Raw genomic sequence first — 115,343 nt, 5'->3', positions numbered from 1 at the left:
TGGCTGCGCATTGCCTGAGTCTGCTTGTCGATAAGGTAAAATTCAATCTCCGGTGCGATCACCGGATACAAACCATGGTGATGGAACCGGCGAACAACATTTTCCAGAATCACCCTCGGCTCAAGCGCATACGGTGCGCCGCTGGCATCCTGCATGGATAGCAAAAGCTGGGCGTTCTCCTGGGTATCGTAAGCGGAGGGGCGCAATGTCCCTTTTACCGGCAGGCAAACCCGGTCGGGCTCATCCAGAACCTGCTGATCAGCTGTAGAGCAGACCACCTTACCTTCCCGATCCATTGAGTAAACAGATTGCGGGAAATAACACCCTTTTGCCGCAGAAAAGAGATCCCCGACGGCAATTCGCTTTCCTCTGAATGTTCCGTTGATATCGTTCAGATAGATATCAACGTGTTTTGTTGCCGGATAGTGTAAAAGATAGGTTTGCACTTCTTGTTGAAATTCGCGCTGGAATTCATTCTCAGCATTTCCTTTTTCTTTAGACACAACGTCAGCAATCTGGGACGTTTGTGATAATGTCAAAAGCGTGCGGATGTTCTGTAAAAGTGGAAACTTCAGCATTGTGTTCATTGTTATCTTTCAGCTAAGCCTGGCGGCGACAGCAGGAGTATAAAAAACGGCAATGCACATTGATATAAAAAACACATAAAGAATAAAATGGGTTAAGTAAAAAAAGTATAAATTTAAATGGCTGTGAAACTGTGTCAGTTAACGATGTTTTTTGGGGGGTAAATTATGTAACATTTTTAATGATGTGGTTTTATAACGGGTAAATTAGGCTGTTTTTTTAAAGGCTAATTTAGCAATGAAAAGTATGTGGTTGGGAATGACGAATAGAACCCTGGCTGGAGTTTTGTTATATTAAGCCCGGTCAAATAATGACTATTGCCTTTCATAAAGGGATTTTTCGATGCGAACACGTAAGGCATCACGACTACTGATTATCAACCCGGCCAGTCAGGTACTCCTGTTCCGTTTCGTGCACACGGATGATGCTTTAGCCGGTAGTGCATACTGGGCGACGCCTGGCGGTGGGGTTGAACAGAATGAGTCTTTTGCTCATGCAGCGTTAAGAGAACTTCGCGAAGAAACCGGGATTATCCGGGACGTTATTGGGGAAAGCGTGGCGGAACGAACGTTTGAAATGTTACTACCCAGTGGAGAGAACGTTCTGGCCATAGAGCAATTTTATTGGGTAAAGGTTGATGGCAGTGATATAAGCCGTGAGGGCTGGAGTCGTCATGAAAAAGCGGTTATGCATCAACATCGCTGGTGGAATGTAAACGAGCTTAGTGAAACAACGGAAACGGTATACCCGACTGATATTGCTAAAATAATCGAGAATGTTATACAACGTTAATCACTCTTACCTCATGCCGCCAGACCGGGAGCTGGCATCTTTACTGCCGGTTCTGCATCGTGTTGGTCTCAACATTCCCAAAGACTAAACGCTTTGCCTGATTATTTATTCTTTACTGAATTTATCCTCTGCATTTTAGCGCCTTATCAAAATAACGCTTTGATTTGTCATTTTTAAAGTCTCTATCCAAACCGCCGATAACACTAGCAAGTAGTGTTGATGTTGCATGATGTAGATGAAAAAGAACGGGCAAACGGATGATGATTTCGACTTTTCTGCCTGATGGAGTCATCAACATTCAGAAAGCGTGAAGCACGGGCAGAGGGCTGCCCGCAAGGTGTCAAAATTGATAAGAATTCTAAAAAAAAGAGTGTCTGTATCCATAATGACATTAGCGCTATCGTTGATCTTTTTTTATGGCATTGCGCAGATCATTTCCTATGCATACGTCCATGAAAAATTAGAAAAATATGCCGAATCGATACTTACACGAAGTAATAGTCTCATCTCGCAGGTGAAGGAAATTGATGCTCTGCGCAATGAATTCGCTGTCTACAGTCCGTGCAGCGATCAGTATTTGCATTCCCTCAGAAAACGCTTATGGCCATACCCGCTGATCAAAGATATCTCATACATCAAAGACGACAGGGTGATCTGCTCAGCGCTGTGGGGCAAGTTTACTGTTCCTCTTTCGCTGAACGTGTTCAGAAATAAAGTTGACCGGGCGGGTTATACCTGGATTTTTGATGCCATGATAGAGGAGGGTATTACTGCCGATATCCTTTATACTGATAATTTTGCCATTACCGTATCGCCTTTTGCTTTTCAGCGCTTCTGGGAAGATGCGGATAAGATGAATTTTAATGCTATTGTCGGCGATAATAATCATGAGTCTCATTTTTTCAGGATAGGAAAAGATATTAACAAGCTTGAAGCCATAGAACATGGAAGAGAACAAGCGTTATCTTTTATTTTGATAAGAGCCTGTAATTCAGTAAATGACATTTGTGTTATCGCTGGAACACAACTTCCTTTCTTTTTTTACGGTAATGTTTATGCATTGGTTTTCTTGTTAAGTATTTCACTGGTGATTGGCCTGCTTGTCAGTGCGCTTATTATTAATAATCTTGAGAAAAACCAGTCGTTGCTTTCCCGGCTGGAATATGCAATAGACCACAGAAAATTGCATTTTGTTTATCAACCTATTTATCGGGTGAAAAATAACAGCCTCATTGGCATTGAAGCGCTGATCCGTTGGAATGATGATAAAGTGGGGAATATCGGCCCTGATATCTTCATTCCTCTCGCAGAGCAAAATGGCTTAATAAATAAAATTGGATTGTATGTTGTTGAGAATTCAATAAAAGAGTGTGCGTCGATTTTACAGGAACATGCTATAACGCTCAGCATTAACGTCAGTTGCTCTGATATTTGCTCTGAATTGTTTCGTCAAACGCTGGTCAACACCATGCAGAAAGAGGGGATTTCCGGTGGTTCTCTCATGCTGGAAATCACCGAGAGACAAAGTGCGAGTATCGAAGAGATCAAGCAGTCTGTTGAATTTTATCAATCGCAGGGCATTCTCTTTGCCCTTGATGACTTCGGGACCGGCTATTCGAATCTGAGCTGGTTATCCTTACTTGATGTCGATGAAATAAAGATTGATAAATCGTTAACCGATTCTATCGGCACCGAATCAATCAATAAGCATATCCTTCCCGGCTTGATTGGTATGTTCAGGAATATGCCGCGAATAGTGGTGTTCGAAGGGGTTGAAAATGAACTGCAATACCAGTTCCTTAAAGAAAATTTGCCGGAGTGCTGTGCTCAGGGGTGGTACTTTTCCCGTGCGGTAGAGCTTACCGGGATAGAGGCAATACTGCGTGATGACAAGGCATGATGCGTAATTATCCTTTCATGCATGCGATCCCTCCTGTTCCCAACACGGCTGTCGCTCGCCAGTTTAAATCTGAGGTTGAATAAAGTGGAAAAACCTTCCACACGATAGCTGGTTTCGTAGGGAAGGCTTATTTCTGAACGCTACTCTGGTTGCCCGAATCGGTTACCGGTTATTCGCTGCATAGTGAAAGTAGTCAAAATCTGCATAGCGATGTTCGCCGGTAAAATCCTGGCAGCACATTCCTACAAACGCGCCAGTGAAACGCTCGATGCCTCTTTCTTTGAAATATTCATCGGAGAGTTTACTGTATTCCACATAGTTCCCTACCGGGATCCATGTCTCTTCATCCAGAGAATAGTAATAATTAGCCCGGTCGTCTTGTACGTTAACCCGAAGATAAACATAGCCTTCACGCGCTATTTTTATGCCTTCACCGGTTAGCATCGAGAACCTGTTGAGGTCATTGACCATCAAATTCACGGTTCGCTCTCCGCTCTCATCGCAGGAGAGATACAAATAAATGTAATTTGTGGTGTCGTAAAAACAGACTAAGCCGGCCATCTGTTGGAAAGAATGCGGGTTGAAATCAACACAGGTCTGCGCGGTGAACGCAAAATCCGTCTGTCTTCTGGCTACCAGACTTTGATAATGGTGTGAACTCAACGATTCATGGCCCCGTAAACGCAACCATCCTTTTCTCTCATCGAGCGTGCACATATCCTCGCTTAATGGGATGCGTAATGACTGATAGTGCAGCGGGAGCGTTGGTGAATCAAACTCATCCCGTACGGGGGGGGCAGGCCATGCACGCTCTTCCAGTTGTGTGTGCACCGTCATTTCTGGCGTTGTTTTACCATTCACCAACCGTAGCCAGCCATCATCACTCCAGTAAACCTGTTGAATAGCCGTTTCACGACCCATTGGGCTGCGTCCTTTTGATGGCAGCGGTCGGCCGCACAGATGCACGATAAACCATTCCCCAATGCTGTTTTCAAACAAATCCGCATGCCCGACTCTCTGCAATGGCAAACGACAGTCATAACGTGACGTCATCATCTGGCCGACAGGATCGGTTTCATAGGGCCCAAACAGATGACGTGAACGCGCTATCGTGACGCCATGATTGTAAAACGTCCCGCCTTCGGCGGTTAACAGATAAAACCAACCGTTGATTTCATAAATATGCGGGCCTTCAGTGATGCCTAACGCGCTACCCGCATAAATTTTGCGGCATTCGCCCACTAATTTTTTCGTCTGCTCGTCATATTGCTGAATTATTATACCGTTCCATTTCGGGAAGCCGGGTTCGCCGCCATCCATATGGCTCATCTCCATACTCACCAGCCATTTGGTGCCATCGCTATGATGAAACAGAGACGGGTCGATTCCGCGGCTGTGAAGATAAACAGGTTCAGACCATTCGCCTTCGATATCATCCGTGGTCACCATATAGTTATTGGTGTCCCAGAAACGCCCCGCGACATTTTTCACATCCGTAAAAATGAGATAAAAACGTCCACCATCATGACTCAGACAGGGCGCATATATGCCGCCAGAATCGGGATTGCCGATCATATTCAACTGACTTTTCCGATTAAGCGGATAGGCGATCCGTTGCCAGTTTTTTAAATCGTAGGATTTATAGAGACAGATACCAGGAAACCATTCAAATGTCGACGTGGCAACATAGTACGCGTCTCCGACTCTGATAATGGATGGGTCAGGATTAAAGCCAGGAATTACCGGGTTAGTAATTGTTGTCATAAATGACTCCCTACAAGGTAAATATGAATAAATTAGCGACTGTATTTTGTTCTTACACCATGGTTGTCGCCGGTTCGGTATACACAGGATCGTTTCGATAGTGGGTCATAATAAAAAACATCATGACAACACAGATAGCAGGGATAACCGTAAAGATCAGCCGGACGACCAGAACGGCCATATCCGTCTGTACGGCGGCACTTCCCACATAACCGCCAACGGTCAGTAACCAGCCGATAATCGCGCCGCCAACCGCAATACCAATTTTAATGGCAAAGAGATTGGTAGAGAAAACCAGGCCGCTAAGCGATATTCCCGATTTTTTCTCGACATTATCGATAATATCGCTCAGCAGACTCCATTGCAGCGGCGCTGAGCTCGCGTCGATGAAATGAATTACGCTGATGATAATGCAGATTGCTATAATGTATTCAGACGGAACCATAAACAGCGCTACCAGGACGACGGCCTGAAGAAGTAACGACGTTTTGTATGACACTAACCGATCAAATTTTCCATATAATGAAGTGGTGAACACCGCGCCAATAAACCGGGTGCCGAGAATGACTAATAAAATAGTGCTGGTTAAATCGGGGCGATTCAAATAATAGTGAACAAAGTACATGGCGCCGCCCGTTTTTAATATCCCGGCGATAAGACTCACGATGTTAAGTGCAAAGATGCATCGCCAGTTATGATCCTTAATAAGAACCGACAGTTCTTTATAAATGCCACTAAATTTCCGCGTTTTGTCGATCTCTTTACGGTGATGTTCTTTGGTCATGGAAAAACAAGCGAAGAACAGCACGGTACTCAGGCCTCCCATGATGATCATGGCCCAGAAGTAGCCTTTTTGCAGATCGCCATTGCCTAAAATTTTCGTTAAAGGCAGGGCTATAACGGAGACAATAATGCCGCCTAACGCCGCGAAAGCAAAACGGTATGCCTGAATTGACACCCTTTCTTTTGCATCCTGGGAAATATTATTGATTAATGCGCAGTATGGAACGTTTACCAGTGAGTAGAATATGGATAGAGTCGTATAAGAAATATAAGCATAGATAATTTTACCTGTTTCACCTAATTCGGGTGTGTAAAAGGTTAATGCGCCAAAAATACCAAAGGGTAACGAGAACCATAATAAATAAGGCCTGAACTGACCATGCCGGGTTTGAGTGTGATCGGCAATATAGCCGATATAAATATCGGCGAACGCATCAAATACCCTGACGAAAAGAAACATAGTGCCCATATGAAAAGCGCTAAGCCCATACACATCAGTATAAAAATAGGCCATGAATAGCATGATGGTTTGCCAGATAATATTCGATGCGCCATCGCCGATTCCATAGCCAATCTTTTCTTTGAATCCGATTCTATTCATAACTATACCTTTTCATAAGGAGTCTAAAATAGCGTTAACGCGAACAACTCTGTTACCTGATGAAAAGGTAATTCTGATTAATCATAAAAAATGTATCGACGAGGCTTTTTTATATAATTTTTTTGCGCCAGCATGGCCGTAACGATCACACTTAACGTAAAAACGTGAGAAAGAGGTATCAAACCGTTCATTAGCGGTTTTTGTGAAGTTGCACGCTGGTGAGGCTATGGTTCCTGAATTTTTTCGGGGTAACGCCAATGAGTTTTTTGAATTGAAAACAGTAATATGCCGCATCTGTAAATTCGCACTGATAAGCGATATCGGTAATGCTTAGCGCGGTATTGCGCAGCATATCGACGGAGCGGGCGATTTTCTTGCGTAACAGATACTCTTTAAAGCTGATATGCATGATTTTTTTGAACGTCCGGGAGAAATGGCATGAAGAGAGGCCTACAGTGTCGGCGGCTTCATGCAAACTGATATTCAAAGAGGTTCGTTTTTCCATTTCCTCCATAAAATTAATCATTTTTTCAAATAATGAGAGATTGTCTTTCTCCGGTGATATTGCCTGTGCGCTGGAGGCACACTGAAAAACAGTATTGAGTAAGAGGATCATTACCGGGTTGATGTCGTCTGTTGAAGGTTCGGTTTCATGCGCCTGTGCCAGCCACTTGAATAAAAACTGTACTCTCTCAGCGTACAATTCATTGGGTTGAGTTATGATTCCAATGTGTGGATTCATGGAGGGAATTGGATATTTTAATCTGTTGAGTACAGCCCGATCGTACTGAAAGAGAAAACGCTCATGATCGTCGGTGTATTCCAGCGCCATATCATGGAGTACCAATGGGCTAACATAAATTAACGTATTGTCTTTTATCGCGAATTTTTCACTGCCAATACTGTAACTGCCCTGCGCTTTATGGAACCACATAATTTCATGCTCCAGATGCATATGTGGTTTGATAGCTAATCCCTCTTCCGGGACGGCTTCTCCTGCGCGTAAAACGTAATCCAGTTCTGTCGACGTTTCTAAATTTTCAAAAAAATGATCTTCATTGATTAAGTTTCGCATAATGGCTGTCGTTAGCGTTAATGTCTCATCCTTGTGTGTCGCCATTATAGCCGTCACTCGTAGCGGATAATGTTAGCCGGATCGAGCGTCGCTGATGAACACCTCACTTCCAGTTTCCTGGCGGCTGCACTGAAAATATGAGCTCCCGAACTGGTGCGGGTAGCGTAAAGCAGGGCATAAAGCCATACCCTAAACAGCAGTCAATTCCGCCTGTTTACACAAAAAAAAGACCCCGGTGGGCCGGGGTCTTTGTATCGGGTGAAAATATGCCGCTACCCGCGTGCTTAGCTGCGGTTCTCTTCAATAAAGTGTGCGAGATCCGCCGGGGTTTTCAGCACGGTCGCCACTTCGGTAGGCGGGATCATGCAGCCATAAACATCCTGCACTTCCAGCACCATATCCACCGCCAGAATCGAGTCGAGGATATCGGACTCAATCAGCTCATCGTTAAAGCCCACTTTGCGGGATAAGATCTTTTCAAACAGCGCGAGAATTTCTTGTTCCATCTCTATTTCCTGAATCATCAGTTCGTGCGGGCATGAGTGTCCAGCAGCTTACGGTCAATTTTGCCGTTGGGATTGAGCGGCAAAGCGTCTTTGATAATGATTTGCGAAGGCACCATATAGGGCGGGATCACCTTCGAGAGCGATGTTTTTATCGCTTCCGGTGCCAGCTTCGTTACACAGAATGCTGCAATACGCAGCACACCGCCGCCGGATTTCATCAGCGGCAGAACCACCGCTTCACTGATACCGGACATTGCCAGCAGGCGGTTTTCGATCTCGTTGATCTCGATACGGTAACCATTCAATTTAATCTGGCTATCGTTACGCCCCTGGCAGTAAAGCAGCCCATCTTCGTAGCCCAGGTCGCCGGTTCTGTAGCCACGGAATGCTTCGCCCTCACGGTGCAGCAGCTTCTCGGCGTTCTCTTTTGGCAGCCCGAGATAACCGCGCATCACATTTTTACCCCAGATGATCAGCTCGCCTTCCGGGGTAATTTCCATTCTCGAGTCCGGCATCATCGTGCCAACCGGCAGTAGATCGTTCTCGCTGTTCAGGATCTCGTCGGTGATTTCAATCACCGTTGTGGCGATGGTCGCTTCCGTTGGGCCATAGGAGTTAAGAATTTTGGCCTGCGGAAAGCGGCGGCGTAACTGTTTGACCAACGCCTTGTTCAGCACCTCGCCAATAAACACGAACACGTTGAGGTCGGGCAGGTATTCGCTGTTGAACTGCGGCGAGAGCAGACGCTGGTAAGCAAAGGAAGGCGTGGATACCCACACGGAAACCTGATTGCTTTTCAGGCGATCGAGCCAGTTGTCAGCGGCAATATCCTCTTTCGCATTCAGTACAATATGCCCGCCAGTGGCCAGGTTCGCCAGCAGCGGAATCAAAGAGAGGTCGAAGCTGAACACCGCATGGTTCATCAGCACCGGCGTCGGCGGCAGTGAAAAGTCCTGGCGAACCCATTTCATAAAGTGCCACAGGCTTTCGCGCCCGATCTGCACACCTTTGGGTTTGCCGGTGCTGCCGGAGGTGAACATGATGTACGCCAGGTCCTGCTCTTCGAGTGGTTTGCCGGTTTCACCGATCGCCACGAACTGCCGGGTGGCAATGTCGTAGTACCACGGCGCGCTTGCCAGCGAGCATATCTCTTTCAGCCGTTCCTGCGGATAAATGCAATCCACCGGGATATACGGAATGTTATGCAGCAGACAGCTATAGATGGCCACAGCGAACTCCGCCTGCTGGTGGCCGTACAGCACCACTGGCGTACCGGCGGGTAACTGGCACTGCTGTAAGCGTTGTGACCAGTCTGTCACGGCGGTGGTAAGCTGTTGCCAGGTCAGGGCTTCATCGCTGCCGCTGATGGCCAACTGCTGTGGATTCGCGGGATCAAGTAATGCCGCACGCAGGAAATCCTGCAATTCCTGAAGCTCGGTGTGAAGGTTCATAGAGGTGACATTCCGCTAAAGATGTAAAGAGAAGCCGCAGCACTTGCCAGCGTTAAAATGCGGCCCAGGAAGATAACCACCGGGTTTTGTAACCCGGTGGTCAGCGCCGGGCTGCGTTTGGCTGACCACTGAAGCATGTTGTGCGCAACGGAAATAGCGCCAAACAGCGCGCCGCTGATAACATAGTGCCTTTCGAGCCCGTTCCATGCTCCCATACAAAACAGCGTGCAGAAGATACCTATGTTCTGCGCCAGCGTTTTGTTCTGACGGAAAAAGTCGAGCTTCATTAAGTTCATATAAATCGGCATAAAGACCACGTCTCTCAGCCATTCAGAGAGACTGATGTGGAAGCGTCGCCAGAAATCCTGCGGGTTTTTCGCCAGAATGGGCATATTGAAGTTCGCCGGAATATTCAGGCCAAACAAGCGCCCGGCACCAATCGCCATATTGCTGTAACCGGCAAAGTCGAACCACAAATAGGCGCTGTAAGCCAGCGACATCACCACCCCTACACTGAGGGTAAACGGACGATGGCTCCACGACTGGATCACCAGGTTGTCGATAAGCATTGCGAAGAGAAACTTCTGCACGATGCCGGTAAAAATTTGCTCCATTGCCGTTAAAAACTGCTCACGGGTCAGGCTAAATACCGGTTTATTAATGTCCGTCACCCAGGTCCGCCAGCGATACATGGGACCTGCCAGAATAATAAATGGCATAAACAGGTAGCAGAAATAGTGCAGAAAATGACGGCCATCTTTTTTGCTGCGGTACAGCAGAACATCAATGGCGCGGAAGGTCATAAACGATAAGCCGATCATGCCCCAGTGATTGTTAAGGTGTAGTTTCACCAACAGCAGCGGCAGCAGCGTCAGGGTGACTGCCTGCCAGGTTTTCAACCAGCCTTTCTCTTTTAAGGTGACAATGGCGTAAAAGCTGAAGAAGACCGCGACGGGAACCGCGTAATCTCCCTGGAAGATATAGCCCCAGGCGACCGCGGCCAGTACGGAAAATGCGGATAAATAGGTCAACCGGTAGTGCAATACGCGGTTAACCAGCGCGAAGATCAACGCCGATGAGAACAGGTATAAAAAAAACGTTCCGGAGCTGTACATCATTCATTCCTCAGAACTTTTGATATTCAAAATGCACTTTCAAACTCATGCTCTCATCCACCGAAGACCACGCGATGATGGTGACCGCCAGCAGGAGATAAAGGAAAAAAAGGCGAATAGCATTTTTCATCATTTAAAACTCTCCAGAATAAAGCGGTCCATCGGTACCCATGCCAGGTCGGTTGGGTGCAGGCGATCCCAGTTCCAGCCCTCCTGATAAGGCATGGAGTACATATCGAGGTAAGGGATCTGATTTGCCTGCAGAATTGCCGTTGCCTGAGTCACGGCGGGCTGCACCAGTTCCGGGTTCTGCACGGCCCGCCGGTTGATGGCATCAATAATGACCACGACCTGAACATGGCGCGATTTCAATAACTTGATAGTGGCTTCAAACGCCTGTATTTGTGCCGGAACGACAGGTGAGTCATCCCACACTTCCGGTTTTTCGCCCGGTTCATAAATGGATTTGTCCATCCACAGCGTGGCGGCGCTTTGCTGACGATATGCGTTCAGCTCGCGGGCATGAGCCAACTCTTTATCCCAGTCCGGTGTTACGACGGATGTGGGGTGTTGCGGCCACGGTTGAGTCTCTTCCGGCTCAATGTGTAGCATTGCCAGCCAGTCGTTTTTAATCAGTGTGCAGAAATTAGCAAACTGGAAACTCACTTCCTGCCAGATATTTTCCGCGTGCCAGCCATAAATTTTCATTTGCGAAAAGGTTAAATGGCTGATCTCTTTTTTATCAATATTGCGTAAGTAATTGACCAGGAAGGGGCGCGCTTGCTCATCCTGGATTAATGGATTAAACACGGGGGCCGGGAAATTATCTGCAAAAATAGCGGGCGGAACGCCGAATGAATAAAAACTGTCCGGTGAAAGTAACAACACCACTTTACTGTTTGCATTAAGGTCGTTTTTAAAACGTGAGAACAGTAAAAAATGTGTAACACTATCATCGAAGCTGTCACCAAATGCGACCACCGGACGGTGCAAATCATTATTAAAGTAATTATATACAGCGTAATGTTCATCTTCTGAGGTGGCGACTTCAGAAGCGCCGATGAAAAAAATCGCATTGCCCTGTAATGCATGAGAAATAGTGGCTATTTTTTCAGCTTGTTCTTTTTGTGTGCCTGCCATTGATTTAATCAACGGCTGAAATGTAAGCGGCGGATCAAAGCTGTTCACCAGCGGGTGAACACATAAAAACAGGATGGCAAGGGCCGCCATCGAGATATGTAGGCAGAGTGTATTTTTAAGTTTCATTATAATATTAAGAAAGCATAATATTTATTTGTTTAAAGTTTGTTGCTTTTTATCTTCACAGCAAACCGACCTCTATGTTCACGACACTATATACCAGACGCCTCACAGATGATGAGTGTTGCTGTGTAACGGTATGTACAGATTTGATCTGGCGTCATATTACGGGGTGAATCTTCATGCGGGCGGTGTGGACGTGGAGGGGAAACGGCTTGGCGTAGCTCTCGCGAATGAGAGTCATACGCGCTACGCCCATCCCAATGGCAAACAGCAATAAGGATCGGCTTAGCGTTCGCCCGGTTTCAGTGTTTGATTACCAGGCAAATTATTGATCTTCCCATCGCATTTTATACTCCGTCGGCGGGATGCGATTATGTTTGCGAAATATTTAAGTGAAATAGACCGGGTCGCCATAACCCACTGATTGAACAATTTTAAATATGGGTAATAACCTTGACGGGATAAGTCAACGCGCGCGGTTTATTCGTTGTTGTTCACGCCAGGCATAATGGTAACGCCGAAATCTTTTTTACGCAGATGCGCTAAGCGGGAAGGGGATTGAAACTCCATGCTGGTGAGTTTTCGACTTTCAATTCTTCATCAATGTGCCTGTGCTGCCGGCACCGTGACCCGGGTTGGTCTATGTCGGGAATACTTTTATCCCACTTTAGCCACTCCAGTCAGCAGGGACGCGGAGTAAAGTAAATCCACAGATGATCCCGTGTTCGCGATGTTCGTCGCACGATGCCACACATTATCGGAACCTGGATACAGGGGGGCCCGCAGCACATTCTCTTTTCAGTGAGGCCGTTGTCATAAAAAACGCGTTATCGATTAGTCACAATCGGCTATCCGCAGATGACTGTGAAAGGGGGACAGGTTCTACAGCGGGGAAGATAAAGCGCCTCAGACAAGAGGCGCTTTTTTACCTGTGCTCCTTACTGGTTGTCTGTCCGGGCGCGAACATGGCTCAGTCCGGTGTGATTGATACGATATGGCTGACCATTCACCGACGTGATCAGCTTCTTGCTCCTGAGTTTTTTAAACACCGCAAGCGTGCAATCGCTGAGCAGCAATCCTTCGCGGGTGTAGCATTCAACGGTGGTAATACGGCCTGATGCATCGCGGATATGCGCTATGCGTCCGCCTTTGGCGAGAACGTGTAAGGTACGTTGTTCCGGACGGGATAAATTCATACTGAAAACCTGTTCATCATCATGAGCAAAAACGAGCCAACACCCGCAGGTGTTCGCGTAAGGTTTAAGCGCAGCGATAATCAGTCCGGCCTGTGCAGGTCGGGACGCTGATTATCTGATGATGACATTCTCCAGCATCAAAGCCTCGGTGAGTGTGGACAGGAATAACGTGATGGATACTATCACAGCCCGTTGAGGGGGAAATCAATCCACCGCCGAAGTGTGACGGGATACGACAATTGGCGTTAGTAGAGCACACCACAGTGTCTCAATGTGGTGCAGTGGCGACAGAGAAAAGAATGGAATAAGGCCGTGCAATGAGGGGGATAATTGTTTTTTGGCTTTGGCACGGAATATGATGGGCATTCAAATAATAAAGTAAGAAGGTTATATGAAACGCACTCTTTTCATCGTTCCTCTGGTCTTTCTCTCTTTCACTTCACACGCCAAAACCGTGGCTGATTTTATTAATGGCTGGCCTGAACTGGCGACGAGTCCAACCATCAGGGCTGCTATTCAGCAGGGCGCGATTGGTAACGCGGGTCTGGATGCAATGAGCAACGGGGCAACAAGTACGACGCTTGGCGACGAGGCGCAGAAATTGCTGGCTGAAAATGGCTACGACTATGCGCAAGCCGCATTACGGGATTTAGCCACGACAGGCTGCGGCGAGAACGGTCTGGCAGAGGTTTATGGGCTGCGCGAAAAAGATTGTCAGGCGATCATTAAAGTGGATGCGCAAATAGAGTGATGCGCGGTAACGCCATCACAGCCCGGCAGGCGGCACGTCTACCGCCCGCCGGGAAACATCAATGATGTAGCATTTCCTCGACCACTTGCGCTTTGGTCATATTGTACGGGTAGTATGTCGGCCAGTTATCCATCTCTTTGAGCAGCGCTTCCTGTGAGACATTCCCCATGAAAATGTGGAAATGTTGTGACCGGCGCGGCGCGATAATATGGTCGCTGAACTGCACATATTTTGGCGCTTTTGACTGGCTGTCTGTGCATTCAAACAGGTAACGAACGCCTTTCTTACCAGAGGCATAGGTGAGGATTTTGTACCCGGCGTAATCATAACGGCAACGATTCACCGTATTGCCAGAGTGAAATTCGATTACGTTGTCTTCGATGCCGATCATCTCAACGTTTGTCGCGTAGCCTTTTTTATAATAAGCCCGGTACTCTTCAACGGTTTTGTCACCCTGTTTCGCTTTTTTCTCCAGCACCGGATCCAGATCGCCATTGAGCAGGTAAGGTTCCAGCGATTGCCAGATACCATCCCAGTCGCTCAGCGCTCTGTCTTTTACCTCTTTATTATCAAAAATGCCTTCGCTGGCTTTGCGTTCAACCTCCGACAGCGGTTTACCGTGATGGTGATCGTGGGCAACGCTTTGAGCGCTACCAAGCAACATGCCCATACCGAGTAAGAACGCGGATTTCTTCATGATCATCGTGTAGTCCCTGGTTATCCTTTGTGACAAAATGAAATGTTATAATATAACAATTGATTTTGCCGCCTATGTCAACACAGAGAAAATCGTTAGCGATTTTCCTTACGCTTACTGCACGTCCTGCGCTTGCCTGGAAAGTGAAAATCGTCAACAATGCGCGCTAAGGTGATGGCGTTCCACCTTACCCAACCGCTTCCCTGAGAAGCTGATGACGCCTGATATGACTCTTTAACGGAGGCATGTCGGGCGTTTTAAATTTTCCCCTCCCGGCATGTCTCCATCATTCGCACGATTAATGAGGAAAACATGCTGAAATCTTTATTTGCTGTGATGATCGGGGGTTCTGCGGGCTGCGTTATCCGCTGGTTGCTCTCCATTCGGTTGAATGTTCTGTTTCCCAATCTGCCACCCGGCACCTTACTGGTGAATCTGCTTGGCGGGTTAATCATAGGTGGCGCGCTGGCGTTCTTTACCCGGCAGCCGAATCTTGATCCCACTTGGCGACTGCTAATTACCACCGGTTTGTGCGGCGGCATGACGACCTTTTCAACATTTTCACTGGAGATCTTTGCATTGCTGCAAACAGGGGATTATCTGTGGGCAATGACCTCCGTGTTGGTGCATGTGGTAGGAGCGATTTTGATGACGGCTTTGGGATTTATGGTGGTTAACGCGTTGTTTTGATCGATGTGGCAGGGAGAATCGTGCGTTCTCCCTGCGTTCAGAATTACCGCTTCGGTAAATTCTGCGGAAATAAATAACATTTTTTGATTATTTCTTTAGAAGATATATCGACGTTTAACCCCTTTATAAATATAAGTTTTATTTTAAATGCAACATATGCATCTAAATGTAAAAATAAGCTGCGTAATTTTTATTATGATTAATTTTATGAATGCCGTTGACTAATTTTCATTAGCAACCAAACTTAAATCTCTAACGCGATCGATTAAAGTACTTAATGACTTTTTCGGTTACAAGTAAAGTACCCACTGGAGATATAATATGGCGGAACATAGAGGCGGTTCTGGAAATTTCGCAGAAGATCGTGAAAAGGCTTCTGAAGCAGGACGTAAAGGTGGACAGCACAGCGGGGGCAACTTTAAAAATGATCCCGAACGTGCATCCGAAGCCGGTAAGAAAGGCGGCAAAAACAGTCATGGTGGTGGCCGTAAATCTGAGTCCTGATAGTGACTTATGGTAGTCAGTCATCATTAAAATGGTATGTGAATAACAAGCGGGTCGGAAACGGCTCGTTTATCTCGTTATGTTGAATGTGATATTTCGTTAACTGATTCTTTATTGTGAAATTAATAGATGGCGACCTGCATAATATTATGTGACGGTAATCTTTTGCAAAGATTATTGCTCATTAGCACAAAGTGTACATTGCTGTGCTATGAAATAAATACCTGAGTAGAATGATGAGAGAAAATAAACAAGAAAACCCCAGTGAGATAATGCCCATCGAAGGGTGTGAGAATTTTCTGTATATCGACCCTAACAGAATGATATCAACGCTTATTTCTATTAATGAGGCAGCCGTATCCCTTCATCTTACCCCACGCCAAAAGCGTCTGGTTGACAAAATCGCTAACCGGATACAGACGCAGCAAGAAGATAATTCGCCATAACAGCGCGATATTCCTTTACGGAGAAATAGCGAAAAATCACCCTCAGGAGCAGGAAATCCGCTCTGTGTCTGAAGGTATGCAATTGCCTGGTTATTGCTCACAATGAGTCTGCTAATTATTTGCAAAATGTTTACAAGAATATCGTTATAAAACAACTTGTTGTAGTGAAATATAACGATCTTTGGGAATGATTTTTTTCATGGTGATTGCCTTGAAGTTATCCAAAAAATGTTTATATTTCATGCAGTTCTACAATTTACCAAACCCTGGTGTCGCACTTGCAACCGCTCAGTCTGAGCGGTTTTTTTTGTCTGCCGCCTGGCTTCTTTTCGCTGCGGGCATCTATAGTCAAAAGACGGAAGGCAACAAGGAGGATCCTGTGCTGAAAGTTGAAAAAGATGATCCACACAACGCACCCGAGTCCGGCGATAAGAAGCCGCAACCGGTGAAAAAGTAACAAAAAGGTCGCTACGGCGACCTTTTTGTTGCCCACGCAACAGGCTATTTTCTGCGTGTTAGCAAAGGAGGGAACTTCAACGGGCCTGAGACGCGAAGCGCTGTTTTGCGCCTTATCCCTCCCTACATGCTTTTCTCCACATGGCCCAGCGGTTTTTCCGGGAAGCAGTAGTCGCGTACGCGGCGTTTTAATTCTGCGGCATCGGGGAAACCGCTATCCTGCTTGCGATCCCAGATAACGTGACCGTCAATATCGATAACAAAAATCCCGCCGGTGCCCGGCTTCAGGGTGACCGCATTGAGATCGGTACTGAAGGTATGCAGTAATTCCTGCGCCATCCAGCTGGCGCGTAGCATCCAGTTACACTGGGAGCAATAATGCAGAGTGAGGGTGGGTTTGCTCATTTTATCGTCACCGTAAGCGCGTAGTAGACAACCATTGTAGGCAATGTATGGGGAGGAATGTGAGGAATAATTAAGTTATTGCAAGTGATAATTATTATCATTATTATCTGGCTCGATAAGATGAGAGTTGGCCATCAGTGTCGGGTGCAGACACGGCACAATTCCACGTACGACTGGAAGTAAGCAGTGAGCCTGATACTAATAACACCAGGGCTTACAAATACTATGTGTAAATCGCAATTTTCCCGGCCTCGCTTTAGCAAGCGCGTGCTGGTGACTTCACTACTCGCAGCGCTGTATCAGACCTCCGCCAGTGCGGCTGATACCCCCACAATTTCCGCCAACTCCCAGCAAGATACCGCTGAAGAGATGGTCGTCACAGCGCCTGCGCCGGTATTAAAAGCCGGGAGCGACCATTCGGTCAGCGCGCAGGATCTGCAAAATAAAGGCGCGAAAGATTTTGGCTCCATCATGCGCTATGAGCCGTTGATCAGCGCCACCGGCGCCAGCGGCGGTTCCGGCAACGGGAAAAGCGGCTTCGATCGCGGCGGTTACACCGGCTATAACATTCGTGGTCTGGAAAGCAACCGTGTCGGCATTGATGTTGACGGGATCCCTCAGCCCGATGCCACCGGCCGCAGCTATGTCAGTCGCGCAGGTCTGAACACTTTCGGCATTGGCCGCGATTACATCGATCCGTATATGTACGGTAGCGTTGATATTCAGTCCGGCGCGACATCAACGGATAACGCCAACACCTCGATTGGCGGCAACGTCTCCTTTAAACCGAAATCCGCCGACGACTATCTGCGTCAGGGGAAAGAGACCTACTTTGGTTATCAGAGCGATTACGACTCCGCAGACCGTAGCTGGCACAACGGCATAACCGGCGCGGCCGGGGACGACACTCTGCGCGGCATTTTTGTCTACAGCCGCCGCGACGGTCAGCAGACCCGCAACAACAGCGGCACTCTGGACGCTTATCCGGCGAACTGGCACTCCGATGCGATGATGGCCTCCGGGATCTGGCAGCCCAATGAGGCGCACAAACTGACGGCGACGCTGGATTATTACCACAAGACCAACCACACCCACTACGATAGCTGGAACAGCAGCGGCAGCACGATCCTCGGTGATGCGCAGCAAACCAGCCAGACCCGGCGCTGGGGCGTTAGCCTGAAAGATGACTGGACGCCAATGAACGACTGGCTCGATAGCATGTCCAGCAAAGTCTACTACCAGCACACCGAGGCGCATGACCGCACCTGGATGCCGGACAGCACCACCGGTACGATGGAGACGGTCTACTCCAACTATGATACCGACACCTGGGGCATTCAGAATGCGCTGGCGAAAACGCTCGGTCGTCATGATCTGAGCGCAGGCTTTAACGCCAGCACCAGCAAAACCGAGCGCCCGTTTAGTCAGTCGCCGGTACCGAGCGTCTACAGTGTGATCATGCAACCGGAAGCGAACAGCCGCAGCTACACCGTGGGCGCGTTCGTGCAGGATCAGATTAACTTCGATGCAGATGGCCACCACTTTGCCATCATTCCCGGCGCGCGCGTTGTGCATCAGTCCACCAAACCGGATAACCTCTCCAGCCTGACGACCAACAGCAGCGTGCTGACGGAGTCGTCCGTCTCGTCGTTGTACGGTAAAAATTCAGACACCCAGTTGCTGCCGTCGCTGACCTTCCAGTACGACCTCACGCCGCGCCTGATGACCTACCTGCAATATAAACGCGGGGCGGAGTTCCCGAACGCCAGCCAGTTGTACGGCTCCTGGAACCTGGGTTCAAGCTATGCCGGACGTGGGCAGTATGCGTTGATTGGCAACACCGATCTGAAAACCGAAACCAGCAACAACCTGGAATGGGGCATGAAGGGCGACGTCACCGACGGAGTAACGCTGCGTACGGCGCTGTTCTACAACAGCTATAAAAACTTTATCGCCTATACCCGCTACACCCGTTCAGGCAATCCGGATAAATTCACCAACGTTCCCTCCAATATTTACACCACTTATCAGGCGGAAAACCGCGACAAGGCCTTTATCTATGGCGGTGAAGTCAGCGCGAAATTCAACGTTGGCACCTGGTTCGAACAACTGAACGGCCTGAGCGCCACGCTGGCGTACGGCTATACCCAAGGGAAGTCCAAATCCAGCTACTCCGGCGACAAATACGTCGATCTCGACAGCGTCGCGCCAATGAAAGCCATCGTCGGCGTTGCCTGGGATGATCCGGCAAAACGCTACGGCACTGCGCTGACCGCCACCTTTGTCAAAGGCAAGCAGGCGACCGCCACCAACCGCCAGTCCTACACCAATACCGGCGGTGCATTGGGGGATTCCAGTGTCGAGTATATGCGCGTGCCGGGCTACGGTCTGCTGGACTGGACGGCGTACTGGCAGGTGGCGAAACACGTCAAGGTTAACGGCGGCGTTTACAACATCACCGATCGTAAGTACTGGGACTACCTGAACAGCCGTACTCAGGAAGAGTCCACCAACCAGAATGCCTACGATAAAGCGCTGGCGGTGATGCCGGGACGCACCTGGCAATTGGGCGTCAATGTCGACTTCTAAGACGATGTTATCGCTCGGGCAGCCCGGGCGAATAGGTCTCCACCGTTAACGTTTCTCCCCGGTATCGCTGCCGGGGTTTTTCACATCCTAAAGGACGCTATGTTTATGCCTGCATCTGCACACGACTTCGCCGCCATCTGGCGTCAGTATCAGACCATCAAAACGCAAGAACCGGCAAAATACGCCCGTGACATCGCCAGCGAGATGGCGATCAGTGAAGCGGAATTAACCCACTCCCGCGTCGGGCACGATGCGGTGCGCCTGACGGGCGACGTGCGCGACATCCTCGCGGCACTGGAACCGGTGGGCGAGATCAAATCGATCTGCCGCAATGACTATGCGGTACACGAGCAACTGGGCGAGTTTACCCATCAACATATCAGCGAACACGCCGGGCTGGTGCTCAACCCGCGTGCGCTCGATCTGCGTCTGTTCCTCGGTGAATGGGCCAGCGTGTTTCACCTCTGCGAACAAAGCCCGCGCGGCGAGCGCCAGAGCATTCAGTTTTTCGACCGCCAGGGCGATGCGCTGCTGAAGGTTTACACCACGGCGCGTACCGATATGGCGGCATGGGACGCAGTGCTCAGCCGTTTTCGCGCCACCTCTGCGCAGCCGTTGACGATCGTCGCCGCCAAAGCGACTCAGTATGCGCACGCCGTCGACGCCACCGCGCTGGATCAGGCGTGGCGGGCGATGACCGATGTCCACCAGTTTTTCGGGTTACTGAAAAAGTACAACCTCTCTCGTCAGCAGGCGTTCCGGCTGGTGGGCGACGATCTGGCCTGCCAGGTCAGCAATGACGCGCTGCCGACCCTGCTGGAGAGCGTATTGCAGGACGGCAATGAAATCATGATCTTCGTGGGGAATCGCGGCTGCGTACAGATTTTTACCGGCGTGCTGGAGAAGCTGACGCCGATGAAAGGGTGGATCAACATTTTCAACGAAACCTTCACCCTGCATCTACGCGACGCGGGGATCGCCGAATGCTGGGTCACCCGCAAGCCGACGGACGGCGGTCATGTCACCAGCCTTGAGCTCTTCGCCGACGATGGCGTGCAGATAGCGCAACTGTATGGTCAGCGCAGCGAAGGTCAGCCGGAACAAGCGCAGTGGCGGGCACAGATTGATGCCCTGATCGGCAAAGGAAAAGCAGCATGAAAACAGTACTGATGTTGTTGTTAGCGCTGCCGCTGGCGGTCAGCGCGGCGGCAGAGAAAATCGTCTCCCTTGGTGGCGACGTCACCGGCATTGTGTACGGGCTGGGCGCGCAGGCGCAACTGGTGGGGCGCGACAGCACCAGCACCTGGCCTGCGCAGGCGCAAACAGTGCCGGATGTGGGGTATCTGCGGCAGCTCAACGCGGAAGGCATTCTCTCGCTACGCCCGACCGTGGTGCTGGCAAGCGCCCAGGCGCAGCCGTCGCAGGTGCTGCAAAAAGTGCAGGAGAACCATGTCCGGGTGGTCTCTGTGCCGGGCGGCTACACGCTGGCGGATATCGATAAAAAAGTCGCGGTGATTGCGGCGGCCATCGGGCGCACCGCCGCAGGCGACGCGGTGCGTAAAACACTGGCGGCGGAGATTGCCGCACTGCCCGCGCAGCCGGTGAATAAGCGGGTGTTGTTTATTCTCAGTCATGGCGGCATGGGGGCGATGGTTGCCGGACAGGAGACGGCGGCGGACGGCGCTATCCGCGCGGCAGGTTTGCAGAATGCGATGCAGGGCTTTGCCCATTATCGCGCCCTGTCGCAGGAAGGGGTGATCGCCAGCAAACCGGACCTGGTGGTGATCTCCGCCGACGGGGTGAAAAGTATGGGCGGTGAAGCGAGCCTCTGGGCGCTGCCCGGTCTGGCGCAAACCCCCGCCGGGCGCAATAAACAGGCGCTGATCATTGATGATACGGCGTTGCTGGGGTTTGGCCTGAGTACGCCGCACGCGGTGCTGGAGTTGCGCCGTAAAGCGGAGCACACGCCAGAATGAGTCGCGCCGTGTCCCGCATACTCTGGGGACTGCTTCTGCTGCTGTTGGGGCTGACGATGCTGGCGACCACCCAGGGGGCGATGCACTTGCCGCTCGCAAGCTTGTGGTCTGCGGGGGATGAGGGGCTGCGTCAGATCTGGCTGACTATCCGCCTGCCGCGCGTGCTGCTGGCGTTGCTGGTCGGCGCGGCGCTGGCGCTCTCCGGCTGTGTGATGCAGGGACTGTTTCGTAACCCGCTTGCCGATCCGGGGTTGCTGGGCATCAGCGGCGGCGCGTCGCTGATGGTGGCGTGCTGGCTGGTGCTGCCGGTGTCGGTTCCGGTGCTGGTCGCGCTGTACGCACCGATGCTGGCAGCATTTATTGGCAGTCTGGCGGTGATGGTGGTGATTTATCTGCTCAGCAAAACAGCGGAGAGCGGGCTGTCGCGCCTGTTGCTGGTGGGGATTGCCATTAATGCGCTGTGTAACGCGGGCGTGGGCGTCCTCTCCTGGATTAGCAACGATGCCCAGCTACGCCAACTTTCGCAGTGGGGAATGGGCAGTCTCGGGCAGACAGAGTGGTTAACGCTGGGGGTTGCTGCGACGTTGATCCTCCCGGCTTCGGTGGTTATCTGGCGGGTGGCGCAGCCGCTTAATCTGCTGCAACTGGGGGAGGAAGAGGCGCACTACCTCGGCGTCAATGTTCCTGCGCTTCAGCGGTTACTGCTGGTGTGCAGCGCGCTGCTGGTGGCCACGGCCGTCGCGATCAGCGGCATTATCAGCTTTGTCGGACTGGTGGTGCCACATCTGATGCGCATCTGGCTGGGACCGGATCACCGCGGGCTGGTGCCGGGTTCGTTATTGACAGGGGCCGGTCTGCTACTGATTGCCGACACGGTCGCACGCACGGTGGTTGCGCCTGCCGAGATGCCGGTGGGTTTGCTCACCAGCCTGCTGGGCGCGCCCTGGTTTTTGTGGCTGATCTTCCGACAAAGGAGAACTGCACGTGGATAACACCTTAATCGCCACCCATTTGCACCTGAAGGTTGGCGCACGGCAACTGATTGAGGATGTGTCGTTAACGCTGACATGCGGTGAAAGGGTGGCGCTCATTGGCCCTAACGGTGCAGGAAAGTCAACGCTGCTACGCTTGTTGACCGGTTACCTTCCAACGGCTTCGGGGGAGTGCTCGCTTGCCGGGCGCGCGCTCAGCCAGTGGTCGCCTGCGGCACTCTCCCGCCATCGCGCAGTGATGTTGCAGCACACGCAACCGGGGTTCGACTGGCCCGTAGAGGCGATTGTTGCCATGGGGCGTGCGCCCTGGGGGCAAAAAGGCGAACGCGACATTGTGCAGCAGGTGCTGGCGCTGACCGGTTGCGATGCGTTACGCGGACGGCGTTATACCACCCTCTCCGGCGGTGAACAGCAGCGGGTACAACTGGCGCGCAGCCTGGCGCAACTCTGGCGTGACGATGCCCCTGAAGGCTGGTTATTTTTGGATGAACCCACCTCGGCGCTGGATCTCTACCATCAGCAGCAGTTATTGCGCTTGCTGAAGCGGCTCACACAGAAAGGAAAACTGCATGTCTGCGCCGTGCTGCACGATCTGAATCTGGCCGCGCTGTGGGCGGACCGCATCCTGTTGTTGCATAACGGCAAGCTGGTGGCGCAGGGCGCACCGGGAGCGGTTATCCAGCGCGCAGTCATTGCCAAATGGTATGGCGCAGATGTGCTGGTCGGCGAACACCCGGGCGGGGATGCGCCGCAGGTCTTTCTTTCCGCCTGACAGGCGTAGCGCGGGCGGGCGCAGGGAGGATGACAACCGCGTATTTTTGCTACAGTTTAGGGTGATGAACTGAAGCGGAGATCTGCGATGACCTTACCGCCACTGCAGGCGCTGATCTGTTTTGAAGCTGTAGCACGACACCGGAGCATGAAAGAGGCGGCGCAAGAGTTACACATTACTGCCAGCGCAGTGAGTCAGCAAATCGCCAAACTCGAAGCCTGGGTCAATGTGCGGCTGTTTATGCGCGGCCCGCGTTTTCTGACGCTGACGACGGAAGGGCAGATCTATCTGCGTGAAATCCAGCCTGCGTTTAATCAACTTTCCAGGGCGACGCAGCGGCTGATGGACTCCGGCTGGCAGACGACGGTGACCGTCAGTTGTACGGCCGAGATCGCCAGCCAGTGGCTGTTACCCCGTCTGAAGGGGTTTGAGTACTATCATCCGGGTGTGGAAGTGATCATTAACACCACTCACCGCACCGTTGATCTGCGCAGTGAAGGGATCGATTTTGCCGTGTGTCATGAGGCGCATGCCACGGCGGAATGGATGTCGCACCGGCTGGTTCACGCGCCCAGGTTGCCAGGCGGCAATATGGCGCTGGTGTATGATAAAGCCGCCATTTTGCAGCCGGTTTGCTACGATTTCCGCGACTGGTTGCTGGAGAAAACCGAGGCGGATAACCCGTAACGCCAAAAACGCCGGGTTGCGGCTCCGTCCGGGCGCTACCCGCCAAGGTACATCTTTTTCACCTCCGGGTTAGCTAACACTTCCTGCGCCGCCCCGCTCAGCACGATTTTGCCGTTTTCCAGCACATAAGCCCGATCGGCAATGGTCAGCGCCGCCGTGGCGTTTTGCTCCACCAGCAGAATAGTAATGTTCTCCTCGCGCAACTGGCGAAGGGTGGTGAACAACTCGCCGACAATCTTAGGCGCAAGGCCCAGGCTCGGTTCATCGAGCATCAGCAATACCGGTTCGCTCATCAACGCGCGGGCTATTGCCAGCATCTGTTGTTCACCGCCGCTCAGGGTACCCGCCATCTGCTTACGTCGCTCCTTCAGACGCGGGAAGAGGGTAAACATGCGATCCCGCAGGCGGGTGAAGTTCGCCAGGTTGTTATAGGCCCCCATCCGCAGGTTCTCTTCGATGGTCAGGTTGGTGAAGATTTTTCGGCCTTCCGGCACCAGCGCCAGTCCTTTTCGCACAATATGGTGCGTCTGGCTGCGCGAGATATCCTCATTGAGAAAGTTCACCGTGCCGGTGGAACGCACCATGTTCACAATACCGTTCAGCGTCGAGGTTTTCCCCGCGCCGTTACTGCCGATCAGGGTGACGATCTCCCGGTCATAGATGTCAATATCCACCCCTTTCAGCCCTTGAATGACGCCATAAAAGACGTTTAACTCCCGTGCGCTAAGCATAACGTACCTCTCCCAGGTAGGCGGCGATCACCTCCGGATGTTGGATCGCGTCCGCCATCAGACCGCTGAACAACGGCTTGCCGTACTCCAGCACCATCACGCGCTCACAGAGCGCGTTAACGAATGGCATATCATGCTCAATCAACAGCACGCTTAACTGGTAATCCTTGCGCATGCGGAAAATCAGCCCGGCCAGATCTTCGGTCTCTTTTGGGTTCATCCCGGCGGCGGGTTCATCCAGTAACAGCAGCTTTGGCGCAGTGGCCAGCGCACGGGCGATCTCCACTTTACGCTGGTTGCCGTAGCTCAGGTTGGTGGCCTGTACATTGGCATAGTCGGCAATACCAATGTAGTCCAGCAGTTCCATCGCTTTTGCCCGCGCGGCGCGTTCGGCCGGAAAATAGCGTCCAATATGCAGCGCCGCTTCCAGCAGGGAGTAGCGGCTGGCGTGATCCAGCCCGACCATCACGTTCTCCAGCACCGTCATGGAATTAAACAGCCGGATGTTCTGAAACGTGCGCGCAATACCGGCATTCACCACCTGGTTAGGCTTCAGCCGTTTGATGGATTTTCCCGCCAGCGTCACGCTGCCGCTGGTGGGTTTATAGTTGGCGGTGATGACGTTAAACAGGGTGGTTTTGCCTGCGCCATTCGGGCCAATCAGGCCGAAGATCTCAGCTTCGTCCACGTGAAAACTTACTTTGTCGATGGCCCGCAGCCCGCCAAACTGCATCACAATGTCCTGCACCTGCAAAATGACGTTACTTGCTGTCATGACGGCTCCCTTTACGTAATTGCCACACCTCTTTCTTGCCAAACAACCCTTCGCGGGCGAACAACATGATCAACAGCAGCAGCAGGGAGAACACCACCATGCGCAGCCCCGGATAAGAACCGAGATCGTGACCAAACAGCGACAGCGGTTGATCGAGAAAACGCAGCCACTCGCCACTGCCGACCACCACAATGGTGCCGAGCAGTGCGCCGGTGGTGCTGCCCAGGCCGCCAAGCACAATGATGATCAGCAACTGGAAGGTGAGCATAAAGTCGAACAATCCCGGCGAGATGGTGGTCAGCAGCGAGGCCAGCAAACCGCCGCCAATCCCTTCAAAGAACGCACTGGTGGCAAAGGCGCAGGTTTTAATGCGAAATGTATTAATGCCCATTGCAATGGCAGCATCTTCATCATCGCGGATGGCCTTCATCATGCGGCCGTACTTTGACCATACCAGTTGCAGGATCATCCCGGTGGCAAGCAGGGCGATAAGCCCACACCAGAACAGCAAATGCGGCTGTTGCGGAATATCGTTGAGCCCAATCGCGCCGTTGGTGATTTGCGGGTTATTAATCGCGAGGATCTTGATAATAAACCCGAAGCCCAGCGTGACGATCGCCAGATAGTCGCCGCGCACACGAAACACCGGGAAAGCCAGGCACACCGCCAGCGCGGCAGCGCACAGGCCGCTTATCAACAACGCTGGCAGAAAACTGGCGTGCAGCAGCAAAATAAAGGGGCTGGGGGCCGCCATTTCGAACATATCCAGTTTGCTGTCGCTGGAGAGAATAAACAGCGCAGTGACATACGCGCCAACGGCGACAAAACCGTTCGGCTCCAGCGATAACTGCCCGGTGACGCCGTTAATCAGGTTGTAGCTGACCGCAAGGATCATAAAGACGAAAACGGTGCTGATAACCCGGACAATGTAATCGTTAAACAGCGTATTGATGGCGACCAGTAGCGCAATAGTGATGAGGATAATCAGCAGATTGCGCCCCTGCGCGGCAAGCGTCGTTGTGGGGTTGCGCATCAGAAACGGCTCCTTTCCAGGCGTTCATCACCCATAATGCCAACCGGGCGGAACAGCAAGACCAGAATCAAGAACATAAAAGCAAAGGCGTCTTTATAGCCGCCCAGTTCGGGAAAGAGGGCGACGGCGACCACTTCAGTAAAACCAAGAATAAAGCCGCCGAGTACCGCGCCGGTCACGCTTCCTATACCGCCAAGCACCGCGGCTGCAAAGGCTTTCAGGCCAATCAGCACGCCCATTAACGGGTCAATCGTCGGGTAACTGATGGAGTAGAACACGCCACCCAGCGCGGCAAGACTGCTGCCCAATGCAAAGACCAGCGAAATAATCCGGTTGGCGTCAATGCCCATCAGTCGCACGGTGTTCACGTCAAACGCCACGGCGCGGATCGCCATACCATAGCGGGTGCGATAGAGCAGCCAGAGGATTGCCAGCAACAGCAGGATGGTGATCAACGGCACGATCCACGCCACGTTGGTAATGATTATCTGCCCGAAGGTCTGAGTGCTGTTGAAATAGTCCGGCGCCGAAAAAAAGCGGGAACTGCCGCCAAACAGGACGTTGAACAGATTTTCGAGAAAAAAACTCACCCCGATGGCTGTGATCAGCATTGAAATTTTCGATGCCTGGCGCAGGGGGCGGTAGGCGACCCGGTCAATAAACATGCCCAGCAGGCCGCATAAACCGAGGGTCAGTAAAATGGCTACCCCAAAGGGTAGCCCAATTGATGAGAACAGAAACAGCGTGGCGAATGCGCCGACCATCATGACGTCCGCATGGGCGAAGTTGATCAGGCGCAGCACCCCGTAAACCATGGTGTAGCCAATGGCGATCAGCGCGTACATGCCGCCCAGACTCATGCCGTTGACCACCTGCTGGAGAAAAATGGCACCATCCATTGAAGCACCTCTTGTTAACAACGGCCTGTCACTGCGTTAAGGATTAACCACAGTCTTAAAGGCGAGCTGACCATCTTTCACTTCGTTGATCACTGCGCTGCGTACCGCATCGCCATCTTTCAGCGTCAGTACGCCGGTCACGCCCTGGAAGTCTTTGGTGGCGCGGATTTTTTCGTTAACACACACACGGTCATGTGGGTCATTGCACTGGTTCATAGCGTTGACGATCACGTTGTAGGCATCGGCCGCCATTGCGCCCCAGGTGTGGGTCGGAGAGTTAAATTTCGCTTCCCACGCTTTGATAAACGCTTCGCCGGAAGGCGTCTGCTCTTTGGCGTTGGGCGAGTAGTAATCGGTGGTCATATAGCCATTAACCGCGTCTTTACCCACGTCAAAGAATACCGGATCCGCCGCCAGCCCATCGCCGCCGACCACCGGTTTATCCAGACCGAGTTGTTTGGCCTGAACGGCAATCAATGCGCCTTCGGTGTAGTAGATAGGCATGTAGATCATGTCGACGTTTTTGGCTTTCACGCTGGAGAGCTGCGCTTTGAAGTCTTTACTGCCTGACGGCGCTTGTACTTCGATGGGAATGGTGCCGCCGTTTTTCAGGAATTGCGTGCGGAAGGCTTTTGCCAGGCCGACGGAGTAGTCGTTGCTGCTATCAAATACGATGGCGGCTGTTTTGGCGTTCAGATCACGGGACGCAAGGTTCGCGCCGACCACACCCTGGAAGCTGTCGGAGAAGCAAACGCGGCTGACATAGGGGTGGTTACGGGTGACGCGGTCGTTGGTGGCGGTGGAGGAGACCAGCGGCGTTTTGGTGTCATCGGCGATTTTGACCATCGCCAGGGTATTGGAGGAGGTGACTTCGCCAATGACGGCGTCGACTTTATCACTGGAAACCAGGCGCTGCATGGCGTTAGCGGCTTCCACCTTATCGCTTTTGTCGTCGATCACCACCAGTTTGATGGTATCGCCGTTTTTCAGCGTCGGCGTAATGCCCTGGATCAGTTCGAGACCTTTTTGCGACGGTTGGCCGTAACCGCTCAGTGCACCGCTAAGTGGCAGCACCACGCCGATTTTCACTTCCGCCGCCAGCGCACTGTGCGCGCCCACCAGGCCAGAGACCAGTACCGCCATTAAAGAGACTTTCCCACAAAAACTCTTCATTGTTACCTCACCGTCCGTCAGTTGATTGTTTATGTTTAACCATCAATTACCGCGTAACACTGATGAATACCGATGCGCCTGGAGAAATAGCCAATAACGCATAATGTTTTTGATTTATGGCGCTAAATTACGAAGGGTTTTACTGTCAATAACGAAATCAACCTTACATCCATTAATTAGATTTTTCTCATCCATTCTTCTTATAGATTTAACGGGCGCAATAGCACTGTTTTGGTGCGCTAAAATAGTGCGTGTGCGCTCTGTTGGTGCGCTAATACAATCATTGTGAGAAGGATCAAAATAATTATTTGACACCATTAAGGCCATAAGTGGATTTAAGAAAGAAAATGTTTTTTGCGGATTTTAATAAACGCATCAGCAGAATAAAAAACCAGATAATTGCAATAAATATGGTAAATAACGCCTGTTTTTGTCGCTATTGACAATAATAAAACCCTTGTTATTTTGTATTGGCAGTCAGCTTATTACCTGTTTTTTCGGAAATGTTATTTCTGCGTTAATTATTTTTGTTCAGCCTTATTCTGAGGACGGTAAATAATGAATATTCAAAAGCCCTATCTGCTTTTTCTTGGTGATGCGCACGACCAACTGGCAGCGAAAGTTGCCGATGGGATTAAACAATGGCACCCGGAATATTGTGTGGGCCAATACCGGATGGCGGAATGCCATGCCGATTGTCATGTCCCGGATATGGATATTAACGCAGCGGTAAAAGCCGGTGCGAAAACGCTGGTAGTGGGCGTTGCGAACCGTGGCGGCGTTATTTCACCGGCATGGGTCTCTATTCTCAGCCAGGCGCTGGAAAGCGGTCTGGATCTGGCTGCCGGGCTGCATAATAAACTGGCTGATGTCCCGGAATTAAAAGCGCTGGCCGATCGCCTCGGGCGCTCACTGTTTGATGTACGCCATCCGACCCAGCACTATCCGGTTGCCAGCGGGCGTAAACGCAGTGGTAAGCGACTGCTGCCGGTGGGGACAGACTGCTCCTGCGGCAAGATGTATACCGCGTTGGCCATTGAAAAAGAGATTCTGGCGCGCGGCGGTAAAGCCACCTTTCGTGCCACCGGGCAGACCGGCATTCTGATCAGCGGCAGCGGGGTCAGCATCGATGCGGTGGTCTCCGATTTTGTCTCTGGCGCGGTGGAAACGCTGTCGCCGGATAACGATGCCGACCACTGGGATATTATCGAAGGTCAAGGGTCACTGTTCCACCCTTCATTCGCGGGAGTGACCACCGGGCTTATCCACGGTGCGCAGCCGGATGCACTGGTGCTGTGTCATGAACCGACCCGCACGCATATGCGCGGTGTCGATTACCCGATTCCCGACCTCAGTGATTGCATGGCGTTAAGCCTGAAAATGGCGCAACTGACCAATCCGCATGCCCGGTTTGTGGGGATTTCCGTCAATACCGCCGCGCTGGATGAGGCGCAAGCCGGTGCGTTAATGGACGCGCTGCAACAACGCCTCGGTCTGCCGGTAGTGGATCCCTTCCGTCAGGGTGTCGGGGCGATCGTTGATGCGCTGGCGGCGCTGTAATGGAACTCTCCGTTACGCATGAACGCTGGCCGCTGCGCCAGGCGTTCACCATTGCTCGCGGCAGCCGCACCGTTGCGGATGTGGTAGCGGTGGCCTTAACGGTTAATGGCGTCACCGGGCGCGGGGAGTGTCTGCCGTATGCCCGTTACGGCGAGTCGGTAGAGAGCGTGATAGCGCAGATTGAGCAGATGCGTGCTGCGCTGGCGAACGGCATGACCCGTGACACGTTACAGCTTGCGCTCCCGGCGGGGGCGGCGCGAAATGCGCTGGACTGCGCCTTCTGGGATCTGGAGTGTAAACGCGCCGGGCAGACCATCTGGCAACGCACTGCCAGCCAGCCGCCGCGTCATTTGCAGACCGCGTATACCCTGTCACTGGATACGCCAGAAAAGATGCAGCAGGCGGCGCGGGAAAATGCCTGGCGACCTCTGCTGAAGCTGAAACTGGCCGATAATCAGGATGGCGCTCGTGTTGCGGCGGTACGCGAGGGCGCGCCGCATGCGCGGCTGATTGTCGATGCTAACGAAGGGTGGGATGAACATCTCTACCTGCACCAGGCCACTGCGCTTGGCAAACTTGGCGTCACGCTGATTGAACAGCCGCTCCCGGCGGGTAAAGACGCGGTGCTGGCGCAACTGCCGCACCCTGTTCCGCTGTGCGCTGATGAGTCCTGCCATGATGTGGCATCACTGGCGCGCATTGCTGGCTGCTATGAGATGATCAACATCAAACTCGACAAGAGCGGCGGGCTAACCGAAGCGCTGCGCCTGAAGGCGGAAGCCAGGCGGTTGGGGTTACAGGTGATGGTGGGCTGTATGGTGGCGACTTCGCTGTCGATGGCACCTGCGGTGGTGGTGGCACAAGGCGCGAGCGTTGTCGATCTTGACGGTCCTTTGCTGCTGGCGAAAGACCGCGAACATGGGCTGCATTATGAAGGCAGCGAACTTTTTCCCCCGACGCCTGCCCTGTGGGGCTGACGCCGAAAATCAAGGAGAGGGTGATGTCACGCACGGTATATGTGAACGGCGAGTTTCTGCCGGAAGAGGCGGCGAAAATATCGGTTTTCGATCGCGGGTTTTTATTTGCCGACGCAGTGTATGAAGTCACGGCGGTGGTTAACGGTAAACTGGTCGATTTTAACGGCCACTATGCGCGGCTGGTGCGCTCCTGCACCGAACTGGGTTTAACGCTACGGCTGGATGAGCACGCCCTGCGTGACATTCACCAGCGGCTGATTGTGGAAAATGCGCTACAGGAAGGGGGCATCTACCTGCAACTGACGCGCGGTAATGGCGGTGATCGTGATTTCCACTATCCGCCGGCTGACACGCCCCCCACGCTGGTGCTGTTTACGCAGGCGCGTGCAGTGGTGGATCATCCCGCCGCCAGTAAGGGGATTCGCGTCGTGACCTGCCCGGATATTCGCTGGCAGCGACGAGACATTAAAACCGTGCAGTTGCTTGCGCCCTGTATGGCGAAAGCCTTCGCCGAAGCACAAGGTGCGGATGACGCCTTCCTGGTGGAAAATGGTTATATCACCGAGGGCAGCTCCTGTAACTGCTATATCGTGCAGGCGGACAACACCGTGGTGACACGCCCGCTCAGCAACAGCATTCTGCACGGGATTACCCGTAAAGCGCTGGTGCGGCTGGCGGAGGAGCACGGTGTGACGATCGAGGAGCGGCTCTTCACCCCGGAGGAAGCGCGCAACGCGCGTGAGGTGTTTATCAGCTCGGCGACGACCTTTGTCTGGCCGGTGATCGCCGTTGACGGGCAGACCATCGGTGACGGGAAGCCCGGACCTGTCACCCTGTTGCTGCGGAAGATCTATTTGCAGATGCTCTGAGCCATCCCCGCCACATTAAATGACCGCCCGGCGGAGCAGGGCTGGCACAGGATGCTGGCGGGCTATGTTAAAAAGAGGCGCAGCAGGGCGGGGTAAAACAGGTGAAGGGGGCAGAAGGTGATTAACGGTTCGCGTGTGCAGGGGGAAAATAAAAAGCGCTTCGTTAAAAGCGCTTTACCGGTTTGTCAGTGGTGAGCGGGCATACGTGGTGTAACCCGACCATGCAGCGCGGGATTGTCGCTTTCGTCCTTCAACCGTACGCCGGTCAGGCGGCGTAAAAAAGCCTGTTCCAGCAACCACGCCAGTTTAAAGGCGGCGGCATCGTAGCCCAGCCCTTCCGGGCGAATGTTCGAAATGCAGTTGCGCTCGGACTCAATGCGTTGCCGCTCGGGTTTCCAGGTCAGGTAAACGCCAAGGCTGTCCGGTGAGGATAAACCTGGGCGCTCGCCGATCAGGATCGCAACCGCCTTACTGCCCAGCGTTTCGCCGATGTCATCGCCCAATGCCACGCGAGACTGGTGCGCCAGCACCACCGGACCAAGCGAGATTCCCAGCGTCTGTAAATAGGGCAACAGGGCGCTGATGAGTCCCACCGACTGACGGTGTACCGCATGTGACGACAACCCGTCGCCAATGACCAGCAACAGATCATGAGCAGGAGGGCGGTGCGCCGCCAAAGCCTGGCGGCTCTCGTCGCTGAGCATTCTTCCCAGATCCGGGCGATTGAGATAGGTGTGTCTGTCCGGGGCGGCGCTGTGAGCCTCCAGCGTGTTCAACCCCCGTTCATGTAACTGGTGCGCCAGCGTTTCGCTGTCGAACGGTTGGTGAATGGCATCGCGCGCCTGTGCATGGGCCAGACCGAAGTTAAGCACTTCGCGCGTGGGCAAACTGGCTCCGCTGCGGCCAAGCGCGATACGCGCATCAGTGAATTCGCGCAACAGTGTCCAGGCATCGGGACCGTTCATACATGTGCTCCTTGCGGTAATGCAGCCAGCAGCGGGTGGTTTGCACCGGTCAGGCGAAGCTGCCCGTGGGTGTCGATAATCTGCATGCGGGTAAGCCATGCGGCGAACTCGGGAGCATGTTTTAGTCCCAGCAGGCGGCGGGCGTAGAGCGCATCGTGAAACGAGGTACTCTGATAATTGAGCATGATGTCATCCGCCCCTGGCACGCCAATCAGGAAGGTCAGCCCGGCAGTGCACAGCAGCGTTAGCAGGGTGTCCATGTCGTCCTGATCCGCTTCGGCATGGTTGGTATAGCAGACATCACAGCCAATCGGCAGCCCCATCAGTTTGCCGCAGAAGTGATCTTCCAGCCCGGCGCGGATGATCTGTTTGCCGTCGTAGAGATATTCCGGGCCAATAAAGCCGACCACAGTATTCACCAGCAACGGGTTAAAATGCCGGGCGACGGCATAGGCGCGCGCCTCACAGGTCTGCTGATCGACGCCGTGATGGGCATTGGCGGAGAGGCAACTGCCCTGGCCGGTTTCAAAGTACATGACGTTGTTGCCCAGCGTGCCGCGTTTCAGGCTTAATGCCGCTTCGTGCGCCTCCTGCAACAGGGCGAGATTGATGCCGAAACCGCTGTTCGCCGCTTCGCTGCCCGCCACCGACTGGAACACCAAATCCACCGGTGCACCGCGTTCGATCAATTGCACGGTGTTGGTGACATGGGTCAGTACGCACGACTGGGTGGGAATAGCGAAGCGGTCAATAATGTCCGCCATCATATGATTGAGCTTTTCCAATACTGGCAGGCTGTCGCTGGCGGGGTTGATGCCAACGACGGCATCTCCTGCGCCGTACAACAACCCATCAAGCATGCTGGCGGCGATACCTTTCAGATCATCGGTCGGGTGGTTGGGCTGCAAGCGCACGCTGAGATGACCCGGCAGACCGATGGTATTACGAAAGCGGGTAATCACGCTGCATTTGCTGGCGGCGAGGATCAAATCCTGGTTGCGCATCAGTTTGCTGACGGCGGCGGCCATTTCCGGGGTGATGGCGCGGGCAACATGGCTCAACATGGCTGTGTCAGTGCTGTCCGCCAGTAGCCAGTCGCGAAAATCCCCCACCGTCAGGTGGGCTATCAGCGCGAAAGCGGCGCTGTCGTGAGTATCAATAATAAGGCGCGTGACCTCATCCGTTTCATAAGGAATTAACGGGGTGGCGAGGATATCGCGCAGCGGCACATCCGCGAGGGCGATTTTTGCCGCCATTCGCTCTTCCGCCGACTGCGCCGCCACCCCGGCCAGCACATCCCCGGATCGCGCCGGGGAGGCTTTTGCCATCAGTTCTTTGAGGCTGGCGAACCGGTAGGTACGGTGCGCCAGAGTGGTTTTATACATTGATACTCCTCAGGAAATGGCGCGCAGTTGCGGATCCAGGCTGGCGCGTTCGCGGGCGTGCGCCGTTTTACGGAACCACATATAACCGCCGAGCATCATAATGGCGAAGATCAGCGCCAGCAGGGTGTTGTACCAGACCATCGCCACCAGGCAGAGCACTGCCATGCCTAAGGCGAATGCGGGCGCGTACGGGAACAGCGGTGCTTTAAACGGGCGCGCCAGTTCCGGCTCGCTGCGGCGTAGTTTGAACAGCGCCGCCATCGAGGTGATATACATAACAATAGCCCCGAATACCGACATCGTCACAATACAGGCGGTCAGCGGCATACCGCTTATGGTGATTAATGAGTCAGAGAAAATCGCGGCAATCCCGACCACGCCACCGGCGAGGATGGCCAGATGCGGGGTGCGGGTTTTGCGATTCAGATTCGCCAGGCTTGCCGGCAGGTAGCCCGCGCGCGCCAGCGAGTAAATCTGGCGGGAATAGCCCATGATAATGCCGTGGAAAGAGGCCACCAGACCGAACAGGCCCAGCCATACCAGCATGTGCAGCCAGCCGCTGCTGTTGCCGACCACCACTTTCATCGCCTGCGGCAGCGGATCGTTAATATTGGACAGCGCACGCCAGTCGCCCACACCACCCGCAAACATCATTACTCCTACTGCCAGCACTGTCAGCGTCAGAATACCGCCACCCAGCGCGCGCGGAATGGTGCGTTGCGGATCTTTGGCTTCCTCTGCCGCCATGGATGCGCCTTCAATGGCCAGGAAAAACCAGATAGCAAATGGGATTGCGGCGAACATGCCCGGCAGCGCCAGTCCGCTGAAGCTGTCTGCGCCCGCCCAGCCGTTGGCGGTGAAGTTGCTCCAGGAGAAGCCCGGTGCGACCACGCCCATAAACACCAGCAGCTCGAAAATCGCCAGCAGGGTGACAATCAATTCGAAGGTCGCGGCGATCCCGACGCCGAGGATGTTCAGTGCCATAAAGATGATGTACGCCCCGCAGGCTACCCATTTGGGATCGAGCGACGGAAACTGTACATTCAGATAAGCCCCGATCGCCATGGCGATCGCTGGTGGGGCAAAGACGAACTCAATCAGTGTGGCAAACCCTGCAATAAACCCACCCGTCGGCCCGAAAGCGCGATAGGCATAGGCGAATGGACCACCGGCGTGCGGGATCGCGGTGGTCAGTTCGGTAAAGCTGAAGATGAATGCGCAGTACATGGCTGCAATCAATAATGCGACGATCAGAAAGCCCAGCGTGCCTGCCTGCGACCAGCCGTAGCTCCAGCCAAAGTACTCCCCGGAAATGACCAGCCCGACGGCGATCCCCCACAGCCGGAAGCTGCCCAGTGTTCTTTTTAGTGTTGTTTGTGTGCTCATAGTGTACTGCCTCGCCATTGAATACCTTGCTATAACGATTGCAAAGGCAGTGCCAGAAAAAAGAAGTCTTATTATTCATTGTGTTAGGCGTGAGTAATCAATCTGACCCGCTTGCAGGCGTATTTTTGGTGCACGCGCTGCCCTGCAATGGTGAAGTTTGCGCGACTGGAGGATGTGTTGCTTAAGCGTAAATTTATTGCCGCGGGGTTAGGAAAATAATTAATTGTTACAAGGTGGAGGTGTTTTGTAGCTAATAAAGACAAATTAAATGCGAATATTCTTAAGTTATTATTCTTATTGCAGGCTTTAATTATATTATTGTAGTTTAAAATATTGAATTGCTTCACATTAACTTAACATGTTGATTTTATAGTTTGATTTAATAATTTTTTGTGAACTATTTCGCATATTATTCAGGCACGAGCCTGATGTTAAATGTAATCCATGAGAATCAGTTGACCTGAATTGTCCGGCAATTTAGTTTGTAGCAAAAAAATTCAGTGCAATTTTCGGGTATGTTTAACGAAGGAGGAAATAATGGCCTGGCGTCCTATTTTATATGTGATTTTTACGCATAATCCGCGACTTAATAGTCGACGGGCGCATCTGCGTCTGGTGCATGGGTAATATTCCCTCTTCCGGCAGGAAGAGGGAGAGGCGAGTAGCTAACTGGCTTTCTGCTCGGGGAGATGTGCGGCAATATAACGTTCGTAGCGGTTGGCTTTCAGGTAGGTCAAATCCACCAATACCAGACCATCGACACAATTGTTGAATTCCGGATCGCAGCCAAAATCAATAAACTGTACGCCCCCCGTTTCACACAGTTCGGAATACTGTTTATACAGCGGTGGAATACCGCAGCCCAGATTGCCAAGCAGCGATTTCAGACGCGTCAGATCTTCGGTGTAATCCTCACCGGTAAACTGTGCCAGCACGTCCGGCATGGTGGCAGGCCACGGGCGACGTGACGCGGCCAGCGGCCAGGTCGCCGGGAACCACAAACGGTAGAATGCCACCAGCAGATCCCTTGCCGCAGGCGGCATACCGCCGGAAATTGACACCGGGCCAAACAAGTAGCGGTATTGCGGATACCGCGCCAGGTATGCGCCAATTCCCGACCAGAGATAGTCCAGACCACGACGTCCCCAGTAACGCGGCTGAATAAAGCTGCGTCCCAGTTCAATGCCGTTACGCAGCACGTCCGCCATCCGATCGTCATAGTGGAACAGACTGTGGCTATAAAGCCCTTCAATGCCGCGGGCTTCGACCTGCTGTGCGGTGGGCATAAAGCGATAAGCGCCGACGATTTCCAGATCGCTCTCATCCCAGAGGATCAGGTGCAGGTAATCGTCGTCATATTTATCCGTATCGCGACGTTTACCGCTGCCTTCGCCCACCGCGCGGAAGGCAATCTCCCGCAGCCGTCCCAGCTCGCGCAAGAGCGGCGCATCTTCCTGCCCCTTGCGCTGCCAGAGGTAGATAATTTTGCCATCCGCCGTGTGGCCAAGGCACTCGGCGTTATTGAGTTCACGGCGCAGGGTGATCCGCTCTTCCGGGCGCGCAATGGCGCACTCGGTTTTGAAGGGGCCGGGCAATCCCTTGCCCAAACGCAGGACATGCTTGCGACACTTATCGGCCAGTTCCCGTGAGGAGAGTTGCGGCGTATGCCAGCTATTCCAGGGAATGCGCTGACCGATTTTGATCGGCAGGTTGCTGTTGCGGCGGCGAAACATCTGCTGCATCAGCAGCAACAGCGGTAGCGTGTCCGAAACCATTGCGCTTGCGTAGAACAGTGCGCTGTTACGGGCATCGATCCAGGCCGGTAGCAGCGGAGCGCGGAATTTATTTGCCAGTTTGATAAAACCGGTATGCCAGCTTTTATCGCGGATACCTTTACGCGTTACGCGTGAGACTTCTCCCGCCGGGAAGAAAATCAGCACACCGCCTCGTTGCAGATGATTCTCCATCTGTTGTAGCGACGATTTACGCGTGCGTCCTCCCATGTTATCCACCGGAATGAACAGTGAACTGAGTGGCTCCAGGTGGGTCAGCATACGGTTGGTGACCACTTTGACATCGCGGCGAACACGGGAAACGGCATACATCAGCGCCAGCCCGTCGAGCGTACCGGTGGGGTGGTTGGCGATAATGACCAAGGGGCCATGTTCGGGGATCTGTTCAAGATCGTGAGCAGGAACGGTGCAGCGGATCTGCAGGTGTTCAAGCACTTGCTCAACCATATCCAGCCCTTTCAGGTGGGGATGGCGTTCCGCAAATTGCTGGAACTCGCGTTCATAAAGCAGTCGTCTGAGCAGATTCTTTTGCCAGGGTGCGGGTCTGGCCTGTGGCCAGAGGTCGTCGAGTACATTGTCGAGACTAAACATGGTGGCTTCTCCTCCCGTCTTGCGAAGACAGTAAAGGGAGAAGATGACGTTTACGTTTCATTACAATGAACATATGACAATACAAAATGGCATGTTTTGTCACATCTACCCTCTCCCGGCGGGAGAGGGCGAAAGGCAGGGCTAACTCAGAGGATACCGCGTTCGGCGAGGTCGAGGGCGAAGTAGCTGAAGATCAGATCCGCGCCTGCACGCTTGATTGCGCCCAGGCTTTCCAGCACCACTTTATCTTCGTCGATGGCACCCGCCAGCGCGGCGAATTTGATCATCGCGTACTCGCCGCTCACCTGATAAGCACCCAGCGGCAGCCCGGTGCGCTCGCGAACGTCACGCAGAATGTCCAGATACGCGCCCGCCGGTTTGACCATCAGGCAGTCTGCGCCTTCGGCCTCGTCGATCAGCGACTCGCGAATCGCCTCGCGGCGGTTCATTGGGTTCATCTGGTAGGTTTTGCGATCGCCTTTCAGCGCAGTGCCTGCCGCTTCACGGAACGGGCCGTAGAACGACGAGGCAAACTTGGTTGAATAAGACATGATGGCTGTGTCGGTAAAGCCTGCCGCGTCCAGCGCCTGGCGAATGGCTTTTACCTGACCGTCCATGGCAGCGGACGGCGCGATGAAGTCTGCGCCTGCGGCTGCGGCAACCACGGCTTGTTTACCCAGATTGAGCAGGGTCGCGTCGTTATCCACACCGTGGTCGCACAGCACACCACAGTGACCGTGCGAGGTGTATTCGCAAAAACAGGTGTCGGACATCACAATCATCTCCGGCACGGTCTCTTTGCAGATGCGCGACATACGCGCCACCAGGCCGTTTTCCTGCCAGGTATCGCTCCCCGTCTCGTCGGTATGATGAGAAATACCGAAGGTCATGACGGAGCGGATCCCAGCCCTGGCGATGCGTTCGATTTCACGAGCGAGGTATTTTTCCGGAATGCGCATGACGCCTGGCATGGCCTCAATGGCTTTGTAGTCGTCCAGCTCTTCTTCAACAAAGATCGGCAACACCAGGTCGTTTTTGCTCAGTGTTGTCTCTTCAAACATAGCGCGCAGCGCGGGGGATTGGCGCAGGCGGCGAGGGCGAGTGATTAAATCGGTCATGGTATGCCTGATATTTGTGGAACAGATAGTGCCATTGTAACTGAAAAGAGGGGGCGCTGTTTTACCAAAATCGCTGTTAAATACCGGGGCAAAGGCAGATGCTGTCTGCCCCGGTTATTGCCTCAGGAGGCGGGAACCACGTGCGGTTTGTTGTTGCTCAGTTCACTGACCAGGTCGTTGACGCCGTCGCTCATATTGGTAAAGCGCGTCAGCGGCGAGCGGGTGATCACCACAAACACTCCGACGTTATGCTGTGGCACCATGGCCATATAAGTGATAAATCCACCGCCGCCACCGGTTTTCTGAATGATGCCAGGGTGCCCCTCTTTCGGTGCCATATACACCCAGCCCAGACCCAGCGCGTCCGCTTTACCGGGGACATCCATCCCGATCACTTTCGTCAACTGATTACGCGGGTAAATCAGCGTCTGCATACGGTCGGCCTGACTGTTGCGGGAGTAGAAATCCGACGAGAGGAACTGTTGCATCCAGCGCATCATGTCGCCGGGCGTGGAGTAAACACCGCCACTGCCGACTGCCGCCAGCGTATTGTTACAGGGGCTGGCACCTTTTTCGGCCACCATCAGGCGTTTGCACTGATCCGGTGAGGGCGTAAAGGTGGTGTCTTTCATGCCCAGCGGGCGCGTGATCTGATCTTCAAACAGTTGGGGATACGGTTTCCCCGCCGCTTTTGCCAGCGCATCGGCCAACAGATCAAACGCCAGGTTGGAGTAGGCGGCCTGCGTACCGGGCGCGAATTTTAGCGTGGCGGTTGAGAGCCAGTTCCAGCGCTGTTCACGCGTTGGCCAGACAAACACATCGCGGTGCGCCGCGCCGCCGGGTTGTTCACGGGGCAGGGCGCTGGTGTGCGTGGCGAGATTCACCAGCGTAATGGGCGTGCCCTGGTAAGTCGGGACGCGAGCGCCCGGCGGTGCATATTTACTTAAGGGATCGTCCAGACGCACGATACCTTGATCGAGCAGTTTCACCAGCATCTCGCTGGTCATCAGCTTCGACAGTGAGGCAATACGAATCACCGAGTCCAGTTGTGGGCGTACATTATTACCCGGTCGGGTTTCGCCATAACTTCTGAATACGCGCTGATTTCCGTCAATCACGACGATCGCCATTCCTGTCGCGCCGCTGCCAAAGTAAATATGGTTGGCGTAGCGATCGACGATATCCGAAGCAAAAACCGGGTCAGGAGAGTGTTGCGCCGCCCGGGCGGTGGTCAGGCTGAGTGCGCACAGCATCGCAGAAAAAAGCAAACAACGTTTCAACGAAGGGGTCCACAGAATAATGGGAAAGGTAGAGCGTATTTATACTACTTAGCGTCCCGTTGCAAAGCCCTAATAAGCGTATTCTTTCGCCCTAATACGTAACGATGGGTAAATATGAAATTTTTTCCCTATGACTGCGCCCGCATGCGCATGTGATAACCTCTCTCTTTCCCGAAAGCAGGAGTCAGAGAATGGCAGGTAAACGGGTAGTGATGGTGGTGGATATGCAGAACGGGGTGTTCGCAACGCCACGTATTCAGCGCGAGCAGTGCGTGGCGCGCATCAACCAGTTAATAGCCGCCGCAGACACGGTGATCTTCATTCAGCATGCCGAAGCGGGTGGACTGGAAGAGGGCAGCGCCGGGTTCGATTTGTTGCCGGAACTGAACCAACCTGCGGGCGCGCTGTACGTCACCAAGACTGCCTGCGATGCGTTCTACAAAACGCAGTTGGAAAGCGTGTTACGTGAGCAGGATATTGACGCCTTTGTCATGTGCGGTTGCGCCACGGACTACTGTGTTGATACCACCCTGAAAAACGGCGCCAGCCGCGGCTATGCGATAACGGTGGCGCAGGATGCTCACACCACGGCTAACCGCCCGGCTGCGCAGGCGGCAACGTTAATTGAGCACTATAACGACGTGTGGCGAACGCTCACCGTACCGGGCAATCCCGTGCGGGTGAAACCCGTCGAAACAATTGTTCACGAATGGCAAACGAACTAAGGGGTTACCCTTAGGTCTGAAGAGATTATCCGGCGTCGCATTTGCGGCGCTTTTTTGTCACAGCGCGTTTTAGCGCGGTGCAAAATCCTGGTACACAGCATGTGTGGTAAATAATAAGAAGTAAGCAGGAGAGCACGATGTTTAAGTCCTTCTTCCCCCGGCCGACGCTGTTCTTTTTGTCGGCTTTTATCTGGGCCGCTATCGCGGTCATTTTCTGGCAGGCAGGCGGTGAAGCCTGGCTGATGCGTTTAATGGGCGCATCGGCGGACGTGCCAATCAGCGCCGCACGTTTCTGGGCCCCTGGCTATCTGCTGTTCTATGCCTATTATGCGTTCTGCGTAGGCGTATTTGCGCTGTGCTGGTTTACCCTCTCGCCGCACCGCTGGCAGCGCTGGTCGATTTTAGGCACCGCGCTGATCATCTTTGTCACCTGGTTTTTGGTGGAAGTCAATGTGGCCATCAATGCCTGGTATCAACCGTTTTATGATCTGATCCAGACTGCGCTTAGCGCGCCGAATAAAGTGAGCATCGGTCAGCTCTATAGCGAGATTGGCGTGTTTCTGTGGATCGCATTAATTGCCGTGACGGTTGCGGTGCTGAACAATTTTTTTGTCAGCCATTATGTGTTTCGTTGGCGCACGGCGATGAACGAATACTATATGGCGCACTGGGATCACTTGCGTCATATCGAAGGGGCGGCGCAACGTGTGCAGGAAGACACGATGCGTTTTGCCACAACGCTGGAAGATATGGGCACCAGCTTTATTAATGCGGTGATGACGCTGATTGCGTTTTTGCCGGTGCTGGTGGCATTGTCGCCGCATGTGCAGCAACTGCCGATCGTCGGGCATGTGGCCTACGGGCTGGTTATCGCCGCCGTAGGCTGGGCGTTGCTGGGAACAGTGTTGCTGGCCTTTGTCGGTATCAAGCTGCCAGGCCTGGAGTTTAAAAATCAGCGTGTGGAAGCGGCATACCGCAAAGAGCTGGTGTACGGTGAAGATGATGCCGGGCGTGCAAGACCAAATACCATTAGCGAGTTGTTCTCTGCGGTGCGGCGTAACTATTTCCGTCTCTATTTCCACTATATGTATTTCAACATCGCCCGTATTCTGTATATGCAGGTTGATGTGGTGTTCGGCCTGATTGTGCTGTTCCCGACCATTGCCGCCGGGGCCATCACCTTCGGTTTGATGCGCCAGATAACTAACGTTTTTGAACAGGTACGCAGTTCGTTCCAGTATTTAATCACCTCCTGGTCGACGCTGGTGAGCCTGATGTCTATCTATAAACGTTTACGCAGTTTTGAGCGTGAACTGGATGGGCAGGAGATCCGGCCCGTGCCCTCTATTTTTGGTTAATACAAGGAACGGTATGTCTTACGTGCCCCGTTTTTCCTGGTTGCTGGCGGCATTGATCCTCGCTGGCTGTTCGACGCAAGGCCCGGTATCGCAGAAAGAAGTGGAGAAAGAAAAAGAGCGGGAGAGAGCACAACCGCTGGATGTGGCGAGCGTTGTGCGTCAGAAAATTCCCGCCAGCGTGAAAGACCGAGAAGGCTGGGCACAGGATCTTGCCACGACATTTAGCAGCCAGCAGCTTGCGCCTACGCTTGAAAACATCTGTTCAGTGCTGGCGGTGGCGCAGCAGGAGTCTAACTATCAGTCCGATCCCATTGTGCCTGGGCTCAGTAAAATCGCCTGGAAAGAGATCGATAAGCGCGCCGAACGCATGCACATTCCGACGGTGCTGGTGCATACCGCGCTAAAAATCCCATCGCCGAATGGCAAAAGTTACAGCGAACGGCTGGATAAAGTGAGAACCGAAAAAGAGCTGAGCGCCGTTTTTGACGACTTTATTGGCATGGTGCCAATGGGCCAGAAACTGTTCGGTTCCCTGAACCCGGTGCGTACCGGGGGGCCGATGCAAATCAGCGTCGCTTTCGCCCAGCAGCATACGGACGGTTATCCGTGGAAAATGGAAGGCACGGTGCGCCAGGAAGTGTTTAGCCGTCGCGGTGGGTTGTGGTTCGGGACGTACCATTTGTTGAATTATCCCGCCAGTTATACCGCGCCGATTTATCGCTTTGCGGATTTCAACGCCGGTTTGTATGCCAGCCGTAACGCGGCTTTCCAACATGCGGTCAGCATCGCGACCGGGGTGAAACTGGCGCTGGATGGCGATCTGATCCTCTACGGCAGCAGTGATACCGGCAGTACGGAACGGGCTATTCGCAAACTCGGTCCCCAGCTTGGGATGAGCGATCGCGATATTCGTCGTCAGCTGGAACGCGGTGATAGTCAGAAGTTTGAACAGACCACGCTGTGGCGCGAAGTGTATCGTCTGGCGGAGAAGAAGAGTGGAAAAACGCTGGCGCGTGAGATGTTGCCAGGCATTCAGTTAGAAAGCCCGAAGATCACCCGCAATCTGACAACCGCATGGTTTGCAAAGCGCGTGGATGATCGACGGGCAGCCTGCATGGCGCAGAATTAACGTAAGTGGTGTCGTCGCCAGCGCAGGACAAGGGCGATGACGCCAAGTACGGCGCTTCCCGCGATAAACGGCACAAGGCCAAAGATCGTGCCTACGCCGAGCCCCATCTCCACCTGGGGACGGGACGCGTCCTGCATCTGCATCAGGTGTTCAAACACACCTGGTGCGTGTACCAGCAGGTTCAACAACTGGGCGCCAGCCCAGAAGCAGAGCAGAACGAACACAGCATAAGCAATATTACCCGGCCTGGAGGCGTCACGTTTTTTTGCACCCGTGAAGGGTTTTGACAGTGTAAAGTCAGCCATAAGACCTCCGGTACTCTTTACAATTTAACAACAACCTGACACGCAAAGTAATGGGCTCAGTGGCCTCAGTTCGGGGTAATTTTGGCAGTTGTACCGCTTTGTCAACATCAGAAAGGTGATAATTTCGCCCCGGGAAGGATCCCGGTTGATCTATTTTTGTACGCGCTCACATTTCTGTAACGTTTTAATTACTATCGCAACATTTCAGATTTAACGCATACGCCACAGACCCGACGCGCGCGTTATGCGATGATGCCGTTTTAACTGCCGGAGTTGTCATGAAGCTGCCTGTGAAAATCCGCCGTGACTGGCACTATTACGCATTTGCGATTGGGTTGATTTTTATTCTGAATGGAGTGGTGGGATTGTTGGGGTTTGAGGCCAAAGGTTGGCAGACTTACGCGGTAGGGCTGGTCACCTGGGTCATCAGCTTCTGGCTGGCCGGGTTGATTATCCGCCGCCGCCCCGATGAAGAAGAGACGGCGGATAAGCCAGAGTAACACTTAATCGTTTACGGAAATTTTTAGCGCGCTGTTGGCCTGATGGCGCGCAATCGCCAGTTCAATCAGACGCGTAATCAGCTCAGAATAACCAATGCCGCTCGCCTGCCACAGTTTCGGGTACATGCTGATGTTCGTGAAGCCCGGCAACGTGTTGATCTCATTAATAATGACCTCATTATCCGGCGTCAGGAACACATCTACTCGCGCCATTCCTTCGCAGCCCAGCGTCTGGTACGCCTGCACCGCAATGTGGCGGATTTTGTCGTTGATCACCGGATCAATCGCCGCCGGGACGACAACCTGCGCACCGTTATCATCGATATACTTGGTGTCGTAGGCGTAGAACTCGCTGTTCAGCACAATTTCGCCGCAGGTACTGGCCTGGGGGTCATCGTTACCGAGCACCGCACACTCGATCTCGCGGCCTTTGATGCCTTTTTCTACTACCACTTTTTTGTCGAATTCAAACGCCAGGCGCACTGCTTCATGGTACTGGGCTTCGCTGGTGACTTTGCTGACGCCAACGGAAGATCCCTGATTCGCTGGTTTGACAAACATCGGCAGCCCAAGTTTCGCTTCCACTTCGCTGAAGCTGATCTGTTGACGATTTGCCCGTGTCAGGGTAACAAAAGGCGCGATCGCCAGCCCGGCATCGCGCAGCAAGCGTTTAGTGACATCTTTATCCATGCAGGCGGCGGACGCCAGCACATCAGAACCAACGAACGGCAGGTTCGCCAGACGCAGCATGCCCTGAAGGGAACCATCTTCACCCAGCGTACCGTGGACAATCGGGAAGATCACATCAACATTCGGCAACGGCGTGCTGCTTTCTGCTTCGATCAACTGCTGTTGCTCGATACCTGGCACCAGCGCAACGCTGTTTTCAGAAGGATTAAGCGCGATGTGCGCCGGATCGTGCGCGTTCAGCAGGTAATTATTCGCGTCGCTGATATGCCACTGACCCTGTTTATCGATCCCCAGCAGCACGACCTCAAATCGCGATTTGTCCATCGCGTCGACGATATTTTTCGCCGATTGCAACGACACTTCGTGTTCCGCCGATTTACCGCCGAAGACCACCCCTACCCGCAGTTTTGCCATTTCTACGTTCACTCACACTGATTCACAAAGCCCATACGATAGCACGTCAAAACGCACGATTCGCGGCCTTCTGCCATAATGTTTTTTGTATACCTGAAGGGGGAGACGTGAGAGGGAAAAGCCTGATTGCGCTGAGCTGTGTGCTGGCGTTGATTTTTATCAGTTATCGCTACCTGCCGTCTTACTACAATCCGTTTGCCCCTCTGCAACTGAACGATCCGCCGGGGCGCATGACACAGTACAAACTTCGCCGTTTGTCCCCGCAAGCCTGTACCGCGCTGTTAACCCTGGCTCGTCAGCAACAGATGATCTCTGTCCGGCCAGTGGCGGATAGTCAGGGCGACTGCCCACTCAGTAATGTGGTGCGGGTGCAGGACTTTGGCGCGGTAAAACTGAACAACAGTTTTCTGGCGAGTTGCCCGCTGGCGCTTAGTTCGGCGCTATTTGTGCAGCAGCAAGCACGACCGCTCACTGAGCGCTTTATGGGCAGTGCGTTGGTTCGAATTGATCATCTTGGCAGCTATGCCTGCCGCAACATTTACAACCGCGCAGATGCCCGGCGTAGCGAGCATGCCAGCGCCGACGCGTTGGATATCAGCGCTTTTCATCTGGCGAACGGCCAGCAGGTAACGGTGCTGAACGGCTGGCGACAGGCGCGTACGCAACCCTGGTTACGGGCAATGCTGAGCGCCAGTTGTGGTTACTACGGTAACGGATTGGGGCCAGAGTATAACGCCGCACATGCTAACCATTTCCACCTTGGCATGCGTGGCTTTGGTTTATGCCGTTAAAGCATAAATCACTGTGATTTATGTGGTTTTTTTATCGGATCTCCGCCATGTCCGACACTTAGCAGATAAAACACCAAAGTTCTGTTAAACGCATCTCTGGCGACCCATCTGGTGCACGTTATTGTTAATCTGTGCACTGATTGTCAAAACCTGAATAATTACGCCTGTTTATGGAATCCTGGAAGGTTAATCTTATCTCGGTGTGGTTTGGATGCTTTTTTACCGGCCTCGCCATCAGTCAAATTCTGCCGTTTTTGCCGCTGTACGTTGCACAATTAGGCGTGACGTCCCACGAAGCGTTGTCGATGTGGTCAGGTCTGACGTTCAGTGTGACCTTCCTGGTGTCGGCCATTGTCTCGCCGATGTGGGGCAGCCTTGCGGATCGTAAGGGCCGCAAATTGATGCTGCTGCGCGCTTCACTGGGCATGGCGATTGCCATTCTGTTGCAGGCCTTCGCCACCAACGTCTGGCAATTGCTGTTACTGCGTGGAGTCATGGGGCTTACGTCAGGGTATATTCCGAACGCGATGGCGCTGGTGGCCTCCCAGGTACCACGCGAGCGCAGCGGCTGGGCGTTGAGTACCTTATCCACTGCGCAAATCAGCGGTGTGATTGGCGGGCCGTTGATGGGCGGTTTTCTTGCCGACCATTTAGGGTTGCGGATGGTCTTCTTGATCACCGCCTTGTTGTTAATGATCAGCTTCCTGGTGACGCTGTTTCTGATTAAAGAAGGCGTCAGGCCGAAGGTAAAGAAGGGCGAACGCCTCAGTGGCAAAGCGGTTTTTTCAACGCTGCCTTATCCTGGCCTGGTGTTTAGCTTGTTTGTCACGACGCTGGTGATCCAGTTGTGTAACGGTTCGATTGGCCCGATTCTCACCTTATTTATCCAGTCGCTTGCGCCACATACCACGAATATCGCGTTTCTCAGTGGCCTGATTGCCGCCATTCCGGGGGTTTCTGCGCTGATCTCCGCACCGCGGCTTGGCAAACTGGGCGATCGCATTGGCACGTCGCGCATACTGATGGGCACAATGGGTATTGCCGTGGTGCTGTTTTTTGCCATGTCATTTGTTACCTCGCCGCTGCAACTGGGGATCCTGCGTTTTATGCTGGGGTTCGTCGATGGCGCTATGTTACCCGCCGTGCAGACGCTGCTGTTGAAATATTCCAGCGATCAGGTAACCGGGCGAATTTTCGGTTACAACCAGTCGTTTATGTACCTTGGCAATGTCGCCGGGCCGCTGATGGGCGCGACTGTATCGGCCGTAGCCGGTTTCCGTTGGGTATTTGCTGCCACCGCTGTGGTGGTGTTTATTAATCTCTGGCAATTGGGTCTGGCATTTCGTCGCACCCGCCGTTGAGAATATAAACGAGCCGGGAAGATATTCCCGGCTTTTCTATAATGTTTTCTTATATAAATAAGCTGCCGTTTGGAATTAATAATTTGGGGCTAACTAACGCCTTAAATTAATCCGCTCTGATTTGCCATAGAAACGTTTCGTTACTCGCGCTTTTTAAATTCCCGTAAGCATTGTGAGAAAATCCGCAAAAATAATACATGTATCTACTTTGCAACATCTGGGCAGAGTGTTAACGTCGTCGAATATCCCATCAGGAAATAGCGCTATGAAAAATCTCATTGCAGAGTTGTTGGTGAAGCTTGCCGAAAAAGAAGAGGAATCGAAAGAGCTGGTCGCCCAGGTTGAAGCGCTGGAAATTGTCGTGACGGCGCTGCTGCGCCATATGGCGTCTTCTGAGCAACAGGCGTTAATTCAAAGTATCGAAGGGGCATTGGATGAAGCTCGCCCTGGCTCTCACGTGCCCAGTAAGGATACGGAGTTGCTGCAACAGTACGTAAAAAAGCTGTTAAGGCACCCGCGCAGCTAACCCCCCGATACACCGACAGGACTGTCATCTGACTGTCATGCGCGCTGCCTATAGTCGCTCTGTTTTATTTTCTTTAAGTATTTGTACATGGAGAATATTAAAGTGAAACAGAGCGTATTATACCTTTCTTTATTACCACTGTTATTTACCCCTGCTATTTATGCTGATACTACCTCTACCGCTGTGCTTGATAATCGTGCTGCTCAGGGGGATATTTCTGCGCCAGGCGGCGCGCGCCGTTTGATCGGCGACCAGACCGCTGCGCTGCGCGATTCGCTGAATGACAAACCGGCAAAGAATATTATTCTGCTGATTGGCGATGGTATGGGCGACTCCGAAATTACCGCAGCGCGAAATTATGCCGAAGGGGCAGGCGGTGCGTTTAAAGGCATCGACGCATTGCCATTAACGGGACAGTACACCCACTACGCGCTGGACAAAAAAACCGGGAAACCTGACTACGTGACGGATTCCGCTGCCTCTGCTACGGCGTGGAGCACGGGTGTCAAAACGTATAACGGGGCGCTCGGCGTCGATATTCACGAAAAAGATCACCCGACTATCCTCGAAATGGCGAAAGCAGCAGGCCTGGCGACCGGTAACGTCTCCACGGCTGAATTGCAGGACGCGACGCCTGCGGCGCTGGTTTCGCACGTGATCTCTCGTCGCTGCTATGGCCCCACAGTGACCAGTGAAAAATGCGCCCTCAACGCGCTGGAAAAAGGCGGTAAAGGGTCGATTACCGAGCAGTTGCTGAATGCCCGTGCGGATGTGACGTTGGGCGGCGGAGCAAAAACTTTTAACGAAACGGCGACAGCGGGCGAATGGCAAGGAAAAACGCTGCGTGAGCAGGCGCAAGCGCGTGGTTATCAACTGGTAGGTGACGCATCAACGCTGGCGGCTATCACGGAAGCAAACCAGGCTAAACCGCTGCTGGGGCTGTTCTCTGATGGCAACATGCCGGTGCGCTGGGAAGGGCCGAAAGCCTCTTTGCATGGCAATCTCGATAAGCCCGCGGTGACCTGTACGCCGAACGCAAAACGTACCGGCAGCGTACCGACGCTGGCGGCGATGACCGAAAAAGCGATTGAGCTGCTGAACAAAAATGAGAAGGGCTTCTTCCTGCAGGTTGAAGGTGCTTCCATTGATAAACAGGATCATGCGGCGAACCCGTGCGGCCAGATTGGTGAAACGGTCGATCTCGACGAAGCGGTGCAGAAAGCGCTGGAATTCGCGAAGAAAGACGGTAACACGCTGGTGATCGTCACGGCGGATCATGCTCACGCCAGCCAGATCATCGCGCCGGACAGCAAAGCGCCGGGTCTGAGTCAGTTACTGAACACCAAAGATGGTGCGGTAATGGCTATGACATACGGCAACTCCGAAGAGGAGTCGATGGAGCATACCGGTGCGCAAGTTCGCATTGCTGCCTATGGCCCGCATGCCGCGAATGTGGTGGGACTGACCGATCAGACCGATCTGTTCTATACCATGAAAGCCGCGCTGAACCTGAAATGATTGCTGCCCGGCGGTAAATCTTTGCCGCCGGGTGGTTATTTCTCTGTTTAGGACCATCCTTAAAGAGCCACACTGACAGAAGGATGGTGCGATGAAAATAACATTCTTGGTTACCCTCGTATTCGGTCTGCTGTTTGTCACGGCGCTGGGCGCCGCCGAAAAAAATCTTACCCCTCAGCAACAACGTATGACCCTGTGTAATCAACAGGCTACGGCGCAAACGCTCTCAGGCGATGCCCGTAAGCACTATATGAGCGACTGCCTGAAGAACACCAAAACAGAACCCGGTCAGAAAAGCCTGACGCCGCAGCAGCAACGCATGCGCGAGTGTAATGCGCAGGCAACGCAGCAATCGCTGAAGGGCGACGATCGCAGTAAATTCATGAGCGCCTGCCTGAAAAAACAGGGCTAAAAAAAGGGTGAGCGGTTGGCTGCGCTCACCCTCCTGTACCTGTCTTCTCTACCTGGTTGCCCGCTGGCCAATCTCTGCCAGGCTTAACAAGTGAGCAACGTTCTCTTTTTCCCTCTCCTCGTGGTTGTGCGCTGTCTGGCGTGACGCCCGTTTTTGCAACACTGACACGGGAGCAATATGATGAACTATCAATACGTTACCGATCTCAATTCCTTGCCGGAAAACCAACCGGTAAAAGTGGATGTGGCGGGAACCTCCCTGATCCTTATCCGCTCGCTTGGTCAGGTTCGTGCCTTTCAGAGCAAATGCCCCCATGCGGGCGGGCCGCTGGAAAAGGGGGCGATTTGCGACGGCAAACTGGTGTGCCCCTGGCATAAAGCCGCGTTTGATATTACCAATGGCGAGTGGCGCGAACCGCTGGCGTTGACCAACCTCAAGCAGTACCCGGTGCTCATTGAGCAAAACCGTGTATTAGTGAACCCGCGTCCAAGTTCTCCCGCCAGCAGACCGAACATTCGCGGCGATCGCCCGCAAACAGCGGTGATCCTTGGCACGGGGGCCGCAGGCAGCGCAGCGGCGATCACGTTGCGTGACGCGGGTTTTTCGGGGCATCTGATCCTGATCGATAAAGACGATGGCGCACCTTATGATCGCACGGCGCTGAGTAAATTTGTCCCCGCCGGTAAAATGAAAATCAGCGAGGTTCCCCATCTACTGGATGACGCATTTTACAGTCAGCCCGGTGTTGAGTGTCTGCGCGAAGAGGTGACGGCGCTCGATTGCCACGCGCATCAGATAACGCTTGCTACCGGGCGGTCTGTTCACTACGACAAATTGTTACTGGCGACAGGCGGCCAGCCAGTGTGGCCCGAGATCCCCGGTAATCACCAGGCGGGTGTGCATGTCTTACGGGATATTCATCAGGCGCAGCGCCTGCTCAACGAGGTGGAGCAGGAGCAACAACTGGTGGTGATCGGCAACAGTTTCATCGCCATGGAACTGGCGGCGGCGCTGCGTAACCAGGATATTGATGTCACGGTGCTGTCGCGCCATGCGCTGCCGTTTGTACCGCAATTTGGTGAAGAGATAGGGCGGCGTTTCCGGGAGCTACATAAGCAAAATGGTGTGAAATTTATGACCGGCGAGCCGGTCGCGCTGGAAGGAAATGGCCATGTGCAGGGGGTGAAGCTGAAAAATGGTCACACCCTGCCTGCGCATGTGGTGGTCTTCGCGACAGGTGTGCGCCCCGCCACGGAGTTAGCCCACGATCTGCCCCATGAACAAGACGGTAGCCTGAGCGTGGATGAAACCCTGAGCGCCGCACCGGATGTTTGGGCAGTGGGCGATATTGCCAGCTATCCGGCGCCAGAAGGGCGCAGACGGATTGAACACTGGCGCGTGGCACAGCAGCAAGGGCATATTGCAGCGCTGAATATGCTGGGCGAACATCATGCGTTTGATCGGGTGCCGTTTTTCTGGACCACCCACTTTGGCACCCGTTTCGAGTACCTTGGTTATGCCCGCGAGTGGGACAGCATCAAAATGCTCGGTTCGTTTGATGATAAACGTTTTGCTGTGCTATACGGCGAAGCGGGAGTGTTAAAAGCTGTATTAAGCTGTGGCGAGTACAGCGCGACGGCGGGGTTACTGTTGAAAATGCAGCAGCCTGTCAGTATTAATGTTGCCAGCGAAATACTGGCCTGACAGGCGCTGAAACCCTCTCCCCGTTGGGGAGAGGCGGCGAGTTACTTGCTGAGTTTATCGGACTTTGCCATGCAGGCTTCGATGGCCTCAATGACCGCCGAACGGAAGCCTTTCTCTTCCAGTACTTTTACCGCTTCAATGGTGGTGCCGCCAGGGGAGCAGACCATATCTTTCAGCTCGCCCGGGTGTTTGCCGGTTTCCAGCACCATTTTGGCTGAGCCCATGACCGCCTGTGCGGCAAATTTGTAAGCCTGCGCGCGCGGCATCCCACCCAACACAGCAGCATCCGCCATCGCTTCGATAAACATAAATACGTAAGCGGGCGCGGAGCCGCTCACGCCGACGACCGGGTGGATCATCGGTTCGGCAATCACTTCGGCTTCACCAAAGCAGCGGAAGATATTGAGGACATCAGCGGTCTCTTCCGGCGTCACAAGGGCGTTTGGCGTAATGGAGGTCATCCCGGCGTTCACCAGCGAGGGAGTATTCGGCATAGCACGCACAATTTTACGATCGTGGCCGAGTGCGCGCGCCAGTTGATCGAGCGTCACGCCGGCGGCAATTGAGACAACCAGCGTCTCTTTATTCAGGCTGGACGCTACTTCACTCAGCACTTTCACCATGATGTTCGGCTTAACGGCACCAAAGACGATGTCGGCGATCTGCGCCACTTCCTGCGCGCTTTGCGCCGCATTGATGCCAAACTGATCGTGCAGGGCGGCGACTTTATCGGGTGACGGGGTGTACACCCAGATTTGTCCTGGCAGAACCTGGCCGCTGGAAATCAGGCCACCGAGGATCGCCTTACCCATGTTACCGCAGCCGATAAAACCGATTTTTTTTTCCATCACGTCTGTCTCTCTGCTTGTAATTGCTTGTGGCATATAGCTTAACGTGGATTTCCGCGCAGGGCTAAAGCTTCTGCGACGATCGCGCGACTTTCCCCGACGGGGAATTAAAGCGACAATGCAGCGCAATCAAAAGGAGCAACTATGGCGATTTGGGTCGATGCGGACGCCTGTCCGAACGTGATCAAAGAGATTTTATTCCGCGCCGCTGAGCGCACGCAAACCCCCCTTACGCTGGTGGCTAACCAGAGTTTGCGCGTCCCACCGTCGCGAGTGATCCGCACGTTGAGAGTGCCGGCAGGGTTTGATGTGGCCGATAACGAAATTGTGCGGCTGTGTAGCGCAGAGGATTTGGTGATCACGGCGGATATTCCCCTGGCGGCGGAAGTGCTGGCCAAAGGCGCTGCGGCGCTGAACCCGCGCGGTGAACGCTATACTGAAGCCACCATTCGTGAAAAACTGACCCTGCGTGATTTTATGGATACGCTGCGTGCCAGCGGTATCCAGACAGGCGGCCCGGATAGCCTCTCGCAGCGGGATCGTCAGCAGTTCGCCGCGCAACTGGATAAATGGCTGCTGGAAGTTAAGCGCCGCCAGACAGAATAATTTTTGCACAACCTCGCGTAACAGGGTATGGTTTGCCGCCTTGCGGGCTTGCCAGCCTGTGATACATTCAGTAATGTTGCCGCTACATATGTTGCCACGTAATCTTTACAGCCACACTCGTTATCAGCTCTGGGTGAAATGAGATTATCCTCCGTGGTGGACATAAAAGTGTAACGTAAATTTTACGGTGAATATTGTACTAGTTAAGTGGTATCATTCGCTGTCTCATTATCCGTCCTGTGTTGCGTAGGACCCGGAGGAAACACCAGTTCATGACGCTACCCATTTTTTTAGTTGGCGCACGCGGTTGCGGTAAAACCACCGTGGGCCTGGCGCTGGCGCTGGCGCAGGGATGTGAGTTTATCGATACCGATCACTGGTTGCAGGAAGAGGTTAAGCAAAGTATTGCGACCATTGTTGATAATGAAGGGTGGGATGGATTTCGGGCAAAAGAAACGGCGGCGCTGGAGGCGGTAACCGCGCCCGCGCGGGTGATCGCCACCGGAGGCGGCATTGTTCTTAGCGAATATAACCGCCGTTTTATGCGTGAAAAGGGTGTGGTGATCTATCTGTGTGCACCGGTGTCTGTACTGGCCGATCGGCTGGAAGCTTTCCCGGAAGAGGGGCAGCGCCCAACGCTAACCGGCAAGCCTATCAGCGAAGAGGTGAGTGAAGTGCTGGCGCTCCGCGATGCGCTATACCGTGAAGCTGCACACTATGTGGTGGATGCCGCACTCCCGCCGGAGCAGGTGGTGACGGACATTGAAGCGGCATTACAGCTGGCTCGCGCCAGTTAGCGAAACGTTTGTCTATACTTAATAGCCCGACCGATAAAAAAGGAAGAGCTATGCCGACGAAACCACCCTATCCGCGTGAAGCCCGCATTGTTGCCGTTGAAAAAGGTACAGGCACTCAGACGGTTACCTGGTACCAGCTACGAGCAGATCATCCTAAGCCCGATGCATTAATCAGTGAGCATCCTACCGAACAGGAAGCGCTGGATGCTAAAAAACGCTATGAAGATCCGGAGAAAACCTAAGCCGGATAGTCAACCAGCGGTATTATTTTCTGAAAATTTTAGAAACGGGCTTACGTCACATTTTGGGGCTGGCTGATCGCCCCTCAGTTGGTATATTTCATTAATTACTGGAATCTACATGAACACGGGAGCGGTCCGTTTGCCCTACGTGCAGTGGCATCTGCTATGGCAGTGGTTAACGCATAAGCAGTCAGAATGATTGAAAGGCGGAAAGCAGAATGAGTGCGACTTTGGCGATCCTCACCATTGGTGTGGTGCCGGTAGAAGAGACCTTACCGCTCCTGACAGAGCATGTGTCAGCGCAGCAGATCACCCATATCAGCCTGTTGGGTAAAATGTCTCCCGATGAGGTGCGCAGTGAATATCGCGTTGAAGCAGGCGACGTCGCTATTCCTACGCGTTTGCAGGATGACAGCCTGGGAATGCTCTCTCGCGCAAAAGTCGAGCGCGACCTGCAAAGCATCATCGAAGTGCTGGATAACCAGGGTTACGATGTGATCCTGTTACTGAGTACGGCAGATATTCAGGGGCTGGTCGCGCGTAATGCCATCCTCGTAGAGCCGCAGCGCATTATCCCTCCTTTGGTGGCCTCCATTGTCGATGGCCACCAGGTCGGCGTAATGGTGCCGATCCCGGAATTGATGGCGCAGCAAAAAAGAAAATGGCAGGTGCTGGAAAACGAGCCTTACTATGTGCTGGCCCATCCCTGGCTGGCGACAGAGTCTGAATTGATCAGCGCCGGAAAGACGCTACTGGAGCAAGGCGCAGATGTGTTAATGCTCGATTGTCTCGGTTTCCATCAGAAGCACCGCGATTTACTCCAGAAAGCGCTGGATGTTCCGGTTTTATTATCTAATGTACTGGCGGCGCGCCTCGCGTCAGAACTGCTGGTCTAGGCCGCAGTACTGCGCAATTTCGCGTGACAGAAGCAAAGCACGGCCTCTATATTGTTTTTTCATACATTTTTTAAAAGGGCCAGTTCATGCTTCAAAGTAACGAATACTTTTCCGGTAAAGTGAAATCCATTGGGTTTACCAGCAGTAGCACTGGCCGTGCCAGCGTAGGTGTTATGGCGGAAGGGGAATACACTTTCGGGACTGCGCAGCCTGAAGAGATGACGGTAGTGAGCGGCGCGCTGAATGTGTTGCTACCCGGTGAAACCGTATGGAAAGTCTATAGCGCCGGCGACGTGTTCAACGTGCCAGGCCACAGTGAATTCCATTTGCAGGTCGCGGAACCGAGCTCTTATCTCTGCCGCTATTTGTAAATCATGCCGCCGGATGACGACTCTGCCTTAGCTGACCTGCACGTCATTGTGCAGGATTGATAAGGTGGCGCGCCATCCGGCAAGAGCGGTTTAGCGTTGCGCTTCGCCGCCTAAACCTTCCACCAGATTTTGAATCAATGCCGCCAGCTCGCCGGTCATCAGAATAAAATCGGCATCAAAGCGCTGCGCATAATCATCCCGGTCGATATCTTCGTTCTGATCGCGCAGTTCGTCAGAGAACTTCAGGCGCTTAATGGAACCATCGTCGCACATCAGGAACTGGATGCGTTGCTGCCAGTCGAGAGCCAGTTTAGTGACCACCTTGCCGGCTTCAATATGAACGGCGATTTCGTCACTCACCAGATCCTGTTTTTTCGCGCGGATCACGCCGCCATCTTCCAGCATCGCTTTGAGTTCAGCTTCATCCAGTAACTGAAACCCTTGTGCAACAGTGCCGGAGCGGACCCACTCAGTTAGCGTCAGTTCAATCGGGTTCTCCATCGCCAGCGGAACCACCGGCAGAGAACCGAGGCTTTTACGCAGCAATGCCAGCGTATCTTCGGCTTTTTTGGCGCTGGCGCAGTCAACCATAATTAAGCCGTTGACGGTGTCGATCCACATCATGGTCTGGCTGAAGCGGCTGAACGCGCGCGGCAACAGGGAGTGCAGCACTTCATCTTTCAGGGAGTCTTTTTCCGTTTTTTTCAGTTTACGGCCCTGTTCAGCTTCGAGACGGGAAATTTTGGCTTCCAGTGCTTGCTTGACCACCGGCGTCGGTAGAATTTTTTCTTCTTTGCGGGCGCAGATAACAATCTGGCCATTAGCGGTATGGGTCAGCGCGTCGCTGTGTGAACCCATCGGTGGAACCCATCCGGTTTTCGCCATATCCTGACTACCGCATGGAGTAAACGATAGTGGGGCAAGCTGTTTTTCCATCTCTTCCGCACGCAGCGCAACATCGCGGCTGAGACGGTATACCATTAAATTTTTGAACCACAGCATGATTTTTTCCACGGCCTTGTCGTTAAATGCAGCGGGCATGATAGCGAATTGTTGTCGTCGTTGCATTGCTAATGCGTGGTCCACTATGAGGAGTTTGATGTGCGTATCGGTATCGATTTAGGTGGGACAAAAACAGAAATTATTGCGCTGGACGACAGCGGCAACGTGTTATTTCGCCATCGTCAGCCCACGCCGCATGATTATCTGCAAACCATAGAGCTGATTGCTTCGTTGGTGGATCTGACGGAAAAAGAGACGGGCCAGAGCGGCACGGTCGGTATGGGGATCCCGGGGTCGATTTCGCCCTACACCGGGGTGGTGAAAAATGCGAACTCCACGTGGCTTAACGGTAAACCGTTCGACAGGGATTTGAGTCAGCGGCTGAACCGTGAAGTGCGACTGGCCAATGACGCTAACTGCCTGGCGGTATCTGAAGCCGTGGATGGCGCAGCGGCAGGCGAGCATACCGTTTTCGCTGTGATTATCGGCACCGGTTGCGGTTCCGGTATTGCGATTAACGGGCATTCACACATTGGGGGTAATGGCACCGCGGGAGAGTGGGGGCATAATCCGCTGCCGTGGATGGATGACGACGAGCTACGTTATCGCGCTGAAGTCTCCTGCTATTGTGGTAAACAGGGGTGTATTGAGACGTTTATTTCCGGCACCGGTTTTGCGACCGATTACCACCGTTTGGGGGGGCAGCCGTTAAAGGGAAGTGAGATTATTCGTCTGGCGGAAGCGCAGGATCCGGTGGCGGAGTTAGCGTTGAGCCGTTATGAGCTACGGCTTGCCAAGTCGCTGGCGCATGTGGTCAATATTCTCGATCCGGATGTGATTGTACTCGGTGGTGGGATGAGCAACGTGGATCGTCTGTACCAAACGGTGCCAGGGTTGGTGAAAAACTGGGTCTTTGGCGGCGAGTGCGAGACCCCGATCCGTAAGGCGCTGCACGGCGATTCCAGCGGCGTGCGTGGCGCGGCCTGGTTATGGCCGCTGGGCGAGTAATCAGTGAGTGTATGAGTGTGCAGGCCTGATGGCACTTTGCTTATCAGGCCTGCCCGTCAGCGCGACAACACCGCGTATTTGCCGTCGAGTTTGCTGTAACCCAGGCCGTTGATCTTCTTCACTTTGATCTGCACCGGAATACGCTCTTTCATTGCTTCGACGTGGCTGATAACGCCAATGGTCTTGCCGCTGGCATTGAGGGCGTCCAGGGCATCGAGAGCGGTATCCAGTGTTTCGCTGTCCAGGGTGCCGAACCCCTCATCCAGGAACAGCGAATCGATGCGGGTTTTGTGACTCACCAGGTCGGACAGTGCCAGTGCCAGCGCCAGGCTGACCAGGAAACTTTCGCCGCCGGAGAGCGTGCGCGTATCACGCACGGCGTCCGCCTGCCAGGTGTCTACCACTTCCAGTTCCAGCGCTTCGCTGGCTTTGCGTTTCAACAAATAGCGGCCATGCAGGCGAGTCAGCTGATTGTTCGCCAGCCACACCAGATTATCCAGCGTTAAGCCCTGCGCGAATTTGCGGAACTTATCTCCCTCTTTGGAGCCGATCAACGCATTCAGATGCCCCCAATCGTCACAGCGCGCGGTGGCCTGTTCTATCTCCTGCAATACGTTTATCTGGCGCTGGCGGTTATCGCTATCCTGCTTCAGTTGCTGGCGAAACTCGCCCTGGCGAGTGGTATTTTCCCGTAGCTGGCGACCGAGTTGTTCCAGCACCGAGCTGGCACTCTCCGTTGTGCTATTGAGGTCCATTCCGGCGGGACGTTGCGCCTGGTGCGCCGCGACAGCCTGCTCAGCGCTGGCGGCAAGCGCCTGCTTCTGTTGGCAATCGCGTTCAAGTTGCTGCCGTAACTGCTCCAGCCGCTGACGTTCGCCCTCATCCAGCAAGGCGGCGAGAAACGCCTGTTGATCGGCAAACACACTGTTTTTCAACGCGTCGGAAAACTGGTTTTCCAGCGTCTTTTCATTTTCGCTCTGCTGGGCAAGCTGGTGTTGCAGCGTTTGCCATTGGCTGTGCAGCGAAATGCAATCATTATGCACCTGGCGCCAGCCCTCAAGCGGGAAGGTCTGTTCATCAACGGCTATCTCATCGGCGGGGAGCGTGTCGATAATGGGCGTTAGCAACGCCATGCGCTCATGCAGGGCGACAAGCTGTTGTTGTTGCTGTTGCCACTGATCCGCTTCCTGCGCACGTGCGGCCAGCCACGCTTCCTCTTCGCCTTCCGGCGGCAGACTCAGCGCCAGCGGCTGCAAGGCCTCGGCGAGACTGGTGCGACGACGAACCACCGCCTGCTGATAATGTTCGCTTTGCTGATGTAATTCGTGGATCTGAAGTTGCAGTGTCTGGCGCTGATTGAGCAAATACAACTGATGCTCATACGCGTCCTGCGCGCTTTGCCAACTGGTCAGCTCGCGATGCGGTTCCAGTATCACGTTCAGCTCTGCACAGGCTTTCGCCCATGCCTCTAGCAACGCTTTCTCATCTTGTTGCAGCGTTGCAATTTCGCGCTCATCTTTTTCATAGCGCTCGGCGAGCCCTTTCAGCCGCTCGCCGAGCGCAACGCCTTCCTCTTTGACCTGGCGGACTTCCAGATCCAGCGCGTTACGCCGGGCCTGGTTAACACCCGGTTCGAGCGTCTGATAGTGCGCAATTGCCGGGTGCTCTGTTGCGCCGCACAGCGGGCAGGGATGACCCGGTTGCAGACGGGCGCGCTCGCTCTCCAGGTCTTTGATGCGGTTTTCCAGCTCGCAAATGGTAGTGACCTCACTCAAAAGCTGGTTTTTTTCTTTATACACCTCGCGCTTGCGCGCCAGTCCGGCGCTGAGCGTCTCCTGTTCAGCCTTCAGGTCGAGCAAGCTTTGCTGGCGCAGACTTAATTGCTTGCGCAGCGGCGCAAAACGGGCGTGCAGGGCGGTCAGTTGCTGGCGCAGCGGGCGGTTTTGCGCGCACTGGTGCATGGCAGCGGCTGTCTCTTCCACACTGAGTTCCAGCGTGGCGATCGGCAGAGTACGCAGTTTGGTTTCATGACTCTGGATGCGCTGTTGCAGACTCAGCCACTGCTTTTTCTCATCGTCCAATTGATTAAACAGCGCCCGCCATCCGGTCAGCTCGCTTTGCCAACGCTGGAAACGCGCATGTTCGTTCAGCCAGATCTCCAGCGTTTTGTGCGTGGCTTGCAGGGTGGTGAGCTGTTGCAGCGCGCTGGCGCGGATGCGTGCACGTTGAAGCAAACGGGCCTGTAAGCGAGTGTTTACTTCTTCGCTCTGGTTGCGAGTGCGAAGAAGTGCGTTGCGTTGTTCTTCCAGTCTGTCCCAGAGGGGGCGAAGCTGTTGTGCTGGTTGTGCGCGTTCCAGCGCGGCCAGTTGCGGCTGTGCACGGGTCTGCGCCTGTTGCGCCTGTACCAACGCTGCCTGCGCCCGGCCTCTGGCGGCGCGCAGTTCGCCATCGCGGTTCAGCCAGTTTGCCTGCGCCTGGGCGCTACCTAGCTCTGCCATGATCTGCTGTTCTTGCGAAGTGAGCGCCTGCAAACCTTGCTCGAGCTGGTGGCGTTGCTCATCATTCAGTATCACTACCCCTTCGGCCTGTGCCTGTAATGTTTCCAGCCGGGTTTTTGCCGCTTTGTGTTTCTCAAACACCCGGGCGGAAATCTGCCCATAAATTTCGGTGCCGGTCAGTTCTTCCAGCAATTCTGCTCGCTCGCGAGGTTTCGCATTGAGAAAGGCAGCGAATTGCCCCTGTGAGAGCAGCATCGAACGGGTAAAGCGCCCGTAATCCAGCCCGGTCAGCGAGGCAGTGAGATCGAGTTTATCTTTGACTTTGTCGGCGAGAATTTTCCCGTCGGCGCAGGTGGCCAGCTCCACACGAGGTGCTTGCAGATTGCCGTCCGGCAAACCGCGGGCGCGACTCTGGCTCCAGAATGCGCGGTAGGCCACGCCTTTTACCTCAAACTCCACCTCTGCCAGACAGTCGGCGGTGTCGCGGGTCATTAAATCGTTTTGCGATTGTGACAACGTACTGAGACGCGGCGTTTCGTGGTACAGCGCCAGGCAGATGGCATCCAGCAGCGTGGTTTTGCCCGCCCCGGTCGCGCCGGTAATGGCAAACAGACCGTTGCTGGCAAAGGGCTCTGCGGTGAAGTCGATTTTCCATTCGCCTTTCAGCGAGTTAAGGTTTTTCAGCCGCAAACTGAGAATTTTCATGCTTCTTTCTCCTCGTCCAGCGCCTGCAATGTTTCGCTGAACAGCGCCTGTAATCGCCCCTGCTGCGTCTCGTCGAGTTCCTCCTGTGCGAGGCGACGGGCAAATACCTCTTCGACTTTTAATTCATTGAGGGTCTCACGCAATTCACCGGCCAGTATGCGTTCCCGCTGCTCGCGGCTACGGCGAACCAGCAGGACCTCAACCGGGAGGTCTTCCGTCACCTGCTGGATTTTCCGTTGCATGTCGGCCAGGTATTCGGCACTGACAATTTCGATATCCAGCCAGACTGGCGCATCACCAGGTTTGTCGCGCCACTGTTCAAGCTGGCGGCAAATCTCAGCAAAATCGCCTTTGATAACCGCCAGTGCCTGCGTGGCGGGAACATCCAGTGCGGTAACGTCGGCCAGTTTGCCTGCGTCAAAGGTCACCAGATTGACGCTTTTGCTTTTGCCGGTTTCGTCAAAACTGAGTGGGATCGGCGAGCCGCAATAGCGGATGCGCTCATCACCGCCAATCTTTTGCGCCCGATGAATATGCCCAAGGGCGATATAGTCGGCGGGCGGGAAGTTCTGCGCCGGGAATGCATCCAGCGTGCCGATATAAATATCGCGTACGGCGTCGCTTTTACTGGCACCGACGGTGGTTAAGTGGCCGCTGGCGATGATCGGCAGTGGTTTATCGCCGCGCAGCTCGCTGGCTGCGGTAAATTGTTGCTGGTAATACGCGGTGATCGCCGCCAGCAGGTGTTGCTGTTTTTCCTGCCCGGACAATCCTGCCTGGCTGACCAGAAGGTCGCGCGGGCGCAGGAAGGGCACCGGGCAAAATATCGCGCCCGGTTCACCGTTGCGGCGGTAAAGCCAGAAAGGTTCTACGCCTGCGCTGGCGACGACGGTAGTTTTCAGATAGGCGAGGATCTCTTTCGATTCGTTGAGCGTGGCCACCGAATCATGGTTGCCTGCCAGCACCACTAACTGGCAGCCGGTTTGCTGAAGTTTGACCACAAAACGGTTATACAGCTCACGGGCATAGCTGGGCGGGGAGCCGGTGTCAAAAACATCGCCCGCCACAATAATGGCGTCGACCTGGTTCTCTTCCGCCGCAACCAGCAGCCAGTCGAGAAAAGCGGCGTGTTCAGTGGCGCGGCTCTTGCTGTAGAAGTTTTGACCCAGGTGCCAGTCAGAGGTGTGAATAATGCGCATAGCGGTTCCGTGGCAAAAAAGCATAAAGCAGATTATAAACATTAAGCAGATGAGGGACATAACCTGGCGAAAATAGGGACTGTCATATAGCGCTCGCTGGGGTCATCTGGCGGTCATGTTATTCATAAATCTGTCACAAAACTGACGCATAATGGCGCCGCTATATATATTGATGACTTAAATAAGACAGGGCAAATTATGGCGAGACGAATTCTGGTCGTAGAAGACGAAGCTCCAATCCGGGAAATGGTGTGCTTCGTGCTCGAACAAAATGGTTTTCAACCGGTGGAAGCTGAAGATTATGACAGTGCGGTGAACCAACTTAATGAACCCTGGCCCGATCTTGTTTTACTGGACTGGATGTTGCCTGGCGGTTCCGGAATTCAGTTTATTAAACATCTCAAACGTGAAGCGATGACCCGCGATATTCCGGTCATGATGCTGACGGCGCGCGGCGAAGAAGAGGATCGCGTACGCGGTCTGGAAACCGGGGCCGACGACTACATTACCAAACCTTTTTCACCCAAAGAGTTGGTCGCGCGTATTAAAGCGGTGATGCGCCGCATTTCGCCGATGGCGGTAGAAGAGGTGATCGAAATGCAGGGCCTGAGCCTTGATCCTTCTTCTCATCGCGTGATGACCGGTGAAAATCCCCTGGATATGGGGCCGACAGAGTTTAAACTCTTACACTTCTTTATGACCCATCCGGAACGCGTTTATAGCCGTGAACAGCTGTTGAACCACGTATGGGGAACCAATGTGTATGTTGAAGACCGGACGGTGGATGTGCATATTCGTCGTCTGCGCAAAGCGCTGGAACACAGCGGCCACGATCGTATGGTGCAAACAGTGCGCGGCACGGGATACCGTTTTTCGACCCGTTTCTGATATTTAACAGGAGTGTGACGCGTGCTGGAACGGCTGTCATGGAAAAGGCTGGTGCTGGAGCTCCTCCTTTGTTGTATCCCCGCCTTGATTCTCGGCGTCATGTTTGGTTACCTGCCGTGGTTTTTGTTAGCCGCTGTAACCGGGTTGCTGATCTGGCATTTCTGGAATTTACTGCGTCTTTCGTGGTGGTTATGGGTCGATAAAAGCATGACTCCGCCGCCCGGAAAGGGAAGCTGGGAGCCGCTGTTATACGGGCTGCACCAGATGCAGATGCGTAATAAAAAACGCCGTCGCGAGCTGGGAAGCCTGATTAAACGCTTTCGTAGCGGCGCGGAATCGCTGCCGGACGCCGTGATCCTCACCACCGAAGAGGGGGCGATTTTCTGGTGTAATGGCCTGGCGCAACAGGTGCTGGGTTTGCGCTGGCCGGACGATAGCGGGCAGAATATCCTTAACCTGCTGCGCTATCCGGAATTTACGCAGTATCTTAAAAAACAAGAATTTAGCAAACCACTGAATCTGGTGCTTAACTCCGGTCGCCACCTGGAGATCCGCGTGATGCCTTACAGCGAGGAGCACCTGCTGCTGGTGGCGCGTGACGTGACGCAAATGCATCAACTGGAAGGGGCGCGGCGTAACTTTTTTGCCAACGTCAGCCATGAATTGCGCACGCCATTAACGGTGCTGCAGGGCTATCTGGAGATGATGCAGGAGCAGACGCTCGAAGGCGCACCGCGGGAGAAAGCGCTGCACACCATGCGCGAACAAACCTCGCGGATGGAGGGGCTGGTGCGTCAGTTACTGACGCTCTCGAAGATTGAGGCTGCACCGACCTTGCCGCCCAACGAAACCATTGATGTGCCAATGATGCTGCGGGTCGTGGAGCGGGAAGCGCAAACCCTGAGCCAGCAAAAGCATCACTTCCATTTTGAGGTCGATAGCGCGCTGAAAGTACTGGGTAATGAAGAGCAACTGCGCAGCGCGATTTCCAACCTGGTCTATAACGCCGTGAACCACACGCCAGCAGGAACGCAGATTACCGTGCGTTGGCAGCGTGTGCCGCTGGGGGCGGAGTTCAGCGTTGAAGATAACGGTCCCGGCATCGCCGCCGAGCACATTCCTCGTCTCACTGAGCGTTTCTATCGTGTGGATAAAGCCCGCTCCCGGCAGACCGGCGGTAGCGGCCTGGGGCTGGCGATCGTGAAACATGCGGTAAATCACCACGAAAGCCGCCTCGAAATTGTCAGTACTCCCGGCAAGGGAACGCGCTTTAGCTTTGTTCTGCCGGAACGTCTGGTTGCCAAAAAAGCCGCGTCCTGACGCGGCTGTCAGCTTATCTTTCCAGCGACCTCTGTTACCAGGCCGCTTATTCCGATGTTTTCTTCCCCCTGAAACGTATTTTGTACGGATGCTGCTTTTTTGTTCGCATGATCAGCCATGTGTTTTTCTTATAATTGGAGTTATTAACTGCTATTAATTTCATAGGCAGTATAAGCATCTGGTTTTGCGATCCCACCTTGCCTTTAAACGTTATAAGCGTTTAAATTGCGCCCCGTATATTGTCAGACCAACTGTATTTGCGTGGTAAATCGAAAAACTATTCTTCGCTACGCAATGCATAGAGCATTTCCCGCTGACTTTCCGCAACATTGGCGCGGTATCGTCCGGTCTGGAAAGGCGAAAAAAACATCATTTTTACGACACCACATCCACAGGCAGTAAAAAAATATGACCCATCACTTAAAACCACGCGACATTGTTGCTCTGGGCTTTATGACATTTGCCCTCTTCGTCGGCGCAGGTAACATCATTTTCCCTCCCATGGTTGGTTTGCAGGCCGGTGAACACGTCTGGACGGCGGCGCTGGGATTTCTGATCACCGCTGTGGGCTTACCGGTGCTTACCGTAGTTGCTCTGGCGAAAGTCGGCGGTGGCGTAGATAGCCTGAGTTCGCCGATTGGTAAAGTGGCGGGCGTCTTGCTGGCGACGGTGTGCTACCTGGCGGTTGGGCCGTTGTTTGCCACGCCGCGTACGGCGACGGTGTCGTTTGAAGTGGGTATCGCGCCGCTGACCGGGGAGGGCGCAATCCCGTTGCTGATTTACAGCGTGATCTATTTTTCTCTGGTGATCCTGATCTCCCTCTATCCGGGCAAACTGCTGGATACCGTAGGCAATTTTCTTGCGCCGCTGAAAATTATCGCGCTGACCATTCTCGCCATTGCCGCGATTATCTGGCCTGCCGGCCCTATCAGCCATGCGCTGGAAGCCTACCAGACTGCGCCGTTCTCTAACGGTTTCGTCAATGGCTATCTGACCATGGATACACTGGGGGCCATGGTGTTTGGCATCGTTATTGTCAATGCCGCGCGTTCGCGTGGCGTCACCGAAGCCCGTTTGCTGACCCGTTATACGGTGTGGGCGGGGCTGATGGCAGGCGCAGGGCTGACGCTGCTCTACCTGGCGCTGTTCCGTCTCGGTTCCGACAGTTCTGCGCTGGTTGAGCAGTCGGCTAACGGCGCGGCCATTCTGCATGCTTATGTTCAGCATACCTTCGGCGGAGCAGGCAGTTTGCTGCTGGCCGCGTTGATTTTTATTGCTTGTCTGGTGACGGCGGTTGGCCTGACCTGCGCTTGTGCGGAGTTCTTTGCGCAGTATCTGCCGCTCTCTTACCGCACGCTGGTTTTTATTCTGGGCATCTTCTCCATGGCGGTCTCCAACCTGGGGCTGAGCCATCTGATTCAGATTTCCATTCCGGTGCTGACCATGATCTACCCGCCGTGCATCGTACTGGTGGTGCTGAGCTTTACCCGCTCTTTATGGAACAGTTCCACACGCGTTATTGCACCGGCCATGTTTATTAGTCTGCTTTTTGGTATCCTTGACGGCGTGAAAGCGTCTGCGTTTGCAGAACACCTTCCGGCCTGGACCCAGCGATTGCCGCTGGCGGAACAGGGACTGGCCTGGCTGATGCCAAGCCTGGTGATGGTGGTTCTGGCGGCAGTCTGGGATCGTGCTGCAGGTCGGCAGGTTACTTCCAGCGCCCATTAATCGCGGCATACACGGCTTTTAACCACGGAGTAGCGCACTCCGTGGTTTTTTATTTTTGTGTTGAATAATGGCAGTGGAAATGATGGAAAGTACTAATAAGCTGAAGCGTGGGCTAAGCACCCGACACATTCGCTTTATGGCGCTGGGTTCGGCAATTGGCACCGGCCTGTTTTACGGCTCCGCAGATGCAATCAAGATGGCTGGCCCAAGCGTGTTGCTGGCCTACATTATTGGTGGTGTGGCTGCGTATATCATTATGCGCGCACTGGGCGAGATGTCTGTGCACAACCCCTCCGCCAGCTCCTTTTCTCGTTACGCTCAGGAAAACCTCGGTCCGCTGGCAGGCTATATCACCGGCTGGACGTACTGCTTTGAAATCCTCATTGTCGCCATTGCCGATGTCACCGCGTTTGGTATTTACATGGGCGTCTGGTTCCCGACTGTGCCGCACTGGATTTGGGTGCTGAGTGTGGTGCTGCTTATCTGCGCCATCAACCTGATGAGCGTCAAGGTCTTCGGCGAACTGGAGTTCTGGTTCTCCTTCTTTAAAGTTGCCACCATTATCATCATGATCGTGGCCGGTTTCGGCATCATTATCTGGGGGATCGGCAACGGCGGGCAGCCAACCGGGATCAGCAATTTATGGAGCCATGGCGGTTTCTTCAGTAATGGTTGGCTGGGTACGGTGATGGCGCTGCAAATGGTGATGTTCGCCTATGGCGGCATCGAGATTATCGGTATCACCGCCGGGGAAGCGAAAGATCCGGAGACATCGATTCCGCGCGCTATCAACTCGGTACCGATGCGTATTCTGGTGTTTTACGTCGGTACGCTGTTTGTGATCATGTCTATTTACCCGTGGAACCAGGTAGGCACTGACGGAAGCCCGTTTGTACTGACCTTCCAGCATATGGGTATTACTTTTGCTGCCGGTATCCTGAATTTTGTGGTGCTCACTGCCTCGCTTTCGGCGATTAACAGCGATGTGTTTGGCGTGGGACGTATGCTGCACGGGATGGCTGAGCAGGGCAGTGCACCGAAGATGTTCGCCAAAACGTCGCGCCGCGGGATCCCCTGGGTGACAGTGATGGTGATGACTATCGCGCTGTTGCTGGCGGTATATCTTAACTACATCATGCCGGAGAACGTTTTCCTGGTGATCGCCTCACTGGCAACCTTCGCCACAGTATGGGTATGGATCATGATTTTGCTGTCGCAGATAGGCTTCCGTCGCCGTCTGTCAGCTGACGAAGTCCGTGCGCTGAAGTTTAAAGTTCCGGGCGGGGTGGCAACCACCGTTGTTGGTCTGATTTTCCTGGTCTTTATCATCGCGCTGATTGGTTGGCACCCGGAAACCCGCATCTCGTTGTACGTGGGGTTCGCGTGGATTGTGCTGCTGCTGATTGGCTGGGCATTTAAACGCCGTAACGCGTAATTGTCGAAACAAGCCCGCGAAGCAACGCGCCAGCGGGCATAAGGTCGGTACACAAAGCGGGTTTACACGACCGGGGTTAATACTCTCCCGTCAGTAAAATAACTGACCAGGTTATTGATGGTGAGATCTGCCATCGCCTGGCGTGTTTCCGCCGTGTTGCTGGCGATGTGCGGCAGCAACACCACATTCTGTAAATCGCGCAGTGCGGGCGGGATATGCGGTTCCTGCTCGAACACATCCAGCCCGGCGCCGCGCAGTTTCCCTTCCTGTAACACTGCAATTAACGCCTCTGTGTCCACCACACTGCCGCGCGCGATATTCACCAGAATGCCCTCCGGCCCCAGCGCTTCCAGTACCTCGCGGTTGATAATATGGTGCGTCTTCGCACCGCCCGGCAGGGTCAATACCAGAAAATCCACCGCGTTTGCCAGACTGACAAGGGAATCATGACGTTGCCACTGGCGGTTGCGCGCCTCACGGGGGCTGAAGTAGTGAATCGGCATCCGGAATGCGGCAGCGCGTGCGGCGACATCATGGCCAATGTTGCCCATCCCGACGATACCACAGCGCTTACCGCTCATTTTCCACGCACCGGGAAAGGCGGCATGCTCCCATTCACCTGCCCGAGCAAAACGATCGGCGGCGCAAATTTTACGGGTTACCGCCAGCATCAACGCCAGTCCGGTATCCGCCACGCATTCGTTAAGGACATCGGGCGTATTGCTCACGTGAATGCCACGGCTGCGGCAGGTATCGAGGTCGGTGGCATCGACGCCAACACCGAAACCACTAATGACCTCCAGCGCTGGAAGCTGCCCGATCAACGCCGTGCTGATGCCTTTTGCCGCGCGGGTTAATGCTCCGCGGATAACGTGCCCGCGTTCGCGCACCACCGCTTCTGCACCGGGTTGCCAGTATTGATGCACCACAAAATGCTGTTGCAGGGTATCGATCATCGGCGGAGGGATTTCACTGATGACGAGGATTTCCGGTTTACTCATGATCGCTCTCTTATCACGCTATAGTTTTTATCAGTATAAAAACCCGCCAGAGGCGAGACTTCGGGCATCGGCACGAAGCGGGCGTGAAAAAACTCACGCAAATGCCCGGTGAATATCCCGTCAGATCACATCTGCGCCCCGTCTCTCACCCCCGGAAAAAAAGCGAAAGAAGGAGGCGAGACGGCAAGGGCTGTGAAAAAGTGGCGTCATTTTGAACGAAGGGGATTGTTAATGTTGAACGCATGGCACCTGCCGGTTGTTCCGTTTGTCAAACAGCACAAAGACCAGCTCATTATCACCCTCTGGCTGACGGGGACATCGTTGCCCTCACGGGTAACGCTACGGGTGGAAGTCGATAATGAAGAAACCCCGCTGGCGATGCATCGCGCACGTCACACCATCGGCAATGGTGTAACCGTCTGGCGGGCGGCGGTGGATCTAAAGAGCGGGCAGCCGCGCCGCCGCTACAGCTTTAAGCTGTTGTGGCAGGATAAGCAATTGTGGTTTACCCCGCAGGGATTCAACCGCTTTCCGCCCGCCCGGCTGGAGCAATTTGCAGTGGATGTACCGGATAACGGCCCGCAATGGGTGGCCGACCAGGTGTTTTATCAGATCTTCCCGGATCGTTTTGCCCGCAGCCAGACGCGTGATGCCGATCAGGATAATGTCTATTACCATCACGCCGCGGGCCAGTCGATCGTATTGCGCGACTGGGACGATCCGCTGACGGAAGAAGCCGGGGGATCCACCTTTTATGGCGGCGATCTGGACGGTATCAGCGAAAAGCTACCGTATCTGAAAAAGCTGGGCGTGACGGCACTCTATCTTAACCCGGTCTTTGTTGCGCCCAGCGTACATAAATATGACACGGAAGATTATCGCCATGTTGATGCGCAGTTTGGTGGCGATCAGGCGTTGCTGCGCTTGCGCCACAACACCCAAGCCCTGGGGATGCGGTTGATCCTCGACGGTGTGTTTAATCACAGCGGCGATTCTAACGCCTGGTTCGACAGGCATAATCGCGGCACGGGGGGCGCCTGCCATAACCCGGACTCTCGCTGGCGTAGCTGGTTCAGCTTTGATGATCAGGGGCACGCCCGTGACTGGCTGGGTTACCCGAGCTTGCCGAAGCTGGATTACCAGTCATCGACGCTGGTTGATGAAATGTATCAGGGTGAGGACAGCATCGTTCGCCACTGGCTAAAAGCGCCGTGGCACATGGATGGCTGGCGGCTGGATGTGGTGCATATGCTGGGGGAGGATGGCGGCGCGCGTAATAATCTGCTGCACGTTGCCGGTATTGCCCGGTCGGCGAAAGAGACCCAACCGCAGGCGTATATCGTTGGCGAACATTTTGGCGATGCACGTCAGTGGCTGCAAGCGGATGTTGAAGACGCGGCGATGAACTACCGCGGTTTTACGCTGCCGGTATGGGCGTTCCTGGCAAATACCGATAACGCGTATGATCCCCAGAAAATGGATGCGCAAAGTTGCGCGGCATGGATGGATAACTACCGTGCCGGGTTGTCGCATCAACAGCAACTGCGCATGTTCAATCAACTCGATAGCCATGATACGCCGCGCTTTAAGACGGTTCTGGGTAACGATGTCGCCCGTTTGCCACTGGCGGTGGTCTGGTTGTTTAGTTGGCCCGGTACACCCTGCATCTACTATGGCGATGAAGTCGGGCTCGATGGCGCAAACGATCCCTTCTGCCGCAAACCCTTTCCGTGGGACAAGAAACGGCAGGATACCCGCTTACTTGCCCTCTACCAACGGATGGCGAAATTGCGTGCCCGTAGCCAGGCGTTACGCTACGGCGGTTGTCAGGTTGTGTATGCGCAGGAAAACGTGCTGGTGTTTGTGCGCGTTTATCAGCAGCAGCGGGTACTGGTGGCGATTAATCGCAGCGAAGCGTGTGAAGTGGTGCTGGAGGATTCACCGCTGCTGCACGGGAAAAACTGGCGGCTTAAAGAAGGTACAGGTACGCTACAGGATGATGTGCTAACGCTACCGGCGATTAGCGCTTCTGTTTGGTCTGCCTCCTGAGCTGAAGCGCGAAAAGGGGGCTTTGCGTCTCCCCTTTAGCGAAGGCGAAATACATGGATGGTCTTTTATTCTTCGGCGCGGTCGTGCTGTTTTTTGCGCTGGTGGTGGTGCCGATTGTGGCAATCACCGCCTGGCGTCGCAGCGTGGCCACGCAGGATGAACTCACCCGGTTGCGCCAGCGGCTGAGTGTGCTTGAACAGCGGTTGGTCAATGCGCCGGTCAACATTGATCCTGCGCCTGTTGCGGCGCAGCCGTTGCCGGTTAGCGAGGCTGTTGTCATTAGCGAACCTGTTGAGGTTATGCAAACTGGTGAACCGGTGGCGGTGTCGCCCTGGGGCCGTAAAGTGGACGGCCCTGCGGTGGCTAAGATCGAGCCCGTTGCATCACCCGACGTGGTCTCACCTAAAAACGAAACCGCCTCCTGGGGGCTGGTCTCTTCCCTGGTACGCTGGTTTATGCAGGGCAATCCACTGGCCAAACTGGGGATTGTGCTGTTGTTTATCGGCCTCTCTTTTCTGCTGCGTTATACCGTGGAGTATTCGCTTTTCCCGCTGGAGTTGCGCCTTGCCAGCGTCGCGCTGGCGGCGATGGTGCTGCTGGGGCTGGGCTGGCGTTTACGTCATAAACAGACGGTATTTGCCCTGATTTTGCAGGGGGGCGCGGTTGGTGCGCTCTATCTCACCGTGTTTGGCGCATTCCGGCTGTGGCAAATGCTGCCGATGATGCTGGCTTTCGTTCTGCTGTTGGTGATTTGCGCGGCGAGCGTGGGGCTGGCGGTATTGCAAAAAGCACTAAGTCTGGCGCTGTTAGCGAGTCTGGGCGGTTATCTTGCGCCGATCTTGCTCTCGACCGGCGACGGCAGCCACATTGCGCTGTTCTCTTTCTATTTACTGCTTTCGGTTGGCATTCTCGCCATCAGCCTGTGGCAGCACTGGCGTGAGCTGAATTTGCTGGGCATGTTCTTCACCTTCGGCGTTGCCGGTGTGTGGGGAATGCAGCGTTATCGCCCGGAATTTTACCTGAGCTGCCAACTGTTCCTGATGGTCAATATTGTTATTTTCGGCGTGTTAAGCGTGGCGTTATCCCTGCGTGCGCAGCGGCGGGGTGAACGTATTATCGATGGCGTATTGCTGTTTGCGCCGCCGTTGGCGGGCTTCGGTATGCAGTATGCTATCACGCAACACTGGGCCTACGGCCCGGCCTTTAGCGCCCTCGGTTTCGGTCTCTTTTACCTCGCGCTGGCTTCACTGGCACTGAAGCGTTATCCGACAACGGCGAAACCGCTGGTACTGGCAGCGCTGGCGCTGGGCGGCGCGTTTGCCACGCTGGCGATTCCGCTGGCGCTGTCGGCGCGCTGGACATCCATGGCCTGGGCGCTGGAAGGGCTGGGGATCATATGGCTTGGCGTGCAGCAGAACCAGCGACGCATGAGCTACAGCGGTACGGCCTTATTGTTACTGGCGTTGTTCAGTGCGCTGTGGGCTGCGGCGGATGGTCTGCCTGCGCTCTCGGTACTGATGATTTTCGCTGTACTGAGCGGCTGCTGGCTGGCGGGGGCGCTGTTGTGGCGCGGTATACGGCGCGAAGTCAGCTGGTTGTTGCTGGCGGGCGGCATTCTGTTCTGGATCATTGCTCTGGGTGGTGCGGCGAAACGGATGCTGGTTGCCGATGCGCATGCCGCGTTTGTGGTGTTGGCGCTGTTGTCTGCATCCGTCTGGCTGTGGCGAGCGGCGCAACAGCGTTTGCGCTGGTCAGAGCTGGGCTATGCCCGCTGGTTGCTGTGGCCCGCGATGGTGATGGCGCTGCTGTATCAGATTACCGTGCAGGGGCATATTCTGGCGGGCGGATGGCAAAACCTGGCCTGGTGCGTTGCGCTGCCTTCGGCGCTCATTCTGCTGTACCGGGATAGCGAAATGGTGCCTGTGCGTTTGTCGCAAGGGCTGCATATTTCGCTGTTCTGGCTGTTGCTGCTGGCAGCGGGCAGCGAGCTGTGGTGGTTTGTCGGATCGCTTGGCTGGGGCTTTGAACCCTGGCGTGCCGGTTTGCCGATGGCGGCGGGCGGTATCGTGATTGTGCTGGTGATGGCGGCGATCCGAAGAGAGAGGTGGCCGGTGCGCGTCTGGCCTGCATTGTATGGCGCGTTGGCGCTGTTACCACTGATCCCGCTGCTGTTAGGGTACTTGCTTTATGCCAACCTTGGGGACGGCGTGGTACGGGAACTGGCGTACCTGCCACTTATCAACCCATTGGAAGAGGGCGCCGCTTTTGCGTTGCTGGGGTTGTGGATCTATAGCCGCTTTGCTGAAACACATTATTCAGCGTGGGTGCCACAGGTATGGCGAGCACGCCCGTGGGCGATTGCGGCGCTGGCTTTCTGGTGGCTTAATGGCGCCTTATTGCGCGCGCTGGCCTGCTACGGAAACGTGACGTGGGATGCAGGCAGTTTGTGGCAGTCTCGCTTGATCCAGACCTGTTTCGCCCTGTTCTGGATGTTGATTGCGCTGGTGGTGATGATCCACGCTACGCGTCATTCCAGCCGTCGGCAGTGGTTGTGCGGCGGCGTTTTGCTCGGTGTCGTGCTGCTCAAACTGATGCTGGTGGACAGCGCTGGTGGCGGTGGACTGGCACGGGCGATTGCCTTTATTGGCGTAGCCGTGCTGGTGTTGATTGTCGGTTATTTTTCGCCGCTGCCGCCAAAAGCAGCAACGGAGCAGGAAAAGGGAGAAAAACAATGAGAGGGGTATTCGCATTACTGGCGGTGGCGTTAATGGGGTGCACATTGCCCGCGTTAAGCGGCGAAGAGATCCCCGAAGCGCCGCAAGATTATGCCTGGGGCGCGGCACTCGATCTGCCGGAGACCGCATCCTGGTACCGCGTCGACCTGCCTTTGGATGTCTATGCCCAAAGCACATGGCCGGATCTGCGCGATGTGCGGATCTTTAATCATGATGGCGAACGGGTGCCGTTTACGCTGGAAACGCAGCAAACAGCCGCGGCTGAGCCAGCGCCGATCCCGCTACGGCTTTTCCCGCTGGATGCCTCTCCGGTAGAAACGGAGAACGAAGGGCAAAGCGTGGTACGTCTGCGGTCTGCCAGCGGGATTGATATCCGCATTGAAGGGGAGACGGCGAAACGCCTCGGCCAGAGCTATTTGCTGGCGTTGCCGGAAAATCTGCCGCAGAGCTTTACACTGGCACAGTTGAAGCTGGTATGGGATGCGCCGGTAAAAAACTGGCAGGGCAAGGTGTCGCTGTTTTATAGCAGCGATATGCGTGACTGGGATCTGCTGCAACAGGATTCGCCGGTCATGGAACTGACCAGCGGTGCGGATCGGTTGAAACTGGATCAGATTACCGTCAATCAAACGTTCTCGGCCGACGGTGTACGTTATCTGCTGATGGTGTTTGACACGCCGAAGTTGCCGGTCACGATAACGCACGCCAGCGCGACGCTGGGGAGCGAGCCGACGCCGTTAGAGCAGGTACAAATGGCCGCCGAGGGGCAGCGTATTTCCGCCAGCGAAGCGCACTATCAATGGGCGCAGCCACAGCCACTGAGTGCGCTGTCTGTGACGCTTGTAGACGACGGCGTGTTACCCGTTGAAATCAGCTGGCGCAGTGCAGTGAACGCGCCCTGGCGCAGCCTCACTAAAACGGTGCTGTGGCAGCTTAACGGGCAATCCTCCGTCCCTGTGCCCATGCCGGATGAACCGGTGCAGGCGGTGCGGATTGTGACGCTGGATGCCCGCTTACCGGCATCATTGCCGCAGGTGAACGGTAGCCGCGATCGGCAAACGGTACTGTTTAATGCGCAGGGCAAAGGGCCGTTTATGCTGACATGGGGCAACAAGGCCGCGCAGCCCGCAGCGGTAACGCTGGATGCGTTGATCCCACTGGCGTTGCGTAAACAAATCGATGTAGAGGCAATACCGCAAGCGCAGCCTCAGACGCGCGCGACGCTGGGTGGCGAGGCGCGGCTGACAGCGACATCACCTGCGGAGCGGCAGGCAATGTGGAAAACACTGCTGGTATGGGGTGTGCTTGTACTGGGGGTGGCAGCGCTGGCGTGGATGGCGCTGCGCATCTGGCGGGAAGCGAAACCGCGTTAGTTTTCGTGCAACAAAAAAGGCCCGCGATGCGGGCCTTTTAGCAAAACGTTGCCGGTTACAGGCTGGAGACGTTTTCGCTCAGGTATTTCGCGACGCCGTCCGGAGAGGCGTTCATTCCCTCTTTGCCTTTTTCCCACTGAGCCGGGCACACTTCGCCGTGCTCTTCGTGGAATTGCAGCGCATCAACCATACGCAGCATTTCATCAATGTTACGTCCCAGCGGCAGGTCGTTTACCACCTGGTGACGCACGATGCCGTCTTTGTCGATCAGGAAGGAGCCGCGCAGGGCAACGCCGGCGTCCGGATGTTCAATACCGTAGGCTTTCTGGATTTCACGTTTGATGTCAGCAACCATTGCGTATTTCACCGCGCCGATACCGCCTTTTTCCACCGGCGTGTTACGCCATGCGTTGTGAACAAACTCGGAATCGAAAGAGACACCAACCACTTCTACGCCACGGCTTTGGAATTCGGCATAGCGTTTGTCGAAGGCGATCAGTTCTGACGGGCAAACGAACGTGAAGTCCATCGGCCAGAAGAACAGAACGGTGGCTTTACCGTGGGTGTGCTGTTTGAAATTGAAGTTTTCAACGATTTCACCGTTGCCCAGTACGGCGGCAGCAGTAAAGTCCGGGGCCTGACGAGTCACCAGTACCATAAGTACTCCTTTGATTTACAAGGTTAATAGAACGCAACGCGGGGGATTATAGGGAGAGGTGACGGCCTGCTCAAAGCGCCACTGCCAATCGCTGAGATAGGTATTGGCTATTGAACGGTTCTTTTTTATCGTTATAAAGATAATGGCTATGGGCAAAAGCGCAAGCGTTATAACGACCGGGCGTTCGCCTGGGCGATCATCCTGGGGTAGAAATCCCAAAATAAACGCTCCAGCAGCGCGTAATTGGCGTCCAGATCCTGCCAGGAATCGCGCAGTGCTTCAAGGCGTGGACGGCGGTTGGCCATGCCGTTGAGTACGTTCTGAATAAAGTGCATGTCACGGTAGCGTTCCATCCAGCGTTCTGACCACAGGTAATTGTTCAGATTGACGAAACGCGGCGGGGAGTCGGGCAGGATGGTGGCCACTTGCGCGTGGGCGTAACGGATAAACGCATCCAGCGGCAAATCAGGCGATACCTGTGCCCAATGGCGTGACAGGAAGTGATCCCACATCACATCGAGTGTGATAGGCGCGACCCGGCGCGTTTGCGGGCGGAAAGCTTCACGGGCAATTTTCACCTCCGGTAGATTGTCGGTCATCACATCGATACGGCGGTGCAGATGAATACCGTCGACGATCGCTTGCGGGTAGAGATTCTCCGGATTGCCGCGCACAAAATCCGCCAGCAGGTTGCCGGGAAGGGAGCTGTCAGCCAGATGGGCAAGGTGCAGGTGTGCTAAAAAATTCATCTCTATTGTTTATCCAAAAGCGGCTAACGGTTGCAGCGAAAGGGCGTGCGCACTAGACTACCCGCCTCTTAAATATGTATCGAGTTAGTGTCATGCGCGTTGCCGATTTTTCCTTTGAACTACCTGAATCCCTGATTGCCCATTACCCGCAGCCCGAGCGCAGCAGTTGCCGCTTATTGTCGCTGGATGGCCCAACAGGCGCGCTGACGCATGGTACTTTCACCGATTTACTCGATAAGCTCAACCCCGGCGATCTGTTGGTGTTCAATAACACCCGCGTTATTCCGGCGCGTCTGTTTGGCCGCAAAGCCAGCGGTGGCAAGATTGAAGTGCTGGTCGAGCGCATGCTCGATGATAAACGTATTCTGGCACATATCCGCGCGTCTAAAGCACCGAAACCCGGAACAGAACTGTTGCTGGGCGATGGGGAAGATATTCCGGCAACCATGGTGGCGCGCCACGACGCGTTATTCGAGGTGGCATTCCATGACGAACGACCGGTGCTGGATATTCTCAACGCCATCGGCCATATGCCACTGCCACCGTATATCGACAGACCCGATGAGGACGCCGATCGCGAACTCTACCAGACCGTTTACAGCCAGAAACCCGGTGCGGTAGCTGCACCGACAGCGGGTCTGCATTTTGATGAACCTTTGCTGGCGCGTCTGCGTGAGAAGGGCATTGAAATGGCCTTTGTCACCCTGCATGTCGGGGCCGGGACGTTCCAGCCTGTGCGTGTTGACAGCATTGAAGATCACATCATGCATTCTGAGTACGCTGAAGTGCCGCAAGAGGTTGTGGACGCGGTGCTGGCGGCAAAATCCCGGGGTAACCGTGTGGTGGCGGTCGGTACTACCTCCGTGCGCTCGCTGGAAAGTGCCGCGCAGGCGGCGAAGGATGCGTTGATTGCCCCGTTCTTCGGCGATACGCAGATCTTTATCTATCCGGGGTATCAGTACCAGGTGATTGATGCGCTGGTCACCAACTTCCATTTGCCTGAATCGACGCTGATTATGCTGGTTTCCGCTTTCGCCGGTTATCAACACACCATGAATGCGTACCGCGCCGCAGTTGCGGAGAAATATCGCTTTTTTAGTTACGGTGATGCGATGTTTATCACGTACAATCCGCAAGCTCTTTTAGAGCGTCCTTAACAAGGCTATTTTACTTGCCATTTTGCACCTGGGCAGTGCTCGCACAAAATGTCATGACATTTTGAACGCCGCTTGCGGCGGCTCTTGGGGGCGAGCGAAGGGAGTAATCCTCACGTACTGCGTGTACGCTCCGGTTGCTGCGCGCTGTCCGCGTCCAGATTGGTAGTGCCAATAACGCCTTGCGTGCGGATTGGTCAATTCGACGTTGTGGAGTGATTCCGCAACAGGTTAGTTATCATCAGACTGTTTCTCTGATGTTGGAGAAGAAATGAAATTTGAACTCGATACTACCGACGGGCGCGCGCGCCGCGGCCGCCTGGTGTTTGAGCGTGGCGTTGTGGAAACGCCGGCATTTATGCCCGTGGGCACGTACGGCACCGTAAAAGGGATGACGCCGGAAGAAGTGGAAGCGACCGGTGCGCAGATTATTCTGGGCAACACCTTCCATTTGTGGCTGCGTCCGGGCCAGGAAATTATGAAGCTGCACGGCGATCTGCATGATTTTATGCAGTGGAAAGGGCCGATTCTCACCGATTCCGGCGGCTTCCAGGTTTTTAGCCTTGGCGATATCCGTAAGATTACCGAAGCGGGCGTTCATTTCCGTAACCCGATCAATGGCGATCCGATTTTCCTCGATCCGGAAAAATCGATGGAGATTCAATACGATCTCGGTTCCGATATTGTAATGATTTTCGACGAATGCACGCCTTACCCGGCAGATTGGGACTATGCAAAGCGCTCCATGGAGATGTCTCTGCGTTGGGCGAAGCGCAGCCGTGAGCGTTTTGATGGCCTGGGAAATAAAAATGCGCTGTTTGGCATTATTCAGGGCAGTGTTTACGAAGATTTACGCGATATCTCAGTCAAAGGTCTGGTAGAGATTGGCTTTGATGGCTACGCTGTCGGCGGTTTGGCTGTTGGCGAGCCGAAAGAAGATATGCACCGCATTCTGGAGCACGTCTGCCCGCAGATCCCGGCTGACAAACCACGATACCTGATGGGGGTGGGGAAACCGGAAGATCTGGTTGAAGGCGTGCGTCGCGGTATTGATATGTTTGACTGCGTTATGCCGACGCGTAACGCCCGTAATGGCCATCTGTTTGTGACCAATGGCGTGGTGAAAATCCGTAACGCGAAATATAAAAGCGATACCGGCCCGCTCGATCCCGAGTGTGATTGCTATACATGTCGCAATTATTCGCTCGCCTACTTGCATCATCTTGATCGTTGCAACGAAATATTGGGCGCGCGTCTCAATACCATTCATAACTTGCGGTTCTATCAGCGCTTAATGGCTGGTTTACGCAAGGCTATTGAAGAGGGTAAATTAGAGAGCTTCGTAGCGGATTTTTACCAACGTCAGGGTCGACCGGTTCCACCTTTGAACGTTGATTAATTTAATAATGAGGGAATTTGAATGAGCTTTTTTATTTCTGATGCGGTAGCCGCAGCAGGCGCGCCGGGACAGAGCAGCCCGATGTCTCTGATCCTGATGCTGGTTGTGTTCGGTCTGATTTTTTACTTCATGATCCTCCGCCCGCAGCAAAAACGCACCAAAGAGCATAAAAAGCTGATGGACTCCATCGCGAAGGGTGATGAAGTACTGACCAACGGTGGTCTGGTGGGGCGCGTAACCAAAGTAGCGGAAACCGGCTACATTGCTATTGCGCTGAACGACACCACTGAAGTGGTCATCAAACGTGACTTCGTAGCTGCCGTTCTGCCGAAAGGCACCATGAAGGCGCTGTAATCTATCGTTTTCCCAAAGGGAACTGCCGTGTTAAACCGTTATCCTTTGTGGAAGTACATCATGCTGGTCGTCGTGATTATCGTCGGCCTGCTTTACGCACTTCCCAACCTGTATGGTGAGGATCCGGCTGTTCAGATCACTGGCGCGCGCGGCGTCGCCGCCAGTGAGCAAACGCTGATCCAGGTCCAGAACGATCTACAAAAAGAAAAAATTAACGCGAAGTCTGTGGCACTGGAAGAGGGCGCTATTCTTGCTCGCTTCGATTCTACCGATACGCAACTCCGCGCCCGCGAAGTACTGGTCAGTGCGTTAGGCGACCAATACGTTGTGGCGCTTAACCTTGCGCCGGCAACGCCGCGCTGGCTGACCTACATTAAAGCCGAACCGATGAAACTCGGCCTCGACTTGCGTGGCGGCGTGCACTTCCTGATGGAAGTCGACATGCAAACAGCGCTTGGCAAACTGCAGGAACAGAATATCGACAGCCTGCGCAGCGATCTGCGTGATAAAGGCATTCCTTACACCACCGTGCGTAAGGAAGATAACTATGGCCTGAGCATTCAATTCCGCGACAGTGCAGCGCGCGATCAGGCAAATGCTTATCTGACAAACCGTCACCGCGATCTGGTGATCTCTAACCAGGGCGACACCAGCCTGCGCGCGGTGATGAGCGATGCGCGTCTGAGTGAAGCGCGCGAATATGCGGTTCAGCAGAACATCAATATCCTGCGTAACCGTGTTAACCAGCTCGGCGTTGCCGAACCGCTGGTGCAGCGCCAGGGGGCTGACCGTATTGTGGTTGAGCTGCCAGGTATTCAGGATACAGCGCGTGCTAAAGAGATTCTTGGCGCGACCGCAACGCTGGAATTCCGTCTGGTTAACAGCAGTGTGGATGCTTCCGCAGCCGCCGCTGGCCGTGTACCGGGTGATTCTGAAGTCAAACAGACGCGTGAAGGTCAGCCGGTTGTCCTGTACAAACGCGTGATCCTGACGGGTGACCATATCACCGATTCGACCTCAAGCCAGGATGAGTACAACCAGCCGCAGGTCAACATTTCGCTGGATAGCGCAGGCGGCAATATCATGTCTAACTTCACCAAGGACAACATCGGCAAGCCGATGGCGACCCTGTTTGTGGAGTACAAAGACAGCGGTAAAAAAGATGCTAATGGCCGTGCGGTGCTGGTGAAACAGGAAGAGGTGATTAACATCGCCAATATCCAGTCTCGTCTCGGCAACAGCTTCCGTATTACGGGGATTAACAATCCGAACGAAGCACGTCAGCTGTCGCTGTTGTTGCGTGCTGGTGCGCTGATTGCGCCGATTCAGATTGTTGAAGAGCGCACCATTGGTCCAACGCTGGGTTCACAGAACATTACTCAGGGTCTGGAAGCCTGCCTGGCGGGTCTGGTGGTCTCCATCATCTTTATGATCTTCTTCTATAAGAAGTTTGGTCTTATCGCGACCTCTGCGCTGGTGGCTAACCTGGTGTTGATTGTCGGTATTATGTCCTTGTTGCCTGGCGCAACGCTGACCATGCCGGGGATTGCGGGGATCGTGCTGACGCTTGCGGTGGCGGTGGACGCCAACGTACTGATAAACGAACGTATTAAGGAAGAGCTGAGCAACGGTCGTTCGATCCAGCAGGCTATCCACGAAGGTTATCAGGGCGCATTTTCGTCTATTTTCGATGCGAACATCACCACGTTGATCAAAGTGCTTATTCTTTACGCGGTAGGTACGGGTTCAATTAAAGGGTTTGCGATCACTACCGGTATCGGTGTGGCGACCTCAATGTTCACCGCCATTGTCGGCACACGTGCCATCGTCAACCTGTTGTACGGCGGCAAACGCATTAACAAGCTGTCTATCTGAGGAGTGCGTTGTGGCACAGGATTATACTGTTGAACAATTGAACCACGGCCGTAAAGTCTGGGACTTTATGCGCTGGGACTACTGGGCTTTTATGATTTCCGGCGGGCTGCTGATCCTGTCCATCGTGGTGATGGGCGTTCGCGGCTTTAACTGGGGCCTGGATTTTACCGGTGGTACGGTTATCGAAATTTCGCTGGAGAAACCAGCGGATATGGATCTGATGCGCGATGCGCTGGAGAAAGCGGGCTTCAAAGAGCCGCTGCTGCAGAACTTCGGCAGCAGCCGCGACATTATGGTGCGTATGCCGCCTGCACAGGGTGAAAGCGGCGGACAGGTGCTGGGCAGCAAGGTTGTGAGCGTCATTAATGAAGCTACCAGCCAGAATGCCGCAGTGAAGCGCATTGAATTTGTCGGCCCGAGCGTGGGGGCGGATCTGGCGCAAACGGGCGGCATGGCGCTGCTGGTCGCGTTGATCAGTATTCTGGTGTATGTCGGTTTCCGCTTTGAATGGCGTCTGGCGGCGGGTGTGGTTATCGCGCTGGCGCACGACGTGATCATCACCATGGGCGTGCTGTCGCTGTTTCATATTGAGATTGACCTGACCATTGTGGCATCGCTGATGTCGGTGATCGGTTACTCTCTTAACGACAGTATCGTGGTATCTGACCGTATCCGTGAGAACTTCCGTAAGATCCGTCGCGGTACACCGTATGAGATCTTTAACATCTCGCTGACGCAGACCCTGCATCGTACTTTGATCACATCCGGTACGACGTTGGTGGTGATCCTGATGCTGTATCTCTTCGGGGGCGCAATGCTTAAAGGCTTCTCGCTGACTATGTTGATCGGTGTCTCCATCGGTACAGCTTCTTCCATTTACGTCGCCTCCGCACTGGCGTTGAAAATGGGTATGAAGCGCGAGCATTTGCTGCAGCAGAAAGTTGAGAAAGAAGGGGCGGATCAGCCGTCCATTCTGCCGTAAGCATTTGTTTATTGATAAAAACCGCAGCTCAGTCTGCGGTTTTTTTTCGCCAGGCGATCGCTCCTGACAGTATGCTGTCAGGAGGGGGACGGCAAACTCTCCTTGCTGACTAAACAGAAAGGAGATGAACATGAACACATTAATTAACTGGTTTGAACTGCCGGTACAGCAACTCGATCGCGCTGTGGCGTTTTATCAACATGTATTGGGCGGCGAATTTCGTCGTGAGACGGTAACAGGCATTGAGATGGCGGTATTCCCGCATATCAAACCTGCCACGGGGGGCGCGCTGGTAAAAGGCCCGATGTTCCAGCCAGCGAATGGTGGCGCAGTGGTTTACCTCGCGACGGAAGATATTAACGCCGCACTTGAACGCGTGCGTGAGAAACAAGGGGAATGCTGCTTTGGCCCACAGGTATTACCGGACAATATTGGTACCATTGCGCTGATTATCGACAGTGAAGGTAATCGGGTAGGTTTGCACCAGCCTGCATAATATACTTTGAGCCTGCGCATCCCGCGCAGGCTGATTTTCCCGGAAAACGACCATGAGCCGCCGTGCCGATCGTCTGTTTCAGATAGTACAAGTCCTGAGAACCCGCCGACGCGTTACGGCCGCCTTGCTGGCCGAGCGACTGGAGGTTTCTGAACGCACCATCTATCGCGATATCCGCGATTTATCACTGTCGGGCGTGCCGGTTCAGGGCGAAGCCGGAAGTGGGTATCGCCTGATGCCCGGTTTCGATCTCCCGCCATTGATGTTTACCAGCATGGAAGTGGAGGCACTGATCGCCGCGATTGGGATGCTGCAAACCTGGAGCGGTGATGTGCTGGCGCAGGCTGCCGGTTCCGCGCAGGAGAAACTGCTGGCGGTGTTGCCGTACGATAAACGCATCGCGGCTGAACGTAACCGCATTATTTCACCGAATTTTGACAGATTTCCGCAGGTTCGCGTCTGGTTTGATGTGATTCACCAAGCAATGCGCCTGCATCAGGAACTCTATCTGCACTACCAGGACGAGAAGGGTGACGTTTCCGAACGGGTGATCCATCCGCTGGGATTATCCTTTATGGGGGCGACGTGGGTACTGGTGGCGTGGTGTGAACTGCGTGATGCTTACCGTTGTTTTCGCCTGGATCGTTGCCAGGGCGTGACCTTTACCGGGAAAGCATTTGCCGAGCGGCCTGATCGCTCAATGCAAGAGTTTATCCGCTTGCAGAAAGAAGCCTACGCGAAATAAAAAAGCCGACCTTGCGATCGGCTTTTCGGGCTGGATGCGCTGGCCGTGGCTGAACGCCACCCGGCAAGCGTCATCACGGGATCAGAAGTTGTAACCCACCACCAGGTAACCACCCCAACCGGTAGAACGCGCGCTAAAGTCGCCTGCGCCCCAATTCAGTGTGGCATCATCTTTGAACTGACCGCCATTGTGCCAGTAACGCGCAACAACAGAGTAATGCCAGTGGTCGTAGCCCAGGGAGAGGATATGACTGGATGCGATGGAGTTGTTGGTACGCTGCTGCTCACCGTTAACATAGTAACGGCTGTCGCCCAGGTCTGAACCCCAGTCAAAGTTGGTAAAGCCGATGTAGCTCAACTGGCCGCCCCACAGCGTGGTGATCGGGACAAAGTATTTCACTTTGAAACGGTAGCCATCCCACTCGTTCTCGTTCGTGGCACCGTAGTTCTGCCACTGGTATTTCGCATACACGTTCAGAGACAGGCTCATCGGCAGACCGGTGTCGATGTCGGTACCCAGACCCATGTACCAGGTGCTCTGGCGACCCGATGCGTTGCGGCCCATGTCGTAGATGTAGTTATTGGCGATGTACCACTCTTTGAACGGGCCAAAGCTCAGGTCAGTGCCGGTCAGTTTATCAATGGAGAAACGCGGTTCGATTTCCATAAACAGCGGAGAGCCGTGGTTCCAGATCCCCTTCGCACCGGTGTTACCCCCGAAGAATACCGGCGCATCCATATAGCCGTAGAAATCAAACCAATCTTTCTTGGCGAACGCTTCATATTCCAGGTAGGTATCGTTACGCGGGACAGGTCCGAAACGGGTGTGATAACTCCCCACCACGTTTACGCTCTGGTGCCACCAGTCGGAAAGATATTCAGGTTTGCTGTTATCCGCTGCGTTAGCAGTGAAAGAAGCGGAAAGCGTCAGAGCAGCACTGGCTGCGAGGATTATTTTTTTCATCATTTCGCCACTGATTGAGATCCCAGACGGGAGTGAAAGAAAGCACGCATTGAGTTTCTAAATGTTTCATATTTCTGGACGCCTATTATAAGTATCCGCGCTCACAAAAATATGTGTTGTTTCACATTACTGACACATACGTAATCGATTGCGTTCACGTTTGCGTGTAATAAACGAGGGCGATTGTACTGGCATTTATCAATATTGCAAATTCGTGAATGTGATGACGGGAGGAAAGAAAAGAAGATAAAGCGTGACAAAAAGCAAGTAGGGGCGACAACGTCACCCCTGACGACTTACTGCAAATTGGCGGGCTGAATGTCGTGAATGCGCACAAAGCCTAACTGATCCGGCGTAATGCCGTTGAGTTGCAGCGGAATGTCCACATCGCTTGGCGCAAGCGTGCTGGCAGGCGCATTAATCAGCTGATTCTGCACATTCACTTCCTGATAGTTTTCGGTTGTCCCCTGAATCTGTCCCCACTCAACGGTACCACTGAAGGCGGGAAGTGGATCGTTGGACTCGCCCTGAATACGCAGCACGATGCGGGTGCCGCCAGCGTTTGGCGCAATGTTTTGCAATGACATGCGCAACATACCAATCTGGCTGTTCAGGCGAGCCGGGGTGTTCGCACCCGGTAACAAATACACGCCGCTGCCGGATTTGGCATTCAGGGTATTTTGCTGGGTGATTTTGACCGTTTCTTTATTCAGTTTGCTCATTTCGTTGTTCAGTGTGCTGACGCTCTGATGCAACTGTCGGACTTCGCTTTGCTGGGCGCAGGCACTGAGGGCAAAAAGGCTTCCCAGTAAGAGTGTTCTTAGGTAACGTCTTGTCATTGTGTCTGTTTCCTTGAAAATGAGGATCGCTGTAATGGTAGACAGCAACGCTGTGGTTGCCATCGATCCATTGTCTCAAAAACGGTCTGCCTTTGTAGTCATGCCAGTTCGGGGTAAAATAGATTTCAGTTAACTCTAACGTCAGGACACTGTATGCATTGCCCATTCTGTTTCGCCGTGGATACCAAAGTAATTGATTCTCGTCTGGTGGGTGAAGGTTCTTCTGTTCGCCGCCGCCGGCAGTGTCTGGTCTGCAACGAGCGTTTCACCACCTTCGAAGTGGCGGAACTCGTGATGCCGCGGGTGGTAAAGAGCAATGATGTGCGTGAGCCGTTCAATGAAGACAAACTGCGCAGCGGTATGTTAAAAGCGCTGGAAAAACGTCCGGTAAGCGCGGATGACGTGGAAATGGCGCTGAACCACATTAAATCGCAACTTCGCGCAACAGGCGAACGCGAAGTGCCGAGTAAAATGATCGGTAATCTGGTGATGGAGCAGCTTAAAAAGCTCGATAAAGTGGCTTATGTTCGCTTTGCTTCCGTCTACCGCAGCTTTGAAGATATTCGCGAGTTTGGCGAAGAGATCGCTCGTCTACAGGACTAAGCATGCAGGACGAAATGTATATGGCCCGCGCGCTGAAACTGGCGCAGCGCGGTCGTTTTACCACCCATCCGAATCCGCGCGTCGGCTGCGTGATTGTGAACGATGGCGAGATCGTTGGTGAAGGTTTTCACTATCGCGCAGGTGAACCCCATGCCGAAGTGCATGCACTGCGTATGGCAGGCGATCGCGCCCGCGGCGCAACGGCGTATGTCACGCTGGAGCCGTGCAGTCACCATGGCCGTACGCCGCCGTGCTGCGAAGCGCTGATTGCCGCAGGCGTTGCTCGCGTTGTCGCGGCGATGCAGGATCCCAACCCGCAGGTTGCCGGTCGCGGCTTGTACCGCCTGCAACAGGAAGGCATCGAGGTCAGCCACGGGCTGATGATGAGCGAAGCAGAAGCGCTGAATAAGGGCTTCCTCAAACGCATGCGTACCGGGTTCCCTTATGTGCAGCTCAAGCTGGGGGCGTCGCTGGACGGCCGCACCGCGATGGCGAATGGCGAAAGTCAGTGGATCACCTCGGCGCAGGCACGTCGCGATGTACAGTTATTGCGTGCGCAAAGCCATGCCATTCTGACCAGCAGTGCAACCGTGCTGGCAGACGATCCCGCGCTGACCGTACGCTGGGCGGAGTTAAACGCCGACACGCAAGCGTTGTATGCACAGGAAAATCTGCGTCAGCCAGTGCGTATTGTTGTCGACAGCCAGAACAGGGTCACACCGCAGCACCGCATTAGCCAGCAGGCAGGAGAAACCTGGTTTGCCCGGACGAAAGCAGATGATCGCACCTGGCCGCAAAGTGTGCGGGAGATCATCGTACCGGAGCATAACGGCCACGTGGATCTGGTTATGCTGATGATGTTGCTGGGAAAACAGCAAATTAACAGCGTGTGGGTGGAAGCCGGTGCGAATCTTGCTGGCGCGTTGTTGCAGGCCGGGCTGGTGGATGAACTGATTATTTACCTCGCGCCTACACTACTTGGCAGCGACGCGCGCGGGTTATGCGTATTGCCGGGACTGTCGGCGCTGGTCGATGCGCCACACTTTAAATTCAATGAGATACGTCAGGTTGGCCCGGATGTCTGCCTGCATCTTACCCACGCGTGATGCCTGCTGTAAAAGGGAAGCAGCGCGTAAAATATTATGATAAAATCCGCCCCCCTGCGGGGTCCGAACTGAACCTGTGAAGGATATGTATGAACATTATTGAAGCCAACGTCGCTGCTCCTGACGCTCACGTCGCTATCACCATCGCGCGTTTCAACAACTTCATCAACGACAGCCTGCTGGAAGGCGCGGTTGATGCGCTGAAACGCATCGGTCAGGTGAAAGACGCCAATATCACCGTCGTGTGGGTGCCAGGCGCCTACGAACTGCCGCTGGCGGCAGGTGCGCTGGCGAAAACCGGCAAATACGATGCGGTGATCGCGCTTGGCACAGTGATCCGCGGCGGCACTGCGCACTTCGAATATGTTGCTGGTGGCGCAAGCAGTGGCCTGGCGCATGTTGCACAGGATAGCGAAATTCCTGTCGCGTTTGGCGTGCTGACCACTGAAAGTATTGAACAAGCCATCGAACGCGCTGGCACTAAAGCCGGTAATAAAGGCGCAGAAGCTGCGCTGACCGCGCTTGAAATGATTAATGTATTGAAAGCCATTAAGGCCTGATTTTTTGTAAGGGGAATTCCGTGAAACCTGCTGCTCGTCGCCGCGCCCGTGAGTGTGCCGTCCAGGCGCTTTACTCCTGGCAGTTGTCCCAGAACGACATCGCTGATGTTGAATACCAGTTCCTGGCGGAGCAAGACGTTAAAGATGTTGACGTCCTGTACTTCCGTGAACTGCTGAGCGGGGTGGCGACCAATAGCGCATATCTCGATGGCTTAATGAAGCCGTACCTGTCCCGCATGCTGGAAGAGCTGGGCCAGGTCGAGAAAGCGGTATTGCGTATCGCACTGTTCGAACTGTCTAAACGTGATGATGTGCCGTATAAAGTGGCCATCAACGAAGCTATCGAACTGGCAAAAACCTTTGGCGCTGAAGACAGCCACAAGTTTGTTAACGGCGTGCTGGATAAAGCCGCTCCTGCGATCCGTCCCCACAAAAAGTGATCCGTAAGCCGGTGATAAGCGTTGCACTTTGCTCGCTTGTCCCGGCTTTTTCTTTTTTCTACCGAGGCATAACGTATGGCATGCGGCGAATTTTCCCTGATTGCCCGTTATTTTGACCGTGTACGTCATTCCCGTCGCGATGTAGAAACCGGCATCGGCGATGACTGTGCTCTGCTCAATGTTCCCGAAAAACAGACACTGGCAATAAGCGTGGATACGCTGGTGGCGGGCAACCACTTTCTGCCGGATATCGATCCGGCCGATCTGGCGTATAAAGCGCTGGCGGTTAATCTTAGCGATCTGGCTGCGGTCGGTGCCGATCCGGCGTGGATGACGCTGGCGTTGACCTTACCGGACGCGGATGAGGGCTGGCTACAGGCCTTCAGTGATAGCCTGTTTGAACAACTCAGCTACTACGATATGCAACTCATTGGGGGTGATACCACCCGCGGACCGTTGTCGATGACGATTGGTATTCATGGTTATGTGCCGGTTGGGCGCGCCATGAAACGCGACGGCGCAAAACCTGGCGACTGGATTTATGTTACCGGTACGCCGGGTGACAGCGCCGCCGGGCTGGCGATTTTGCAGCAGCGTTTAGCGGTGAAAGACCGCGAAGACGCAGCTTATCTGCGCCAGCGCCACCTGAGACCGACACCGCGCCTTCTGCATGGCCAGGCGCTACGCAATCTTGCCAGCTCGGCAATCGACATTTCTGATGGTCTGATTTCCGATCTGGGCCATATTCTGCACGCCAGCGGTTGCGGGGCGCGTGTCGACCTGGATCTGCTGCCATATTCAGACGCTTTCCGCCGCCATGTAGAGAAAGAGCAGGGGGTGCGTTGGGCGCTTTCCGGTGGTGAAGATTATGAACTGTGCTTTACCGTGCCGGAGCTGAACCGCGGCGCGCTGGATGTGGCTATCGGTCACCTGGGTGTGCCCGTGACGTGCATAGGGCAGATGAGCGCCGATGTGGACGGGCTGCATTTTACGCGTGATGGCAAGCCCGTTACGCTCGACATGAAAGGATATGACCACTTTGCCGCGCACTAAAGACGTCGCCAAAAGCCGCCTCAATTTACGCAATCCCTGGCATTTGCTGGCTACCGGCTTTGGCAGCGGTTTGAGCCCGATAGTACCAGGAACAATGGGCTCGCTGGCATCGATTCCTTTCTGGTGGGGGATGACGTTTTTACCCTGGCAGATCTATTCACTGCTGGTGATGCTGGGCATTTCCATTGGCGTTTATCTTTGTCACCAGACGGCAAAAGATATGGGCGTACACGATCACGGCAGCATTGTCTGGGATGAATTCATTGGGATGTGGATAACGCTGATGGCATTACCCACCAATGACTGGCAGTGGGTGGCTGTGGGGTTTGTGCTGTTCCGTATTCTGGATATGTGGAAGCCGTGGCCGATCCGCTGGTTTGATCGCAACGTTCACGGCGGGATGGGGATCATGGTGGACGATATTGTTGCCGGGATCATCGCCGCCGGGCTGCTGTACCTGATTGGCCACCACTGGCCGATCGGACTGATTTAATTGGATTGTGCCGGAGGGCTAACGCCTTTTCTGGCAGCGAAATATACCGGCCCGGTAAGCGAAACGCAGCCGGGCCGTTTATTATTTAAACCCCACCACCGGATGTGGCTGATACGGCGTTTCGAGTTCGGCGATGTGTTCCGGCTTCAGCGTTAAATCCACCGCACCCAGCAGTTCGTCGAGTTGCTCTTCCCGGGATGCGCCAATAATCGGTGCGGCAATACCCGGTTTGCTTAACAACCATGCCAGCGCGACTTGCGCGCGTGAGGCCCCTGTCTCTTCAGCCACACCCGCCAGGCGTTCTGCAATCTGCGCATCGTTTTCATCGGTTTCGCTGTACAGCGTTTTACCAAATTCATCGGAGACCAGACGGGCAGTGGTTTCTCCCCACGGACGGGTTAAACGACCACGCGCCAGCGGACTCCAGGGGATCACGGCAATCCCTTCTTTGTAGCACAGCGGCAGCATGTCGCGCTCTTCTTCACGGTAGATCAGATTGTAGTGATCCTGCATGGTGACAAAACGCGCCCAGCCATGTTCTGCCTGGAGCGACAACGCCTGGGCAAATTGCCGGGCATGCATGGAAGAGGCCCCGATATAGCGTGCTTTACCGGCTTTCACCACATCGTTAAGCGCTTCGAGGGTTTCTTCAATCGGTGTGGTGTAATCCCAGCGATGGATCTGCAGGAGATCAACATACTCCATGCCCAGACGTTTAAGGCTGTCATCAATGGATCGCAGGATCTGCGCCCGGGAGAGGCCTTCCGCCAGATCCCCCACCTGGTGATAGACTTTGGTGGCAACAATCACCTCATCGCGGCGGGCAAAATCGCGCAGTGCACGACCAACGATCTCTTCACTGCTGCCGTCAGAGTAGCTGTTCGCGGTGTCGAAAAAGTTGATGCCGCCTTCCAGCGCGCGCCGGATAATTGGGCGGCTGCTCTCTTCCGGCAGTGTCCAGGCGTGTTTCCCCCGGTCAGGTTCGCCAAATGTCATGCAGCCAAGGCAAAGGCGGGAAACCCGAAGATCTGTTTTTCCTAATGTGTTGTATTGCATGGTTCCACTCCTGCTCGTCAAAACTTACGTTTAAGCATAGCAGGAGTGGAAAGGGGGAGGGTCAGGCCAGCCAGTTACGGATGCGGGCTTCAATGCCTGCGGCATTCAATCCCAGATCTGCACGCGCTTCATCCTGAGTGCCCTGAGGGATAAAGAAGTCCGGCAGACCAAGATTCAGTACCGGCACCGGTTTGCGGTGAGCCATCAGTACGTCATTCACACCGCTGCCCGCGCCGCCAATAATGGCATTCTCTTCCAGCGTGACCAGAGCGTCATGGGTGGCGGCGGTTTGCAGAATCAGCGCTTCATCCAGCGGCTTAACAAAGCGCATATCGATAAGCGTCGCGTTAAGCGCGTCTGCTGCTTTTTCTGCTTCCGGCAGCAGGGTACCGAAGTTGAGGATCGCCAGTTTCTCACCACGACGTTTCACCAGCCCTTTACCGAGAGGGAGTTTTTCCAGTGGTTGCAGCGGCACGCCAACAGCGTTGCCCCGCGGGTAGCGCACCGCGCTTGGCCCCTCTGCATAGTGATAACCGGTGAACAGCATCTGGCGACACTCGTTTTCGTCGCTCGGCGTCATGATCACCATATCGGGAATGCAACGCAGATAGGAGATATCAAAGGCACCCTGGTGCGTTTGGCCGTCAGCGCCGACAATCCCAGCGCGATCGATAGCGAACAGCACCGGCAGTTTCTGGATCGCCACATCGTGGATCACCTGGTCATAGGCGCGTTGCAGGAACGTCGAATAGATCGCCACGACGGGTTTATAACCGCCAATGGCCAGGCCCGCAGCAAACGTCACTGCATGTTGCTCGGCGATGGCGACATCGAAGTATTGATCCGGGTATTTGCGTGAAAATTCCACCATACCGGAGCCTTCACGCATGGCCGGGGTGATCGCCATCAGCTTGTTATCTTTGGCGGCGGTCTCACATAACCAGTCGCCAAAGATCTTCGAATAGGAGGGCATTCCGCCGCTGCTTTTTGGTAATGTTCCGCTGGTGGGATCGAATTTTGGCACCGCGTGGAAGGTGATGGGATCTTTTTCAGCCGGCTCATACCCGCGGCCTTTCTTGGTCATGATATGCAGGAATTGTGGGCCTTTCAGGTCGCGCATATTGCGCAACGTTTGCACCAGCCCCAGCACGTCGTGCCCATCAACCGGGCCGATATAGTTAAAGCCCAGTTCTTCAAATAGCGTACCCGGTACGACCATACCTTTGATATGTTCCTCGGTCCGCTTGATCAGCTCTTTGATCGGCGGTACGCCGGAGAGCACTTTTTTACCCCCCTCGCGCAGCGTGGAGTAAAGTTTGCCGGAAAGCAGTTGCGCCAGATGGTTATTCAGGGCACCAACGTTTTCGGAAATCGACATTTCGTTGTCGTTGAGCACCACCAGCATATCGGGGCGAATATCCCCGGCGTGGTTCATGGCTTCGAACGCCATTCCGGCGGTGATAGCGCCGTCGCCAATCACACAGACGGTGCGCCGCTGCTTGCCCTCTTTCGCGGCCGCGACGGCAACACCTATCCCGGCGCTGATGGAGGTGGATGAGTGGCCCACGCTCAGTACGTCATATTCACTTTCGCCACGCCACGGGAAGGGGTGCAGGCCATTTTTCTGCCGGATAGTGCCGATTTTATCCCGGCGTCCGGTCAGGATCTTGTGCGGATAGGCCTGATGGCCAACGTCCCAGATCAACTGATCAAAGGGGGTGTTGTAGACGTAGTGCAGCGCAACGGTCAGCTCAACCGTGCCAAGCCCGGAAGCGAAGTGCCCGCTGGAACGGCTCACGCTATCCAGCAGGTAGCGACGCAGCTCGTCGCACAGCTTCGGCAGGCTCTCTTTCGGCAGCAGACGCAACTCTTGTGTGGTATCAACCAGCGCCAGCGTCGGGTATTTGGCTATATCAAAACTCATCAGCAACTCGTTATAGCATGTTGGTTTATTTATCACGCTGGATTATGTAATTCGCCAGTGCTTCCAGTGCCGTTGTATCCAGTGATTGCGCCGACAGCTGGCTTAGCGCCTGGCGGGCATCGTCAATCAGGTCGCGGGCTTTTGTCCGGGCTTGCTCAAGGCCCAGCAGTGCGGGATAGGTGCTTTTACCAAGTTGCTGATCGGCGCCCTGGCGCTTACCAAGCGTCGCAGTATCGCCGACAACATCCAGAATGTCATCCTGAACCTGGAAAGCCAGACCGATGTTTTCCGCATAGCGATCGAGCAACGGCAATGCTTCCCGGCCTTTGTCGCCAGCGCTTAACGCTCCCATTCTTACCGCTGCGCGGATCAGTGCGCCGGTCTTATGGCGATGGATCTGTTCCAGTGCTTCCAGCGAAACCTGCTCGCCTTCTGCGGCTAGATCCAGAGCCTGACCGCCGCACATCCCGGCCACACCGCTGGCGGTAGCCAGCTCTGAAACCAGACTCAGTCGATCGCGGGGGGCGACTTCCGGCATGGGCGCATCGGCAAGGATCGAGAACGCCAGCGTTTGCAATGCATCTCCCGCGAGGATGGCATTGGCTTCGCCAAACTTGATATGGCACGTTGGCAAACCACGGCGTAAATCGTCGTCATCCATGGCGGGCAGATCGTCATGGATCAGTGAATAAGCATGGATGCACTCCACCGCAGCGGCGGGGGCGTCCAACGTTTGTCGGCTCACGCCGAACATGCCGCCGGTGGCATAAACCAGAAATGGACGCAGCCGTTTACCACCTAATAGTGCGCCATATTGCATGGCCTCAACCAGAGGAGTGTTCTGAAAGGGCAACGGATCGATAAAACGGCGCAGCGCGTCGTTGGCCTGATCTACACAGGTTTGCAGCTGTTGGTTAAAATCCATTTACTCGGTATCCGGTGCGAAAGGCGTAAGCGGTGCTTCTTCGTTGTCGGACAACAGGATCTGCACGCGTTGTTCCGCTTGTTGCAGTTTTACCTGTCCCTGGCGCGCCAGTTGCACGCCACGTTCAAATTCATTGAGCGCCTCTTCCAGCGGGAGATCGCCGCTTTCAAGACGAGTGACAATCTGTTCCAGTTCGCTCAGCGCAGTTTCAAAACTGGCCGGTGCGTCATTTTTCTTTGGCATAGTGAATGTCTGACTCTTCTGTTTTCCGACTCAATCCAATGACGTTATGGTAGCGAAGTCGCGGAACTAAGCAAATAACGCGCAATGGTAATGCGTTGCACAAGATCTTCGCGATGGTGGTATACTTGCGCGCCTGGATGCAGCCGTGGGTATGGGCTGCTGTATTTTTCCCTTCACAGGCCCTACGGGCTTGCCAACGAACCATTGCCGCCATGAAGTTTATCATTAAATTGTTCCCGGAAATCACCATCAAAAGCCAATCTGTGCGTTTGCGCTTTATTAAAATTCTTACCGGGAACATTCGTAACGTTCTGAAACAGTATGACGAGACGCTTGCTGTTGTCCGCCACTGGGACAACATTGAAGTCCGCGCCAAAGATGAAAACCAGCGTCTGGTTATCCGCGATGCACTGACCCGCATCCCGGGTATTCACCATATTCTGGAAGTGGAAGACGTCCCTTTCACTTCTCTGCACGATATCTTTGAAAAAGCGCTGGTGCAGTACCGTGAACAGATTGAAGGTAAAACCTTCTGCGTACGCGTAAAACGCCGCGGTAAGCACGAATTCAGCTCCATTGAAGTGGAACGGTATGTCGGCGGCGGTCTGAATCAGCATGTTGAGTCGGCGCGTGTCAAACTGACTCACCCGGATGTGACGGTTAACCTCGAAATTGAAGACGATCGTCTGCTGCTGGTTAAAGGTCGTTACGAAGGTATCGGAGGTTTCCCGATTGGCACCCAGGAAGATGTGCTGTCGCTGATTTCCGGCGGGTTCGATTCCGGCGTTTCCAGTTATATGCTGATGCGCCGTGGCTGCCGTGTGCACTATTGCTTCTTTAACCTTGGCGGCGCGGCTCATGAAATCGGCGTTCGCCAGGTGGCGCATTATCTGTGGAACCGTTTTGGTAGCTCGCACCGCGTGCGTTTTGTGGCGATTAACTTTGAACCTGTGGTCGGCGAAATCCTCGAAAAAGTGGATGACGGCCAGATGGGCGTGGTGCTGAAACGTATGATGGTGCGCGCGGCGTCAAAAGTGGCCGAGCGCTACGGCGTGCAGGCGCTGGTTACCGGTGAAGCGCTGGGCCAGGTCTCCAGCCAGACGCTGACCAACCTGCGCCTGATTGATAACGTGTCTGATACGTTGGTGCTGCGTCCGCTGATCTCTTACGACAAAGAGCACATCATCGACCTGGCACGTGAGATTGGTACCGAAGATTTCGCCCGTACCATGCCGGAATATTGCGGCGTGATCTCCAAAAGCCCGACGGTAAAAGCGGTAAAAGCGAAGATCGAAGCGGAAGAAGCGCATTTCGATTTCGCGATTCTCGATCAGGTAGTCGCGGATGCCAGCAACATCGATATCCGTGAAATCGCCCAGCAGACCCAGGAAGAGGTGGTTGAGGTTGAAACGGTTAGCGGTTTTAGCCCGAACGATGTCGTGCTGGATATCCGTTCTATTGATGAGCAGGACGATAAGCCATTACAGCTGGAGGGGGTCGACGTGGTTTCGCTGCCGTTCTACAAGCTGAGCACCAAATTTGGCGATCTCGATCAGAGCAAAACCTGGCTGCTATGGTGTGAACGTGGTGTGATGAGCCGTCTTCAGGCGCTCTATCTGCGCGAGCAGGGCTTCCAGAACGTGAAGGTTTATCGCCCGTAAGTGAAGACGCCGGATGGGGGGCAAACACCGCCATCCGGCATAAAACTTATTCGTAGTAATTATAAATCCCGGCTGCCATCACCAATTGTGAGGCCACTTCATGGGCTTTCTCGCGTCCAACCAGCAGATCGATAATCTTCAACCCAAAATCAATGGCAGTACCTGGCCCCTGGCTGGTGAGTAAATTGACCCGCGGATCCCACACCACACGTTTATCCTGCCACTGATCGGCCGGAATGGTTTCTTTAAGGCCCGGAAAACCGGTCATATTGCCGAGCGGGAAAATTTCGTGCGGCACCAGTACGGTGCCTGCCGCCGCGCAAATCGCCGCGACAATACGCCCGGAAAGATGAAACTGGCGCACCGTTTCTACCAGTAACGGACTGTCACGGAAACACTCCGCGCCTTTCAGCCCGCCAGGCAGCACGATAATGTCGTAATCGCCATCCGCCACGGCAACCAGCGGCGCATCTGCCAGCAGTTTAACGCCGCGGGAACAGGTAATGGTCAGGTTGCCATCGCTGGCGACGCTGGCGGTGGTGACGTCAATACCGCCACGTACCAGCAGATCGATAGTGGTAACCGCTTCGGTCTCTTCACTACCAGGGGCGAGACATATCAGAGCCGATGCGCTCATACTCACTCTCCTTACGTTTAATCATTTCATACAAACGGGCATTTTCCGGCACCGTGATGCCATGCGCACGCGCCCGTTTGAGTAAATAGCCGGTGATATAATCACACTCTGTGTGGCGCATCGCGCGCACATCCTGCAACATTGACGAGATATTTTCCGCCGTATTTTCAATGATCTGATGAACATAAGACAGCAAATCGTCCGGCGAGATATGGTGCCCTTCGCGCTCAATCACTGCGGCCACTTCGCGGGTGACTTTCTGGATCTCATCCGGAAAATTCCGCAGGTCGCCATTTTTACAGTCACGTAGCGCGGTCAACGGGTTGATCACGCAGTTCACCGCCAGCTTGCGCCACAGCGCCGGGCGAATGGTGTTATGCCAGGCGACGTCTGGCAGCACGTCCTGCAGAATATCTGCCAGGTAACTGAAGTCACCGTCCTGCTGCCGCGCTGGCCCAATGTGGGTTGTTCCACTGGCGACATGAACAATCACATTACCGTCACGACGGGCGGCATGGGTCGTAGTGCCGATCAGCAGAGGATTGGGCAACGCTTTGAGTTCTTCTACGGTGCCCATGCCGTTATGGATCAGTAAAACGGGCGTTGTTGGGGCGAGCATGGAGGCAAGGCCCTTCACCGCATCGGACACCTGCCACGCTTTTAGTGTGACCAGCAGTAAGTCACTGCGGGCCAGAAATTCAGGATCGTTGGCCGTCAGGGATTCGTTAAAAATGGAGCCGTCGTCATCCACGACATTCACACTGCAAAACGGTTGTGGAACACGTAACCATCCTTGTACTTCATGTCCGTGCTTACACAAGGCTGTTAACCACAATTGCCCTAAAGCACCGCATCCGAGTACGGTAATTCTCATTTATCCTCCTCACCTGCAACTGCGCCAGGTGTTGCTTCAACCATTATAGCGCTGTCAGCTAAGCTTCCAGTATTACAAGTTGAGTTATGCATCGTTGCGGGTATTATGCATCGCAACAAATACAGAGGGAGAAGAAAAGATGCCATCTTTCGATATTGTTTCCGAAGTTGAAATGCGTGAAGTGCAAAACGGCGTAGAGAATGCGACCCGTGAACTGGCAACACGCTTTGATTTTCGCAACATTGAAGCCACTTTCGAACTGAACGAAGAAAAACAGACGATTAAGGTACTGAGCGAATCAGATTTTCAGGTTAACCAGTTGCTGGATATCCTGCGCGGTAAACTGCTCAAACGCGGCATTGAAGGCGCGTCGCTGGAGGTGCCAGAAGAGTTTGTTCACAGCGGCAAGACCTGGTTTGTGGAAGCGAAACTGAAGCAGGGCATTGATGCGCCGACAGCGAAGAAAATCATCAAGCTGATTAAAGACAGCAAACTGAAAGTGCAGGCGCAGATCCAGGGTGAAGAGATCCGTGTTACCGGAAAATCCCGTGATGATCTCCAATCCGTCATGGCACTGGTGCGCGGCGGCAATCTGGGGCAGCCGTTCCAGTTCAAAAACTTCCGCGATTAATCGCACAATTACCCTCTCCCGGCAGGGGAGAGGGTAACGGGCAGAGTTAACCGGCGAGAGCCTGTTCGACCTCAAAACGGTTGGTCACTTTGCTGTCGATTTTGACATAAGCACTACGCTCTTCCGCCACGACCATGACTTCACTTACCCCGGCTTTGGCTTGCAGACGCTGCGTTAGCGCCGCATCGATCGCGACATCATCCGGAATAGCGATACGCAGGCTGCTGACATAAGGCGGCTCTTGCATTGTGCCGGCAACCAGTAACCAGACCGCTGCCAGCAACGCCCCAGCCAGAAATACCGTTTGCGAGTCGAACAACCCATCCACCCAACCGCCCAGCGAACCGCCAATAGCCACGCCAATAAACTGGCTGGTGGAGTAAATCCCCATCGCCGTCCCTTTGTAACCCGCCGGGGCTTCTTTACTGATTAACGACGGTAACAAAGCTTCCATAAGGTTAAAGGCAAGAAAGAAAAGCTGGACCCCGATAACGATTTCCCAGAAATGCGGCCCGGCACCCCACAGCACGATTTCAGCAATCAGCAGCAACGCCACGCAGAACAGGAATACACGCTTCATGCGGCGTTTCACTTCGGCATAAATAATAAACGGCACCACTGAGACGAAGGAAACCAACATGGTGGCCAGGTAAATTTTCCAGTGTTCCGCTGCGGGGAAGCCTGCTGATTCGAGCTGACCGGGCAGAGCCACAAAGGTCGACATCAGTAAAATATGCAGGCACATAATGCCAAAATTAAGCTTCAGCAATTTGGGATTGACCATCACCATACGGAAACAGTCTTTCACCATGCCCGATTCGCGGTTACGCACGTGATACTGGCTGTTCGGTACCACCCACAGGGTCAGCGCAATACCGGCCAGCGCCAGTCCGGCAATCATCCAGAACAGGGCATGCAGACCCAGTTGATGGGTGATTATTGGACCCAGCACCATGGCGATGGCGAAGGTCACGCCAAAGCTGACGCCGATAAACGCCATCGCTTTTGTGCGGTTTTGTTCACGGGTGAGATCGGAAAGCAACGCCATAACGGCGGCGGCAATGGCACCGGAGCCCTGTAATGCGCGGCCAAGGATAATGCCCCAGATCGAATTGGAGAGTGCGGCAATGACGCTGCCGACGACAAAGATTGCCAGCCCACCGACAATCAGCGGCTTACGCCCGATCCGGTCCGATAGCAGGCCAAACGGAATTTGAAAGACCGCCTGCGCAAGGCCGTAAATGCCAATTGCCAGGCCTATCAGGGCTTCGCTGGCGCCCTGCAGCGCCATACCATAGGTGGTGAGAACGGGCAGGACCATAAACATGCCAAGCATGCGCAATGAAAAAACAGTCCCTAAACCCCAGGTGGCGCGCAACTCGCCTGGTGTCATCTTGTAATCGTTCATTACTACCTCAAATTGAAAACCGGACATAGTGTAGTGCGGGGGCAGGGCGGGGTAAATAACAGCTTGATTAACAAATATTACCCTTCTGTTTCGGGGCGGCAGAATGAAAAAAGGGTGCCGAAGCACCCTTTTATATAGCGGTATGGATCACCAGACGTAGGTCAGCAGACTGTGCGAATCGGGCACCATAAAATCGACGGACATCATCACGGAGAGCGAAGTAATAGCGACAATCGAGAAGACGAACAGTTTGCGCGCCCACACTTTGTCATCCGCCACTTTATAGCCGCGCAGCGCCATCCCTAACCACCAGAGGCTTACTGCCGCGGCAACCACCAGGTATTTATAACCGGCGTAACCGCCCAGTGAGAGCATCAGCGTGGCGATGGCGAACGCGAGGATATACAGCGTGATATGGTTTTTGGCTACGGAAATGCCCTTGACTACTGGCAGTACCGGAATGTTCGCCGCCTGATAATCCTTAAAACGGAAAATCGCAATGGCGTAGGAGTGCGGCATCTGCCAGAGGCTAAAAATAGCCAGCAGGATAAGTGCACCGCTGTCGAACTCGTTGGTTACTGCGCAGTAGCCAATCACCGGCGGCGCAGCGCCGGAGAGAGAGCCAATCAGCGTACCGTAAACGGAGTGACGTTTCATATACAGGCTGTAGACGCCCACATACACCACGAACCCCATCACCCCCAGCCAGCAGGCCAGCGGATTAGCACCAAACCACAGCAGCATAAAGCCAGCAATACCCAACAAGGTGGCGTACACCAGCGACACGTTTGGCGAGATCAACCCTCTGACCAGCACACGGTTTTTCGTCCGCTCCATCTTTTTATCGATGTCGCGATCGATGTAGTTGTTGAAAACACAACCCGAGGCGACCACCAACGACACGCCAATCAGCGTGTAGACGAACAGGGGATAGTCAATGTGGCCTTTGGAAGCCAACAGGAACCCCCCGATCACGGAGATCAGATTGCCAAAAATAATGCCCGGTTTCGTTACTTGCAGGTATTGCTTAAACATACTCGCCGCTCTTAGTGAACCATCATGTTGTAGTTCAGGTTCCACATAATCCAGATTGAACCCACTACCAGGATAGCGATGATAATCACGGTAAAGATAAAGGCGGTAAGGTTCCAGCCTTCATCAGACTTGGTGTTCATGTGCAGGAAGCAAACCAGATGCACCAGAATCTGTACGACGGCGGTGATCAGGATGGTACCCAGAATCACCGGCTTCGATGCAGACCCGCTCATCACCATCCAGAACGGGATCACCGTCAGGATGATCGACAGGATAAAACCTGTCATGTAGGTTTTTACGCTGCCGTGGGAAGCGCCATGATCGTTAGTATGACTCATTACATCGCCCCCATCAGATAGACAACAGAGAACACGCAAATCCACACCACGTCCAGGAAGTGCCAGAACAGGCTCAGGCACATAATACGGGTACGGTTAGTGCTGGTCAGGCCGCGACGGGATACCTGGAACATCAGTACCGCCATCCAGATCAGGCCAGACGTCACGTGCAGACCGTGGGTACCGACCAGCGCAAAGAACGCTGACAGGAAGCCGCTACGATCCGGACCCATGCCTTCGACGATCAGGTGGTGGAACTCGTAGAGTTCCATCCCGATAAAGCCTGCACCAAACAACCAGGTCAACGCCAGCCAGGAGACAACCTGGCTTTTGTTGTTTTTGTACATGGCGATAGCCGCCATGCCGTAGGTGATGGAGCTGAACAACAGCAGCGCTGTTTCGACCAGAACGAACGGCAGTTCAAAGATATCCTTGCCGGTCGGACCGCCTGCCGTGCCGTTCACCAGAACGGCATAGGTCGCGAACAGACAGCAGAACAGAATGCAGTCGCTCATCAGGTAGATCCAGAAACCGAAGACTTTATTCGGTCCTGCATCATGATGCCCATGTTCGTGCGCGTGGGCGTGCGCGTTGGTCAGAGTATCAGTTGCCATTTTTCAGCCCTGCTTTAGTGATCTCATCGAAATGCTGGTTTTCCAGTTTCTCGATTTCTGCAACCGGTACGTAGTAATCCACGTCCTCGTCGAAGCTTTTCACAATCCAGCTAATTACGATGCCCGCAAAACCGACAATCGCCATCCACCAGATATGCCAGATCATGGCGAAACCAAACACCGTGGCAAAGGCCGCGATAACAATACCGGCGCCGCTGTTTTTCGGCATATGAATTTCTTCATAGTGCGCAGGCTGTTTGTACGCTTCACCTTTCTCTTTCATTTCCCAGAACGCATCACGCTCGTGAATGTGCGGAACATGGGCAAAGTTGTAGAACGGCGGCGGAGAGGAGGTTGCCCACTCCAGCGTACGGCCACCCCACGGGTCGCCCGTCAGGTCGCGGTTTTTCTCGCGGTCGCGAATCGAAACGACAATCTGAATCAGCAGGCACAGGATACCGATGGCAATCAGCGCGGCACCGCATGCAGCAACGATCAGCATGCTATGGAACTGCGGATCGATCTGCTGGCTCAGACGACGGGTCATGCCCATAAAGCCCAGCACATACAGCGGCATAAAGGCCACGAAGAAGCCGATGATCCAGAACCAGAAGGCGCGTTTACCCCAGGTTTCGTTCAGGGTGTAACCGAAGGCTTTCGGCCACCAGTACGTCAGACCTGCGAAGCAACCGAACACCACGCCGCCGATGATCACGTTATGGAAGTGCGCAATCAGGAACAGGCTGTTGTGCAGTACGAAGTCTGCGCCCGGAACCGCCAGCAGCACACCGGTCATCCCACCAACGGAGAAGGTGACGATAAAGCCGATGGTCCACAGCATTGCAGAGTGGAACACAATGCGGCCCTGATACATGGTGAACAGCCAGTTGAAGATCTTCACCCCGGTCGGGATGGCGATAATCATCGTGGTGATACCGAAGAAGGCGTTAACGTTCGCACCGGCGCCCATGGTGAAGAAGTGGTGCAGCCAAACGATAAACGACAGCACGGTAATACACACGGTTGCCCACACCAGTGAGGTGTAGCCAAACAGGCGTTTACGCGAGAAGGTGGCGGTAATTTCGGAGAACACCCCGAACACCGGCAGCACCAGAATGTACACTTCCGGATGGCCCCAGGCCCAAATCAGGTTGATGTACATCATCATGTTGCCGCCCATATCGTTGGTAAAGAAATGGGTGCCCAGATAGCGATCCAGGGTCAGCAACGCAATGGTAACGGTCAGAATCGGGAAGGATGCGATGATCAGCACGTTAGCGCACAGAGACGCCCAGGTGAAGACCGGCATTTTGAACATTGTCATGCCCGGCGCACGCATCTTCAGAATGGTCACGAAGAAGTTAATACCGGTTAACGTCGTACCGACACCGGAAAGCTGGAGGCTCCAGATCCAGTAATCAACCCCGACGCCAGGACTGTATTCAATTCCCGACAGTGGCGGATACGCCAGCCAACCTGTCTGCGCGAATTCACCCACACCCAGAGAGATGTTAACCAGGATAACGCCGACGACTGTGAACCAGAAGCTCAGGTTGTTCAGGAACGGGAATGCAACGTCGCGCGCACCGATCTGCAACGGAACCACGAGGTTCATCAGACCGATAACGAATGGCATTGCCACGAAGAAGATCATGATCACGCCGTGAGCGGTGAAGATCTGATCATAGTGATGGGGAGGCAGGAAGCCTGCTTCGCCCGCCGAAGCCAGCGCCTGCTGACTACGCATCATCACAGCATCAGCAAAGCCGCGCAGCAGCATAACAACCGCGACGAGGACATACATAATGCCAAGGCGTTTATGGTCAACCGAGGTCAACCATTCTTTCCACAGCCAGGACCACTTACCGAAGTAAGAGATCAGGCCGACTACCGCCAGACCACCGACGATAATCGCAGCGATCGTAACCATGATAATGGGTTCATGGTACGGCACTGCATCCAGTGTAAGTTTTCCGAACATCGTTTTCTTCCTCGGCCCCTTAGTGAGAGCTTTCCGCGTGGCTCATGTCCATGCCTTCCATCCCTTCGTGCTCGCTATGCTCGCCCGCAGGTTGGGTCATGTCCATGCTCTTGCCGTGGCCCATAAATTTGTTGATAACGTCTTTAAACAAATCGGGTTTCACGCTGGAGAAGTATTCAACCTTGTTGTATTCGCTTGGCGCAGCAATCTTCTCGTATGCAGCCATATCAGCAATGGCGTTTGAAGATTGTTTTGCTGTGGCGACCCACTGGTCGAATGCGGCGCGGTCCGGCGTAGCAATGGCTTTAAACTTCATACCGGAGAAGCCTGGGCCGCTATAGCTGGCGGAGATGCCATCATAGGTGCCGGCTTCGTTGGCGATGAGATGCAATTTGGTTTGCATACCGGCCATCGCGTAAATCTGGCTGCCCAGACGTGGGATAAAGAACGAGTTCATCACGGAGTTGGAGGTCACTTTGAATTCCACTGGCGTGTTCGCCGGGAAGGCGATCTCGTTCACGGTGGCAATGCCCTGTTCCGGGTAGATGAAGAACCATTTCCAGTCCATCGCGACCACTTCAATCGTAATTGGGTGTTCGTCATGTACCAGTGGTTTGCTCGGCTCGAGCGAGTGGGTGGTTTTCCAGGTTAATACTGCGAGGAACAGGATGATCAGAATCGGCACCGTCCAGACCACAGCTTCCACTTTATTGGAGTGTGACCAGTTAGGGCTGTACTTCGCATCTTTATTGCTCGCACGGTACTTCCAGGCGAAACCAACGGCCATCAAGATGGCGGGAATAACGACAATCAACATCAGGCCAAAAGCCGTCAGTATCAGCGAACGTTGCTCCAGTCCAATCTGTCCTTTGGGGTCAAGAAGTGCAGAATCGCAACCACTGAGTAAAACAGTGCCGGCGATTAATGACAACCATCCCAAACTTTTATTGTATTTCCTGAGTCTCATTTAACGACCTCAATTCCACGGGATCTGGTGGCGCTTAAAGTGTGCGGGCATTTTACGGAAAGGTTACGTTACTGTAAACATGATTGGCATTGTGTCAGTAAGGTGTTACTGGGTTCTGCCGTTTATGTCACACGGAATGCAACAATCTGTAAAATCGGGCATTCGCACAGCCAGAGTTTGAGATTATAACGAAAATATTACATTACAATCAGCGTTGAGGGTAAATTGGTATAACCAATCAATCAAATAAACATTTAATTAACATTTATCCAGCAATTACTGCACATTATTGGAACTAACGTGAAACGCAATAATTAATTACAGTGCTGAATCGTTAAAGAATAGACTTTAATTTAAAGGGCACAAAATAATTAAAGAAAAAGTATCCGTCACACGATAAATAACGATTATGTCGCAATGTAAATAACGCTTATTTATTGACCGTAATAATAACGACGGTGAATTGTTTTGCGGCGTTCTTATCTTCTGGTTTGATTTTAAAACGATATATTGCGGGCCTGTCATGGCGAAGGAATGAAGTTGTGAGAGAAGAAAATATATCTCCCATTATTGGCATCGATTTGGGCACTTCTAACAGTGCTGTCTCCTGGTTTGAAAACGGCTCTCCGCGGCTGATCATGGGTTCGCAGGGGGAACGCTTAACGCCATCCGTTGTCGGGCTGGATGATGAAGGGAATCTGATCATCGGCGCGGCGGCCAAAGCCAGGCTTGTCAGCCATCCACAAATGACCGTCGCCAGTTTCAAACGCTATATGGGCACCGACAAAACATGGACGCTCGGTAAACGCCAGTTCCGTGCGGAGGAGTTGTCTGCGCTGGTGTTGCGCAAACTCAAAACGGACGCGGAAGTCGCGCTGGGCTGCCCGGTAAACCGTACGGTGATCACCGTTCCTGCCTATTTTAACGATGCGCAACGTAAAGCGGTAAAGGCTGCCGGGAAGCTTGCTGGTCTTCATGTTGAGCGCCTGCTTAATGAACCGACAGCGGCAGCGCTTGCGTATGGACTTGCCGACAATAGCGAACAAAAATTTCTGATCTTCGATCTTGGCGGCGGCACCTTTGATGTGTCGATTGTCGATATGTTTGAAGGGGTTATTGAAGTCCGCGCCAGCAGTGGCGACGCCTGGCTGGGCGGCGATGACTTCACCGATGCGATTCGTCAATGGATGCTGGCGCAGTCGCCTGCGCTTGCCGATGTGCCTTTAACCTGTGCGGCTGAACTGACTGCCCTGGCCGAAACGATCAAACAGACGCTGAGCATGCAGGACAGCGCGGCGGCACAGCTCACTTATGCCGACGTCACACATCAGTGGACCTTGCAGGCGGAAACTTTTGCGGAGTGCGCTGCGCCTTTACTGGCTCGGCTGAAAAAGACCGTTGTGCAGGTGCTACAGGATGCGCAGTTTGATGCGCGCGAGCTCGATCATATTATCCTCGTGGGCGGCGCAACACGTATGGCCTTGGTGCGCCAGTTGGCAACGCGTATGTTTGGCCGCTTCCCGCGTAATGAACTGAACCCGGATGAAGTCGTAGCGTTGGGGGCAGGTGTACAGGCCGGGCTTATTGCTGAAGATCGTGCGCTGGATGATATCGTGCTGACCGATGTCATGCCGTATTCGCTGGGCGTTGCTGTCGGTAAGCGGCTGGAAGGCGGCAACATCGACGCGGGGTATTTTATGCCGCTGATTGAGCGTAATGCCTTTGTACCGGTCAGCATCGTGGAACGCTTCTCTACATTACAGGATAACCAGCGGGTAATTGAGATTGCGGTTTATCAGGGCGAAGCCCGGCGGGTCAGTGACAATTTACTGCTTGATCGTATGCAAATCGATATTCCCGCACGTCGCGCCGGAGAAGTGAGCGTTGATGTGCGGTTTACCTACACGCTGGATGGCATTCTTGAAGTGGAGTGCACCCTGGAGGGGGGGACACAGACATCGACGATGATCATCGAAAAAGCGCCGGGTGTATTAAATGAAGAAGAGATTGCCGAACGCCTGCGTCAGCTTGATGGCCTGAAAATGCACCCGCGTGATGTGCCGGAAAATCGTCAGTTGCTGGCTGAGGCCTCTCGCCGTTATGAGCAGCTTTTGGGGGAGCGCAGACTGATGCTGGATCACTACACCAGTCAGTTTGAAATGGCGCTGAACAGCCAGGATGTGCGCCATATCGCCAGCGCACGCGAAGCGTTACGCCAGGTGCTTGCGCAGTTTGATGACGGGATGTGATGTGATGACGATTTGGGAAACGTTGGGCATTGATGCCACCTCGGATGATGCGGCTATCCGCCGCGCATATGCTCGCCAGCTTAAGCTGCACCGTCCTGACAAAGATCCTCAGGGGTATCAGCAATTGCGGGAAGCCTTTGACCTGGCAAAGCAGTATGTCAGTGGTATGGCCCGATGGCAGACCGACGCTGTAGAAGAGGACGATCAGCCTGTGGCTGCATCCTCTGCTACAGAAGATTACCTGCAACTTCTGGAGAAACATCACGACATCGATTTGCACCCTGGCTGGCAGCATGATGCGCTGGAAGATGATGCGGAGCGTTTTTCCGTCAGGTTGTTGTCGGATGAGCACTCTACCCTGAATGCGTTAAGGCATTATCTGGAATATGAATTGCCTGATGCGCTGGAGGCGCGCAGTGTTTTCAGCCAGGCGCTTGCACAGGCATTAAGCCAGCGTGAAGGGATAACACGCGGACTGATTAATGCCGTTTCCGAAATCATGGGCTGGGGGCTGGAAAACTACCGTGCCCGCCAGTTATCGGGTCAGGTCATTGAGGCCCTCGAAATGCAGATTGCGCTTAGCGAGGCCAATGACTATTGGGTGTTTCTTTCCCGACAGGGCGATGAGGATGGCGACCGTCAGGCAAAGCTGGCATGGCGGATACTGAGCGGCGAGATCAGGACATTACCCTGGTGGACGAGGTTAATCCCCGGTTTTATTCAGGTGTTAACGGGGCAGCTTTCAACCATCAAGCAGTATCATCCGCAATTACTCGCTCGAGTGAACCCGGCGTTACAACAGTCACTCGCCACACCGACGCTTGCGGTAAGCTGGGATGGCATTGTTGTGCTCTGGTTCTGGGGATTTTCACTCTGGCTGGAAGTTTCACGGTCACCGTCGGCCATCTGGCAGGCTGCGGCGATGCTGGTGATCATTGTGATCTATCTGTGGGGCGTGCCCCTTCTTCTGGAAGGATACGCACAAAGGAAAGTGTTAGCGCGTGTGCTGTTGCCTTTCTTTTGGTTGCTGGGATGGGTAATCATGGCCGTGCCGCTGTTTCATCTCGGTCAACTGCTGTTTTCCTATCCACCCACCGAAAAGGGCCTGGCGCGACTCGTGATGTTTGGTTTGATCCTGGCCTACCCCGCCTGGTGGCTGATCCGCAGTAATCTCTACCGCTGGTACGCCATGCCCCTGAAAGGCGTCTCCACGATGATCATGCTACCGATCCTGTTTCTCCGGCATTTTTCGCCTACCATGGCGGCCGTTGGGATATTACTTTTGCCAATATTCTTCAGTCATGTCATTCGTTGGTTGTTTTTCTTCGGATAATCAGCCCTCGCGCTTGCCATTGGTGCGGCAAGCGCGATGCTTAGATGAGATGCGTCTTACGTAGCGCCAGCAAATCCAGAACGCAGCCGAAAAGTATGCCTGCAATAGCCAGCGACGCGCCCCATTCCAGTAAACGCACGCCAAACGCCCACTCCGCAAGGCCGATGGCGTTCACAATCAGCACCACCAGCCAGCCTCCCAGCAACAGGCAACCCACACTCAATATACGCAATGCCAGTTGGTAGGCCGCTGCGTATTCAGTACGTCGCATAAAGCTTTCGGTGCGCTGTGTAAACTCTAGCGTTTTCTTGCACATCACCAGCAGTACCAGCCCCGGCACGGCGGCAACAATAGAAAACAGGTAGAACGTTGACCAATTGTATGTCTCCACAAACCAGCCGGCGAGAGGACCCACATATACCCGACCCACGGCGGAGAGCGCCGAAAGCAGGGCAAACTGTGTCGCGGAGAAGGACTTATTGCAGAGCGACATTAGCAACGCGACGAAGGCTGCCGTTCCCATGCCGCCGCACAGGTTCTCGAAAAACACGGCTGCGCCCATGGTGATAATGTCTTTAACCGTCACCGACAGCAGCCAGTAACCGGCATTGGAGATGGCTTGCAGTACGCCAAATATTAGCAGCGCGCGAAACAGCGACAGTCGCTGCATTAATACGCCACCGAAGAGGGCACCGACGATGGTGGCGGCAAGCCCCAGCGTTTTGTTAACCACGCCAACTTCGCCCGCATCGAAACCGACGCCGCGAATCAAAAACGTGGTGGTCAGACTCATGGCAAAGGCATCGCCCAGCTTATAAAGGACAATCAACAGCAGGATCAGCCAGGCATTATTACGTCCAAAGAAATCACGCAGCGGTTCGACTACCGCGCGCTCCAGCGTTTTCGGCACCGGGATCACATCTGTTGGCTCCGGTGCCATCAGCGTGGAAATAATGCAAGGGATGAGTAGCGCCGCCATGAGCCAGTACATTCCCTGCCAGCCCAGCCAGCGATCCGCCAGCCACAGCGCCAGACCGCCAGAAACCAGCATCCCGAGACGATAACCCAGCACGCTTATTGCTGCGCCAGCCCCGCGCTCTTCAAAGGGCAAGACATCCGTTTTCCAGGCATCGAACACGATATCCTGAGAGGCGGAGCAGAAGGCGATAATCACTGCCAGCGCCGCCATCCAGCGCAAGTGATGGGTCGGATCGAGAAAGCCCATACCGGCGATAGCGACCAGCAACAGAAGCTGGGTCAGCAGTAACCAACCGCGACGTCGCCCCAATACAGGCGGGGTATAACGATCCATCAGCGGTGACCACAGAAATTTAAACACGTAAGCCTGGCCGACGAGGGAGAAGAATCCGATGGTTTTTAGATCGATGTTCTCAACGGTCATCCATGCCTGGAGCGTGCCGCTGGTTAACGCGAGTGGCAAACCGGAAGCAAAACCGAGTATCAGCAAGATGGCTGATTTAGGTTGGGTGAATATGCGTAAGTAGTGACTGGACATGAGTGAAAAACTGGCCCGGAAGAACCGGGCCAGAAACGGATTAACGGGCGTTTTGCTTGATGAAGTCGTGAATGCTGGTGTCCTGAGACATATCAGCAATGGTGTCGGTCAGCACGCTGTTAACCGCATTCGCAATTTTGGTGTTGGTGGCGTCAAAAGCGCCTTCAACGTTGTAGCTAGCGCGATAGTTCTTGGTCATCTTGTTGCCATTTGCTGCGGTAGCGATGATGGCGATATCTGCTTTCGTGGCGATGCTATAACGCACGTTGCCCTGGGAAACGTCGGCATACAGTTGGTTAACAATGATTTGCAGGTTAACTGCGCCGTTCGGCCCAATCATATAGCCGCGCGCGGTCATCTGTTTCTCCAGCACTTCCTGCAACAGGAAACGCAGATCGCGAGACGCCGTCAAGGTCACCAGTTGGTTGTCGCGGGTCACTTTGGCCAGTGCCTGATCCTGACGTTGATCCGCACCGTTAATGCTAACGGTAACACCCATCAGGCTCGGATCCTGCTGCGGCAGGGAGATTTTCGGAGAAACGTCAATAGTGGATGGCGGGGTAGCGCAACCAGCCAGCATAAATAATGCGACCAACGGGAAGAGAAGTTTTTTTAACATGTTCATGCTCTCAAGGGATCGTAAGCTTTTATGGAGAAAATTCTCGCCATCATAACATCGCCGCCGTCAAGGGGAAGTCCTCAACGCATGTAAATTCATCGTCTTGTCCTTTTTTTCGACGCCAATAACCTCTTTAACCGCACTGGCGGGCAAAAGTGATGACGGTTTTAGTAGAGATCATCCGCTTGAGCGACAAAATAAGACGAACGCTAATTTTTTGTTGTTTTATTGTTACGGAGACGGTAAAAGCGGCTAACATTTAAAGAGATGGCTGGCATCTCAGCGTTGTCGGAGGTGTATATCATGATGATGCGTGAACAAATTGAAGAAAAACTAAAAGCTGAATTTGAACCCCTGTTTCTGGAGGTTGTTGACGAGAGCTATCGCCACAATGTTCCTGCCGGTTCTGAAAGTCATTTCAAAGTGGTGCTGGTAAGCGATCGTTTTACCGGCGAACGTTTTCTCAACCGCCATCGCATGATTTACGGTACGTTGACAGCAGAACTGTCTTCAACGGTGCATGCACTTGCGCTGCATACCTATACCCATAAAGAATGGGAGGGGTTGCAGGATACCCTCTTCGCCTCACCGCCCTGTCGCGGAGCCGGAACCCACGCCTAGAAAACCAGGTTGCAACAGGCTGAACTTTTCCAGTATGTTGCATGCAGATTATGTGAAAACGGCCTACGGGCCGTTTTGTTTTGTCTGAATTTTGAGCGAGAAACGCAATTTTTTGAGCGAAATTGCTTCAGAAGTGTGAAAAATGGCGCAGCTTTGCGGCATTCCCGTTCTCGACTCATATCTGTGATGCCGCTATAATGCTGCGTCTTATTTTTCGGAATGTCTCCGGGATGATTCTGACGACAGGGAATGTATATCTGATTTGAGAGAACATTCCGGTTCTGCAAAGCGAAAAGGTTTGCTTCGCAGAGTAGAGTTGACCGAGCACTGTGATTTTTTGAGGTAACAAGATGCAAGTTTCAGTTGAAACCACTCAGGGCCTTGGGCGCCGCGTAACGATTACAATCGCTGCTGACAGCATCGAGACCGCTGTGAAGAGCGAGCTGGTCAACGTAGCGAAAAAAGTTCGCATTGACGGCTTCCGTAAGGGCAAAGTACCGATGACCGTCGTTGCTCAGCGTTATGGCGCATCCGTTCGCCAGGACGTGCTGGGCGACCTGATGAGCCGTAACTTCATCGACGCCATCATCCAGGAAAAAATCAACCCGGCTGGCGCACCGAACTACGTTCCGGGCGAATACAAACTGGGTGAAGATTTCACTTACTCCGTTGAGTTCGAAGTGTATCCGGAAGTTGAGCTGAAAGCGCTGGACACCATCGAAGTTGAAAAACCGATTGTCGAAGTGACCGACGCTGACGTCGACACCATGCTGGAAACTCTGCGTAAGCAACAAGCGACCTGGAAAGATAAAGATGGCGCTGTTGATGCGGAAGATCGCGTTACCGTTGATTTCAGCGGTTCTGTAGATGGCGAAGAGTTCGAAGGCGGCAAAGCCACTGATTTCGTACTGGCTATGGGCCAGGGCCGTATGATCCCGGGCTTCGAAGACGGTATCAAAGGCCACAAAGCGGGTGAAGAGTTCACTATCGATGTGACCTTCCCGGAAGAATACCATGCTGAAAACCTGAAAGGTAAAGCAGCGAAGTTCGTCATCAACCTGAAGAAAGTTGAAGAGCGCGAACTGCCGGAGCTGACCGAGGAATTCATCAAACGTTTCGGCGTTGAAGATGGTTCTGTTGCAGGTCTGCGCGCTGAAGTGCGTAAAAACATGGAGCGCGAGCTGAAAGGTGCCGTGCGTAACCGCGTGAAATCTCAGGCTATCGAAGGTCTGGTTCAGGCTAACGAAATCGACGTGCCTGCTGCGCTGATCGACAGCGAAATCGACGTTCTGCGTCGTCAGGCTGCACAGCGTTTCGGCGGCAACGAGAAACAGGCTCTGGAACTGCCGCGCGAGCTGTTCGAAGAGCAGGCTAAACGCCGCGTTGTTGTTGGTCTGCTGCTGGGCGAAGTGATTCGCACCAACGAACTGAAAGCTGACGAAGCACGCGTGAAAGGTCTGATCGAAGAGATGGCTTCTGCCTACGAAGATCCGACCGAAGTTATCGAGTTCTACAGCAAAAACAAAGAGCTGATGGACAACATGCGTAACGTCGCGCTGGAAGAACAAGCGGTTGAAGCGGTTCTGGAAAAAGCGAAAGTGACTGAGAAAGCCACTTCCTTTAATGAACTGATGAACCAGCAGGCTTAATCGACTATCTGCGATAGCTAAAAGCAATAAGCCCGTCACCTGCAGGTGACGGGCTTTTTTTATCGCATCGACATTATCAGATCTGTGCTAAAAGAGCGTTTCAGTGTTAGCGTAACAGCAAAAGATTGTTATGCTTGAAAACAGACAGTGTCATCCCCACTAAGGGAATAGTGACAGTATCACTCTGGCTGATTTCCGTCCGTGAGCGGTCATAGTCAGACCCGACTCACTCAAGTACAATCAGTACAGCAGGTTTGTTTATTTTTATATCCAGGAGACGGAAATGTCATACAGCGGCGAACGAGATAACTTTGCACCCCATATGGCCCTGGTGCCAATGGTTATTGAACAGACCTCACGTGGTGAGCGCTCTTTTGATATCTACTCCCGTCTTCTCAAGGAACGCGTGATTTTTCTGACCGGCCAGGTCGAAGACCATATGGCGAACCTGATTGTGGCGCAAATGCTGTTTCTCGAAGCAGAAAACCCGGAAAAAGACATTTACCTGTACATTAACTCACCGGGCGGGGTGATCACCGCCGGGATGTCTATTTACGACACCATGCAGTTTATCAAGCCGGACGTCAGCACCATTTGTATGGGGCAGGCCGCGTCAATGGGCGCATTCCTGCTGACGGCTGGCGCAAAAGGCAAGCGTTTTTGCCTGCCGAATTCACGCGTCATGATTCACCAACCGCTGGGCGGTTATCAGGGACAGGCGACGGATATTGAGATCCACGCCCGCGAAATCCTGAAAGTGAAAGGGCGCATGAATGAACTTATGGCGCACCACACGGGTCAATCATTAGAACAAATTGAACGAGATACTGAGCGTGACCGTTTCCTTGCTGCGCAGGAAGCCGTGGAATATGGTCTGGTTGATTCAATTTTAACCCATCGTAACTAATGCCCTGGCTGCATGTGCCGCTATACTATTCAGTACAAGCGGCATAATGCTTGAGTAACGTTTTGCGCCTGGAATGGCATTTGCGTCGTCATGTGCGGCACAAAGAACAGATAAGAGGTTTTGACTCATGACAGATAAACGCAAAGATGGTTCGGGCAAACTGTTGTATTGCTCTTTTTGCGGCAAAAGCCAGCATGAAGTGCGTAAGCTGATTGCCGGGCCGTCAGTGTATATCTGCGACGAATGTGTTGATCTGTGTAACGACATTATTCGCGAAGAGATTAAAGAAGTTGCGCCGCACCGGGAGCGCAGCGCGCTGCCGACCCCGCATGAAATTCGCCATCATCTTGATGATTATGTAATTGGTCAGGAACAGGCGAAAAAAGTGCTGGCGGTTGCGGTGTATAACCACTACAAACGCTTGCGCAATGGCGACACCAGCAATGGTGTGGAACTGGGCAAAAGCAATATCTTGCTGATCGGGCCGACAGGTTCCGGTAAAACGTTGCTGGCGGAGACACTGGCGCGTCTGCTGGACGTTCCGTTTACGATGGCCGACGCCACTACGCTGACCGAAGCGGGCTATGTGGGTGAAGACGTCGAAAACATTATTCAGAAGCTGCTGCAGAAGTGCGACTACGACGTACAGAAAGCCCAGCGCGGGATTGTCTACATCGATGAGATCGACAAAATTTCCCGTAAATCTGATAACCCGTCAATTACCCGTGATGTTTCCGGTGAAGGCGTGCAGCAAGCGTTGCTGAAACTGATTGAAGGCACCGTGGCTGCCGTTCCGCCGCAAGGGGGACGCAAACACCCGCAGCAGGAGTTCTTGCAGGTCGACACCTCTAAGATCCTGTTTATTTGCGGTGGTGCATTCGCTGGTCTCGATAAAGTGATTTCTCATCGTGTTGAAACCGGCTCCGGCATTGGTTTTGGCGCGACGGTGAAGGCCAAATCAGAAAAAGCCAACGAAGGCGAACTGCTGGCACAGGTTGAGCCGGAAGATCTGATCAAATTTGGTCTGATTCCTGAGTTTATTGGTCGTTTGCCGGTAGTGGCGACGTTGAATGAACTGAGCGAAGAAGCGCTGATCCAGATCCTGAAAGAGCCGAAAAACGCCCTGACTAAACAGTATCAAGCGTTGTTCAACCTGGAAGGCGTGGATCTGGAGTTCCGTGACGAAGCGCTGGACGCCATCGCCAAAAAAGCCATGGCGCGTAAAACCGGCGCGCGTGGTCTGCGTTCTATCGTTGAAGCCGCGCTGCTTGACACCATGTACGATCTGCCGTCGATGGAAGATGTTGAAAAAGTGGTGATTGATGAGTCGGTGATCGGCGGGCAAACCAAACCGTTGCTGATTTACGGTAAGCCGGAAGCGCAGCAAGCATCTGGTGAATAATTCATCAATTCATACAATCAGTTAATTAAAAAGGGGGGATTTTATCCCCCCTTTTATTTTTCCGTATTCCCGCCGTTGAATGTGTGGGAAACATCCCCATATACTGCTTTACATGTTAATGGTGCGTGTTGCACAGTCACGTCACCTGATTACCTGGCGGACTTTAAACTAAGAGAGAGCTCTATGAATCCTGAGCGTTCTGAACGCATTGAAATCCCCGTATTGCCATTGCGCGATGTGGTGGTTTATCCGCACATGGTCATTCCGTTATTTGTGGGACGGGAAAAGTCTATCCGTTGTCTGGAAGCGGCCATGGACCATGATAAAAAAATCATGCTGGTTGCGCAGAAGGAAGCGTCAACGGATGAGCCGGGTGTAAACGATCTTTTCACCGTCGGGACCGTGGCGTCTATTTTGCAGATGTTGAAACTGCCTGATGGCACTGTAAAAGTGTTGGTCGAAGGGCTGCAGCGTGCGCGCATCACGACACTTGCTGATGACGGCGAACACTTCTCTGCGAAGGCAGAATACCTGGAATCACCCGCCATTGACGAGCGTGAACAGGAGGTTCTGGTTCGTACAGCCATCAGTCAGTTTGAAGGCTATATCAAGCTGAACAAAAAGATCCCCCCGGAAGTGCTGACGTCGTTGAACAGCATCGACGATCCGGCTCGCCTGGCGGATACCATCGCTGCGCATATGCCGCTGAAGCTGGCGGATAAGCAGTCCGTGCTGGAGATGTCCGACGTGAATGAGCGTCTGGAATATCTGATGGCAATGATGGAATCTGAAATCGATCTGCTGCAGGTTGAGAAACGTATCCGCAACCGCGTCAAAAAGCAGATGGAAAAATCCCAGCGTGAGTACTACCTGAATGAGCAAATGAAAGCCATTCAGAAAGAGCTGGGTGAGATGGATGATGCGCCGGACGAAAACGAAGCGCTGAAGCGTAAAATCGACGCGGCGAAAATGCCGAAAGAGGCGAAAGAGAAAGCCGAATCCGAGCTGCAGAAGCTGAAAATGATGTCGCCGATGTCTGCGGAAGCGACGGTCGTGCGCGGCTATATCGAATGGATGGTGCAGGTACCCTGGAACGCCCGCAGCAAGGTCAAAAAAGACCTGCGTCAGGCGCAGGAGATCCTCGACACGGATCATTACGGCCTTGAACGCGTGAAAGACCGTATTCTTGAGTACCTTGCGGTACAAAGCCGTATGAACAAACTCAAAGGGCCGATCCTGTGTCTGGTAGGGCCGCCGGGGGTAGGTAAAACCTCTCTGGGCCAGTCCATTGCGAAAGCAACAGGGCGTAAGTACATCCGTATGGCATTGGGCGGCGTGCGTGACGAAGCGGAAATACGCGGTCACCGTCGTACCTACATCGGTTCTATGCCGGGTAAACTGATCCAGAAGATGGCGAAAGTGGGGGTCAAAAACCCGCTGTTCCTGCTCGATGAAATCGACAAAATGTCGTCTGACATGCGTGGCGATCCGGCTTCAGCACTGCTGGAAGTCTTGGATCCGGAGCAGAACGTGGCGTTCAGCGATCACTACCTGGAAGTGGATTACGACCTCAGCGATGTAATGTTCGTGGCCACCTCTAACTCCATGAATATCCCGGC

The 115,343-nt window shown here is 53.9% G+C and carries 109 protein-coding genes, 1 pseudogene and 1 riboswitch (2 of these 111 only partly in view); of the genes and pseudogenes, 61 read left to right on the top strand and 49 right to left on the bottom strand.

The window, feature by feature from the left end:
* Window positions 1-587 carry the beginning of a glutamine synthetase family protein gene (locus O9K67_RS19745; protein WP_061497369.1) on the bottom strand. The gene continues 829 nt to the left of window position 1, outside the view, so 587 of the gene's 1,416 nt are visible here — the first part of the coding sequence; it begins with the start codon at window positions 585-587; its stop codon lies off the left edge, out of view.
* A gap of 340 nt (window positions 588-927) precedes the next feature.
* Here O9K67_RS19745 and O9K67_RS19740 point away from each other — a divergent pair, with 340 nt between their 5' ends.
* Together O9K67_RS19740 and O9K67_RS19735 are read left to right on the top strand one after the other, a co-directional pair.
* Window positions 928-1,377: an NUDIX hydrolase gene (locus tag O9K67_RS19740; protein WP_061497367.1), complete on the top strand. Its 450-nt coding sequence runs from the start codon at window positions 928-930 to the stop codon at window positions 1,375-1,377.
* Window positions 1,378-1,762: 385 nt separating this feature from the next.
* On the top strand, window positions 1,763-3,277 hold the full coding sequence (locus O9K67_RS19735) for an EAL domain-containing protein (protein ID WP_061500147.1): 1,515 nt from the start codon (window positions 1,763-1,765) through the stop codon (window positions 3,275-3,277).
* Between the two features lie 162 nt (window positions 3,278-3,439).
* Here the strand turns inward: O9K67_RS19735 and O9K67_RS19730 are convergent, their stop codons facing one another.
* The 8 genes from O9K67_RS19730 to O9K67_RS19695 all read right to left on the bottom strand — a co-directional run bounded on the left by O9K67_RS19730 (window position 3,440) and on the right by O9K67_RS19695 (window position 11,838).
* On the bottom strand, window positions 3,440-5,041 hold the full coding sequence (locus tag O9K67_RS19730; protein ID WP_061497365.1) for a glycoside hydrolase family 43 protein: 1,602 nt from the start codon (window positions 5,039-5,041) through the stop codon (window positions 3,440-3,442).
* A 52-nt stretch (window positions 5,042-5,093) separates the two neighbouring features.
* Window positions 5,094-6,425 (bottom strand): glycoside-pentoside-hexuronide (GPH):cation symporter, encoded by a 1,332-nt coding sequence (locus O9K67_RS19725; protein WP_061497362.1) that lies wholly within the window; start codon window positions 6,423-6,425, stop codon window positions 5,094-5,096.
* A gap of 190 nt (window positions 6,426-6,615) precedes the next feature.
* On the bottom strand, window positions 6,616-7,545 hold the full coding sequence (locus tag O9K67_RS19720; protein ID WP_245191405.1) for an AraC family transcriptional regulator: 930 nt from the start codon (window positions 7,543-7,545) through the stop codon (window positions 6,616-6,618).
* Window positions 7,546-7,784: 239 nt separating this feature from the next.
* Window positions 7,785-8,006, bottom strand: a complete 222-nt coding sequence (locus tag O9K67_RS19715) for an acyl carrier protein (RefSeq protein ID WP_061497358.1) — start codon at window positions 8,004-8,006, stop codon at window positions 7,785-7,787.
* A 17-nt stretch (window positions 8,007-8,023) separates the two neighbouring features.
* On the bottom strand, window positions 8,024-9,457 hold the full coding sequence (locus tag O9K67_RS19710) for an AMP-binding protein (RefSeq protein ID WP_061497356.1): 1,434 nt from the start codon (window positions 9,455-9,457) through the stop codon (window positions 8,024-8,026).
* Window positions 9,454-10,572 (bottom strand): membrane-bound O-acyltransferase family protein, encoded by a 1,119-nt coding sequence (locus tag O9K67_RS19705; RefSeq protein ID WP_061497355.1) that lies wholly within the window; start codon window positions 10,570-10,572, stop codon window positions 9,454-9,456. The genes O9K67_RS19710 and O9K67_RS19705 overlap by 4 nt, the downstream gene beginning before the upstream one ends.
* 10 nt (window positions 10,573-10,582) lie before the next feature.
* Window positions 10,583-10,705 carry a hypothetical protein gene (locus tag O9K67_RS19700; RefSeq protein ID WP_271044619.1) on the bottom strand — a complete coding sequence of 41 codons (123 nt, stop codon included), beginning with the start codon at window positions 10,703-10,705 and terminating at the stop codon, window positions 10,583-10,585.
* A complete protein-coding gene (locus O9K67_RS19695) occupies window positions 10,702-11,838 on the bottom strand; it encodes a D-alanyl-lipoteichoic acid biosynthesis protein DltD (RefSeq protein WP_061497353.1) in 1,137 nt (378 codons plus the stop codon). The genes O9K67_RS19700 and O9K67_RS19695 overlap by 4 nt, the downstream gene beginning before the upstream one ends.
* Before the next feature lie 133 nt (window positions 11,839-11,971).
* Between O9K67_RS19695 and O9K67_RS19690 the strand changes: the two genes are divergently transcribed.
* Entirely contained in the window at window positions 11,972-12,112 is a 141-nt protein-coding gene (locus tag O9K67_RS19690) for a hypothetical protein (protein WP_167352630.1), read from the top strand.
* Between the two features lie 114 nt (window positions 12,113-12,226).
* Here the strand turns inward: O9K67_RS19690 and O9K67_RS24780 are convergent.
* Both O9K67_RS24780 and O9K67_RS19685 read right to left on the bottom strand, forming a co-directional pair.
* A pseudogene (locus O9K67_RS24780) lies at window positions 12,227-12,574 on the bottom strand (arabinose operon transcriptional regulator AraC); the annotation flags it as partial.
* 199 nt (window positions 12,575-12,773) lie between these two features.
* Window positions 12,774-13,031 carry a YjhX family toxin gene (locus O9K67_RS19685; RefSeq protein ID WP_061497351.1) on the bottom strand — a complete coding sequence of 86 codons (258 nt, stop codon included), beginning with the start codon at window positions 13,029-13,031 and terminating at the stop codon, window positions 12,774-12,776.
* A gap of 391 nt (window positions 13,032-13,422) precedes the next feature.
* Here O9K67_RS19685 and O9K67_RS19680 point away from each other — a divergent pair, with 391 nt between their 5' ends.
* Entirely contained in the window at window positions 13,423-13,782 is a 360-nt protein-coding gene (locus O9K67_RS19680; RefSeq protein ID WP_061497349.1) for a hypothetical protein, read from the top strand.
* Window positions 13,783-13,840: 58 nt separating this feature from the next.
* Here O9K67_RS19680 and zinT read toward each other — a convergent pair whose 3' ends face one another.
* Window positions 13,841-14,485 (bottom strand): metal-binding protein ZinT, encoded by a 645-nt coding sequence (gene zinT, locus O9K67_RS19675; RefSeq protein ID WP_061497347.1) that lies wholly within the window; start codon window positions 14,483-14,485, stop codon window positions 13,841-13,843.
* A gap of 155 nt (window positions 14,486-14,640) precedes the next feature.
* A riboswitch (Fluoride riboswitch) is annotated at window positions 14,641-14,710 on the top strand.
* Between the two features lie 81 nt (window positions 14,711-14,791).
* On the opposite strand from zinT, the gene crcB reads away from it, so the two are divergent.
* The 3 genes from crcB (at window position 14,792) to O9K67_RS19660 (ending at window position 16,576) form a co-directional block, all read left to right on the top strand.
* Window positions 14,792-15,169: a fluoride efflux transporter CrcB gene (gene crcB / locus O9K67_RS19670; protein ID WP_061497344.1), complete on the top strand. Its 378-nt coding sequence runs from the start codon at window positions 14,792-14,794 to the stop codon at window positions 15,167-15,169.
* A gap of 321 nt (window positions 15,170-15,490) precedes the next feature.
* Window positions 15,491-15,673 (top strand): con-10 family general stress protein, encoded by a 183-nt coding sequence (locus tag O9K67_RS19665; RefSeq protein ID WP_061497343.1) that lies wholly within the window; start codon window positions 15,491-15,493, stop codon window positions 15,671-15,673.
* A gap of 645 nt (window positions 15,674-16,318) precedes the next feature.
* On the top strand, window positions 16,319-16,576 hold the full coding sequence (locus tag O9K67_RS19660) for a hypothetical protein (protein ID WP_134318552.1): 258 nt from the start codon (window positions 16,319-16,321) through the stop codon (window positions 16,574-16,576).
* Between the two features lie 122 nt (window positions 16,577-16,698).
* On the opposite strand, the gene O9K67_RS19655 is transcribed toward O9K67_RS19660, so the two are convergent.
* Entirely contained in the window at window positions 16,699-16,980 is a 282-nt protein-coding gene (locus tag O9K67_RS19655) for a SelT/SelW/SelH family protein (RefSeq protein WP_061497337.1), read from the bottom strand.
* A gap of 225 nt (window positions 16,981-17,205) precedes the next feature.
* On the opposite strand from O9K67_RS19655, the gene O9K67_RS19650 reads away from it, so the two are divergent.
* The 6 genes from O9K67_RS19650 to O9K67_RS19625 all read left to right on the top strand — a co-directional run bounded on the left by O9K67_RS19650 (window position 17,206) and on the right by O9K67_RS19625 (window position 23,996).
* Window positions 17,206-19,569, top strand: coding sequence for a TonB-dependent receptor domain-containing protein (locus O9K67_RS19650; protein WP_061497335.1), 2,364 nt, complete (start codon window positions 17,206-17,208; stop codon window positions 19,567-19,569).
* Window positions 19,570-19,668: 99 nt separating this feature from the next.
* Entirely contained in the window at window positions 19,669-20,727 is a 1,059-nt protein-coding gene (locus tag O9K67_RS19645) for a hemin-degrading factor (protein WP_408612822.1), read from the top strand.
* On the top strand, window positions 20,724-21,545 hold the full coding sequence (locus tag O9K67_RS19640; protein WP_061497333.1) for a heme/hemin ABC transporter substrate-binding protein: 822 nt from the start codon (window positions 20,724-20,726) through the stop codon (window positions 21,543-21,545). The genes O9K67_RS19645 and O9K67_RS19640 overlap by 4 nt, the downstream gene beginning before the upstream one ends.
* Window positions 21,542-22,537, top strand: coding sequence for a FecCD family ABC transporter permease (locus O9K67_RS19635; RefSeq protein ID WP_061497331.1), 996 nt, complete (start codon window positions 21,542-21,544; stop codon window positions 22,535-22,537). Before O9K67_RS19640 ends, O9K67_RS19635 begins: the two co-directional genes overlap by 4 nt.
* On the top strand, window positions 22,530-23,309 hold the full coding sequence (locus O9K67_RS19630; protein ID WP_061497329.1) for a heme ABC transporter ATP-binding protein: 780 nt from the start codon (window positions 22,530-22,532) through the stop codon (window positions 23,307-23,309). Before O9K67_RS19635 ends, O9K67_RS19630 begins: the two co-directional genes overlap by 8 nt.
* Before the next feature lie 87 nt (window positions 23,310-23,396).
* Window positions 23,397-23,996, top strand: a complete 600-nt coding sequence (locus O9K67_RS19625) for a LysR family transcriptional regulator (protein ID WP_061497327.1) — start codon at window positions 23,397-23,399, stop codon at window positions 23,994-23,996.
* Between the two features lie 35 nt (window positions 23,997-24,031).
* Here O9K67_RS19625 and O9K67_RS19620 read toward each other — a convergent pair whose 3' ends face one another.
* The 5 genes from O9K67_RS19620 to O9K67_RS19600 are packed head-to-tail and all read right to left on the bottom strand — an operon-like array spanning window position 24,032 to window position 28,577.
* Complete coding sequence (locus tag O9K67_RS19620; RefSeq protein WP_061497325.1) at window positions 24,032-24,727, bottom strand: ABC transporter ATP-binding protein; 696 nt, start codon at window positions 24,725-24,727, stop codon at window positions 24,032-24,034.
* On the bottom strand, window positions 24,720-25,502 hold the full coding sequence (locus O9K67_RS19615) for an ABC transporter ATP-binding protein (protein ID WP_061497323.1): 783 nt from the start codon (window positions 25,500-25,502) through the stop codon (window positions 24,720-24,722). The genes O9K67_RS19620 and O9K67_RS19615 overlap by 8 nt, the downstream gene beginning before the upstream one ends.
* A complete protein-coding gene (locus O9K67_RS19610) occupies window positions 25,489-26,535 on the bottom strand; it encodes a branched-chain amino acid ABC transporter permease (protein ID WP_061497321.1) in 1,047 nt (348 codons plus the stop codon). Before O9K67_RS19610 ends, O9K67_RS19615 begins: the two co-directional genes overlap by 14 nt.
* Window positions 26,535-27,434, bottom strand: a complete 900-nt coding sequence (locus tag O9K67_RS19605; protein ID WP_061497319.1) for a branched-chain amino acid ABC transporter permease — start codon at window positions 27,432-27,434, stop codon at window positions 26,535-26,537. The genes O9K67_RS19610 and O9K67_RS19605 overlap by 1 nt, the downstream gene beginning before the upstream one ends.
* A 36-nt stretch (window positions 27,435-27,470) precedes the next feature.
* A complete protein-coding gene (locus O9K67_RS19600; RefSeq protein ID WP_271044684.1) occupies window positions 27,471-28,577 on the bottom strand; it encodes an ABC transporter substrate-binding protein in 1,107 nt (368 codons plus the stop codon).
* 588 nt (window positions 28,578-29,165) lie between these two features.
* Between O9K67_RS19600 and dgcN the strand changes: the two genes are divergently transcribed.
* From dgcN to O9K67_RS19585, 3 genes are read left to right on the top strand one after another with little or no spacing between them, the layout of a single operon-like run.
* Entirely contained in the window at window positions 29,166-30,167 is a 1,002-nt protein-coding gene (gene dgcN, locus O9K67_RS19595; protein ID WP_061497315.1) for an N-acetyltransferase DgcN, read from the top strand.
* Window positions 30,167-31,144, top strand: a complete 978-nt coding sequence (gene dgcA, locus O9K67_RS19590; protein ID WP_061497313.1) for an N-acetyl-D-Glu racemase DgcA — start codon at window positions 30,167-30,169, stop codon at window positions 31,142-31,144. The genes dgcN and dgcA overlap by 1 nt, the downstream gene beginning before the upstream one ends.
* A 23-nt stretch (window positions 31,145-31,167) precedes the next feature.
* Entirely contained in the window at window positions 31,168-32,013 is an 846-nt protein-coding gene (locus tag O9K67_RS19585; RefSeq protein ID WP_061497311.1) for a D-amino-acid transaminase, read from the top strand.
* 185 nt (window positions 32,014-32,198) lie between these two features.
* Here the strand turns inward: O9K67_RS19585 and eutC are convergent, their stop codons facing one another.
* From eutC to ampH, 6 genes are all read right to left on the bottom strand, one after another.
* Window positions 32,199-32,978 (bottom strand): ethanolamine ammonia-lyase subunit EutC, encoded by a 780-nt coding sequence (gene eutC / locus O9K67_RS19580; RefSeq protein WP_061497309.1) that lies wholly within the window; start codon window positions 32,976-32,978, stop codon window positions 32,199-32,201.
* Entirely contained in the window at window positions 32,975-34,363 is a 1,389-nt protein-coding gene (locus tag O9K67_RS19575; RefSeq protein ID WP_061497306.1) for an ethanolamine ammonia-lyase subunit EutB, read from the bottom strand. The genes eutC and O9K67_RS19575 overlap by 4 nt, the downstream gene beginning before the upstream one ends.
* A 9-nt stretch (window positions 34,364-34,372) precedes the next feature.
* Entirely contained in the window at window positions 34,373-35,749 is a 1,377-nt protein-coding gene (gene eat / locus O9K67_RS19570; protein ID WP_061497304.1) for an ethanolamine permease, read from the bottom strand.
* 665 nt (window positions 35,750-36,414) lie between these two features.
* The gene (locus tag O9K67_RS19565) at window positions 36,415-38,133 is read right to left on the bottom strand and encodes a lysophospholipid acyltransferase family protein (RefSeq protein WP_061497302.1); all 1,719 of its coding nucleotides are present in this window, start codon (window positions 38,131-38,133) and stop codon (window positions 36,415-36,417) included.
* 146 nt (window positions 38,134-38,279) lie between these two features.
* Window positions 38,280-39,251 carry a porphobilinogen synthase gene (gene hemB / locus O9K67_RS19560; RefSeq protein WP_061497300.1) on the bottom strand — a complete coding sequence of 324 codons (972 nt, stop codon included), beginning with the start codon at window positions 39,249-39,251 and terminating at the stop codon, window positions 38,280-38,282.
* 122 nt (window positions 39,252-39,373) lie between these two features.
* Complete coding sequence (gene ampH / locus O9K67_RS19555) at window positions 39,374-40,531, bottom strand: D-alanyl-D-alanine-carboxypeptidase/endopeptidase AmpH (RefSeq protein ID WP_061497298.1); 1,158 nt, start codon at window positions 40,529-40,531, stop codon at window positions 39,374-39,376.
* A gap of 191 nt (window positions 40,532-40,722) precedes the next feature.
* Between ampH and O9K67_RS19550 the strand changes: the two genes are divergently transcribed.
* The 3 genes from O9K67_RS19550 (at window position 40,723) to O9K67_RS19540 (ending at window position 43,743) form a co-directional block, all read left to right on the top strand.
* Complete coding sequence (locus O9K67_RS19550) at window positions 40,723-41,256, top strand: isochorismatase family protein (RefSeq protein ID WP_061497295.1); 534 nt, start codon at window positions 40,723-40,725, stop codon at window positions 41,254-41,256.
* Between the two features lie 137 nt (window positions 41,257-41,393).
* On the top strand, window positions 41,394-42,614 hold the full coding sequence (sbmA, locus tag O9K67_RS19545) for a peptide antibiotic transporter SbmA (RefSeq protein ID WP_061497294.1): 1,221 nt from the start codon (window positions 41,394-41,396) through the stop codon (window positions 42,612-42,614).
* 13 nt (window positions 42,615-42,627) lie between these two features.
* Entirely contained in the window at window positions 42,628-43,743 is a 1,116-nt protein-coding gene (locus O9K67_RS19540; RefSeq protein ID WP_061497292.1) for a DUF1615 domain-containing protein, read from the top strand.
* Here the strand turns inward: O9K67_RS19540 and O9K67_RS19535 are convergent.
* The gene (locus tag O9K67_RS19535; protein ID WP_061497290.1) at window positions 43,740-44,048 is read right to left on the bottom strand and encodes a YaiY family protein; all 309 of its coding nucleotides are present in this window, start codon (window positions 44,046-44,048) and stop codon (window positions 43,740-43,742) included. The two genes, O9K67_RS19540 and O9K67_RS19535, sit on opposite strands and share 4 nt — an antisense overlap.
* Before the next feature lie 278 nt (window positions 44,049-44,326).
* Here O9K67_RS19535 and O9K67_RS19530 point away from each other — a divergent pair, with 278 nt between their 5' ends.
* Complete coding sequence (locus tag O9K67_RS19530) at window positions 44,327-44,548, top strand: DUF2754 domain-containing protein (RefSeq protein WP_061497289.1); 222 nt, start codon at window positions 44,327-44,329, stop codon at window positions 44,546-44,548.
* Window positions 44,549-44,551: 3 nt separating this feature from the next.
* Here the strand turns inward: O9K67_RS19530 and ddlA are convergent, their stop codons facing one another.
* Window positions 44,552-45,652: a D-alanine--D-alanine ligase gene (ddlA, locus tag O9K67_RS19525; RefSeq protein ID WP_061497287.1), complete on the bottom strand. Its 1,101-nt coding sequence runs from the start codon at window positions 45,650-45,652 to the stop codon at window positions 44,552-44,554.
* A gap of 107 nt (window positions 45,653-45,759) precedes the next feature.
* On the opposite strand from ddlA, the gene O9K67_RS19520 reads away from it, so the two are divergent.
* The 6 genes from O9K67_RS19520 (at window position 45,760) to O9K67_RS19495 (ending at window position 51,964) form a co-directional block, all read left to right on the top strand.
* On the top strand, window positions 45,760-46,443 hold the full coding sequence (locus tag O9K67_RS19520) for an extensin-like domain-containing protein (protein WP_061497285.1): 684 nt from the start codon (window positions 45,760-45,762) through the stop codon (window positions 46,441-46,443).
* A 170-nt stretch (window positions 46,444-46,613) separates the two neighbouring features.
* Entirely contained in the window at window positions 46,614-47,804 is a 1,191-nt protein-coding gene (locus tag O9K67_RS19515) for a multidrug efflux MFS transporter (protein WP_061497283.1), read from the top strand.
* A 265-nt stretch (window positions 47,805-48,069) separates the two neighbouring features.
* Entirely contained in the window at window positions 48,070-48,330 is a 261-nt protein-coding gene (gene iraP / locus O9K67_RS19510; protein ID WP_061497281.1) for an anti-adapter protein IraP, read from the top strand.
* Between the two features lie 102 nt (window positions 48,331-48,432).
* The gene (gene phoA / locus O9K67_RS19505; protein ID WP_061500141.1) at window positions 48,433-49,848 is read left to right on the top strand and encodes an alkaline phosphatase; all 1,416 of its coding nucleotides are present in this window, start codon (window positions 48,433-48,435) and stop codon (window positions 49,846-49,848) included.
* 91 nt (window positions 49,849-49,939) lie between these two features.
* The gene (gene psiF / locus O9K67_RS19500) at window positions 49,940-50,260 is read left to right on the top strand and encodes a phosphate starvation-inducible protein PsiF (protein ID WP_061497279.1); all 321 of its coding nucleotides are present in this window, start codon (window positions 49,940-49,942) and stop codon (window positions 50,258-50,260) included.
* Window positions 50,261-50,440: 180 nt separating this feature from the next.
* Window positions 50,441-51,964: an FAD-dependent oxidoreductase gene (locus tag O9K67_RS19495; RefSeq protein WP_061497277.1), complete on the top strand. Its 1,524-nt coding sequence runs from the start codon at window positions 50,441-50,443 to the stop codon at window positions 51,962-51,964.
* Window positions 51,965-52,005: 41 nt separating this feature from the next.
* Here the strand turns inward: O9K67_RS19495 and proC are convergent, their stop codons facing one another.
* A complete protein-coding gene (gene proC, locus O9K67_RS19490; RefSeq protein WP_061497274.1) occupies window positions 52,006-52,812 on the bottom strand; it encodes a pyrroline-5-carboxylate reductase in 807 nt (268 codons plus the stop codon).
* Between the two features lie 144 nt (window positions 52,813-52,956).
* Here proC and O9K67_RS19485 point away from each other — a divergent pair, with 144 nt between their 5' ends.
* From O9K67_RS19485 to ppnP, 5 genes are all read left to right on the top strand, one after another.
* A complete protein-coding gene (locus O9K67_RS19485; RefSeq protein WP_061497272.1) occupies window positions 52,957-53,418 on the top strand; it encodes a YaiI/YqxD family protein in 462 nt (153 codons plus the stop codon).
* Between the two features lie 272 nt (window positions 53,419-53,690).
* Window positions 53,691-54,215 carry a shikimate kinase AroL gene (gene aroL / locus O9K67_RS19480; RefSeq protein WP_061497270.1) on the top strand — a complete coding sequence of 175 codons (525 nt, stop codon included), beginning with the start codon at window positions 53,691-53,693 and terminating at the stop codon, window positions 54,213-54,215.
* Window positions 54,216-54,265: 50 nt separating this feature from the next.
* Complete coding sequence (gene yaiA / locus O9K67_RS19475; protein ID WP_061497268.1) at window positions 54,266-54,457, top strand: protein YaiA; 192 nt, start codon at window positions 54,266-54,268, stop codon at window positions 54,455-54,457.
* 218 nt (window positions 54,458-54,675) lie between these two features.
* On the top strand, window positions 54,676-55,353 hold the full coding sequence (locus tag O9K67_RS19470) for an AroM family protein (RefSeq protein WP_061497266.1): 678 nt from the start codon (window positions 54,676-54,678) through the stop codon (window positions 55,351-55,353).
* Window positions 55,354-55,439: 86 nt separating this feature from the next.
* A complete protein-coding gene (gene ppnP, locus O9K67_RS19465; protein WP_061497265.1) occupies window positions 55,440-55,724 on the top strand; it encodes a pyrimidine/purine nucleoside phosphorylase in 285 nt (94 codons plus the stop codon).
* A gap of 90 nt (window positions 55,725-55,814) precedes the next feature.
* Here the strand turns inward: ppnP and rdgC are convergent, their stop codons facing one another.
* On the bottom strand, window positions 55,815-56,726 hold the full coding sequence (rdgC, locus tag O9K67_RS19460) for a recombination-associated protein RdgC (RefSeq protein WP_061500138.1): 912 nt from the start codon (window positions 56,724-56,726) through the stop codon (window positions 55,815-55,817).
* A gap of 99 nt (window positions 56,727-56,825) precedes the next feature.
* Here rdgC and mak point away from each other — a divergent pair, with 99 nt between their 5' ends.
* Window positions 56,826-57,734, top strand: coding sequence for a fructokinase (mak, locus tag O9K67_RS19455; RefSeq protein WP_061497262.1), 909 nt, complete (start codon window positions 56,826-56,828; stop codon window positions 57,732-57,734).
* A 56-nt stretch (window positions 57,735-57,790) separates the two neighbouring features.
* Here mak and sbcC read toward each other — a convergent pair whose 3' ends face one another.
* Both sbcC and sbcD read right to left on the bottom strand, forming a co-directional pair.
* Window positions 57,791-60,937, bottom strand: a complete 3,147-nt coding sequence (gene sbcC, locus O9K67_RS19450; protein WP_061497260.1) for an exonuclease subunit SbcC — start codon at window positions 60,935-60,937, stop codon at window positions 57,791-57,793.
* Window positions 60,934-62,136: an exonuclease subunit SbcD gene (gene sbcD, locus O9K67_RS19445; protein WP_061497259.1), complete on the bottom strand. Its 1,203-nt coding sequence runs from the start codon at window positions 62,134-62,136 to the stop codon at window positions 60,934-60,936. The genes sbcC and sbcD overlap by 4 nt, the downstream gene beginning before the upstream one ends.
* 198 nt (window positions 62,137-62,334) lie before the next feature.
* On the opposite strand from sbcD, the gene phoB reads away from it, so the two are divergent.
* The 4 genes from phoB (at window position 62,335) to proY (ending at window position 67,507) form a co-directional block, all read left to right on the top strand.
* Window positions 62,335-63,024, top strand: a complete 690-nt coding sequence (gene phoB, locus O9K67_RS19440; protein WP_007373472.1) for a phosphate response regulator transcription factor PhoB — start codon at window positions 62,335-62,337, stop codon at window positions 63,022-63,024.
* Window positions 63,025-63,045: 21 nt separating this feature from the next.
* Window positions 63,046-64,344 (top strand): phosphate regulon sensor histidine kinase PhoR, encoded by a 1,299-nt coding sequence (gene phoR / locus O9K67_RS19435; protein ID WP_061497257.1) that lies wholly within the window; start codon window positions 63,046-63,048, stop codon window positions 64,342-64,344.
* A gap of 408 nt (window positions 64,345-64,752) precedes the next feature.
* Window positions 64,753-66,072 (top strand): branched-chain amino acid transporter carrier protein BrnQ, encoded by a 1,320-nt coding sequence (gene brnQ, locus O9K67_RS19430; RefSeq protein ID WP_061497255.1) that lies wholly within the window; start codon window positions 64,753-64,755, stop codon window positions 66,070-66,072.
* A gap of 82 nt (window positions 66,073-66,154) precedes the next feature.
* Window positions 66,155-67,507, top strand: a complete 1,353-nt coding sequence (gene proY, locus O9K67_RS19425) for a proline-specific permease ProY (RefSeq protein WP_061500135.1) — start codon at window positions 66,155-66,157, stop codon at window positions 67,505-67,507.
* Between the two features lie 62 nt (window positions 67,508-67,569).
* On the opposite strand, the gene O9K67_RS19420 is transcribed toward proY, so the two are convergent.
* On the bottom strand, window positions 67,570-68,508 hold the full coding sequence (locus tag O9K67_RS19420) for a 2-hydroxyacid dehydrogenase (RefSeq protein ID WP_061497253.1): 939 nt from the start codon (window positions 68,506-68,508) through the stop codon (window positions 67,570-67,572).
* 231 nt (window positions 68,509-68,739) lie between these two features.
* Here O9K67_RS19420 and malZ point away from each other — a divergent pair, with 231 nt between their 5' ends.
* The 3 genes from malZ to O9K67_RS19405 are packed head-to-tail and all read left to right on the top strand — an operon-like array spanning window position 68,740 to window position 74,665.
* A complete protein-coding gene (malZ, locus tag O9K67_RS19415) occupies window positions 68,740-70,557 on the top strand; it encodes a maltodextrin glucosidase (RefSeq protein WP_061497252.1) in 1,818 nt (605 codons plus the stop codon).
* A gap of 53 nt (window positions 70,558-70,610) precedes the next feature.
* Complete coding sequence (locus O9K67_RS19410; protein ID WP_061497251.1) at window positions 70,611-73,292, top strand: DUF2339 domain-containing protein; 2,682 nt, start codon at window positions 70,611-70,613, stop codon at window positions 73,290-73,292.
* Complete coding sequence (locus O9K67_RS19405; RefSeq protein WP_061497250.1) at window positions 73,289-74,665, top strand: DUF3999 domain-containing protein; 1,377 nt, start codon at window positions 73,289-73,291, stop codon at window positions 74,663-74,665. Before O9K67_RS19410 ends, O9K67_RS19405 begins: the two co-directional genes overlap by 4 nt.
* Window positions 74,666-74,720: 55 nt before the next feature.
* Here the strand turns inward: O9K67_RS19405 and O9K67_RS19400 are convergent, their stop codons facing one another.
* Window positions 74,721-75,323, bottom strand: coding sequence for a peroxiredoxin C (locus O9K67_RS19400; protein WP_061497248.1), 603 nt, complete (start codon window positions 75,321-75,323; stop codon window positions 74,721-74,723).
* A 167-nt stretch (window positions 75,324-75,490) separates the two neighbouring features.
* A complete protein-coding gene (gene acpH, locus O9K67_RS19395) occupies window positions 75,491-76,072 on the bottom strand; it encodes an ACP phosphodiesterase (protein WP_061497245.1) in 582 nt (193 codons plus the stop codon).
* Between the two features lie 92 nt (window positions 76,073-76,164).
* Between acpH and queA the strand changes: the two genes are divergently transcribed.
* The 7 genes from queA (at window position 76,165) to O9K67_RS19360 (ending at window position 83,077) form a co-directional block, all read left to right on the top strand.
* Window positions 76,165-77,229: a tRNA preQ1(34) S-adenosylmethionine ribosyltransferase-isomerase QueA gene (gene queA, locus O9K67_RS19390; RefSeq protein WP_061497243.1), complete on the top strand. Its 1,065-nt coding sequence runs from the start codon at window positions 76,165-76,167 to the stop codon at window positions 77,227-77,229.
* Between the two features lie 268 nt (window positions 77,230-77,497).
* Entirely contained in the window at window positions 77,498-78,625 is a 1,128-nt protein-coding gene (tgt, locus tag O9K67_RS19385) for a tRNA guanosine(34) transglycosylase Tgt (protein ID WP_061497241.1), read from the top strand.
* 21 nt (window positions 78,626-78,646) lie between these two features.
* Window positions 78,647-78,979: a preprotein translocase subunit YajC gene (yajC, locus tag O9K67_RS19380; RefSeq protein ID WP_061497239.1), complete on the top strand. Its 333-nt coding sequence runs from the start codon at window positions 78,647-78,649 to the stop codon at window positions 78,977-78,979.
* Between the two features lie 27 nt (window positions 78,980-79,006).
* A complete protein-coding gene (gene secD / locus O9K67_RS19375; protein WP_071890588.1) occupies window positions 79,007-80,854 on the top strand; it encodes a protein translocase subunit SecD in 1,848 nt (615 codons plus the stop codon).
* 10 nt (window positions 80,855-80,864) lie between these two features.
* Window positions 80,865-81,836 (top strand): protein translocase subunit SecF, encoded by a 972-nt coding sequence (secF, locus tag O9K67_RS19370; protein WP_061497235.1) that lies wholly within the window; start codon window positions 80,865-80,867, stop codon window positions 81,834-81,836.
* 130 nt (window positions 81,837-81,966) lie between these two features.
* Window positions 81,967-82,332: a VOC family protein gene (locus O9K67_RS19365; RefSeq protein ID WP_061497233.1), complete on the top strand. Its 366-nt coding sequence runs from the start codon at window positions 81,967-81,969 to the stop codon at window positions 82,330-82,332.
* A gap of 52 nt (window positions 82,333-82,384) precedes the next feature.
* Window positions 82,385-83,077: a helix-turn-helix transcriptional regulator gene (locus O9K67_RS19360; protein WP_061497231.1), complete on the top strand. Its 693-nt coding sequence runs from the start codon at window positions 82,385-82,387 to the stop codon at window positions 83,075-83,077.
* A gap of 81 nt (window positions 83,078-83,158) precedes the next feature.
* Here O9K67_RS19360 and O9K67_RS19355 read toward each other — a convergent pair whose 3' ends face one another.
* Together O9K67_RS19355 and O9K67_RS19350 are read right to left on the bottom strand one after the other, a co-directional pair.
* Window positions 83,159-84,040: a nucleoside-specific channel-forming protein Tsx gene (locus O9K67_RS19355; protein WP_061497229.1), complete on the bottom strand. Its 882-nt coding sequence runs from the start codon at window positions 84,038-84,040 to the stop codon at window positions 83,159-83,161.
* A gap of 296 nt (window positions 84,041-84,336) precedes the next feature.
* Window positions 84,337-84,879 carry a SadB/YajI family lipoprotein gene (locus O9K67_RS19350; RefSeq protein ID WP_061497227.1) on the bottom strand — a complete coding sequence of 181 codons (543 nt, stop codon included), beginning with the start codon at window positions 84,877-84,879 and terminating at the stop codon, window positions 84,337-84,339.
* A gap of 153 nt (window positions 84,880-85,032) precedes the next feature.
* Here O9K67_RS19350 and nrdR point away from each other — a divergent pair, with 153 nt between their 5' ends.
* The 6 genes from nrdR to pgpA all read left to right on the top strand — a co-directional run bounded on the left by nrdR (window position 85,033) and on the right by pgpA (window position 89,134).
* Window positions 85,033-85,482, top strand: a complete 450-nt coding sequence (gene nrdR / locus O9K67_RS19345; RefSeq protein ID WP_054804396.1) for a transcriptional regulator NrdR — start codon at window positions 85,033-85,035, stop codon at window positions 85,480-85,482.
* 2 nt (window positions 85,483-85,484) lie between these two features.
* The gene (gene ribD, locus O9K67_RS19340; RefSeq protein ID WP_061497225.1) at window positions 85,485-86,588 is read left to right on the top strand and encodes a bifunctional diaminohydroxyphosphoribosylaminopyrimidine deaminase/5-amino-6-(5-phosphoribosylamino)uracil reductase RibD; all 1,104 of its coding nucleotides are present in this window, start codon (window positions 85,485-85,487) and stop codon (window positions 86,586-86,588) included.
* A gap of 89 nt (window positions 86,589-86,677) precedes the next feature.
* A complete protein-coding gene (gene ribH / locus O9K67_RS19335; RefSeq protein WP_061497223.1) occupies window positions 86,678-87,148 on the top strand; it encodes a 6,7-dimethyl-8-ribityllumazine synthase in 471 nt (156 codons plus the stop codon).
* Window positions 87,149-87,168: 20 nt separating this feature from the next.
* Entirely contained in the window at window positions 87,169-87,588 is a 420-nt protein-coding gene (nusB, locus tag O9K67_RS19330; protein WP_061497221.1) for a transcription antitermination factor NusB, read from the top strand.
* Between the two features lie 75 nt (window positions 87,589-87,663).
* Entirely contained in the window at window positions 87,664-88,641 is a 978-nt protein-coding gene (gene thiL / locus O9K67_RS19325; protein WP_061497219.1) for a thiamine-phosphate kinase, read from the top strand.
* A complete protein-coding gene (pgpA, locus tag O9K67_RS19320) occupies window positions 88,619-89,134 on the top strand; it encodes a phosphatidylglycerophosphatase A (protein ID WP_061497217.1) in 516 nt (171 codons plus the stop codon). The genes thiL and pgpA overlap by 23 nt, the downstream gene beginning before the upstream one ends.
* Window positions 89,135-89,215: 81 nt before the next feature.
* Here the strand turns inward: pgpA and O9K67_RS19315 are convergent, their stop codons facing one another.
* The 4 genes from O9K67_RS19315 to xseB all read right to left on the bottom strand — a co-directional run bounded on the left by O9K67_RS19315 (window position 89,216) and on the right by xseB (window position 93,282).
* Window positions 89,216-90,190, bottom strand: coding sequence for an aldo/keto reductase (locus O9K67_RS19315; protein ID WP_061497215.1), 975 nt, complete (start codon window positions 90,188-90,190; stop codon window positions 89,216-89,218).
* Window positions 90,191-90,251: 61 nt separating this feature from the next.
* Window positions 90,252-92,114, bottom strand: coding sequence for a 1-deoxy-D-xylulose-5-phosphate synthase (gene dxs, locus O9K67_RS19310; protein ID WP_061497213.1), 1,863 nt, complete (start codon window positions 92,112-92,114; stop codon window positions 90,252-90,254).
* 25 nt (window positions 92,115-92,139) lie between these two features.
* Window positions 92,140-93,039, bottom strand: coding sequence for a (2E,6E)-farnesyl diphosphate synthase (ispA, locus tag O9K67_RS19305; RefSeq protein WP_061497211.1), 900 nt, complete (start codon window positions 93,037-93,039; stop codon window positions 92,140-92,142).
* Window positions 93,040-93,282 carry an exodeoxyribonuclease VII small subunit gene (gene xseB, locus O9K67_RS19300; protein WP_061497209.1) on the bottom strand — a complete coding sequence of 81 codons (243 nt, stop codon included), beginning with the start codon at window positions 93,280-93,282 and terminating at the stop codon, window positions 93,040-93,042.
* A 212-nt stretch (window positions 93,283-93,494) separates the two neighbouring features.
* Between xseB and thiI the strand changes: the two genes are divergently transcribed.
* Entirely contained in the window at window positions 93,495-94,943 is a 1,449-nt protein-coding gene (gene thiI, locus O9K67_RS19295; protein ID WP_061497207.1) for a tRNA uracil 4-sulfurtransferase ThiI, read from the top strand.
* Between the two features lie 46 nt (window positions 94,944-94,989).
* Here thiI and yajL read toward each other — a convergent pair whose 3' ends face one another.
* A complete protein-coding gene (gene yajL / locus O9K67_RS19290; RefSeq protein WP_061497205.1) occupies window positions 94,990-95,580 on the bottom strand; it encodes a protein deglycase YajL in 591 nt (196 codons plus the stop codon).
* On the bottom strand, window positions 95,543-96,454 hold the full coding sequence (gene panE, locus O9K67_RS19285; protein WP_061497203.1) for a 2-dehydropantoate 2-reductase: 912 nt from the start codon (window positions 96,452-96,454) through the stop codon (window positions 95,543-95,545). The genes yajL and panE overlap by 38 nt, the downstream gene beginning before the upstream one ends.
* 139 nt (window positions 96,455-96,593) lie before the next feature.
* On the opposite strand from panE, the gene O9K67_RS19280 reads away from it, so the two are divergent.
* A complete protein-coding gene (locus tag O9K67_RS19280; protein WP_061497201.1) occupies window positions 96,594-97,085 on the top strand; it encodes a YajQ family cyclic di-GMP-binding protein in 492 nt (163 codons plus the stop codon).
* 46 nt (window positions 97,086-97,131) lie between these two features.
* On the opposite strand, the gene O9K67_RS19275 is transcribed toward O9K67_RS19280, so the two are convergent.
* The 6 genes from O9K67_RS19275 to cyoA all read right to left on the bottom strand — a co-directional run bounded on the left by O9K67_RS19275 (window position 97,132) and on the right by cyoA (window position 103,428).
* Window positions 97,132-98,493: an MFS transporter gene (locus tag O9K67_RS19275; protein WP_061497199.1), complete on the bottom strand. Its 1,362-nt coding sequence runs from the start codon at window positions 98,491-98,493 to the stop codon at window positions 97,132-97,134.
* 147 nt (window positions 98,494-98,640) lie between these two features.
* The gene (gene cyoE, locus O9K67_RS19270) at window positions 98,641-99,528 is read right to left on the bottom strand and encodes a heme o synthase (RefSeq protein WP_061497197.1); all 888 of its coding nucleotides are present in this window, start codon (window positions 99,526-99,528) and stop codon (window positions 98,641-98,643) included.
* A gap of 11 nt (window positions 99,529-99,539) precedes the next feature.
* Window positions 99,540-99,866, bottom strand: a complete 327-nt coding sequence (locus tag O9K67_RS19265) for a cytochrome o ubiquinol oxidase subunit IV (protein WP_061497195.1) — start codon at window positions 99,864-99,866, stop codon at window positions 99,540-99,542.
* Window positions 99,866-100,480: a cytochrome o ubiquinol oxidase subunit III gene (locus O9K67_RS19260; protein WP_061497193.1), complete on the bottom strand. Its 615-nt coding sequence runs from the start codon at window positions 100,478-100,480 to the stop codon at window positions 99,866-99,868. The genes O9K67_RS19265 and O9K67_RS19260 overlap by 1 nt, the downstream gene beginning before the upstream one ends.
* Entirely contained in the window at window positions 100,470-102,461 is a 1,992-nt protein-coding gene (cyoB, locus tag O9K67_RS19255) for a cytochrome o ubiquinol oxidase subunit I (RefSeq protein ID WP_061497191.1), read from the bottom strand. Before cyoB ends, O9K67_RS19260 begins: the two co-directional genes overlap by 11 nt.
* 19 nt (window positions 102,462-102,480) lie before the next feature.
* On the bottom strand, window positions 102,481-103,428 hold the full coding sequence (cyoA, locus tag O9K67_RS19250; RefSeq protein WP_061497186.1) for a cytochrome o ubiquinol oxidase subunit II: 948 nt from the start codon (window positions 103,426-103,428) through the stop codon (window positions 102,481-102,483).
* Window positions 103,429-103,970: 542 nt separating this feature from the next.
* Between cyoA and O9K67_RS19245 the strand changes: the two genes are divergently transcribed.
* Both O9K67_RS19245 and O9K67_RS19240 read left to right on the top strand, forming a co-directional pair.
* Entirely contained in the window at window positions 103,971-105,677 is a 1,707-nt protein-coding gene (locus O9K67_RS19245) for a molecular chaperone HscC (protein ID WP_061497185.1), read from the top strand.
* 1 nt (window position 105,678) lies between these two features.
* On the top strand, window positions 105,679-107,010 hold the full coding sequence (locus O9K67_RS19240) for a J domain-containing protein (RefSeq protein WP_061497184.1): 1,332 nt from the start codon (window positions 105,679-105,681) through the stop codon (window positions 107,008-107,010).
* A gap of 40 nt (window positions 107,011-107,050) precedes the next feature.
* Here O9K67_RS19240 and ampG read toward each other — a convergent pair whose 3' ends face one another.
* Window positions 107,051-108,526, bottom strand: coding sequence for a muropeptide MFS transporter AmpG (ampG, locus tag O9K67_RS19235; protein WP_061497183.1), 1,476 nt, complete (start codon window positions 108,524-108,526; stop codon window positions 107,051-107,053).
* 40 nt (window positions 108,527-108,566) lie between these two features.
* Window positions 108,567-109,145: a lipoprotein gene (locus tag O9K67_RS19230; RefSeq protein ID WP_061497181.1), complete on the bottom strand. Its 579-nt coding sequence runs from the start codon at window positions 109,143-109,145 to the stop codon at window positions 108,567-108,569.
* A 303-nt stretch (window positions 109,146-109,448) separates the two neighbouring features.
* On the opposite strand from O9K67_RS19230, the gene bolA reads away from it, so the two are divergent.
* The 5 genes from bolA to lon form a co-directional block, all read left to right on the top strand.
* A complete protein-coding gene (bolA, locus tag O9K67_RS19225; protein WP_061500132.1) occupies window positions 109,449-109,766 on the top strand; it encodes a transcriptional regulator BolA in 318 nt (105 codons plus the stop codon).
* A 350-nt stretch (window positions 109,767-110,116) separates the two neighbouring features.
* Window positions 110,117-111,415 (top strand): trigger factor, encoded by a 1,299-nt coding sequence (tig, locus tag O9K67_RS19220; RefSeq protein ID WP_061497179.1) that lies wholly within the window; start codon window positions 110,117-110,119, stop codon window positions 111,413-111,415.
* 283 nt (window positions 111,416-111,698) lie between these two features.
* Window positions 111,699-112,322, top strand: coding sequence for an ATP-dependent Clp endopeptidase proteolytic subunit ClpP (gene clpP, locus O9K67_RS19215; protein WP_017458886.1), 624 nt, complete (start codon window positions 111,699-111,701; stop codon window positions 112,320-112,322).
* A 127-nt stretch (window positions 112,323-112,449) separates the two neighbouring features.
* Entirely contained in the window at window positions 112,450-113,724 is a 1,275-nt protein-coding gene (gene clpX, locus O9K67_RS19210) for an ATP-dependent protease ATP-binding subunit ClpX (protein WP_061497178.1), read from the top strand.
* 183 nt (window positions 113,725-113,907) lie between these two features.
* On the top strand, window positions 113,908-115,343 hold the 5' portion of the coding sequence (gene lon / locus O9K67_RS19205) for an endopeptidase La (protein ID WP_061497177.1). The gene runs 919 nt beyond the window's last position; the window shows 1,436 of its 2,355 coding nt (coding positions 1-1,436); its start codon is at window positions 113,908-113,910; the stop codon falls past the right edge of the window.

The organism is Kosakonia oryzendophytica (genome assembly GCF_027886705.1).
GTDB lineage: Bacteria > Pseudomonadota > Gammaproteobacteria > Enterobacterales > Enterobacteriaceae > Kosakonia > Kosakonia oryzendophytica.
The sequence above is the reverse complement of the archived record's forward strand: the minus strand, read 5'-3'. Positions and strand labels throughout refer to the sequence as shown.

Bases quoted from the DNA above. Each gene is read 5' to 3' on its own strand.
- O9K67_RS19740 (WP_061497367.1), top strand. From the start codon at position 928: ATGCGAACACGTAAGGCATCACGACTACTGATTATCAACCCGGCCAGT.
- O9K67_RS19735 (WP_061500147.1), top strand. From the start codon at position 1,763: ATGACATTAGCGCTATCGTTGATCTTTTTTTATGGCATTGCGCAGATC.
- O9K67_RS19730 (WP_061497365.1), bottom strand. From the start codon at position 5,041: ATGACAACAATTACTAACCCGGTAATTCCTGGCTTTAATCCTGACCCA.
- O9K67_RS19725 (WP_061497362.1), bottom strand. From the start codon at position 6,425: ATGAATAGAATCGGATTCAAAGAAAAGATTGGCTATGGAATCGGCGAT.
- O9K67_RS19720 (WP_245191405.1), bottom strand. From the start codon at position 7,545: ATGGCGACACACAAGGATGAGACATTAACGCTAACGACAGCCATTATG.
- O9K67_RS19715 (WP_061497358.1), bottom strand. From the start codon at position 8,006: ATGGAACAAGAAATTCTCGCGCTGTTTGAAAAGATCTTATCCCGCAAA.
- O9K67_RS19710 (WP_061497356.1), bottom strand. From the start codon at position 9,457: ATGAACCTTCACACCGAGCTTCAGGAATTGCAGGATTTCCTGCGTGCG.
- O9K67_RS19705 (WP_061497355.1), bottom strand. From the start codon at position 10,572: ATGTACAGCTCCGGAACGTTTTTTTTATACCTGTTCTCATCGGCGTTG.
- O9K67_RS19700 (WP_271044619.1), bottom strand. From the start codon at position 10,705: ATGATGAAAAATGCTATTCGCCTTTTTTTCCTTTATCTCCTGCTGGCG.
- O9K67_RS19695 (WP_061497353.1), bottom strand. From the start codon at position 11,838: ATGAAACTTAAAAATACACTCTGCCTACATATCTCGATGGCGGCCCTT.
- O9K67_RS19690 (WP_167352630.1), top strand. From the start codon at position 11,972: ATGTACAGATTTGATCTGGCGTCATATTACGGGGTGAATCTTCATGCG.
- O9K67_RS19685 (WP_061497351.1), bottom strand. From the start codon at position 13,031: ATGAATTTATCCCGTCCGGAACAACGTACCTTACACGTTCTCGCCAAA.
- O9K67_RS19680 (WP_061497349.1), top strand. From the start codon at position 13,423: ATGAAACGCACTCTTTTCATCGTTCCTCTGGTCTTTCTCTCTTTCACT.
- zinT (WP_061497347.1), bottom strand. From the start codon at position 14,485: ATGATCATGAAGAAATCCGCGTTCTTACTCGGTATGGGCATGTTGCTT.
- crcB (WP_061497344.1), top strand. From the start codon at position 14,792: ATGCTGAAATCTTTATTTGCTGTGATGATCGGGGGTTCTGCGGGCTGC.
- O9K67_RS19665 (WP_061497343.1), top strand. From the start codon at position 15,491: ATGGCGGAACATAGAGGCGGTTCTGGAAATTTCGCAGAAGATCGTGAA.
- O9K67_RS19660 (WP_134318552.1), top strand. From the start codon at position 16,319: ATGGTGATTGCCTTGAAGTTATCCAAAAAATGTTTATATTTCATGCAG.
- O9K67_RS19655 (WP_061497337.1), bottom strand. From the start codon at position 16,980: ATGAGCAAACCCACCCTCACTCTGCATTATTGCTCCCAGTGTAACTGG.
- O9K67_RS19650 (WP_061497335.1), top strand. From the start codon at position 17,206: ATGTGTAAATCGCAATTTTCCCGGCCTCGCTTTAGCAAGCGCGTGCTG.
- O9K67_RS19645 (WP_408612822.1), top strand. From the start codon at position 19,669: ATGTTTATGCCTGCATCTGCACACGACTTCGCCGCCATCTGGCGTCAG.
- O9K67_RS19640 (WP_061497333.1), top strand. From the start codon at position 20,724: ATGAAAACAGTACTGATGTTGTTGTTAGCGCTGCCGCTGGCGGTCAGC.
- O9K67_RS19635 (WP_061497331.1), top strand. From the start codon at position 21,542: ATGAGTCGCGCCGTGTCCCGCATACTCTGGGGACTGCTTCTGCTGCTG.
- O9K67_RS19625 (WP_061497327.1), top strand. From the start codon at position 23,397: ATGACCTTACCGCCACTGCAGGCGCTGATCTGTTTTGAAGCTGTAGCA.
- O9K67_RS19620 (WP_061497325.1), bottom strand. From the start codon at position 24,727: ATGCTTAGCGCACGGGAGTTAAACGTCTTTTATGGCGTCATTCAAGGG.
- O9K67_RS19615 (WP_061497323.1), bottom strand. From the start codon at position 25,502: ATGACAGCAAGTAACGTCATTTTGCAGGTGCAGGACATTGTGATGCAG.
- O9K67_RS19610 (WP_061497321.1), bottom strand. From the start codon at position 26,535: ATGCGCAACCCCACAACGACGCTTGCCGCGCAGGGGCGCAATCTGCTG.
- O9K67_RS19605 (WP_061497319.1), bottom strand. From the start codon at position 27,434: ATGGATGGTGCCATTTTTCTCCAGCAGGTGGTCAACGGCATGAGTCTG.
- O9K67_RS19600 (WP_271044684.1), bottom strand. From the start codon at position 28,577: ATGGCGGTACTGGTCTCTGGCCTGGTGGGCGCGCACAGTGCGCTGGCG.
- dgcN (WP_061497315.1), top strand. From the start codon at position 29,166: ATGAATATTCAAAAGCCCTATCTGCTTTTTCTTGGTGATGCGCACGAC.
- dgcA (WP_061497313.1), top strand. From the start codon at position 30,167: ATGGAACTCTCCGTTACGCATGAACGCTGGCCGCTGCGCCAGGCGTTC.
- O9K67_RS19585 (WP_061497311.1), top strand. From the start codon at position 31,168: ATGTCACGCACGGTATATGTGAACGGCGAGTTTCTGCCGGAAGAGGCG.
- eutC (WP_061497309.1), bottom strand. From the start codon at position 32,978: ATGAACGGTCCCGATGCCTGGACACTGTTGCGCGAATTCACTGATGCG.
- O9K67_RS19575 (WP_061497306.1), bottom strand. From the start codon at position 34,363: ATGTATAAAACCACTCTGGCGCACCGTACCTACCGGTTCGCCAGCCTC.
- eat (WP_061497304.1), bottom strand. From the start codon at position 35,749: ATGAGCACACAAACAACACTAAAAAGAACACTGGGCAGCTTCCGGCTG.
- O9K67_RS19565 (WP_061497302.1), bottom strand. From the start codon at position 38,133: ATGTTTAGTCTCGACAATGTACTCGACGACCTCTGGCCACAGGCCAGA.
- hemB (WP_061497300.1), bottom strand. From the start codon at position 39,251: ATGACCGATTTAATCACTCGCCCTCGCCGCCTGCGCCAATCCCCCGCG.
- O9K67_RS19550 (WP_061497295.1), top strand. From the start codon at position 40,723: ATGGCAGGTAAACGGGTAGTGATGGTGGTGGATATGCAGAACGGGGTG.
- sbmA (WP_061497294.1), top strand. From the start codon at position 41,394: ATGTTTAAGTCCTTCTTCCCCCGGCCGACGCTGTTCTTTTTGTCGGCT.
- O9K67_RS19540 (WP_061497292.1), top strand. From the start codon at position 42,628: ATGTCTTACGTGCCCCGTTTTTCCTGGTTGCTGGCGGCATTGATCCTC.
- O9K67_RS19535 (WP_061497290.1), bottom strand. From the start codon at position 44,048: ATGGCTGACTTTACACTGTCAAAACCCTTCACGGGTGCAAAAAAACGT.
- O9K67_RS19530 (WP_061497289.1), top strand. From the start codon at position 44,327: ATGAAGCTGCCTGTGAAAATCCGCCGTGACTGGCACTATTACGCATTT.
- ddlA (WP_061497287.1), bottom strand. From the start codon at position 45,652: ATGGCAAAACTGCGGGTAGGGGTGGTCTTCGGCGGTAAATCGGCGGAA.
- O9K67_RS19515 (WP_061497283.1), top strand. From the start codon at position 46,614: ATGGAATCCTGGAAGGTTAATCTTATCTCGGTGTGGTTTGGATGCTTT.
- iraP (WP_061497281.1), top strand. From the start codon at position 48,070: ATGAAAAATCTCATTGCAGAGTTGTTGGTGAAGCTTGCCGAAAAAGAA.
- psiF (WP_061497279.1), top strand. From the start codon at position 49,940: ATGAAAATAACATTCTTGGTTACCCTCGTATTCGGTCTGCTGTTTGTC.
- O9K67_RS19495 (WP_061497277.1), top strand. From the start codon at position 50,441: ATGAACTATCAATACGTTACCGATCTCAATTCCTTGCCGGAAAACCAA.
- proC (WP_061497274.1), bottom strand. From the start codon at position 52,812: ATGGAAAAAAAAATCGGTTTTATCGGCTGCGGTAACATGGGTAAGGCG.
- O9K67_RS19485 (WP_061497272.1), top strand. From the start codon at position 52,957: ATGGCGATTTGGGTCGATGCGGACGCCTGTCCGAACGTGATCAAAGAG.
- aroL (WP_061497270.1), top strand. From the start codon at position 53,691: ATGACGCTACCCATTTTTTTAGTTGGCGCACGCGGTTGCGGTAAAACC.
- yaiA (WP_061497268.1), top strand. From the start codon at position 54,266: ATGCCGACGAAACCACCCTATCCGCGTGAAGCCCGCATTGTTGCCGTT.
- O9K67_RS19470 (WP_061497266.1), top strand. From the start codon at position 54,676: ATGAGTGCGACTTTGGCGATCCTCACCATTGGTGTGGTGCCGGTAGAA.
- ppnP (WP_061497265.1), top strand. From the start codon at position 55,440: ATGCTTCAAAGTAACGAATACTTTTCCGGTAAAGTGAAATCCATTGGG.
- rdgC (WP_061500138.1), bottom strand. From the start codon at position 56,726: ATGCTGTGGTTCAAAAATTTAATGGTATACCGTCTCAGCCGCGATGTT.
- sbcC (WP_061497260.1), bottom strand. From the start codon at position 60,937: ATGAAAATTCTCAGTTTGCGGCTGAAAAACCTTAACTCGCTGAAAGGC.
- sbcD (WP_061497259.1), bottom strand. From the start codon at position 62,136: ATGCGCATTATTCACACCTCTGACTGGCACCTGGGTCAAAACTTCTAC.
- phoB (WP_007373472.1), top strand. From the start codon at position 62,335: ATGGCGAGACGAATTCTGGTCGTAGAAGACGAAGCTCCAATCCGGGAA.
- brnQ (WP_061497255.1), top strand. From the start codon at position 64,753: ATGACCCATCACTTAAAACCACGCGACATTGTTGCTCTGGGCTTTATG.
- proY (WP_061500135.1), top strand. From the start codon at position 66,155: ATGGAAAGTACTAATAAGCTGAAGCGTGGGCTAAGCACCCGACACATT.
- O9K67_RS19420 (WP_061497253.1), bottom strand. From the start codon at position 68,508: ATGAGTAAACCGGAAATCCTCGTCATCAGTGAAATCCCTCCGCCGATG.
- malZ (WP_061497252.1), top strand. From the start codon at position 68,740: ATGTTGAACGCATGGCACCTGCCGGTTGTTCCGTTTGTCAAACAGCAC.
- O9K67_RS19410 (WP_061497251.1), top strand. From the start codon at position 70,611: ATGGATGGTCTTTTATTCTTCGGCGCGGTCGTGCTGTTTTTTGCGCTG.
- O9K67_RS19405 (WP_061497250.1), top strand. From the start codon at position 73,289: ATGAGAGGGGTATTCGCATTACTGGCGGTGGCGTTAATGGGGTGCACA.
- O9K67_RS19400 (WP_061497248.1), bottom strand. From the start codon at position 75,323: ATGGTACTGGTGACTCGTCAGGCCCCGGACTTTACTGCTGCCGCCGTA.
- acpH (WP_061497245.1), bottom strand. From the start codon at position 76,072: ATGAATTTTTTAGCACACCTGCACCTTGCCCATCTGGCTGACAGCTCC.
- queA (WP_061497243.1), top strand. From the start codon at position 76,165: ATGCGCGTTGCCGATTTTTCCTTTGAACTACCTGAATCCCTGATTGCC.
- tgt (WP_061497241.1), top strand. From the start codon at position 77,498: ATGAAATTTGAACTCGATACTACCGACGGGCGCGCGCGCCGCGGCCGC.
- yajC (WP_061497239.1), top strand. From the start codon at position 78,647: ATGAGCTTTTTTATTTCTGATGCGGTAGCCGCAGCAGGCGCGCCGGGA.
- O9K67_RS19365 (WP_061497233.1), top strand. From the start codon at position 81,967: ATGAACACATTAATTAACTGGTTTGAACTGCCGGTACAGCAACTCGAT.
- O9K67_RS19360 (WP_061497231.1), top strand. From the start codon at position 82,385: ATGAGCCGCCGTGCCGATCGTCTGTTTCAGATAGTACAAGTCCTGAGA.
- O9K67_RS19355 (WP_061497229.1), bottom strand. From the start codon at position 84,040: ATGAAAAAAATAATCCTCGCAGCCAGTGCTGCTCTGACGCTTTCCGCT.
- O9K67_RS19350 (WP_061497227.1), bottom strand. From the start codon at position 84,879: ATGACAAGACGTTACCTAAGAACACTCTTACTGGGAAGCCTTTTTGCC.
- nrdR (WP_054804396.1), top strand. From the start codon at position 85,033: ATGCATTGCCCATTCTGTTTCGCCGTGGATACCAAAGTAATTGATTCT.
- ribD (WP_061497225.1), top strand. From the start codon at position 85,485: ATGCAGGACGAAATGTATATGGCCCGCGCGCTGAAACTGGCGCAGCGC.
- ribH (WP_061497223.1), top strand. From the start codon at position 86,678: ATGAACATTATTGAAGCCAACGTCGCTGCTCCTGACGCTCACGTCGCT.
- thiL (WP_061497219.1), top strand. From the start codon at position 87,664: ATGGCATGCGGCGAATTTTCCCTGATTGCCCGTTATTTTGACCGTGTA.
- pgpA (WP_061497217.1), top strand. From the start codon at position 88,619: ATGACCACTTTGCCGCGCACTAAAGACGTCGCCAAAAGCCGCCTCAAT.
- O9K67_RS19315 (WP_061497215.1), bottom strand. From the start codon at position 90,190: ATGCAATACAACACATTAGGAAAAACAGATCTTCGGGTTTCCCGCCTT.
- dxs (WP_061497213.1), bottom strand. From the start codon at position 92,114: ATGAGTTTTGATATAGCCAAATACCCGACGCTGGCGCTGGTTGATACC.
- ispA (WP_061497211.1), bottom strand. From the start codon at position 93,039: ATGGATTTTAACCAACAGCTGCAAACCTGTGTAGATCAGGCCAACGAC.
- xseB (WP_061497209.1), bottom strand. From the start codon at position 93,282: ATGCCAAAGAAAAATGACGCACCGGCCAGTTTTGAAACTGCGCTGAGC.
- thiI (WP_061497207.1), top strand. From the start codon at position 93,495: ATGAAGTTTATCATTAAATTGTTCCCGGAAATCACCATCAAAAGCCAA.
- yajL (WP_061497205.1), bottom strand. From the start codon at position 95,580: ATGAGCGCATCGGCTCTGATATGTCTCGCCCCTGGTAGTGAAGAGACC.
- panE (WP_061497203.1), bottom strand. From the start codon at position 96,454: ATGAGAATTACCGTACTCGGATGCGGTGCTTTAGGGCAATTGTGGTTA.
- O9K67_RS19280 (WP_061497201.1), top strand. From the start codon at position 96,594: ATGCCATCTTTCGATATTGTTTCCGAAGTTGAAATGCGTGAAGTGCAA.
- O9K67_RS19275 (WP_061497199.1), bottom strand. From the start codon at position 98,493: ATGAACGATTACAAGATGACACCAGGCGAGTTGCGCGCCACCTGGGGT.
- cyoE (WP_061497197.1), bottom strand. From the start codon at position 99,528: ATGTTTAAGCAATACCTGCAAGTAACGAAACCGGGCATTATTTTTGGC.
- O9K67_RS19265 (WP_061497195.1), bottom strand. From the start codon at position 99,866: ATGAGTCATACTAACGATCATGGCGCTTCCCACGGCAGCGTAAAAACC.
- O9K67_RS19260 (WP_061497193.1), bottom strand. From the start codon at position 100,480: ATGGCAACTGATACTCTGACCAACGCGCACGCCCACGCGCACGAACAT.
- cyoB (WP_061497191.1), bottom strand. From the start codon at position 102,461: ATGTTCGGAAAACTTACACTGGATGCAGTGCCGTACCATGAACCCATT.
- cyoA (WP_061497186.1), bottom strand. From the start codon at position 103,428: ATGAGACTCAGGAAATACAATAAAAGTTTGGGATGGTTGTCATTAATC.
- ampG (WP_061497183.1), bottom strand. From the start codon at position 108,526: ATGTCCAGTCACTACTTACGCATATTCACCCAACCTAAATCAGCCATC.
- O9K67_RS19230 (WP_061497181.1), bottom strand. From the start codon at position 109,145: ATGTTAAAAAAACTTCTCTTCCCGTTGGTCGCATTATTTATGCTGGCT.
- bolA (WP_061500132.1), top strand. From the start codon at position 109,449: ATGATGATGCGTGAACAAATTGAAGAAAAACTAAAAGCTGAATTTGAA.
- tig (WP_061497179.1), top strand. From the start codon at position 110,117: ATGCAAGTTTCAGTTGAAACCACTCAGGGCCTTGGGCGCCGCGTAACG.
- clpP (WP_017458886.1), top strand. From the start codon at position 111,699: ATGTCATACAGCGGCGAACGAGATAACTTTGCACCCCATATGGCCCTG.
- clpX (WP_061497178.1), top strand. From the start codon at position 112,450: ATGACAGATAAACGCAAAGATGGTTCGGGCAAACTGTTGTATTGCTCT.